Raw genomic sequence first — 115343 nt, 5'->3', positions numbered from 1 at the left:
GCGCGTTCGACGGCATTGAGAAGGCCGAGGCCATGTGCGCCTTGACCGCCGAGGCGCTGGGCATCGACGCGGCGGACGTGGTGGTCGCCTCCACCGGCGTCATCGGGCCGTCCATCGACATCGCGCCCATTGCCGCGGGACTGCCGAGGCTGGCCGCCGCGCTGTCCGCGCAGGGGAGCGCCGACGCGGCCGAGGCCATCATGACCACCGACACCCGCAAAAAGGAGTTTGCCGTGACCTTCCAGGCGGACGGGCGAACCTGCACCCTGGGCGGCATCGCCAAGGGGAGTGGGATGATCGCGCCCAACATGGCCACCATGCTCTGCTTCCTGACCACCGACGCCGCCATCGCCCCGCAGCTGCTGCACGAGGCCCTGCTGGCGGTGGTGGACGACACATTCAACATGCTGTCGGTGGACGGGGACACCTCCACCAACGACATGGTGGTGGTGCTGGCCAACGGCGCGGCGGGAAACACGCTTGTGACCGAGAAAAACGCCGACTATGACGCCTTCCTGGAGGCGCTGCATGCCTTATGCACCGCCATCTGCCGCCATCTGGCCGCCGACGGCGAGGGGGCCACCAAGCTGCTGGAATGCCGGGTGAGCGGCGCGGCCAGCGTGAAGGACGCCCGGCTGGCGGCCAAGGCGGTGGCGAATTCCGCTCTGCTTAAGGCGGCCATGTTCGGCGCGGACGCCAACTGGGGCCGGGTACTGTGCGCCATCGGATATTCCGGCGCGGCGGTGGACGTCCACGCCGTGGACGTAGCTTTCGCCTCGGCGGCTGGCTCCATCGACGTATGCCGGAACGGGGCGGGAATCCCGGTAGACGAGGACAAGGCCAAGGGCATCCTCAGCGAGAAGGAAATCGTCATCGATATCCGACTGCACGACGGGGACGCGGCGGCGGTGGCCTTCGGCTGCGATTTGACCTATGAGTATGTGAAGATCAACGGGGACTACCGGAGTTAAGATCGGCTACCGCCGACTTAACTCCTGGAAATACGGGCTTTTGCCCGTATTTCTCCGGGCAGATCGGCTGCCGCCGACTTAACTCTGTGGGGTGCTCGGCTATCGCCGGCTGAACCCCGGCGGGAAGAACGGCTGTTACCGGTGGGGAAAGGCGGGCTTCCTTAACTTTATCACCAGCTGAGAGAGGCGGACAAATATGGACATTTCCACCGCGCAGAGAGCCCGGGTGCTGACCCAGGCCCTGCCGTATATCAAGCAGTACGCGGGCAAGACCGTGGTCATCAAATACGGCGGCAACGCCATGATAAGCGACGAGCTGAAAGCCGCCGTGATGGAGGATATTGTGCTGCTGTCCACCGTGGGGGTGGATGTGGTGCTGGTTCACGGCGGCGGGCCGGAAATCAACGCCATGCTGAAAAAGATCGGTAAGGAGTCCAAATTTGTGGGCGGCCTGCGCTACACCGACCGGGAGACCATGGACGTGGTGGAAATGGTGCTGGCCGGCAAGGTCAACAAGGGGCTGGTGCAGCTGCTCGAGGAGCACGGTGGGCGGGCCATCGGCCTATGCGGGCTGGACGGCGGCATGATCAAGGCGCGCCGGCACCAGGGCGAGGCAGATCTCGGCCTGGTGGGGGACATCACCCACGTGAACGTCACCCTCATCCGCCACAGCCTGGAGAGCGACACCATCCCGGTGGTGGCCACCATCGCCGCCGGCGAGGACGACGGCGAAACCTACAACATCAACGCCGACATCGCCGCCTCCCGCATCGCCGCCGCCCTCTGCGCGGAAAAGCTGGTGCTGATGACCGACGTGCGCGGCCTGCTGCGGGACAAGGACGACGACGGCTCCCTCATCTCGGTGGTGCAGGTCAGCGAGGTGCCCCATTTGAAAAACCAGGGGATTATTTCCGGCGGGATGATTCCGAAAATCGACTGCTGCGTGGAGGCGGTGCGCCGGGGAGTCAAGCGCACCCACATCATCGACGGCCGGATCCCCCATTCCATTTTGATCGAAATGCTGACCGACGAAGGCATCGGCACCATGTTCCTGTAAGGGGAGGAGACGGATTATGACGCTCGACGAGATACAAAAACAGCACGACGCCGCGTTGATGCCCACCTACGGCCGGTTCCCCGTGGCGCTGGCCAGCGGACACGGGGCCACGGCCATCGACGTGGAGGGCCGCGCCTACATCGACTTCGGCAGCGGCATCGGGGTCAACGCCCTGGGCTACTGCGACGAGGGCTGGGTGCGGGCGGTGCAGGAGCAGGCCGCGGCTTTGCAGCATATTTCCAATCTCTATTACAGTCCGGTGCAGGTGCAGTTCGCCGCCGAGCTGTGCGCCGCGACGGGGATGGGCCGCGTTTTCCTCTGCAATTCGGGGGCGGAGGCCAACGAATGCGCCATCAAGCTGGCCCGCAAATACAGCTTTGACAAATACGGGAAGGGCCGTTCCACCATCGTGGGGCTGGAAAACAGCTTTCACGGCCGGACGTTGACCACCCTGTCCGCCACCGGGCAGGACGTGTTCCACCAATACTTTTTCCCCTTCACTGAGGGCTTTTCCTTCGCCAAGGCCGGCGATCTGGACAGCCTGAAGGATAAGCTGGACGGCAGCGTCTGCGCGGTGCTGCTGGAATGCGTGCAGGGAGAGGGGGGCGTCGTCGCCCTGGACAAGGCTTACGTCCAGGCGGTCCAGGCCCTTTGCCGGGAGCGGGACGTGCTGCTGCTGGTGGACGAGGTACAAACCGGCGCGGGGCGCACCGGCACCTTCTTGGCCTGCGAGCAGCTGGGACTGCAGCCGGACGTGGTCACCATGGCCAAGGGACTGGGCGGCGGCCTGCCCATCGGGGCGTGCTTGTGCACACAGGCGCTCGGCGGCGTAATGTCCGCCGGGATGCATGGCTCCACCTTTGGGGGCAACCCGGTGGCCTGCGCCGCCGGCCGGTACATGCTCTCCCGGCTGACCCAGCCGGCGTTCCTGGAGGAGGTCGCGCGCAAGGGCGCGGCCATCCGGCAGCGGCTGGCCGCCATGCCCCACGTCCGAGAGGTGCGGGGCATGGGCATGATGATCGGCGTGGTGCTGGATGCCGGCACCGCCCGCGCCGTGGCGGAGGACTGCCTGCAAAACGGTCTGCTGATCCTCACGGCCAAAACCCTGCTGCGTTTGCTGCCCCCGCTGAATATCACCCGGGAGGAACTGGACAAGGGGCTGTCCATCCTGGAGAGCGTACTGGAAAGGATTGAAGACCAATGAACCATCTGCTGAAAATGCTGGACCTCTCCAAGGAGGAGATCCTGCAGATCCTCAACCTGGCGGATCAGCTGAAATACGAGCTGAGTCACGGCATGGAACACAAATATCTGGCGGGCAAGACCCTCGGCATGATCTTCCAGAAATCCTCCACCCGCACCCGGGTTTCCTTTGAAACCGGCATCTACCAGCTGGGCGGCTACGGCTTGTTTTTGTCGGCCAACGATCTGCAGATCGGGCGGGGCGAACCGGTGGAGGACACCGCGCGGGTGCTCTCCCGGTATCTGGACGGTATCATGATCCGCACCTTCGAGCAGGATGAGGTGGAGAAGCTGGCCGCGTACGGCAGCATCCCGATTATAAACGGCCTGACGGATTTCTGCCACCCCTGCCAGGTGCTGGCCGATCTGATGACCGTGCGGGAGCACAAGGGCACCCTGGAGGGGCTGAACATGTGCTATATCGGGGATGGCAACAACATGGCCAATTCCCTCATCGTCGGCGGCCTGAAGGTGGGCATGCGGGTATCCATCGGCTGCCCCGACGCGTATCAGCCGGACAGCCGGGTGCTGGAGTTTGCCGCCGGATACGGCGACAAGTTCGCCATGACCAGCGACTGCCTGAAGGCCGCGGAGGGAGCGGACGTGATCTTCACCGACGTGTGGGCTTCCATGGGTCAGGAGGGCGAGGCGGAAAAACGGAAAATTGCGTTTGCCGGTTATCAGGTCAACGAACAGTTGCTGAAGAAAGCCCACGAGGGCTGCATGGTGCAGCACTGCCTGCCTGCCCATCGGGGGGAGGAAATCACGGCGGATGTGTTCGAGGCCCACGCCGCTGAGATATTCGATGAGGCAGAGAACCGGCTGCACGCACAGAAAGCGGTCATGGTTACGCTGATGCGGGATTGATAAACGAGAGGAAACATAGGCAGGGTGGCAGAGTTGAGGCCGCCCTGCCTTTTTCAGCATGCCAACAACAGATCAACTGTGAATATTATACACAATGCTATGAATTGGAAAAAATTTTACTGAATTGGGAAGAAGGACGGTTGACTTTCTTTAGACGACTTGGTAAAATATGGTTTGTAATGTAAAGAAACTATCAGGGATGTAAGAAAGGGCTGCCGAATTGAAAAAAATAAAAATGTTAATAGGGGGAGTGATTACCCTTTCGGTAGTCGTGTTCTTCGGCTTTTTCATATGGGGATGGAAACTTTTCGGATATCGGCTGTGCACCAATCCGGATGAGCTGTTGGTTTCACAGATAACGGTGGGCGATTCCTTTGTATCTCTCAAAGGAGAGGGGGAGGCGTCTTCGTTTTACCAGGGATATATCTATGAGATGGATGGAAACACGCTGTTGATTGGTGTGCGGACGCTGAAATTTCTACCGGTATCCCGGGATAATACATTCTTTATCCATTTGGACACGTCGGCTCCCGTGGAACGGATCTGTCTAGTCAACGAGAAAAAAGAACGGGTGGTGTATCCGCTGTAGGCGGATACACCCTATTTTTTATCCGATGGCTTGACAAATGCTGAAAATGCTGTTACACTTTAAAGCAACGAAGCGAAAGGGAGAGGCTGTATGGAAAACCGGCACAGGGTATATGAAGGGGTTTATCCGGGCTATATGCATAGCGCGGATCCTTTGTGCTGTTCCATTTGCCGTCCGTAGCGCTTACCTGACAACAGGGGAAGCCGGCCGCCTTGGGGATAGCCAAGGCGGCCGGTATTTTTTATGATGGAAAGGAAGGCATTTGTATGATTATCGTATTGAAGCCGGAGGCTGAACGGCAGAGGGTAGAGGAGCTGATTGGCGGCATCGAGTCCATGGGTTTGTCCTGCCATTGCAGCACCGGCACCCAGATGACCATTGTGGGCATCATCGGAGACACCTCTAAGGTGGACGTGGACGCCGTGCGGGCCAACGACATTGTGGAGGACGTCAAGCGGGTATCGGAGCCGTACAAGGCGGCCAACCGCAAGTTCCATCCCGAGGACACGGTGGTGGCGGCGGGGGAGGCCCGCATCGGCGGCGGATTCTTCAGCGTTATTGCCGGCCCCTGCTCGGTGGAGAGCGAGGAGCAGATGATTGCGGTGGCGCGGGATGTCAAGAAAAGCGGGGCTACCCTGCTGCGGGGCGGGGCGTTCAAGCCGCGCACGTCCCCGTACGCCTTCCAGGGGTTGCAGGGGCAGGGGCTGGAGCTGCTGCTGGAAGCGAAGAAAGCCACCGGCCTGCCGGTGGTTACCGAGCTGATGAGCCTGCACCATCTTGATTTGTTCGCGGAGGTGGACGTGATTCAGGTGGGGGCGCGCAACATGCAGAATTTCGAGATGCTCAAGGAGCTGGGGCATTGCGGCAAGCCAATTCTGCTCAAGCGGGGGCTGGCCAACACCCTGGAGGAGTTCCTCATGAGCGCCGAATACATTCTGGCCGGAGGAAACGCGCAGGTTGTTCTCTGCGAGCGGGGGATTCGCACGTTTGAGACCATGACCCGCAATACGCTGGACATTTCCGCCATACCGCTGCTGCATCACCAGTCCCATCTGCCCGTGGTGGTGGAGCCCAGCCACGCGGCGGGGATCCCCTGGCTGGTGGAGCCCTTGTCCAAGGCCGCTATCGCCGCCGGAGCGGACGGGCTGATGATCGAGGTGCACAACAACCCCAAGGCCGCGCTGTGCGACGGGGCGCAGTCCCTTACTCCCGCCCAGTTCGACGGGGTAATGGATAAGATCAAGCGGCAGCTGGCCTTCGAGGGAAAGACAATTCAGTAAGGGGTGAAAGTCTATGCGGATAGCCGAACGATGGGAAAACGGGGGCAAAATTGTTGTAATTGGGGCCGACGCAGGCGAAGTCGTCATAAAGGACGTCCAGTCGGCGCTCGATCTCCTGATAGCAGCGAAATATGAGCACCAAGCCGACCGGATTGCCATAGACAAAGGGGCGGTTGCAGATGCGTTTTTCATCCTCAGCACGGGGATGGCGGGCGAAATTCTGCAAAAGTTTATCAACTACGGGGCGAAGCTGGCCGTTTTTGGAGATTTTTCGCGGTATACGAGTCAGCCGCTCCGGGATTTCATGCGGGAAAGCAATCAGGGGAAAGATGTCTTTTTCACGGCCGACGAAGAGGAGGCGGTGCGAAGACTCCGCGCGGTATAAAAAGAGGGCATTGCAAAATTTTAATTTTGCAATGCCCTCTTTTCTTAGAAGTCCAGCTTGGAGGCAATGTAGGCGTTCAATTCGTCGATGGCAATGCGTTCCTGCTGCATGGTGTCCCGGTCGCGCACGGTGACGCAGCCGTCGTTTTCGCTCTCGAAATCGTAGGTGATGCAGAACGGCGTGCCGATTTCGTCCTCTCGGCGGTACCGTTTGCCGATGGAGCCCGCGTCGTCAAAGTCCACCATGAACTGGCGGGCAAGCGTATCGTGGACCTCCAGGGCCTTGCCGCTCAGCTTTTTGGACAGGGGCAGCACCGCCGCCTTGAAGGGGGCCAGAGCCGGGTGGAGACGCAGCACCACGCGGGTGTCGTTCTTTTCGGCGTCCACCACTTCCTCGTCATATGCGTCGCACAGGAAGGCCAGGACCACCCGGTCCGCGCCCAGGGACGGCTCGATGACATAGGGGATATAATGCTCGCCGGATTCCTGATCGAAGTATTCCAGCTTGACGCCGGAGTGCTCGCTGTGCTGACCGAGGTCGTAGTCGGTGCGATCCGCGATGCCCCACAGCTCGCCCCAGCCGAAGGGGAAGAGAAACTCGAAATCGGTGGTGGCTTTGGAGTAGTGGGAAAGCTCCTTCTGCTCGTGATCCCGCAGCTTCAGGTTTTCCTCCTTCATGCCCATGTGCAGCAGCCAGTCCCGGCAGTAGTTCTTCCAGAAGGCAAACCATTCCAGGTCGGTGCCGGGCTTGCAGAAGAATTCCAGTTCCATCTGCTCGAATTCCCGGGTGCGGAAGGTGAAGTTGCCGGGGGTGATTTCGTTGCGAAAGCTCTTGCCGATTTGGGCCACGCCGAAGGGGATTTTTTTGCGGGAGGCGCGCTGGATGTTGGCGAAGTTGACAAAGATGCCCTGAGCGGTCTCGGGCCGGAGATACAGCTCATTTTTCGCGTCCTCGGTGACGCCCTGGAAGGTTTTGAACATCAGGTTAAAGGTGCGGATGTCGGTGAAGTTGTGTTCGCCGCATTCCGGGCAGCGGATATCGTGCTCGTCGATATACGCCTTCATTTCCTCGAAGCTCCAGCCGGCGGGCAGAGCGCCCGCGTCCTCGATAAGCTTATCGGCACGGTGGCGGGTTTTGCAGCTTTTGCAGTCCATGAGGGGGTCGGAGAAGTTGCCTACGTGGCCGGAGGCGACCCACACCTGGGGATTCATCAGGATGGCGGAATCCAGGCCCACATTGTAGGGGCTTTCCTGGACGAACTTCTTCCACCAGGCGCGCTTGACGTTATTTTTTAGCTCCACGCCCAGGGGGCCGTAATCCCAGGTATTGGCCAGTCCGCCATATATGTCGGAGCCGGGGAAAACAAAGCCCCGTCCCTTGCACAGAGCTACGATTTTTTCCATGGTTTTTTCCGTGTTTTGCATGGTTGACCCTCCACTTGCCGGGCGGCCGGTCAGGCGGCGCCCTATATTCCGTACATCTTTTTAGGTAAGCGCTGAATACATCACGCCTGGCGGCTTGGCGGGGAAATTTCCTTCACCAATCCATCCACCGGATTTAATCATCACTTACCTAGTGTAATCAATTAGGGGGCGGTTGTCAACGCTTTCCAAGGGGAAATCCCGTTTACAGCCAGAAAAACACCAATCTTTCCAGCCCGGCGTAGACTTCCGGCTTTTCCGCCCAGACGCCGAAGGCGGCGGGAAAGGCGAGGGACAGACCGGCGAAAAATGTGGCGGCCAGCAGCGCCGCCCCGCCTGCGAAGGCCGGGCCCCGCAGGGAGAGGCTCCGGGAGGCCCGTCGGTGGACAAGCAGGAGGGCGGGAACGCACAGGGCCGCCAGCGGTGGCAGGATATCCGCCATGTAGCGGATGTTCACCCCGGCCATGGAAAAGTCGACAAAGGCCACCAACGCGGCCGTTGCCGCGAGGAGCCAGGCGGAGCCCCGGATGTACCGAGACGGCGGGCCGCCCGGCAGGGTGCGCCGGCTCAGCGCCATGGGAAGCAGCGTCAGGCCCGCGGCCACGGCGGGGAAGGACAGCGCCCCCACCGACGCGTCGAGGTACACATACCGGCCGTACAGATTCAGCGACCGAAAGGAGGGCAGGAGGAAGGGAAAATGGACGCTGAAATCAAAGGGCTGAAACCCATAATGATACAGCGAGGGAAAGAGGTTGGAAAGCCGCAGGGTGTTGGCGGAGGGATCGCTGACCGTCAGCTGATAGGCCACGCCGAAATCCAGGAAGGATCCGAAGCGCAGCCGGTTGTACCAGAGCAGCGCCGCCGCCCCGATGAGGGCGGGCAGGGCGAAGGCGGCCGCGCAGGCCGCTTTATGCCGGTGCGGCGTCTCTTTGTCCCGCAGGATCCGGAGGAAAAGGGGAAGAACCGCCGCGCCGAACAGCGCCATTGTCGGCCGGCAGCCCAGCGTCAGGGCGAAGGCGGCCCCAGCCCCCGCGAGCAGCGCCAGACGGGGCGCGCCGCGAGGGCACCGGCAGGCCCGCAGCGACAAAAACAGCGCCAGCATCAGGAAGCAGGTTCCCGCCGTCACAGGGATGAAATACATATCGGCATAGCCCTGCTGCCCATAAAGGGTGCTGGCAGCCACGGCGGCGGGCAGGCCGATGAGGAGCAGGAGCAGGTTCACCCGCCGCCCGAAAAGGCGCACCAGCTCGAGCGCCAAGCCGCAGAGAAACACCGCCGCCAGCAGGGCGAAGAAGCCGCAGATCATGCCGTTGGCGGGCAGGCTGCCGGTTATCCAATAGAAGGGATAATAGGCCAGCAGGACGGGAACCACCCCGAAGTAAGAATAGTACCGGCCGCCGAAGAAGGCCCGATCCCAGTGATACGATACGCCGAGGGCGTTCCGCGCGCTGGTGTCGTAGGGATTTTCCATGGTGGCGAGCCGCGGATCGACGGGCAAATCCAGACAGATCTGCCCTTTCTGGAACGCGTCGAACTGCTGGATGTGCGCGCTGTAGTCGCTCACGGGGCCTTCCAGGGGGTAGGGGATGGGATTGGTATCCTGCGCCGCCAGGATCATTCCGGGGACGAGAGCGGCGAGAATGGCCGCGGCCACCGCGGCCTGGTGTGCGGGCCGCCCGGGGCTGTATTGGACGGACCAGAGCCGCAGGCGGAGAATCAGCAGCACGGCGCAGGCGACACCGGCCAGAAGGGAAAAACGCCCTAGGGAAAACGCGAAGGGGTTCGCGATGTTAAGGGAAGCCGCCGTTAGGCTCAAGGGCGTCTCGCTTCCGGAAAAACGGAGCGAGAGGGCGCGCAGCCGCCCGTGGGGCGCGATGGAAAACGAGCGGGCGGCCTCACCCGAGACGAAGCGGACATCTCGGGAATAGCCGAAGCTTTCGGTTTCACCGTCGTCCTGTAGATAGACGTCTGCCGTCCGCAGGGCCGACAGGCCATCCGTTTGAAAAGCGACAAAGGCGGCCGGCGTGTCGAGCTCCGGCCAGGTGACTGTTCCCCCTCCGGAGCCGAAAAGGAGGACATCCTCCTGCAGGCGGACGTCCCCCTCCAGCTGCGCCTGGGCGAGGGGGAGGGCTTGCGGGGAGAGGCCGCGCAGCCGGGGCAGAAAGGCGTTCCCATTGAACAGACAGGTTTCCAGCGCAAAGACGACGAGCACAGCCGTCCCGCACAGCCGGGCGCAGGAGGCGGCTTGTCCCTTCCGCCCCCGCGCCAGGAGCACCGCCAGGATGCCGGCAGCCGCGAACAGGGCGGGGAAAAAGCCGAAGGGCTCCCGCCCGCCCGTGCCGGCCAGCCAGCGCACGATCAGGGATGCGCCGGTCAGCAGAAGCAGGGCCGCCCCCGCCGCGGCGGCCAGCCGCGGGAGCATCCGCCGCCGGCTCTCCCGTGCCAGCCCGCCGCCCAGGGACAGGATTCCGAGCGCTCCGCCGCCCGCCAAAAGGATTGCCGCCAGCCAAGACAGAATACCACCCATCCCGTTCCCTCCCGCCGAAATCCCGGACGCGCCAGCCGCGGCGCGGGGCCGGGAATACTTACCGCCATTATAGCATAGCCCCCGGGCGGATGCAATTCGACCTTCCGCCGGGGGCCGGACGACAAAAAAGCCTTTCGCGGGCGGGCCGCGAAAGGCTTGGGGATGGGCGGATTATTCGATGGAAATCTGATGAGAGGGCGGCGTGACATCGCCCTTCTTAGGCAGGGTCAGCTCCAGCACGCCGCTGTCGTATTTGGCCTTGATGGCGGCGGCGTCGACGCCGGAGATGTCAAAGCTGCGGCTGAGAGAGCCGTACCGGCGCTCCCGGCGGATGAAGTTGTCCTTTTCCTCCTTGGTTTCTTTCTTTTTCTCGGCGGAAATGGTCAGGCAGTCGCCGTCGACATCGATGCGGATGTCCTCTTTGGCAAAGCCGGGCAGATCGGCCTTGACCAGGTAATGATCGCCCTTGTCGAGAATATCGGTTTTGCAGGGGAAATCCTTTTCCAGGTCGCCGAAATCGCCGAAAAAGCTGCGTTCCAAGTCGGCGAAGGGGTTCATATAGCGGTGATTTCTGTGTTCAAAAGGAATAAGATCAAACATAAGGCGTACCTCCATACAAGTTATTGGACGGTTTCCGGGAGCTTATGGATGGCGGCCGGGCGATGGAAACCCTGTAAGATCGTCCGGGGCCGGATTGCTGTCTGCAACGCTCAACCACCTTCTTTTCTGTTGATGCTATCAGTATATCCCCCATTTTTTACGGAAAATCGGATAAGATATGAATAAATTGTTAACATTAGCACTCTAATATATAGAGTGCTAATTCCGGATAAAAAGAACCCGCCGCTTGCGGGCGGCGGGCTGTGCATAGGATTACCGATATTTCTCTACGATTTGCTTCATGGTGTCCATTTTGGCTTCCATATCGGCCACCAGCTTGAGCTGGGTACGGCAGCGATCCAGGTTATGGCCTTCCCGGTGGATTTTGAAATAGGTGTCCCCGGCGATGTGGTCGGCGAGGAAGCGCATGCCGCATTCCAGGGTCATCAGCTTGGCGGACAGGGGCAGGTTTTCGATCTCCTGAGGGGTGAGCATGGAGCCGCATTCCTCCAGAAAGCCCTTGGTATACTGTTCAAACAGATTCAGGTCGCAGGTTACCTTGGACAGATCCGTCTCGTCCTCCGCCGCGGGGTTGGTGCCGAAGCGCATGCTGTCACCGTAGTCGTACAGGGACAGGCCCGGCATGACGGTGTCCAGGTCGATGACGCAGACCGGCCGGCCGGTCACGTCGTCCAGCATGACGTTGTTCAGCTTGGTATCGTTATGCGTCACCCGCAGGGGCAGCTCCCCTTTGGCCAGCAGGTCGGTGAGAATGGAGCAATCGGCCGCCCGGGCGCGGATGAAAGCAATTTCCTCCCGCACCTCGTCCGCCCGGCCGGAGGCGTTTTCCTTGACCGCCTGTTCAAAATCCCGGTAGCGGGAGGCGGTATTGTGGAAGTTGGGGATGGTTTCCCCCAAGGTGGCCGAGGGGTAGTCGGCCAGCAGCCGCTGGAACTTCCCGAAGGCGCAGCCGGAATAGTAGAAATGCTCCGGCTTTTCCACCGTCTGATAGGTGATGGCGTTTTCAATGAAGATGAAGGCGCGCCAGTAGTTGCCGTCGGGATCGTGGTAGTACTTTTCCCCGTCCCGGGTGTCGATGAGGGTCAGGCATTCCCGATCGGGGTTGCCGCCTTCGGCGATAACAGCCTGTCGCAGGAACGCCGTGACGGCAATCATGTTGCGCATCAGACCGGGCACATCCTTGAAAACGTTATGGTTGATCCGCTGGAGGATATACCGCCGCTGCGGTTTTCCCTCGCGCTGGCAGCAGACGCAATAGGTGTCGTTGATATGGCCGCAGCCGTAGGGCTTGGCGTCGATGGGTTCACCCTCCAGGGCGAAAACGTGGGCGACTTCCATAGCGGTGCTCATGCTTTCCACAACCTTTCCGGATAAATCCCCTGTTTGATCATACCGGCGATGGCGTCGATGACCTTCTGCTTATCCTCGGCGTAGGTCATGCCGTACCATTTGTCGCTGGTGGGCAGGACCTTGACGTCAGCCTCGCCCGCCGCCACCATGGCGTTGACCACGAAGGGCAGGTAGAATTCCGCTTTCAGCTGGCCGCCCTTTTCCTTCAGGAAGCCCTGGAACTTGTCCTCGAAGCAGTCCAGGGATCCGGCCGGGAAGGCCCAGCAGTTCATAGAGACGTAACAGCCGGCGGGCAGGGTTTCCCAAGTGGCGCCGTCGTCCTCGGTGAACTGGGAGACGCCCTCCCGGATTTCGATATGGGTGCGCTCCACCAGGTCGGTGAGGGTGCCGTCGGGCTCCACCGTGCAGATGCCCCGGGAGACATAGCCGTTCTCCGTCAGGGTGTTTTCCAGGATATACCCCGCCATGGCGATGTGCTTTTTCGCATCCGCGCCGGGCTTGGACAGGAAATCGGCCAGCAGGCGGAAGCATTCCCGGCCATAATAATCGTCGGCGTTGATGACGGCGAAGGGCTCCTTCACCGTATCGCGGCAACAGAGGACCGCGTGGCCGGTGCCCCAGGGTTTGGCGCGCCCTTCGGGCACGGAGAAGCCCTCTGGCAGAGCGTCCAGCTCCTGATAGACATAAGACACCGGAATCTGCCGGGAAATGCGGTTGCCAATATGTTCCTTAAAGGTTTCCTCGATTTCCTTCTTGATGACGAACACCACCCGGCCAAACCCGGCGGCGATGGCGTCGTAAATGGAATAATCGATGATCAGCTCCCCGCAGGGACCGACGGGCGTAACCTGCTTGAGTCCACCGAACCGGCTGCCCATACCGGCGGCCATGATAATCAGCGCGGGTTTTTGCGTGGTATCCATAGAGTAAGTCCTTTCTCCGGCGGTGAAAATGGATGATCCCGGGCTCTCTCCGCGCCGGCTGGAGGAGCTGTTACAGCTTGTTTTGTTGCCTTAAGGTGAGGCGCTGCGGGCGCTCGCTCTCCTAAAAATTGGAGGTTGTTCGCTCCCCTTTGCCTTAAGCATACCGCAAACCCCGGCTGGCCGCCATGCAGAAACCGCCGAAACATTTGTCAAAACCGTCAGATGCAACCTGCGTCCATTGCAAAAGAAAATTTTCCCGGTATAATAGAAAGACAGAAGAGGGTATTCGCAATAAGAAGGCCACGTCTATTATAATAAGGAGGAACCCAAATGTCCATACTGATTACAGGCGGCTGCGGCTATATCGGCAGCCACACCTGCATTGAAATGCTGAAAGCCGGCTTCGACATCGTGGTGCTCGATAATTATTACAACGCCAAGCCCGAGGCCCTGCGGCGGGTTAAGGAGCTGGCGGGCCGGGATTTTCCGTTTTATGAGTGCGACATCCGGGACGCGGAGGGTCTGCGGAAAATTTTCAAGGCCCACGACATCGAGGCGGTCATCCATTTCGCCGGGCTGAAGGCGGTGGGTGAATCGGTGAGCAAGCCCTTGACCTATTACGACAACAACGTCAGCGGCACGGTGGTACTCTGTCAGGTGATGGCCGAGGCGGGCTGCAAGCGGATGGTGTTTTCCTCCTCCGCCACGGTGTACGGTATGAACAACCCCTCCCCCCTGAGAGAGGATATGCCCACCGGCGCAGTGACCAACCCCTATGGCCGCACCAAATACATCATCGAAGAAATCCTGCGGGACACCTGTGTGTCCGACCCGGCGTGGAGCGCCGTCCTTCTGCGGTATTTCAACCCCATCGGCGCCCATGAAAGCGGCCGCATCGGGGAGGATCCCTGCGGGATCCCCAACAACCTGATGCCCTACATCTCCCAGGTGGCCATCGGCAAGCTGCCCCACCTGTCCATCTTCGGCAATGACTACGATACCCACGACGGCACCGGCGTGCGGGATTACATCCACGTGGTGGATTTGGCCCGCGGCCATGTCAAGGCGGTGCAATACGCGCTGGATCACGCCGGCGCGGAGGTGTTCAATCTGGGCACCGGCATCGGCTACAGCGTGCTGGATTTGGTCAAGGCCTTTGAAGCGGCCAACAACGTGACCGTCCCCTATGTGATATCGCCCCGTCGGCCGGGAGACATCGCCACCTGCTACTCCGATCCGTCCAAGGCGGAGAAGGTGCTGGGCTGGAAGGCGCAGTTCGGCGTGGAGGACATGTGCCGGGATTCCTGGCGCTGGCAGTCGAAGAACCCCCAGGGCTACGAGGACTAAAGCCATTGAAAAAGGGCGCGAGGAGCTATCCTCGCGCCCTTTTTGTCCCTAATCTATGTCCGCAGGCGCAGGCCCTTGGGATAGCGGTTTTTCAGCCGGCCGCCCGTCCGCTTGCCGAAGCCCGTCACCACGCCGTCCGCCGCCACGGCCGTCCAGCCGGGTTCTCCCGGCGCTTCGATTTCCTCTCCCCGCAGGAAGGCCGTCAGCCGGGGATCCGCCGGTTCCAGACAGATGCAGCGGCGGCAGTCCGCCGGTTTCATCGCCATGAACAGCCCGTGACAAGGCTCCACCCGGTTCTTGCAGACGATCGCCGCCGCCGCGCCCGCCTGCAGGACGCCCAGGCCCTTCAGCTCCGGCAGTCCCTCCGGCAGCAGTCGCACCTGGTCGCCGAAGCAGACGAATGCGCCGGTTGGTGTCGAAAAAAAGCACTCTTTGTATAATTCTGCCGCTGCGATACTATTTGTATCAGGTTTTGCATACAGATAGGGCCGGGGAAGGCTGTAGGCGCCGGCTTCCATCCGACGGAATTTGGCGACAAAGTGGCCCTCTCCGCCGTGAGCGGGGAAAATCCGGCGGCAGCGTTCCAGAGGGACACCCGCGCCGTCCGTTTCCGGCGTGAAGGGGGCCACCCGTTCCCAGGGCAGGCCCGGCATGCCGAAGCCCGCGCCGGTTTCCTCCAGGCAAAAATCCGGATGCGTCCGCACAAACCAGGCGGCCATACACTCGTTTTCCTCCGGGGCAAAGGTACAGGTGGAATAGATAAGGCGGCCGCCGGGGCGCACCGTCTCCGCCGCCGCGTGGAGAATCTCCCGCTGCCGGGCGGCGCATAGGCGGATATTGTCCTCGCTCCACTGGGCGAGGGCCTCCGGCTCCTTGCGGAACATGCCTTCGCCCGAGCAGGGGGCGTCCACCAGCACCCCGTCGAAGAAGCGGGGCAGCCCGCCGCCGATCGTGCCGGCGTCCGCACTGGACACCACCGCGTTGGCCACCCCGCAGCGTTCCAGGTTCTGCAGCAGGATCTGGGCCCGGGAGCGCCCATACTCGTTGCTCCACAGCAGGCCCTGCCCCTGGAGGCAGGCGGCGATCTGGGTGGATTTTCCGCCGGGGGCAGCGCACAGGTCCAGGATCCGCTCTCCGGGCAGGGGGGACAGGACGGTCACCGCCGACATGGCCGACGCCTCCTGCATATAATAGGCGCCCGCGTGGTGGAGGGGATCGGCCCCCGCCCGGAAGGCTCCTTCGAAGGCGAAGCCATCCCGTGCGAAGGGCACGGGGGACAGGGGAAGGGGAAACCACGCGGCGAGATCCCGCGCCGTGTATTTCAGCGTATTGACCCGGATGCCCCGCCGCAGGGACCGGTCGTACCCCTCGAACAGGATGTCGAAATCGCCGCCCAGCAACGTATGCATGCGTCGGAGAAAACCGTCCGGCAGATTTTGGGTCATCGAGGAGGCTCCTTTCATGTTGACAAACCTTCGAATTGTTTCTACAATAGAGGACGTGTTGGAAGGAGGCTGGAACTTGGAAGATTTAAATACGGCGTGGAACGAATTTTTGAAGAGGCTGATTGGGTTTCTGCCGCAGCTGTTAGTCGCCGCGGTGATCCTGCTGGTGGGGCTCCTGGCCACAAAGGTCGTCCCCAAGCCGATCAAATCGGTGCTGAACCGGACCCGTCTGGACGCGGTGGCGGTGAAATACATTTTGCGGGTGGTCAAGATTTCCATCTGGGCGCTGGTGCTGATGATGGTGCTGGACACCGTCGGGGTGCCGGTGACCAGCCTGCTGACCCTGCTGGCCGCCATCGGCGCGGCGGTGGCCCTGGCCATCAAGGACAACCTAGCCAACCTGGCCTCCGGCGTGGTGCTGCTGTTCACCAAGCCCTTCAAGGCGGGGGATTTCATCGAGGTGGAGGGCGATTCCGGTGTCATCAGGGAAATCGAAATGATGCACACCTATCTGGACACGCCCGGCAACATGCGGGTGGCCATTCCCAACACCAAAATGATGACCGCCACCATCACCAACTATTCCACCTACGAGACCCGGCGGCAAGATTTGACCTTTACCATCAGCTATGAGGACAATCTTCTGGAGGCCATGGCGGCGCTGCAGCAGCTGCTGGACACGCATCCCCAGGTGCTGCGGGAGCCGGAGGAGCCGATAGTGCGGGTCAAGGAACAGGCGGATTCCGCCATTGTACTGCTGGCGCGGTTCTGGTGCGCCAACGCCGATTACTGGAACTTGCAGTACGATTTGCTGCAGCAGGTCAAGCTGACCTTCGACGACAAGGGGATCTCTATCCCGTTCCCGCAGATGGACGTTCATGTAAAATAATGGCGGAAAACCAAAATGCTGCACAACGCATAAATGAACGCCCGGTTTCGCGTCTACAGACGCGAAATGCGGGCCACGATTCATGCGCCCGCGTTTTTTAAAGGCGCGTTGCAAAATCTTCGATTTTGCAACGCGCCCTATTTTTCTTATACGCGTACAAACTCCAGCGTGTCCACGAAATTTCGCACCTGGCCGGAGAACCGACGGAACAACTCCTGCCCCATACGGGCGTAGGCGGGGTCATCCTTCTTGCCGCAGAGGGATGCGAAGGTTTCCCCCACCTTTTCCTCCACCTGCCTGCCGTCGCGCACGCACAGATAATAGAAGGAGAAGGCGCCGGAGGCCTGCAGGTCGTCGTAAAACCGGGGGGCCGTGACCCGCAGGGAATTGTAAAAGATATCCTGGGCGGTCTGCGCCGTCAGGCTGTTGGGAAGCAGGGCGTCCAGCCCCACCTCTACGGCAAAGGACAGCAGGATGCGCCGCTGGGTGAGCAGAGCGCTGTCGTCGGTACGGCTGTCCCCCTCCACGGCAGACACCTCGTCCGCCAGGATGGCGCCCAGCCGTCTGGCGCGGCTGAGATTGCCGTTTTCCTTTTCCTGCTCGAGCAGCTGCGCCTCATGGCCGACATCGGCGCCGGCCTCGTTCACCGGTTCAAAATCGTCCCCGGCTATTTTCATATCGCGATCGTCTTCCAAACCCATCGTGCAGTCACATCCTTCGGGCGCCCGCGTCGCGGCGGGCACGCTTGGGGTTTATTGTTGCTCTAAGGCCTCCTGGACGGCCCTGGCCAGCTGATCCGGGCAGGAGGTGGATTTGAGGCCGCAGCGGATGCCGGACAGGCGGCGGACCGCTTCCTCGGCGGGCATTCCCTCCGCCAGCGCCGCCACCCCCTGGCTGTTGCCGTGGCAGCCGCCCTGAAACCGGACGTTTTTCAGCAACCCGTCCTCGATATCAAAGGTAATTTTCCGGGAGCAGACGCCCCGGGGCGTATAGGTGAATGCCATATCGTGCCGCCCTTTCGCTCTATTATGCGTTGCGCCGCCGCCGCTTATCCTTATAAGTCAGCAGAGATTGGACGATTTCGTCGGAAACCGACGTGCTGCCCAGCGGACGGGCCGTGCGGGTGTACATGCCATGAAAATCGGATCCGCCGGTGGACAGCAGGCCGTGCAGGCGGGTGAAGGCCAGCAGCTCGGCGGTCTCGGTTTCGCTATGGCTGGGATGCCACACCTCCACGCCGTCCAGCCCGGATTCCACCAGCTCCTGCATCAGGTCGTAGCTGTCATACACGCCGGGATGGGCCAGCACCGCGATGCCGCCGGCACTATGGATGAGATCCATAATTTCCCGTGTGTCGGGATACTCCGCCTCCACCAGGGCGGAACCCTGACCGGGGGCGAACAGCTTATCGTACAGCTCCCCATAAATGGAGTCGGCATAGCCGGCGTCCATCAGGGCGTGCATGATGTGCTGCTTATAGATGTTGGTGCTGCCGGTGGCGCACTTGACGATGAGATCGGGGGTGATGGGATAATACCGCATGACCTTGCGCACCATGGCCATCGCCGCTTTCTTGCGGCTGTCGTTGGTGCGGCGGCACATGCCTTCCAGACGATCGGGCGTGTCACAAAGATAGCACAGGATATGGGCTTTCCGGCCCCGCTGCGTATCGAAGGTGGAGAACTCCACGCCGTGAATGACGGTCAGCTCCTGCCGGCGGCCGATGACGACCGCGCGGGTAGCTGCGGCGGTGGTATCGTGATCCGTGACGGAAATAGCCGACAGGCCTCTGCGTTTCGCGACGGCGATCAGCTCTTCTATCCCCATGGATCCGTCCGAAATTTTGGTATGACAATGTAGGTCGCTTGCCAAGGTTACACCCCCAAGTTATTCAGGCGGGTCTAAGCCGCAACCCGCCACCCATGAAAAGCGCCGCAAAAGGGCGTAAAACCCGAATATAAGCGTACTTTCATAATACTTCCAGTATACACCGGAAAGGGGGGAAAGACAAGCCCCGCCGCCTAAAACCGGATACAATGCCAAGTTCGGGCGGGGCCGGGCGGTTCGGTTTCGGTCAAAACGGCAAAAGCGGCTGTCGAAGTCGGGCGGATGATGGCGACAAAAAAGGACAGGCCATATGGCCTGTCCTTTTCCTTTGGAGCGGCTTACGAGGCTCGAACTCGCTACCTCCACCTTGGCAAGGTGGCGCTCTACCAGATGAGCTAAAGCCGCGCTTTTCCGAACGCGTGTTGTATTATAGCACAGCGTTCGGAGAACTGTCAAGATCTAAATGCGAAATTCCTCTTCCTCGTGCCGGGTCAGCGCCGGCTGCCGGAAGGGGACCCGTTTGAGCGGATCGTAGGCAAACCGACGGCAGTGATGATACAGGGGCATGACCCCCTTTTTGGTGCACAGCACCGCCTTGCCGTCCAGGGAACGGCGCCCGTTGGCGCACAGCTCGCAGGCGGGCTGGATATTGTTGCCGTAAAGCTTCTGTCGCATGAACTCCCTCCGTTCTCTTTCGCCAGTATAGCACACTTTACCCCTTCCTGCCAAGCCTGGCCGGCCCTTTTCCAGTCAGCAGCAGCATGGCGCACATCAGCAGCAGGGCCACCGACGCGGCCGCCGAGGTGGTGAAGGGGGTGATGCGCGCGTCCTGCATGGGGTTGAACACATCCAGCGGCAGGGGGACGAACCGGAACAGCAGCAGGGACAGCCCGCCTGCCAGCAGGCCGTGAAGCAGCCGGGAGATGAAGAAGTTCCGATCGAGCAGCTTGTGCTCGTGCAGGGTGGCGGCCAGCTGGCAATGAACGGACAGGCCGCCCCAACCCATAATAAAGCCCAGCAGAAAGGGCGCGGCCGCGCCGGATCCGGCGGCCTCCACGCAGCCGCAGCTCACCTCCAGAATGCCGGCCAGCAGATTGGGGATTTCCGCGGTGTCCGCCCCCGCCCATATCAGCGGTCGGGTGATCACATACTGAAAGAAGCCCGCCAGGCCGCTGGCGTCGGACAGGGAGAGCAGGGCGGCAAACAGCACCACGAAGCCGCACATGTACAGCAGCGAGCGGCAGGCGGCGTTGACCGATTCCACAAACGCTGCCGAAACCGGCAGACGGGGGGCCGGCCGCCGGGCCTCCATGGGTACCCGATCCACCACCGGATGCCGGCCCATCCACACCCGCTGCCCGATACCCATCAGCAGAGAAGCGGCGATGTGGGCGGCAAACAGCACCGCCCCGTACCGCACGCTGCCCAGCATGCCCGCCCCCACGGCGGAAATGACGAAGGCTGGCCCGGCATTGACGCAGAAGCGCAGCATCCGCCGCCCCTGCCGGGGGGTGATGTCCCCCTGGCTGACCAGCTGGCCCACTGCCACCCCGCCCGCTGGATATCCGCCGATAAAGCCCACCAGGATCCCCGCCGCGCAGCAGCCCGGCAGGCCGAACAGCTTGCGGGTGGGTTTTTCCAGCCGCCGCCCCAGGGATTGGCTGACACCCGAGCGGACCAGAAAGCCGGCCAGCACCAGAAAGGGGAACAGGGAGGGGATGATGACCGAGGAGCAGATGGACAGCCCGCGGCTGACGCCGGTGGCCACCGCCCCCGGCCAGGCCAGAAGGGCCGCCCCGGCCCCCGCGATGACCAGCAGCAGCCCGAAGGTCTGGATGCCTGATTTATGTATGGTTTTGATAAACATGCGTCTCACGTCCTTTGTCGTGATAGGTCCGCCGATGGACAGCCTGTATTCTATGCATATGTTTGTCCGGCCGCATTATTCCAATTTCGGCTGCATAAAATGCGGTAGGCGAAGCGCGGAGGCGGGGCTGCTGACAGCATCCGCGGGATAAGAAGGAATGGGTGGTAGCGTGGTCAAATCAAAAAAACGCAGGCGGCAGCCGCCGCTGGCCCACCGGGTGGAAACGGTGCTCGAGCTGCCCGGCGGCACCTTGTCGGGCGAGGCGCGCATCGAAATGACCGGCAACCGCCGGGCGGTGGTGGAGAGCTGCCGGGGGATTCTGGAGTATGAGGAAGGGGTTATCCGCCTGAACACCGGCAGCGGCATCGTGCGGTTTATGGGGCGGGATTTGGGCCTGTCCTGCCTGACGGAGGACAGCGCGGTGGTCACTGGCTTTATTCTGTCGGTGGAATTCGTTTCCTGAAAGCCGGCAGAAGCGAAAACGGCCGCGCCAGGCCGGCCTGGCGCGGCGGCGATTGGGGCGGGGTCATCCCCGCGCGGGAAAGGAATGGTTGTCCGATGTTTATCATCCGGTTCCTCCGCTGGCTGCTCGGCTGGGTGGAGTTCGAGGCGGAGGGCGGGTTCCCCGAACGGCTGCTGAACCTGGCGGCCCGGGGCGGCATCCCCTTATGGGATACCGGGAGGCGGGGCGTCGTGCTGACGGCCCGCTGTTTTGCCCGCAAATACAAAAAGCTGCGCCCCATCGCCCGGAAGGCGGGGGTGCGCCTGCATGTGGTCAGACGCCACGGCGTCCCCTTTTTCCTGCACCGCTACCGGGCCCGCGCCGGCCTGGTGGCAGGGCTGGCCACTTATGTGGTGCTGCTGCAAATCTTGTCCCAGCAGATTTGGGTGATGCAGGTCAGCGGCAACCGGAAGGTGTCGGAGGCCGACATTCTTTCCGTTATGGAGGAGCTGGGGGTGCATAAGGGCGGGCGGATGAAGGATCTGGACATCCAGGCCCTCCAGATTGAGGCCCTGCAGAAGCTGCCGGATCTCGTCTGGCTGACCGTCAACCCGGAGGGCGCCATCGCCCATATCGAGGTGGCCGAGCGACAGCCGCCGCCCGCCGTCATTGACAAAAGCGCCCCCTCCAACATCAAGGCATCGCGGGACGGCCGGATCGTGCGCATGGAGGTGTATGGCGGCCAGGCCGCGGTCAAGGAAGGGGATGCAGTGGTGCGGGGGATGCTGCTGGTCAGCGGCGTGGTGGATACCTCCGTCGGCCCGGTCATGCGGAAATCCAACGCCAAAATCTTTGCGGAAACCAGCCGGTCTCTGGAAGTCAGCGTTCCTTTGAAGGAGACCAAGCTACTGCCAGACGGCTATAGGATTCTGCGGCCCACCTTCCATCTGTTTCAATTCGGCATCCCCCTGTATACCGACGGCCCGCTGGAGGGGGAATTCCAGCTGGTGGAGAAACCGCATTTTTTGACGGCCAAGGGCCTGCAGCTTCCATTGGGCATTGTCAACCAATACTATCATCGTTTGGTCCCCACCGAAATCAACCGAACCGAGGAGGAGGCCGCCGCCCTGGCCCGGCAGCTGCTGGAGGAAAAGGAGCGCAGCGATCTGACCGGTGCGGATATCCGGGAAAGGCAGCTGCAGGGGACGGTGCGGGACGGACAATACGTGCTCACGGCCCGCTATGCCTGCGTGGAGGACATCGGCTTTGAGGAAGCCATCCTCACCGAAAGCAAATAATGGGAAAAGCCTCTCCGGATTTTCTGGAGAGGCTTTATTATGTCAGCATGGTAAAGAAATTGTGAAATGTTTATAAACAATAAATAGGTATATAGGGGATTTTCTTGATTATGAGAAATATACCGCCAAAATTTTGTAGATTATAGTAAATGACAAAGGAAAATATTATTGATATAATATATTTTGTTATGAGAACCGGGCGGAAGCCGGTCGGCAGCCTTACCGCCCGTTCATCAGGAAAGGAAACAACCCCCGCATGTTTGAACAAAGTATCAATGTGGACCGCATGGAACAGGCGGTTTCCCTTTTCGGCAGCTTCGATGAAAACATTCGGCTGATTGAGCGGCATTACGCCGTGGACATCCTCACCCGCGGCACCGACATCAAGGTCAGCGGGGAACCTGAGGCCGTCGCGAAAGCGGTGCGCGCCATCCAGGGCTTGCTGCAGCTTATCAACCGGGGCGAGCAGGTGGGGGAGCAGAACGTCCGGTATGTCCTCATGCTGGTGGACGAGGGCAGCGAGGAGGAGCTTCCCAAGCTGTCCTCCGACAGCATCTGCATCACCTCCAAGGGCCGTCCCGTCAAGCCCAAAACCATCGGGCAGAAGAAATATGTGGACGCCATCCGAAAGAACACCATCGTGCTGGGCGTCGGCCCGGCCGGCACCGGCAAGACCTATCTGGCGGTGGCCATGGCCGTCAGCGCCTTCCGCGCCAAGGAGGTCAACCGCATCATCCTGACCCGGCCCGCTGTGGAGGCGGGGGAAAAGCTGGGTTTCCTCCCCGGCGACCTGCAGTCCAAGGTGGATCCCTATCTCCGCCCGCTGTACGACGCTCTGTTCGACATGCTGGGCACCGAGACCTATCAAAAATACGTGGAGCGGGGCAATATCGAAATCGCGCCTTTGGCGTATATGCGCGGGCGCACCCTGGATGACTCCTTCGTTATTCTGGACGAGGCGCAGAACACCACGCCCGAGCAGATGAAAATGTTCCTCACCCGCCTGGGCTTCAACTCTAAGATGGTGGTCACCGGCGACGTGACCCAAATCGACCTGCCTGACGGCCGGAAAAGCGGCCTGCGGGAAGTGATAAAGGTGCTCAAAAACGTGGAGGACATCGCCATCTGCCAGTTCAGCGAAAAGGATGTAGTGCGGCATCAGCTGGTGCAGCGTATCATCCAGGCCTACGAGAAATACGAAAAATCCGCCCAGACGTACCGGGCGAAAGGAAACCTACCATTTAAGAAATAAAGGCCGGAAGGCCTGTAAATTTATCATAAAAGGACGGCATTGCGCTATGGAAAAAATCAAAGTGGTCATCGTCAATAAGCAGAAAACGGTCAAAATCCCCACCGGCGTGCGCCTGCTGATGCGCCGCTGCTGCCACGCGGTTCTGGAGCTGGAGAATTTCCAGGGCTCCGCCGAGGTGGACATTTCGCTGGTGGATAATCAGCAGATCCGGGAAATCAATAAGGAGCAGCGGAACATCGATATGGTGACTGACGTGCTGTCCTTCCCACTGGGGGAAAACGGCCAATACGACAAGAACCCCGAAACCGGCGCGAGCATGCTGGGCGACGTGGTGCTGTCGGTGGAACGCGCCATCGAGCAGGCGGAGCAGTACGGCCATTCCCTGCAGCGGGAAATCGGCTACCTGACCGTGCATTCGGTGCTGCATCTGCTGGGCTACGATCATGTGGACGGCGGCCTGGAGGCGGTGCGCATGCGGGAAAAGGAAGAGGCCGTGATGGCGTCCGTGGGGCTTCCCCGGGGCGAGAGCTATGTGATGTTCGGCGGCGGACGGTAGGCTTTCGCGCATGAGAGGGTTTTTGAGGGGCTTTATGTTCGCCGGCCGGGGCGTTTGGTTTTGTATCCGGCATGAACGGAATTTTCGCGTGCATATGGCGGTGGCCGCCTATGTGCTGCTTTTGGCGCCCTATTTTTCCCTGTCACGGGGAGAGTGGGCCGCGCTGCTGGCGGTCGTCGCGTTGGTTCTGGCCGCCGAAGCCGTCAATACCGCTGTGGAGCAGGTCGTCAACCTGGCCTCTCCCCGGCGGCGCACCCGGGCCCGCGTCGCCAAGGATGTGGCGGCGGGGGCCGTTTTGCTGTGCGCGGCCGGTGCCCTTGCCGCGGGGCTGTTCTTGTTCCTGAGGCCGGAGGCGTTCGCCGCCATGCAGGCCGATTTTCTGCGTTGTCCCTGGAAGCCCGCGTTGCTGGCTGCGTCCCTGCCGCTGGCCGTCTGGTTTGTCATCTGCGGCGGGCGCACCCGCCGTCGTCCAAAAAAATGAAAGAAGTTTCCGGCGCGGCGTCTGGCCGCGCCTGCTTGCGACCGCCGGGCTTGTCCGGCGAGAAATGGAGAAACGGTATGCCGGAACAAACAAAAAGCGCCTTTGTGGCCATCGTCGGCCGCCCCAATGTGGGGAAATCTTCCCTGCTCAACGCCATGGTGGGCCGGAAGGTGGCCATCGTGTCGGACAAGCCGCAGACCACCCGCACCCGCATCATGGGCGTGCTCACCCGGGAGGAAACCCAGCTGGTGTTTTTGGACACCCCCGGTAATCATCGGCCCCGTACCCGGCTGGGAGATTTCATGGTGAAATCCATCGGCGAGGCGGTTTCCGGTGTGGACGCCGGCATGCTGGTCGTGGAACCCAAGGGGGAAATCCGGGATGTGGAGCGGGAGCTGCTGGAGCAGTTCCGCCGTCAGAAGCTCCCGGCCGTGCTGGTGATCAACAAAATCGACACCCTGGCCGACAAGGCGATTCTGCTCAACTGCATCGAACGCTGGCGGGAGGCCTACGATTTCACCGCCGTCCTGCCCGTGTCCGCCCTGACAGGGGAGGGTGTGGACGAGGTGGTGGAGCAGCTGTCCGCCTTTGCCTTCGACAGCCCCCACTTCTTCCCCGACGACGCGGTGTCCGATCAGCCCGAACGGGTCATCGCCTCCGAGCTGGTGCGGGAAAAGATGCTGCTGCTCCTGCGGCAGGAAATCCCTCACGGTATCGCCGTGGTCATTGAGAACATGAACGAGCGGGAGACCGAAAATGGCTCTATCCTCGACGTGGACGCTTACATTTACTGCGAAAAAGACAGCCACAAGGGCATGGTTATCGGTAAAAAGGGCGCCATGCTCAAAGAAATCGCCACCCTGGCCCGCCAGGACATGGAGGCGCTGTTCGGCGTTAAGGTCAATCTTCAGTGCTGGGTCAAGGTCAAGGAGGACTGGCGCAACCGCCAGGGGCTTCTTAATAGCTTCGGCTATCGGCTGTAGCCCTGCCAGTTTATCCCGTAAGCGGTTTCCGGGGATGCGCCGTGTCCCCGCGCGTATCCTAATCCTATCGAACGATAGGAAGGGGCCATGGATGCTTATGCCGCACGGAGATTTATGGGATGCGTTTGTCAGAACCGGACGAATCGAGGATTATCTGCGCTATCGGGGCGTGGATATTTATCAGCATATGACCAGCCGCGCGCAGCCGCAGGGCTTGGCGTCGACGGCGGGAAAGGAGAACCGACCCCATGCGGCTGACCACCGACGCCCTGATCATCCGGGAAAACAACAATATCGGTGAAGCCGATCGGTTTGTGACCGCCCTGACCCGGGAGCTGGGCCTGGTGCGGGCCTCCGCCCGCGGCGCGCAGAACATGAAAAACCGGAACGCCTCCGCCACCCAGCTGCTGTCCTATTCCCGCCTGACCCTCTTCAAGGGGCGGGAAAAATACATAATCGACGAGGCGGAGCCGCTGCGCATTTTTTTCGATTTGCGGGCGGATATCGAGAAGCTGGCGCTGGCGCAGTATTTTTGCGAGCTGGCTGGCGTCCTGGCCCCGTCGGAGGAGCCGGCAGAGGAGTTCCTGCGTCTGCTGCTGACGGCCCTGCACCTGCTGGGTGCAGGCAAACGGGATCCCCGGCTGATCAAAGCGGTGACCGAGCTGCGTCTGCTGGCGCTGGCGGGGTATATGCCTGACCTGACGGCCTGCCGGGCCTGCGGCGGGACGGACAGCCCCGTCATGTGGCTGTCTCTGACGGCGGGAAGCCTCACCTGCGACGCCTGCCCCCGCCCCGGCGGCGCCGTAGCCCTGCCCCCCAATATCCTGGCCGCCATGCGGCACGGATTGTATCGGGAGCTTGAAAAGGCCTTCTCCTTTACCATGCAGGACGCCAGCCTGACCGAGCTGTCCCGCGCCGCCGAAGCGTTTTTGCTCGCCCAGCTGCAGCGGGGCTTTCGCACGCTGGATTTTTATCATTCCCTGTCGAATGGGGCATAATAAGGAGCTATATTGTATAATCGACTCATAAAAATACTTATTGTATAGAACTTTGCTGTAACGGCCGGATTTTTCGGCCTTCATGGAGGAACTTATGAATCGCAACCATCAATCCCTGGAGCTGGATAAGGTCCTGGAGCTGCTGGCGGCGGAGACCACCTGCGCGGACGCGGCGGTCCTGGCACGGGAGCTGACCCCTGTACCCTACCTGTCCCAGGTGCAGCGGCTGATGGAGGAAACCGACGCCGCCTATCGTCTGATGGCCCAGTTCGGTTCGCCGTCCTTCGGCCAGGTCAAAAACGTGACCAACGCTCTGCGCCGCGCCGAGGCGGGCGCCAGCCTGTCGCTGCGCGAATTTCTGGACATCGCGGAAACCCTGCGGGTCATCCGTTCCCTGGCGGAATGGAGAGCCCACTGCGCCGGGGTGGAAACCTGCCTAGACGATCGGTTTTCCGTCCTCGCGCCCAATAAATATCTGGAAGAAAAAATCAACACCACCGTGGTGTCGGAGGAAGAAATTGCCGACGCCGCTTCCCCTGCGTTACACGACATCCGTCGGAAAATGCGGGCGGCCTCCGCCCGGGTGCGGGATCAACTGGACAAGCTGGTGCGCTCCCCCGCCTATCAGAAGCTGCTGCAGGATCCCATCGTCACCATCCGGGGCGGCCGATTCGTGGTGCCGGTCAAGGCGGAGCACCGCGGCGAGGTTCCCGGCCTGGTGCACGACACCTCCGCCTCCGGCGCCACCGTGTTCGTGGAGCCTATGGGCGTGGTGGAGGCCAACAACGAGCTGAAGGTGCTGGCCTCCCGGGAGGAAGCCGAAATCGAGCGGATCCTGGCCGCCCTGTCCGCCGAGGTGGGGAGCTTTGCCTCCGCCATTGCCGCGGATTACCGCGTGCTGGTGGAGCTGAACCTGATTTTCGCCAAAGCCCGCCTGGGGTATAAAATGAAGGCCGTCATGCCCCGCATCACCGACGACGGCCATATCCTGCTGCGCAAAGCCCGCCATCCTCTCATCGCCGCCGACAAGGTGGTGCCCATCGACGTGGAGCTGGGGGGCGGCTTCGACACCCTGGTCATCACCGGCCCCAACACCGGCGGCAAGACCGTCACCCTGAAAACCCTGGGGTTGCTCACCCTCATGGCCATGTGCGGCCTGATGCCCCCCGTCTCCGACGGCAGCAGCCTGTCGGTTTTCTCCGAGGTGCTGGCTGATATCGGGGACGAGCAGTCCATCGAGCAGTCCCTGTCCACCTTTTCCGCCCACATGACCAACCTCATCCGCATCCTGGGAGAGGCGGGGCCCCGCAGCCTGGTGCTGATGGACGAGCTGGGCGCGGGCACCGACCCGGTGGAGGGCGCGGCCCTGGCTATCGCCATCCTCGAGCGGCTGCGGCAGCAGGGCGCCCGCATCGCCTCCACCACCCACTATGCCGAACTGAAGGCCTACGCCATCCACACCGACGGGGTGGAAAACGGCAGCTGCGAGTTCGATGTGGCCACCCTGCGGCCGACCTACCGCCTGCTGGTGGGGGTGCCGGGCCGCTCCAACGCGTTCGCCATTTCCGAGCGGCTGGGCATGGACAAGACCCTGGTTGACCGGGCGCGGGAGCTGGTGTCCAGCGACAACCGCCGTCTGGAGGACGTGGTGTCCAACCTGGAGGAGCGGCGGCAGGCGCTGGAAGGCGAGCTGCAGCAGGCCCGCGAACTGCGCGCCCGCGCCGAGCAGGACGCCCGGCAGGCGGAGCAGCGGCTGGCTGAGATGGATAAGCAGCGGGAGCGTGAGATGGACCGGGCCCGCTCCGACGCCCGCGGCATCGTGGATCGCGCCCGCAGCGAGGCGGAGCAGCTGATTGCCGAGCTGGACACCCTGCGCAAGCAGAAAAACGCCGCGGAATTCGCCCTGCAGGCCCAAAATGCCAAAAGCCAGCTGCGCGCCCGGCTCAACGCCGTGGAAAGCGCCGTCGACCCGGTGTTCAGAAAACGGGAGGATGGGTATACCCTGCCCCGAGCCCTGCGGGCTGGGGACGAAGTGCTGCTGGTGGATATTGACAAGCGAGCCACCGTCCTGGGCCCCGCCGACGCCGGCGGCAACGTGGAGGTGCAGGCCGGGATCATCCGCACCCGCGTTCCCCTGTCCAACCTTCGTCTTCTGGAAGCCAAAAAAGCGCCGTCCCCCACCAAGGGGCGCGCCGTGCCCGCCGCGTCCCGCGGCCATGGCGTGGCCTCCCGGGCGGAACGGACGGTGAGCACCGAATTGGATCTCCGCGGCCAGACCACGGAGGAGGCCCTGCTGGAGGTGGATCGCTTCATCGACAACGCCGTGCTGACCGGGGTGGAGCGGGTGACCATCATCCACGGCAAGGGCACGGGCGCCCTGCGCGCTGCCATTCAGCAGCATCTGCGCCGCCATCCGTCGGTGAAGGAGTTCCGCCTGGGCTCCTACGGCGAAGGCGAAACCGGCGTGACCATCGCCGAGCTGAAATAAAGCGAACCCCGCCTCGTGAGATCCACGCGGCGGGGTTTTGTGGTTAAAGCTGGGGAAGGCGGGAGGAGGCTTCGCACGACTGCGGCGGCGCTGCATGTATCCGGCGATCCACCCCGTCCGCCGGCTTGGCGGGCGGGGAAACAAAACGCCGGTCAGCCGTTCCGATAGCGGGTTTCCCGCCGCTGGATGACGGCGGCAATCAGCAGGAGAACCAGCCAGACGACGGCCAGAGCGACGGCAGCGGGGACGCTGTCCAGTATGGCGGCGGACAGCCGAACGCCCAGCAGCAGCCCGAGATTGAGGGCCAAAGCGACGCTCAGCAGGAAAATAACCGTCCTCAGCCAGCCCGTCCTGCACGCGCGGGAACCGAGCAGACAAGAGGGATACTTGCCGGCAGCCATGTGCGAAACCTCCTCTCACCATCGTAGAGGGGCCCCTTGCTATTCTATGCGCGCCGGCAGCGTCCCGTCCGCCTTTTCTGCGGCAAGCGCGCCCCGTTTTCCGGCAGCCGTTTCCTCCGTCGTCCCCATGGTCATCTCGGTGATGTTTTTCCAATACTTTTTCGGCATATGCTGCCGCCGGCAGCGGGGGTTGATGCGCTCCTGAATCGCCACCGTGTCGTAGAACGTCTTCCAAAGCCGCCGATAGTCGGCTTCTTTGTCCGTGATGGCCGGGATGTGCGCCTCGTCGGCATAGGTGATGTACCATTCCTTGGTGTCATACACCCCGTACAGATTCCGGTTTTTGTCGTGGATAATGAAGGGCTGCGTCCGCAGCCGGTCGGCGAAATGGGGCATCATCAGCGCCACCACGTCGTATTCCGGCTCGATGCCCGCGTAATACACGCCTCCCTCCCGCTGGGAAAAGCGGACGAACTGAACGAACCGGGCGCTTTCGAGGGAAACCAACCCGCTCCATTTGTGCAGGCGAATCACCCGGTCGTCGGTCAGCATCAAATCGATGCGGCGGCCCGCCTCCATGCCCAGCCGAACATAATCGTAAATCCACTGGCCCCGTTCCCGCTGCTCGGATCGGAAGGCCGTCCAAACCCGCTCGTAGGCGTCCGGCCCCATGACTTTTTGGATCCCCGCGATGACCCGATCGGCTTTGGCTTCGTCGACGGCGACGTCCATCGTCCGTTCCCCGAATTGGGGCTGGTAACCCGCCGCTTCCCGGATAGCGTCCGGCATGGGCCGGTGGGCGTAGGCCTCGAACACCGCGGTCATCAGCCCCTCGAAGGTGCCGTCGTACAAATATGCTACAGCTGACCGGTCAGACATGCCATCCTCTCCTCCCGTCCGGGCAGAAGCGCCGGGTTGTCAAACAGGGACAGCTGCTGCGGCGCGGGGCCGAGGGGCAGTTCCCCCGGTTTCAGGCGCACGTCGGCCGTCAGGTTCTGGTAGATGAAGGATTGGCTGAACTTGGCCCCCGGCATCATTTTTCCATTGCAGGTGATGAAATACACCGCCCGCTTGAGCACCACCCCCAGCTTCTTGAGCCCCTCGAAGGTGAGGGAGCCCGCCCGCCGGGCGGTAAGAATTTTCAAAGCGGATTTCACCCCGATACCCGGCACCCGCAGCAGCATTTCCTTATCCGCCCGGTTGACCTCCACCGGGAAATGCTCCAGATGGTTGACAGCCCAGTTGCACTTGGGATCAAGCAGCGGGTCGAGGGAGGGATGCTCTTCGTCGAGCAGCTCGCTGACCGTGAAGCCGTAGAAGCGCAGCAGCCAGTCGGTCTGGTACAGCCGGTGCTCCCGCAGCAGGGGCGGCGGCACGTTCTGGGGCAGCAGCGCATTGGTGCCCACCGGGATATAAGCGGAGTAAAACACCCGCTTGAGGGTGTACTTTTTGTATAGGCTCTCGCTCAGCCGCAGAATTTGATAATCCGTGTCCGGCGTGGCGCCGATGATCATCTGGGTGCTCTGCCCCGCCGGGGCAAAGGACGGCGCGTGGCGGTAGACGGCCAGTTCCCGCTTGTTCTGCGCCAGCCGGTCGCGGATGGAGGACATGGGCCCCAGGATCGCGTCCTTTTTCTTGTTGGGGGCCAGCTGCTTCAGGCTTCGCTCGCTGGGCAGCTCGATGTTGACGCTCATCCGGTCGCAGAGCAGCCCCAGCTTCTCCACCAGCTCGGGTGAACAGCCGGGGATGGCCTTGGCGTGAATATACCCATTGAAGCGGTAGGGCCCCCGCAGCAGCTCCAGTACCCGGCACATCTGCTCCATGGCGTAATCGGGGTTGCGCAGCACTCCGGAGCTGAGAAACAGCCCCTCGATGTAATTGCGCCGGTAAAACTCGATGGTCAGCCCCGCCAACTCCTCCGGGGTAAAGGCGGCGCGGGGCACGTCGTTGGAGCAGCGGTTGACGCAGTATTGGCAGTCGTACACACAGCTGTTGGTCATCAGCACCTTGAGCAGGGAGATGCACCGCCCGTCCGCCGCAAAGCTGTGACAAATGCCGAACCCCACCGCGCTGCCCAGCATCCCCGCCTGCCCGCCTCGGTCGGACCCGCTGGAGGTACAGGCCGCGTCGTATTTGGCGGAATCGGTGAGAATGCGCAGCTTATCCATCAGATCCATATGCCGGCCTCCTCTGATATGGTATTCTCAGTATAGAACATATTTTCGTTTTTGTCAAACATTTGTTCTGCATTTATTCTGCGCTGGTTTTCCCGGTTTATGATTCCGAAAATTACCAACCGTGGGGAGAAAAAGCCGGGCGTATTCGGGCGTTTCCCGTCTTTTATTTTGTCGAAGATTGTGGTATACTGAACTATACTTATATAGATATGGGGGATCCCCTGCATGGAACAAAGAAAAACCGGCCCCGCGCCGGCAGCGGACGAGGCCTTTTCCGATCGGCCGCAGGAAGATATTATCGCGGGGCGCAACGCCGTGGCCGAGGCCCTGCGCGCGGGGCGCGCTATCGACAGCGTGCTGCTGGCCAAGGGCGACCGGACGGGCAGTATCAGCGCCCTGGCGGCCCAGTGCCGCCGCAAGGGCTTGCTGGTCAAAGAGGTGGATTCCCGCAAGCTGGACGCCCTGTGCGGCCCCAATCATCAGGGCATTGCGGCCCTGGCGGCCTGCAAGGAGACGGTGACGCTCGACGAGCTGTTCGCCGCCGCCGAGGCCAAGGGGGAGCCGCCCTTTTTCGTGGTCTGCGACGAGCTGGAGGATCCCCACAATCTCGGGGCCATCCTCCGCACGGCGGAGACGGCGGGCGTCCACGGCGTGGTGATTCCCAAACGGCGGAGCGCCGGCCTGACCTCTGCGGTGTACAAGGCTTCCGCCGGTGCGGTGGAATATGTCCCGGTGGCCCGGGTGTCCAACATCACCGATGCCTTGCGGGAGATGAAAAAGCGGGGCGTCTGGGTGTACGGACTGGACATGGACGGCGAAACCTGGTGTTCCGTCGACATGAAGGGCGCAGCGGCGGTGGTGGTCGGCTCCGAGGGCCGGGGCATCAGCCGGCTGGTGAAGGAACAGTGTGACTTCATCGTATCCCTGCCCATGCGGGGACACATCACATCGCTCAACGCGTCGGTGGCCTGCGGCATCGTGCTGTATGAGGCGGCCAGGCAAAGGCAGGGGCTCGCGGCGAAATAGGCCGCTGCCGGACAGACAGTGGAGGTTGGCTATGGATCGCTATGACATTGACGATATTTTGGAGGAAGCCCGGCGGCTGAAGGAGCAGCGCCGGGACGTTCCCGCCCCATCCCGCCCGGCCGAACCCGCGCCCGCGGCGCCCGCCGCCCCGGCCGTCGTCGCTGAGCGGCCGGCCCCGGAGTCTCTTCCCCCCGTCGTGACGGGGCCGTGGGAAGAGCCGGAGGAGGAACCCCGAAAAAAACGGGTTCTCTCTTTCTTTTCCAGAAAAAAGGAGAAGGAGCAGGAGTGGGAGGACGAATGGGAGGCGCTGGCCGCCCCCGAACAGCCGGTGGAGAGGACGGAGGAACTGCCTCCCGTTCCGATCCCCCTGGTTCCCGCAGGGCGGGAGAAGCCGGCCCCCGTCCCGCCGGCCCCGGCCGAGCCGATCAAGCCGTCGCCCGCCGCGCCGTCCGCCCCCGAAAAGGCCGACAGCGCCACCCGGGTCATCGAGCTGCCGCAAAAGGAGCCGCCGGCCAAGACAAAAAAGCCCGCCAAAGACGCGGCCGCCCCGCCCATCGAGGATATGGAAGGGCAGATGAAGCTGGACGATTACGTGGAACCGGCCGTCTCCGCGCCGACGGAAGCGCCGGCTCCGCCGCCGGCGCCCGCCGCCGAATCTCCCGCCGAACCCGCCGCGGTTCTTCCCGAGGGGCCGGCGCCCGCCTCGGCTGCGGAAAGCGACGGCCCCACCCTGGAGGAGCAGCTGGAGCAGACCCGCCGGGAAAAAATCGAGGAATTTCAAAAGAAGCGGCAGACGCATGGCCTGGATTTCAAGCTGGCCGGAGACGAGGAAGAGGACAACGACCCCGCCGAGGAGCCGGTGACTTACGAGGAGGAGGAGCTGGAGGATTACGGCCGGTATGAGGAAACCCCTGCCGTGCAGAACGAGCTGAATTACCGCCGCCGCACCGGCTGGATCAGCGTGTTCCTCACCCTCTCCCTGGAGGCGGTGCTGGTCACCCTGTCCCTGCTGGTGCATATCACCGGCGCTCCGCCGCTGGATCCGTATCTCTATATCGGCCTGCATGGCTTTATGCTGCTGTTCATGATGCTGGTCAATCACCAGATGGTGGGGGGCGGTCTCGCCTCCCTGGCGCGTATGCAGGCAGACGGGGACAGCGCGGCCGCCGTGGCCGCCGTTGCGGCCCTTGTCCATACCCTGCTGCAGTTCATCCGTCCCGCCGCCGTGGCAGACGGAACGCTGGAGCTGCTGGCCCCCGTGGCGGGCCTCAGCCTCCTGCTGGCCGCCCTGGGCCGGCAGGCCCGTGTCTGCCGCATCTGTGCCAACTTCCGCTTCGTGTCCTATCCCGGCGAAAAATTCGCCGCCCACCGCATCGAGGACCGGCAGACCGCCGAGGAGGTGGGCCGGGCCGCCGTGGCCCTGGGGGAGCCCCAGGTGGCCTTTTTTAAAGGCGCCCCCTTTCTGACCCGTTTTCTGGAAAATTCCTATGCGGAGGACGGCGGCGACCGGGTGATGAAGCTATTTGTCCCCCTGCTGGCCGCCGCTTCGGCCCTGCTGGGCGTCGGGTACGGCTTGCTGCATCCCGACGGCTGGTGGATGGCCCTGACCGTGTTTGTCTCCGCCCTGTGCCTGGCCACCCCCGCCGCCATGACCGCCATGAACTTCCCCCTACTGCGGGCCGGAAAAAAGGCCCTGAGCCGGGGCGGCATGGTCAGCGGCTGGAACGCGGTCAAAGAGTTCGGCCACCTGCACGCCGTGGTGGTGGACGCGGCCGACCTGTTCCCGAGCGAGAGCGTGCTGCTCCACGGCATCAAGACCTTCTCCGGCACCCGCATTGACGAGGCGATTTTGGACGCGGCCGCCATTTCGATCCAGGCGGGCGGTCCTCTGGCCGCTGTTTTCCGCCGGGTCATCGAGGATAAGACCGATATTCTTCCCGCCGTGGACAGCCTGGTTTATGAGCAGGATATGGGCCTGGCCGGCTGGGTGGGCGGCCGGCGGGTGCTGGTGGGCAACCGCCGCCTGCTGGAAAATCACGGGGTGGACGTGCCCTCCCGGGACTACGAGATGCGCTATACGAAAAACAACCGGCAGCTGGTCTATCTCTCTGCCGCCGGTGAGCTGTCCGCCATGTTCGTGGTCAGCTACGTGGCCGACGAGGGGATCGCCGAGGCCCTGCATTCTTTGGAAAAGGCCGGTATCACTCTCCTGGTGCGCACCTGCGACCCCAATGTGACCGAAAGCCTCATCTGCGACGTGCTGGATATAGACGGCTATTACGTCGAGATGCTGGGCACCGTGGCCGGCCGGGCGTTCAGCCGGGTGGAAGCGGTTTCCTATGGGGAGGTTCCCGCGGTGCTGGCCTCCAACGGCCGGATCGAAGGGACGGCGGCGGCCCTCTCCGCCTGCCGCCGGCTGCGCATTGGGGCAGGCCTCGGCCTGGCGGCGCAGATCGTGGCCGCCGGTGTCGGCTTTGCCTTGAGCCTGATTCTCGCCTTCCGCAGCGGCATGGTCATGCCCCCCGCCTATGCCCTGGGCTATCTGTCCGGCGCGGCGATACTCTCGTGGATCTTACCCGGAGTTAAACGAATTTGAACGACTAATGAACAATAAATTGGGATAAATATACAAAATCACTCACCGCCTGTTGTGGCAGTGGGTGATTTTTTTGGTTTGATGAACTAGACCTTGAAATTTGATAGGGGATAGGCTATACTTATCAAAGAGGAAGAATTCTTGTGGGTATATTTTGTGCAACATAGCTCACATTCTGCCGAAGCGCTCCGAACGCGGTCGAACTTGTCCACGTCGCCGGGGCGGTCGGTTCCCTCCGTATAGAATTTGAAAGGGGAGTTCACACTTGAAACAGTACAACGCCAAAACCATCCGAAATGTTGCCCTGGTCGGCCATGCCGGTTCGGGAAAGACCTCGCTGGCCGAAGCGGCTTTTTATCTGACCGGCCAGTCGGAGCGTCTGGGGCGTGTCCCCGATGGGAATACCATTTGCGATTTTGATCCGGAGGAAATCAAGCGGAAGGCGTCGGTGTCCACCGCCCTGCTGCCGGTGGAATGGAAGGATACCAAGATAAACCTGCTGGACACCCCCGGTCTCTTCGACTTTGCGGGGGGCATGCGGGAAGGCATCCGCGCGGCGGGCAGCGCCGTGGTGGTGGTATCGGGCAAAAGCGGCGTGACTGTCGGCGCGGAGAAGGGATTCCGTGCGGCTCAGAAAAAGGGCATCGCCACCATGTTCTTCGTCAATAAGATGGACAATGAGAACGCCGACTTTTATAAGGTTTTTGAGGAGCTGAAAACCAAGTTCGGCCCTATGGTCTGCCCTCTGGTGGTGCCCTATGTGGAGGATCATCAGGTTAAGTGCTACATAAACCTGCTGGAATATAAGGCCTATACCTATCAGAACGGTAAAGCCGCGCCCGTGCCCCTGCCCGACATGGGCCACCGGCTGGACGGCCTGCGTACCGCCATCAACGAGGCGGTGGCCGAGACCAGCGAGGAGCTGATGGAAAAGTACTTCTCCGGCGAGGATTTTACCCCCGACGAGCGGATCATGGGCATTGCTTCCGGCGTGCGTAAGGGGGACATCGCTCCGGTCTTCTGTGGATCTGCCCAGGATCTCAGCGGCGTGGATCAGCTGCTCAACGGTCTGATATGGCTGGCCCCGTGGGCGGAGTCGGTGGCCGGGGAAACCGGCGTGGATCCCAACGGCAATGCGGTGGAACTGGCTGTCAATGACAACGCACAGACCGCCGCCATTGTGTTCAAGACCATCGTCGATCCCTTCGTGGGCAAGCTGCTGTACTTCAAGGTGGTCAGCGGCAAGATGACCCCGGATACCAGCCTGATGAATATGCGCACCGGTGCCATGGAGAAAATCGGCAAGCTGTTCGTGGTGCGGGGCAAGAAGCAGGAAGAAACCGCCTGCGTGCCGGCCGGCGACATCGGCGCGGTCTCCAAGCTGGCGGGCACCAACACCGGGGATACCCTGTGCGCCCCCGCCCGCCCCGTCATCCTGCCCGGCGTGCCCTTTGACGAGCCTTGCCTGTCCATGGCGGTGCATACCGTCAAGAAGGGGGACGAGGAGAAGATGGCCTACGGCCTCGGCCGTCTGATGGAGGAGGATCCCACCATCGTCTTCACCACCAACCAGGAGACCAAGGAATCCATCCTCTCGGGTCTGGGCGAGCAGCACTTGGACGTGGTGGTGTCCAAGCTGAAGAGCAAGTTCGGCGTGGAGGTCACGCTGGAAACGCCCCGCGTCCCTTACCGGGAAACCATTCGCAAGAAGGTCAAGGTGCAGGGGCGGCATAAGAAGCAGTCGGGCGGCCATGGCCAGTTCGGCGACGTCTGGGTGGAGTTCGAGCCCTGGGACTGCGAGGAGCTGGAGTTTGCCGAGAAGGTGTTCGGCGGCTCGGTGCCCAAGAACTACTTCCCGGCCGTGGAAAAGGGCCTGCGGGACAGCGCGAAAAAGGGCGTGCTGGCCGGCTTCCCCATGGTAGGGCTGAAGGCCACCCTGGTGGACGGATCCTACCACCCGGTGGACTCCTCCGAAATGGCCTTTAAAACGGCCGCTAACCTGGCCTATAAGGCCGGCATCCCTCAGGCATCTCCCGTGCTGCTCGAGCCCATCGCCAGCCTGAAGGCCTATGTGCCCAACGACAACACCGGTGACATCATGGGCGATATCAACAAGCGACGGGGCCGGGTGCTGGGCATGAATCCCGCGGAGGACGAGGATTTGACCTGCGTGGAGGCCGAGGTGCCCATGGCGGAGGCCGGGGACTACGCCACCTTCCTGCGCTCCCTGACCCAGGGCCGCGGCTATTTCCGCATCGCCTTCGAGCGGTACGAGGAAGCCCCGGCCAACGTGGCCCAAAAGGTGATCGAGCAATACAAGGTGGCCGACGAAGACTGAACCGCGAACCGGAGGGGAGCCGCCCCTCCGGTTTTTCTTGTCGGAGAACTATTTAGATTTTGTAAAGATCGGGCCGGTTTTCTTGCGTAAAGGCGGGAACTATGGTACTGTAGTCTCACTACCCGCCTCGATTGACCGGGGCGGGCCAAGAAAGGACAGAACGTACCCGATGAGAAAAGGTTTAAAATCCCGCGTGATTTGCGGCGTGCTGGCTGCTATCGTGATCTTTTTGCTGTATTGGTTCATGCTGCCCCCTCTCCATCCCGCCAGCCCCCTGTTCTGGACGTTCATCGTCCTGACCCTGGCGGTGGTGCTGGCTGCCGTTTCCCTCCCCCGGCTGCTGACGGCCCTGGCCGGCCTGCCCGACTTCACCGTCCGCGGCAAGGCGGGCAAGCCGGTGGCGGAACGCCGCCCCATGACCCGGTTTACAAAAGTGATGCTTCTGATCCTCGGCGGAATTCTTGTCCTGGCGCTGGTGCTGATGCTGACCGGCGTCCCCCTATTCCATTCCGCCCGGTATCGGGATCTGCTCAAGACCGAAACCGGCGATTTCACCGCCGACGTGGCCGAGTTGTCCATGAATCAAATCCCCGTCGTCGACAGGGACACCGCCAAGCAGCTGGGCAAGCGCAAGCTGGGCGAGATGGCCGACCTGGTTTCCCAGTTCGAGATTGCGGAGAATTACACCCAAATCAACCTGAACAACCGTCCCGTGCGGGTCACCCCCCTGGTTTACGGCGACGTCATCAAATGGTTTAACAATCACAAGCAGGGCCTGCCCGCCTACATTCAGGTGGATATGGTCACCCAGGACACCAAGCTGGTGCGTCTGGAGCAGGGGATGAAATATTCCCCCTCCGAGCTGTTCCTGCGCAATATTGGCCGCTACGCCCGGTTTCAGTATCCCACCAAAATGTTCGATGAGAACTTTTCCTTCGAGGTGGACGACAGCGGCACTCCCTACTGGATTGTCTCCACTGTCACCTACCGCATCGGCATGTGGGGCGGCCGGGACGTGGAGGGCGCTATTCTCATCAACGCTGTCACCGGCGGCCATCAGTATTATCCGGTGGATAAAATCCCCACCTGGGTGGATCAGGTGTACCACGCCGATATGCTGCTGGAGCAGATGACCTATAACGGCCAGTTTCAGTCCGGCTTTTGGAACGCCTATATCGGTCAGCGGGGCGTGCTGCGGCCCACTGAAGGATACAACTACATCGCTGTCAACGACGACGTGTATCTGTATACCGGCATGACCTCCGTCACCGGGGATCAGTCCAACGTGGGCTTCGTGCTCATCAACATGCGCACCAAGGACACGAAATTTTATGAAATTCCCGGCGCCGAAGAATTCTCCGCCATGAGCTCCGCCGAGGGTAAGGTGCAGAATCTGCGGTATACCGCCACCTTCCCGCTGCTGCTCAACGTGGCGGATCGCCCCACCTACTTCATGTCGCTTAAGGACAACGCGGGCCTGGTGAAGATGTACGCCTTTGTGGATGTGGAACAATACCAGCTTGTGGGCACCGGCGGCACTGTGGCCGAGGCCCGCGCCAGCTACGTCAAGGCCCTGAGCGACGACGGCGCCGTCTCGGCGGGGGGCGAACCGGTGACCGGCGTTATTCAGGAGATTCACAGCGCCGTCTCCGAGGGCTTCACCCGCTATTACTTCAAGCTCGACGGCGCCGATACCATCTACGTGGCGGGGATTCAGACCTCCAGCAAGCTCCCCTTCTACAAGGCGGGGGACACCGTGACCGTCACCTGCTCGGGCGAAGGAGCTGTGCGGGATGTCCTGACCATCGAATAATCCCTCAGGGCGCGGAAAGAGACGCTTTCCGCGCCCCTTTTTCTTTATCTAAAGAAAATACAGGAAAATGCAAAAAAAGGGTTGCAATTTCCGAACAGGTACTATATAATAGTAAAGCGCTCTGAGAGAGGCATACATCGCGGGGTGGAGCAGTCCGGTAGCTCGTCGGGCTCATAACCCGAAGGTCGTCAGTTCAAATCTGGCCCCCGCAACCAACGAAAAGCCATGGAAGCTTATGCTTCCATGGCTTTTTTCTATATGTCAGAGCTTGTTCCGTACTTTTTATAGCTGCGGTGGAACGCGGAAAGGCTGCCGAAGCCGCAGGCAAAGGCCGCCTCGGAAAGCGTCCGCCCGGTGTCCAGCATCTGGCGGGCCTGCACGATGCGGTAATGGTTCAAATACCGGTGAAACGTCATACCAGTCGCCTGCTTGAACAGCCGACAGAAGTGCGACACGCTCAGATGGACGGCCCCGGCCGCCTGAGCCAAGGTCAGCCCCTCGCGATCGTATTGCTCGTTGATCAGCTCGAATGCCTTGGCCAGCATATCCCGCTGCCGATCGGAGGGATTGGCCAGGGAAACCGTGGACAGCCGGCCCCGATCGGTGCGGTACAGATCGACCAGCAGCCGCAGCACGTCGGCGGTCACGGCGGTTTGATAGCCGTCGGGGCGCCCCTTCAGCTCCGCGTGAATCCTCTCCAAAAGGCGGCCCATTTCCGGCCCCGCCGGGACGGGCGCATCGAAAAACAGCCGCCCCGCCAGCCACGCCTCGCCCATGCGGCCGCCCGCCTGGCTGCCGTTCAGAAAGGCAGCGGCGTCGAACTGCAGAACCAGCAGGTCCGCCTCGGTGTCACAGGGGGTATAGGCATGCAGCTGGTTCTGGCCGATGACCGCCAGCGCGCCGGGAGCCAGGACGTAGGAGGTCTCGTGAACCTGCTGGATACCGCTTCCCGTCCGGCTGTATACGATTTCCACCTCGTTGTGCCAATGGCAGTAGGAGGGGACGCCCAGCCGCCCCCGCAGCGTGAAGCAGCGGATTTTGAGGGCGGCGTCCTCCCAGGGCAGGGTTTCCTGAATGCTTCTCATCAAACCGCCGTCCTTTCCGGCAAGATGGTAGGAATTGCGCCGTTTGCGCGCTTTCTGGTAAGAATCGCTTCGCGCCGGTGCGCAAGGTGCGCTATATTGAGTATAGCAGATGCGAAACCAAAGGAAAAGAGTGTGTTGACAATGGCTCAGCTGACCACCAGAGAACGGTTTGTCAGAACCCTGACCGGGCAGGATACCGACCGGGTGCCGTTCATGAAGATTTTCGGCGGAACCAACGACGTGCTGCCGGCCTGGGAGCGGGACTACCCCGGCCTGCACACGTATATCGACGAGCTGCTGGGGTTTGAAGGCGGCTATCGCGGCTGGCGGATTACACCGGTGAATTTCGACCTCTGCGGGGAGATCGAAACCGAAGTCCTCAGCGAGGACGCCCAGTCGGCGGTGATCCGTTACAGCTATGGCAAGGTGGTGCGGCAGAACAAGGGGACGGACTACCACCAGCACACGCTGGAATACCCTGTGAAAAGCCGGGAGGACTGGGATCGCATCAAAAGCCGGTATCTGGATCCGGCGGATCCCCGCCGCCTTCCGCCCCACTGGGAGCACTATGTCGAGATGTACCGGCAGCGGGACTACCCGCTGCAATTGACCGGCGGAGGCGTCTACGGCTTTGCCCGGAACATGATGGGGGACGAAGCCCTCTGCTACGCGTTCTACGACGATCCGGAGCTGGTGCACGATATTATGGACAGCTACATGGACTTTTGCTGCCGTCTCTGGGAGCGTCTGTGCGACGGCGTGGCGTTCGATTTGATCGAAAGCTGGGAGGATATGGCCAGCAAGAACGGCTCTATCATCTCGCCGGCCATCTTCGAGGAATTTCTCGCCCCGAATTTCCAAAAGATGCGCCGCTTTGCCGACGCCCACCGGATTCCCCTGGTGCTGGTGGACAGCGACGGCAACATCAACGCGCTGGCCCGGCAGATGCACGCGAACGGCGTCAACGCCATGTACCCCTTCGAGGTGGGGGCCGGGTGCGACCCCTTCCGCGTCCTGCGGGAGCTCCCCGGCATGGCGGCCCTGGGCTGCCTGGAGAAAAACGCCTGCGCCTTGGGGGAGGAGGCCATTGAGGAGCAGATGGAGCGGGCACGCCGGCTGATCCGGCAGGGCCGCTGCATCCCCGGCCCAGATCATTTTGTGCTGGAAAACGTGTCCTTCCCGCAGTACAAGCGGTTTATGAACAGGCTGCGCGAGGTGGTGCTCACCACCTCGCCCGGCAGCGATCGATAACGGAAAAGGCCGCCGGAACAACCGGCGGCCTTACTTTTATATCAGATGCAGCTCCCGCTGATCCGCCAGACACAGCTGGCTGAAAATCCACTCGAGCCATCCCCGCACCGTGGAGGAGCGGCGCATGATGGTGGTGCCGTTGATGGGCAAATCCGCCTCCTCCATGATTTTGCAGATAGCGGCTTTCTCCGGCACGCCGGAGGAGCGCAGCGCCACGCCGAACGCCTTGTGGAACACCGGCCGCTCGAGCATCTTGCGGATGAGAGCCAGATATTTCTGCTTGTACCGCAGCTCCATGATGCTTTTGGCCTCCCGGCTGAGGGTGTACTGCCGCTCTCCATACTCGTTGGTGTCCCGGTAAAGCAGCCCCAGATACTCGCACGCCGATATGTAGTAGCTGGTCTGCCGGGCGTCGAAATCGTACTTGAGCGTGACCTCCTCGGGCGTCATGGTCTTTTCGTACAGCACCGAGAGAATATCCACAATCCGGGAGAAAGTGTCGGCCTGGGGGAAGGTGATGGGCGGCTCCTCGGTGCACTGGATGCTGTTCCAGATGTCGACGACATCCTTGAGATGGATGTCCTCGTCCGCAAAGGTGTAGGCCTTGTGCTCCACCAGCTCCAGGGAATTGTAGAATTCGCGATCGAAAAAGCGGTAAATGAAGGCGTGGAACACGTCGTTGGAATACACCAAAAACACCGGCAGAATCGGCTTGGAAATCTTCGAGCTCCACAGGCGGTAGGGATAATACAGCTGCCGGATGAGCAGCTCGTCCACCGCCACGTTTTTCGCCTCGCAGAGCATCAGCGCGTCCCGGCTTTCATATCCGGCGTCGATCTCCACCTGGGCGTTGACCACGTCCAGGTGCTGCTCTCCCGCCGGCAGGCGGTTATTGCGCACCCAATAGGAAAATGACCCCGACGACATCCGGCCGTTGACGGTGAAAACCGCCTCGCCCCCCAGAATGTCCGCAATAATCCCGCTGTTGTAAGCAAACAGCAGGGCGGAGGATTCGCTGTATAGGTTGGTATAATCGATGGTCTGCAGGTTCGGCACCGGCACCGGTGTGGGCCGGACCGAGTCGTACTTGATCTTGGCATGGGTTTCGAAGCCGCCAATGATATACTCGCCCCGGGATATCGGCAGGATGGACAGCTTGTTTTCCTTGAAGATGGCGGGAAGCTGCGTCGACTGGTCGAACTTGGCCATCAGCCGGGCTTCCTTCACCGTATTGATATCGGCGGAGGAAATACGGAACGATCCCCTGGTCGCCACTTGTTTGGCAATATCATGCCGATCAAACAGGATTTCCCAAGCCTTGTCTATGCTGATACTCTTTTCCGCCATAGGTGACTTCCTCTCTCCGGCGAAGGATACATACAGCCCATCCCCGCCGGTGGTACGGGCCGCATCAGGCGGGCCGCCGCCCGCCTGCCAGCTACCAGTTTTTAATCAGAACCTCGCTGACCGGCCCCCGCCCGTTGGCGTTGGCGTTGATTGCCCGGCTGGCCATGACCGTTTTGATCGTAAAGCCTCGGTACAGCTCCCGGATGAAAGGCGTATCCGCGTTGCTGAGCAGGCACTTGGCGCCCCGTCCGCTCAGCTCGGCGTAGACGTCGCGCAGCCGGATCTGCTCGCTTTCCCCGAAGCCTCCGGCCTGATATCCCGTAAAATTCGTGTTGTCCTTGCTGTGATAGGGCGGATCGAAATAGACGAAGGATTCCCCGTCCGCGCCTTCTACCGCCGCGGCAAAATCCCCGGTGAGGATGTCGACGTCGTTGCCGTTCAGATACCGGCTGACAGCCCGCAGACTCTCCTCGTCGAAAATGGCGGGGTTTTTGTACCGGCCGTAGGGGACGTTGAACAGCCCCTGCAGATTCACCCGATACAGCCCGTTGAAGCAGGTTTTGTTCAGGTAAATCAATCGCGCCGCCTTTTCCACGGGGGAGAGGGCGGCAAACGCCTCCGCGTCCCGATCCAGGGAGCGGATTTCATAAAAATATTCCTGGCTGGTGTTCTCCTTATGGGTTTTCAGCAGGGCGATCAGCGCCTCCACGTCATCTCGGATGGCCATATAGGTGACAATCAGCTGTTCGTTGTGATCGTTGATGACGGCCCGGCGGGGCTGAATGGCAAACAGCAGCGCCCCGGCGCCGACAAACGGTTCATAATAGGTGGTATATCTTCGGGGAATGGTCCGCTGAATTTCCGGCATCAGCTGCCGCTTGCCGCCCGCCCATTTCAGGTAGGGCCGCACCAAAGGATCGATGGGGGCTTTTTTTGCCATGGGAAATTACCGCCTTTTAACCTACTCGCATACCCTTTCGATATACCTATTTAGTTTACCATGTTTCCCGCCTTTCTGCAAGCCGCTGCTTCGATGGATTTTTGATAAAAAACCAATTTTGCGGAAGACATGGGGATCCTGTCGAAAAACGCCGGAACCGCCCCGGAAAAACTCGAAAGAATCGCGGCATCCCCTTCTTTCATGCGGCTATTCGACAGAATCTTACAGATAAAGATGGTATAGTATAGAAACGCCGAAAAAACAAACCACATCAATGTCAAAGGGAGTCGGATGATCATGAATTCGTATACAATTTTGAGGAAGCTGGACGCCGTGGGCCGTCTGGTCCTGCCCCTGGATATGCGCCGGGATCTGTGCCTGGAACCGGGCGGCTGCGTGCGCGTCACGCTGGACAAGCAGGGGGCCGGCCTCCTGCTGGAAAAAGCGTCCTGCGCCGGGTCGGAAAAATTCCTGATGGAATTGGACGGCCTGGGCCGGATCGTCATCCCCCAGGCGCTGCGGGCGGCGCTGGAAGCCAAAGCCAATACCACCATGGAGCTGACCTGTGACCCGGCGAGCGTGTCGGTCGTTCTGCGCCCGGTGAAGCCCGCCTGCTGCGCCTGCGGTGGCGGCGACGATCTCAAGCCCGTAGGCTCGGCCCATCTCTGCCGTTCCTGCCGGTGTGAAGTGCTGGCGTTGGGCGAATGATAAGCCATGCGTCGGGAAAAGCGCGGTTTCGCGCTTATAAACGCGAAATGCGGGCCACATTTCATGGCCCGCAAGATTTTATCTAGGCTTCTTTTTTGTCCGCGAACAGACGGATGAGATCCACGGTGCCGTCAATACCGATGGCCCCGCTGTCCACGCTCAGATGATAGCTGTCCGCATTGCCCCATTTCTTGGTGGAATAGAAGTTGTGATAGGACGCCCGCTTTTTGTCCACCTTGATGATCCGCTCCGCGGCCTCCTTGTCGCTGAGATTGTACAGCCGGCAGACACGCTCCACCCGCTTTTTCATCTCCGCGTGGACGAACACGCTCACCAGATGGGGGTATTTGCTCAGCGCGTAGTCCGCGCAGCGCCCCACGATGACGCAGGCCCCATCGGCCGACAGCTTCTGGATGGCGTCGAACTGGGCCAGGAAAATCTGGTGGTTGATGGGCATGGTGAACGGCCCGCCCCCGCCCATGCCGTAATTGCCCATGGAAAGGGAATACAGCAGGCTGTTGGTCGGCATCTCGTCATAATTTTCAATCACGTCCCGGGAAATGCCGCTTTGCTCCGCCGCCAGCTCCAGCAGCTCCTTGTCGTAGAAGGGGACGCCCAGCTGATCCGCCAGCTTTTTGCCGATTTCGCGGCCGCCGCTGCCGAATTGCCGCCCGATGGTGATAATGGTGCGATCATGCATAAAAAACCAGTCCTTTCCCCGGGATCTCTCCCGTTCCTTGCTTCTAGTATACTGCGTTTCAGCCGCTTTGTATACCGTTTTATTAAAAAATTTACAAAGAAATCAATAAAACAGGCGCCGCTGTTATGCAAAGATAACAGCGGCGCCTGACTTTCATTCCTTTACGTATTGTCCGCGGTTTCCATCGGCGGCTCCTCCCGCCGTTCGCGCAGCCGGCGATAGAGATGATAGCCGAAATCCAGCGGGAAATAAATAAGCGCGGCCACGCACACGAACTTGCCCAGCGCCACGGGAATGGCACCTATGTATCCGGAAACCAGTCCTTCCAGCACCCGGAAGTAGAGCACAGCCAGCACGCCCCAGCCCACCGAGCTTTCCAGGCACAGGATGCCTTTGTAGTTGAAGGGCTTGTGGCTGTAATCCCACCACAGGCTGCCGAACAGCCGCATCATGGCGATGCCGGTCAGGTATTCCAGAACCGTGGCCAGCAGCATCCCCGCCGCAAACAGCAGAAACAGGTTGTGGGAGAAGGGCCGCAGCAGCGCCGGGATGATGAGGGCGCCGAATCCGTAGATGATGCAGAAGGGCCCCTTCATGAATCCCCGATCCAGTACCAGCCGTTTTTTCTCGATGGAAAGCACCACGCATTCCATCAGGTAGCCGAGAAAGCTGAAGAGCACAAAGGTATGCAGGATACGGTACATATCCATTCCCAGAATCTGAACGTCAAACATCGAAAGCCTCATCCTTCCCGGCCGGTTCCGGCCTGTACTTTGTGACGAAATCGTGAACGATTGGCTAACTTTAGTATATCGTACGGTCCGGCGGGCGGCAAGTATAAAATCGATTAAGTTCGCCCCTGTTTTCTTAAAACTCTATTAAATCGCCTTCATTTTCTTTTCTCTTTAGGGGATAAAGCAAGCAGGACGGGAACACCTTGTGTCCCCGTCCTGCTGCATTTTTTATGGCTCTTACCGGCCGTTGTATATCCGCTTAAGCAGCTCCACCATCCGCTTCTTGCTCACCGAGCGGGGATTGGTGGCCGTGCATTTGTCCTGGATGGCGATTTCCGCCAGTTCCTCCACGCTGGACATGAAGGCCTGCTGATCCACCCCCGCTTTTTTCAGGGAGGAGGGAATGTCGAACTCCGCCTGCATCTTCTCGATGGTGATGATGAGGTTGCGGATGGCCTGCGGCCCCGCGTAAGAGCCACCGCCAATGAGCACCCCTAGCTGGCTGTACTTCATGGCCGCCATGCTGTCGGCCGCGTGGGTGCGGTCACCCAGGCGGGAATTGAACTCGATGACATAGGGCAGCACGATGGCGTTGGCCCGCCCGTGGGGAATCCGGAACCGCCCGCCCACAATGTGGGCGATGGAGTGGTTGATGCCCAGGGACGCGTGGTTGAAGGCGATGCCCGCCATGTTGGAGGCGTTGTGCATGTGCTCGCGCGCGGCCATGTCGTCCCCGTGCTTGTAGACCCACGGCAGGTATTCCACCACCAGGCGCACCGCCTTTTCGGCCAGCGCGTCGGAGAAATCGTTGGCGCCGGTGGACACATAGGCCTCGATGGCATGGGTCAGCACGTCCATGCCGGTGTCCGCCGTCACCGCCGGCGGCACGCTGCGCACCAGCGTGGGGTCGAGAATCGCAATGTTGGGCAGCAGCTTGTCGTCGGTGATGGGGTACTTAATGTGAGTCTCCGCGTCGGTGATGACCGCGAAGCTGGTGGCCTCGCTGCCCGTCCCGCTGGTGGTGGGCACCGCAATGCACAGCGGCTTTTCCGCCCCCGTGGTCTTCTGATACATGTAGCTGATGGCCTTGGCCGCGTCGATGGCCGAGCCGCCGCCCATGGCCAGCACCGCGTCTGGCTTGTGCGCCACGATCCGGGACAGTCCCTGCACCACCAGCTCGGTGTTGGGGTCGGGGGTGATGTCCGAAAAAATCCGATACTGGGCGCCCATCTCGTCCAGCACCCGCAGCAGCTTGTTCACCATCCCCGACTTTTCCACAAAGGGATCGCAGATGATGCACAGGTTATGGATGGGATATTGCTTCAGGTTTTCAAAGGCGGCCTCGCCCGTGTAGATTTTGGTCGGTACATAAAAGGCGTTCATCGATAGGATCCTTTCTATTTCGCAGAAACCGGAAGTCCCGCCGCTTTCGGCCTATAGCACTAAGCCCCTAGGCCGAAACAGGCGGTTGTCAGTCTTCCCGCGGCCCGGCGCCCACACCACCGGCCGCTGTCAAAGGTTTGTCAATACGCGTCCCAGTATACCATATTTCGCGGCAAATGTCAGCCTCTCCGGGGGAAAAGTTGGAAGGCCGCCGCCGTCGATTTTCGTCGACCATGACAAACCGCGGCGGCTGTGATATACTGAACACAAAGAAAGGATGAGTGTCATGGGAGCAAAAGCAGAGCGGGCCAAGGCCCTATTCCAGCAGGGGTATAACTGTGCCCAGTCGGTGGCGGTGGCCTTCGCCCCGGAGATGGGACTGAGCGAGGAAACAGCCGCCCGGCTGGCCTCCGCCTTCGGCGGGGGCATGGGGCGGATGCGGGAGGTGTGCGGGGCGGTGTCCGGCATGCTGCTGGTGGCTGGGATGCTGTACGGGTACAGCGACCCGACGTCCAGGGAGGAGAAGCGGGAGACCTATGCGCTGGTGCAGCGTCTGGCCGCCCGGTTCCGCCAGGAAAACGGCAGCATCGTCTGCCGGGAGCTGCTGGGCCTGACCAGTAAAGAACTGTCGCCCGAGCCGACGCCCCGCACGGCGGAGTTCTACCGCAAGCGCCCCTGCGGGGATTTGGTTTATCAAGCCGCCAGCCTGCTGGAGGAACTGGGTGAGAAACCAGAGTGAAGATACAAACGGTGAAATAATTCTGAAAAATACAAATAGTAAAATATTTTCGTTCGTCAAAAGGGATATGTGCTCTAAGTAACTTGTTAATCAACCGATTTTTCGGTGATTGGCGAGGACACTTAGAGCATATTTCCTATAAGGAGGGCTATGCCAGGACGAAAATTAAGATGGCGCTTACTATACAAGAGGTTGAGCCGGGGCGATGAATTGCAAGACGAAAGTTTTTCCATTCAGAACCAAAAAGCTCATGCTGGGGGACTATTTCTACGCCCGCGAGCCGCAATTGTGTTCTCTATCCATCAGGCATTTTTCGCTTTATATTCTTCGCCCCAATTCCACATAGCATCTAAAACCGGCTTCAAGCTATGTCCCAACTCTGTCAACGTGTATTCTACCCGCGGCGGAACCTCTGGAAAAACCGTCCGGATAAGCAAACCGCTTTCCTCCATCTGTCGAAGCTGGGAGGTCAGTACCTTTTGGCTCACACTGCCAATGGATTTCTTTAATTCTCCAAACCGCTTTGTCCCCGACAGCAAATCTCGAATAATGAGCACCTTCCACTTGTCACTGATGAGCGTCAGCGTTGTTTCCACCGGGCAGGCGGGCAAAGCTTTTGCCTCCATTATAGTATCCTCCTGTCTGTTAGTTTCTAAAATGCTGTACAGCATTATTCTACTGTATCTCCCATGTTGGGGTCAAGGCGCAAGAAAAATTTTTTCTTCTGTCCTAAAGCCAGAACCCTTGAAACCACACAATCGTTTCCTCTCGGTAACTGTCTAATCGTTACTTTCAGGTGCCTATACCACAATATTGTGCGTACTTCACAGCGTCCCAAAGGTCTGCTATGATACAGACAACGAAGGGAACCCCCCGGCGTTCAAAACAAAATTGAAAATCTATGGAGGTACGCAACATGAAAATCGCTGTTATCTGCGCCAATGGAAAGGCGGGTCTTCTGATTGTCAAGGAGGCCGTGGAGCGTGGTCTGGATGTTACCGCCGTGGTTCGCGGGGCGAACCGATCCGCCGCCAGCAAGGTGATCACGAAAGACCTGTTTGACCTGACTGCCGCCGATTTGAAGGGCTTCGACGCAGTGGTGGACGCGTTCGGCGCCTGGACACCGGATACGCTGAGCCAGCACAGCACGACACTGAAGCACCTGTGTGATATTCTCAGCGGCACGGATACCCGCCTGCTGGTGGTAGGCGGAGCTGGGAGCCTGTACGTCAACCAGGAGCACACCGCCGTTGTATCTGACGGCCCGGACTTTCCCGAGATGTTCAAGCCGCTGGCCGCTGCCATGGCCAAGGCCCTGGGCGAACTGCGCCAGCGCAAGGATGTCAAGTGGACCTACCTCAGTCCTGCTGGGGATTTCCAGGCAGAGGGAGAGCGAACCGGGGAATATATTCTGGGCGGCGAGGAGCTAACCTTGAACAGCAAAGGGGAAAGCGTCATTAGCTACGCCGACTACGCTATCGCCATGGTGGATGAAATCACCGGTGAAAGCCATATCCAGGAGCGGATTTCCGTGGTGAGCAAGTAAATCCGAAAGGCGTAAGGGGCTGTTGCAAAATGTAAAATTTTGCAACAGCCCCTTAGACCTGAAATCAGGAGCCGGGGAAAGTGATTATGGAATATCTGAAACAAATACAGCGGCTCAACACCATGCTGCTGGCGGAAATGCCCGAATACCAGCCGCAGGCGCAGGATTTTCCGCAGGACACGGCCAGTCAGCGGCGGCTGCTCCGCAGTCTGATGAATGTCCGCCCTCCCATGCCGCTGAAACGGGAGTTTCTCGCTATACAGGACAATCTTCTGTCTGCCGAGCGGGAGGCTAAAGGTGTGGTGGAGGGGGCGGCGCTGCCCCCCGTCAACGGCTGCCCGCAGATAGCCGTCTGGAAAGGGGATATTACCCGGCTGAGGGTGGACGCGATCGTAGACGCAGACAATGCTGCTCTTTTGGGCTGTTTCTGCCCCTGCCACGGCTGCATTGACAACGCTATTCACTCGGCGGCTGGCCTCCAGCTTCGGGACGAGTGCCATCAAATCATGCAAGCCCAGGGGCACCCGGAGCCCACAGGACGGGCCAAGCTGACAAAAGGGTATAATCTTCCCGCCCGGTATATCCTGCACACCGTCGGCCCCATCGTCCAAAGTCATGTTACCCGCCAGGCTCGGGAGGACCTGGCGTCCTGCTACCGCTCCTGCCTGGAATTGGCGGCGGCTCATGGCTTGGAAAGCGTGGCATTCTGTTGTATCTCTACCGGAGAATTTCACTTTCCTAACCAGGAGGCCGCTGAAATCGCCGTGAAAGCCGTCAAGGACTTTCTCTGGTGGGAAACGTCCATCAAGAAGGTAATTTTCAATGTTTTCAAGGATATTGACGAAACGATTTACCACCGCATACTCCGTGCAGATTCAATCGCTGAAACAGGCCCTTAACAGCGCTGACGCAGTGGTGGTCGGTGCGGGGGCTGGTCTTTCTGCTTCGGCAGGATTGACCTATTCCGGCCAGCGGTTTGAAGCACACTTCAAGGATTTTGCCGACAAGTATGGCATCCGGGATATGTACTCCGGGGGCTTCTATCCGTTTGCATCGCTGGAGGAGTATTGGGCGTGGTGGAGTCGCCACATCATGGTAAACCGCTACCAACGCGCTCCAAAGCCGGTCTATGATGCCCTGCTGGAATTCGTGGAGGATAAAGACTACTTTGTTCTGACCACAAATGTGGATCATCAATTCCAAATGGCGGGCTTTGATAAGAAACGGCTGTTCTATACCCAGGGAGATTATGGTCTGTGGCAATGCTCGGAGCCTTGCCATCAAAACACCTATGACAACGAAGAGGCTGTGCGCCGAATGCTTGCAGAGCAGCGAGACATGAAGGTGCCGTCAGAGCTTGTTCCCCGCTGCCCTGTATGCGGCAAGCCTATGAGCATGAACCTGCGGGCGGACAATACCTTTGTGCAGGATGAGGGTTGGTACACTGCCGCTGCCAGATATTCCGATTTCCTGCATCAGCATGGCCATGAAGCTGTATTGTTCCTGGAGCTGGGCGTAGGCTACAACACTCCGGGAATTATAAAGTACCCCTTCTGGCAGATGACCGCCCAAAATTCAAAAGCAGCGTATGCTTGTATTAACTATGGCGAGGCAGCTTGCCCGGAAGAAATTGAAAGCAAATCCATCTGTATCAACTACAATATAGAACAGGTGTTAAAAGACCTTCTGGGATAGCGGATACTCTATCTGCCGTACGATGGCAAAAGAGAGCAGCCCCCTGAAGAACCGTTTGCGGTCCATGAAGCGCGGCCCTCACCTTATGCCGAATAACCTTCGGGCGTTCTCCGCCGTCGCGCGCAGCACCTCTTCCGCGTCGATCCCCCGCGCCTGCGCGATCGTCTGCGCCGTATAGGCGATGAGGGAGGAGTCGCACCGCTTGCCCCGATGGGGCACCGGCGCCATATAGGGCGCGTCGGTCTCCACCAGCAGCCGGTCCAGCGGTACCGCCGCCGCCACCTCCACCGGCCGGCGGGCGTTCTTGAAGGTCACCGCGCCACCCAGCCCGATGTACAGCCCCAGCTTCACCGCCTCCCGCATGGTCTCCACGCTGCCGGAAAAGCAGTGGATCACCCCCGCGGGCCGGTATTCCCGGAGTATCTCCAGGACATCCTCATGCGCCTCCCGGTCGTGCACGATGACCGGCGCGCCCAGCTGAGCCGCCAGCGCCGTCTGCCGCCGGAAGCGATCCTGCTGGACGGCCCGGGGACAGGCGTCCTCGTAATGGTAGTCCAGCCCGATTTCCCCGATGGCCACCACCTTGGGGTGGGCGTACAGCCGCCGCAGCTCGCGGAGATCCTCATCGGTCAGCGCCCCCGCCTCCTCGGGGTGGATCCCCACCGCCGCGTAGACATAGGGGTACCGCTCGGCCAGCGCGATGGAGGTGCGGGAGTAGGCGAGGTTGCTCGCCGCGTTGACCACCCCCACCACGCCCAGGGAGGGGAGCCGGCCGAGCAGCACGTCCCGATCCTCGTCGAACTGCTCCGCGTCGTAATGGGCGTGGGAATCGAAAATTCCTTCCATATTCTATCCTCCATGAATAAAGGGCGGCCCGCTGGGCCGCCCTTTTGCGCTTATCGTATCTTGCTGCCCGGGGCGACCCCGTCCACAAACAGCACCTTGACGTTCTCGCCGTCGTCGGCGGCCAGGATCATCCCCTGGCTCTCCACCCCGCAGAGCACCGCGGGCTTGAGGTTGGCCACCAGGATTACCGAGCGGCCCTTCAAATCCTCCGGCGCGTACCACTTGGCGATGCCGGAGCAAACCGTCCGGGGCGTGTCCGTGCCGTCGTTCAGGGTGAGCTTCAGCAGCTTCTTGGCTTTTTTCACCGGCTCGCAGTCGACGATTTTCGCCGCCCGCAGATCCACCTGGGCGAAGGTCTCGATCCCAATTTGTTCGAGGAAGGCCAGCCCCTGCGCCGGCTCCTCCGCCTTGGCCGGTGCGGCCGCGGCCGCCGCCTCCCGGATGGCGGCCAGCTCCTTTTCCATGTCGATGCGGGCGAACAGCGGGGCGGGCGTCCCCACCCGGAACCCTTCCGCTTTGCCGAATACCGCCGTCTCCATGCCGGTCAATTCCGCCGGCGCCTGAATCTGCCGGAGAACTTCCTCCGCCGTCCCCGGGATGAAGGGGGTCAGCAGGATCCCCAGCAGCCGGATGCACTCGATAAGATTGTACAGCACCGCCTCCAGCCGGGGCTTATCCGCCTCGTCCTTGGCCAGCACCCAGGGCGCGGTCTCGTCGATGTATTTGTTGCACCGCTTGGCCAGACCCATCACCGCGTCCAGCGCCTCCGCGTTGTGGTAAACGTCCATCAGCCGGACATAGCTGTCCGCCGTTTCCCCGGCCAAACGCCGCAGATCCGCGTCGGGCTCCTCGTCCCAGCCGGCCGGCCGGCGCACCTCACCGCCGAAATACTTGTTCGCCATGGCGATGCTGCGGTTGACCAGGTTGCCCAGCGTGTTGGCCAAATCCGCGTTGTACTTGGTAATAAAACTCTCGTGGGTGATGGTGCCGTCCTGGGCGAAGGGGATTTCGCTGAGCAGGTAATACCGCACCGCGTCCACTCCGAACCGGGCCGCCAAATCGTCGGCGTACAGCACGTTGCCCCTCGACTTGCTCATCTTATCCTCGCCGGACAGCAGCCACGGATGCCCCAGCACCTGCTTGGGAAGCGGCTCGCCCAGGGCCATCAGGATGATGGGCCAGTAGATGGTGTGAAACCGCACGATATCCTTGCCGATGACATGCAAGTCCGCCGGCCAGTACTTCTGATAGTGCTCATCGCTCCCGTCCGGGTCGTACCCGCACCCGGTGATGTAGTTGGTCAGCGCGTCCAGCCACACGTACACCACGTGCTTCGGATCGAACTCCACCGGAATGCCCCAGGTAAACGAGGTGCGGGACACGCACAAATCCGACAGCCCGGGCTTCAGGAAATTGTTGATCATCTCGTTGCGGCGGGAATCCGGCTTGATGAAATCCGGGTTCTCTTCATAATACTGCAGCAGCCGGTCCTGGTACTTGCTCAGCCGCAGGAAATACGCTTCCTCCTTGGCGTCGGTCACGTCCCGCCCGCAGTCGGGGCACTTGCCGTCCTTCAGCTGGCTGGCCGTGAAGAAGGATTCGCAGGGCACGCAGTATTTCCCCTCGTATTCGCCCTTGTAAATATCCCCCTGGTCGTACAGCTTTTTGAAAATCTTCTGCACCGCCTTCTCATGATACCCGTCGGTGGTGCGGATGAATTTGTCGTAGGTGGTGTTCAGGCAGTCCCAAACGGCGCGGATTTGCTCGGAAACGCCGTCAACGTAGGCTTTCGGAGAAATCCCCTGTTCCCGTGCGCAGTCCTCGATTTTCTGCCCGTGCTCGTCGGAACCGGTCAGGAAAAACACATCGAACCCCATCATGCGCTTATACCGGGCGATCATGTCGGCGAGAACCACATCATAGGTGTTGCCGATATGCGGTTTGCGCGAGGTGTAGGCGATGGCGGTGGTCAGATAGAACTTCTTCTTTTCCATGGGAACTCCTCCTTCTTGTAAAATATTGCAGCGCGATGTTTCTATATTGTACCATACTGTGGAAAAAATTCAAGAAGCCCCGTACCGGAAAATGCGGAATCGAAATGTTCCACAATTCCGCACCGCGCGAAAGGGCCGTACCGTAGAAAATTGCTGAAATTTCTCGCCCGTCGAACAAACTTTCCGCATCTCGCTTGACAAAGACCCGCCGCTCTTTTATCCTATATTTTATATGTAAAATGAGGAAGTGCAAGCATTGAGCCAGTTTCAAACCGACCTGACGCAGGGAAGCGTGTTCGGACAGCTGCTGAAGTTTTCCGTTCCCTTTCTGCTGTCCAACTTGCTGCAGGCCCTGTACAATATGGCCGATATGGTCATCGTGGGGCAGTTCGGCGGCGCGGTGGGCGCTTCGGCCGTGGGCATCGGCGGCCAGGTGACCATTCTCATCATCAACCTTATCAGCGGCCTGGCCGTGGGCGGCACCATCATGATCGCCCAGTTCATCGGCGCCAGACGGCAGAAGGAGGTGGAACGCACCGTCGGCACCATGTTCACCCTGTACGCCATCGCGGGCGCGGCCATCACCGTTATTATGCTGCTGATTAACCCCTGGGTGCTCCGCCTGATGCAGACCCCGGCCGACTGCTACGGCGAGGCCCTGGCCTATCTGAACATCTGCATGGGCGGCACCCTGTTCATCGTGGGCTATAACGCCGTCAGCGCCGTGCTGCGCGGCATGGGCGACTCCCGCCATCCCCTCATCTTCGTCGGCGTGGCCGCCGTGGTCAACATCGTGCTGGATCTGGTGTTTGTCGGCGTGTTCCACATGGGCGCGGCCGGCGCCGCCTGGGCCACCATCGCCGCCCAGGCCCTGAGTCTGGTGATGTCCATCGTCTTTCTGCGCCGCCGGGACTTTGTGTTCGATTTTCATCCCCGCAGCTTCAAGATGGATAAGGCCCTGGCCGTCCAGCTGGTCAAGCTGGGGATTCCCGCCTCTCTCCAGGGCACCCTGGTCAGCCTGTCCTTCATGGTGCTGATGACGGTTGCCAACGGGGTGGCCGGCCTGACCGGATCCGCCGCCCTGAGCATCGCCGGCAAGGTCAACAGCGTGGCTATCCTGCCCTCCCTGGCTATGCAGGCCTCGGTTTCCTCCATGGCCGGCCAGAACATCGGCGCCGGCAAGCCCGAACGGGCCAAGAAAACCATGTTCGTGGCCATGGGCATGTCCTTCGTCTTCTCGGCCCTGATGTTCGCCGTGGTCAATCTGTTCCCGGCGGGCATCGCCAGCCTGTTCATGAGCGGGGACACCGATCCCGCCATCGTCTCCGCCAGCGCCGAATACCTGCGGGTCATCAGCTGGGACTATCTCATCACCAGCATCCTGTTCTGCATCAACGGCCTGGCCATGGGCGCGGGGCAGACCCTGTTTTCCCTGCTCAACGGCTGTGTCAGCTCCCTGCTGGTGCGCATCCCCGCCGCCGTCCTGTTCGGCCAGGTGCTGCACTTCGGCCTAAACGGCGTCGGCCTCGCGGCCCCCTCCGCCTCTCTGGTGGGCCTGGTCGTGGGCGTCGTCTACCTGTGCACCGGCTCCTGGCGCCGCGCCCATATTAAGGGTGTCCCCGAGACCGTATCTTGATCTTGCAATTTGCGCGGGCGGGTACTATAATAAAGCAAGACCCTATCTTAAAGGAATACTGGTAGGAAGTGTATGTGTTATGCAGGAAATCACGATAGAACGCGCCGCAACGCTTAAGGCGAAGCCGGCCGACTCCTCCAAGCTGGGCTTCGGCAACATTTTCACCGATCACATGTTTCTGATGAATTACGACGAGGGCGAGGGCTGGCATAACCCGCGCATCGTCCCCTATGGCCCCCTGTCCCTGGATCCGGCCGCCATGTGCCTGCATTACGGCCAGGAGGTTTTCGAGGGCATGAAGGCCTACCGCACCCCCGACGGCCAGGTGGTCCTGTTCCGCCCCGATAAGAACATGGCCCGGCTGAACCTGTCCAACGACCGGCTGTGCATCCCGCCCATCGACGAGCCTTTCGCCGTGGAAGCGGTAAAAAAGCTGGTGGAAATCGACCAGGATTGGATCCCCTCCGGCGAGGGCACCGCCCTGTACATCCGCCCCTTCATCATCGCGGTGGATCCCCACGTGGGCGTGCACCCGGCCCATCATCTGCTGTTTATCATCATCCTCTCTCCCGTGGGCGCCTACTATCCCGAAGGGATCAACCCTGTGAAAATTTATGTGGAGCGCCAGTATGTCCGCGCCGTCAAGGGCGGCATGGGCTTTACCAAAACCGCCGGCAACTACGCCGCCTCCCTCAAGGCCCAGGCCGTGGCCGAGGAACAGGGCTATACCCAGGTTCTCTGGCTGGACGGCGTGGAGCGGAAATACATCGAAGAAGTCGGCACCATGAACGTCTTCTTCAAAATAAACGGCGAAATTATCACCCCGGCCCTTGAGGGCAGCATCCTGGGCGGCATCACCCGGATGTCCTGCATCGAGCTGCTGCGTTCCTGGGGCTATACCGTCACCGAACGGCGCCTCGCCCTCGCCGAGGTCTGTGAAGCCGCCGCTACCGGCGCGCTGGAGGAGGCCTTTGGCACCGGCACCGCGGCGGTCATTTCGCCCATCGGCGAACTGAAGGTGGACGACGAAAAGATCCATATCAACCACGGCCAGATCGGCGCGGTGGCGCAGAGGCTCTACGATACCCTCACCGGTATTCAGAACGGCCGCGTCCCGGATCCCTTCGGCTGGGTCGTCCCGATTGCATAAACGCCATGCCGATGGGGCTGCTGCATGAGGAGGATACGCTCCTTTTGCAGCAGCCCCCCGTCGATCCCGCCCGATCGGACGCGCCCCGCCTGTATCGCCCCATCGGGCGGAGGTTGTAGGGGCGAGCACTGCTCGCCCGCGAAACGGGCCTGCCGCCAAGGGAACGGGGTTGTTGCGAAAGGAGAAAGAACTCCCAACGCAACAGCCCCCTTTTCCATTCATAAGCCACCCCATGTGAGCCGGCGCCCGCCGGCCGCCGCTTTCCCTCAGAAAGGAACCGAATCGTTATGGCAAGCTGCTTGATAGAATGCACCTTCGACGGCAAATGGGTCTTGCAGGAAAGCAAGAAGAACGTTCTGCCCGTGGAGGTGCTGGTGAGCGACCTGCTCACCGGCTTCGGTGACGAAAAGTCCGTCACCGTGCTTAAAAAGAATTATACCGGCTGCCGCCTGGTGGTTTCCCTGCCGGGGGACGATCCCCATAATCTGGAGCAGGAGATTCACCGCATCCTGCGGCAGCACTGGGCCGATGACGAGGCCGAAAAGGCCTGCACCTGCTCGCTGCAGCCCCTCTCGCCCGAGGAGGCCGACCGCCTGCTCGGCGCCGAAAAGCAGGAGGCTGCCCGGAAAACGGAGAAAAAGGGCAAACGCGCCGCGGCCAGCGATATCCCCGTGGAAAAGGAGGAACGCGCCGAAAAGGCCATGGACGGGGAAAACCTCCCCGCCCGCCGGTCGAAAAAGGCCGCCCCCGCCGCTTCCTCCGCCCTGGATGCCATCCAGGGCCTGGTGGGTGCCGCCGCCTTGAAGGAGCTGGCGGCCGAGCTGCACGCCATCGCGCCGCAGATCCAGCGCACCGGCGCCCGCCGCGCCTTCCAGTTCCAGCATTATCTCTTCGCCGTCAACGACGGCTGCGGCCTGACCACCGCGCTCGAGCGGCTGGCCGACCTGACCGCCGAGCTGGGCCTCTTCGCCTTCCCCGCCAAAAAACGGGTGATGGAATGGTCGCTCGAGCCTCCTGCCGGCGACGAGGCGGAGCCCCTGCAGAAGCTGGCCGATTTCCTGCGCAGCCGCAACCACTTCAAGGGCGTTCTGTGCGTGGATATCAGCCACTGGATCCCCAAGGTGCGGGATCCCAAATTTCAGCGGATGCTCCGCGTGATGGCCGACGCCCGGGAGGACAACGTGTTCGTCTTCCGGGTGCCCTACATCCAGCCCGACGTGCTGGAGACGGTGCGCGTCGGCCTGTCCGACGTGGTGTTCACCCGTTCGGTGCCCTTCATCCCCTTCTCGAATGAGGAATACGGGGAGTGCCTGCGCCGCCTGCTGGCCGACTGCCATTTCACCCTGGCCGACGACGCGTGGCCCCTGTTTGAGCAGCGCCTGGCCGAGGAAAAAAGCGGCACCCGCTTCTATGGCCTGGATTCCATCGATAAGCTGGCCAACGAGATGATTTACCGCAAGCTTCTGGCCAACGCCGCCGCCCAGTCGGACGATACCCGCATCGCTGCCGCCGATCTCGACGGCTTCACCCGGGAGCCGGCCGCGGAATCGGGTGTCGCCCAGCTCGACGAAATGGTGGGCATGGAGCATATCCGGGATCGCATTCTCGAAATGGTGGCCCAGGTGCAGACCCAGAAGGAGTTGGCCGAAAGCGGCCGCTTCCCGGAACGGCCCTGCCTGCACATGCGCTTCGTGGGCAGCCCTGGCACCGGCAAAACCACCGTTGCCCGGATCGTCGGTCGGATCCTCAAGGAGAAGGGGATCCTCGAAATTGGCAACTTCTATGAGGTCTCCGGCCGCAGCCTCTGCGGCCGCTACGTGGGCGAAACCGCCCCCAAAACCAGCGAAATCTGCCGCAGCGCCTACGGATCCGTCCTTTTCATCGACGAATCCTATTCCCTCTACGCCGGCGACGACAACAGCCGGGACTACGGCAAGGAGGCCATCGATACCCTCATCGCTGAAATGGAGAATAACCGGGACAAAATGGTGGTCATCATGTCCGGCTATCCGGACGAGATGGAGGTTCTCATGAAGGCAAACCCCGGCCTGGCCGGCCGGATGCCCTACGAAATCCATTTCCCCAACTATTCGAGGGAGCAGCTTACCCGCATTTTCTTAAATATGGCGGGCAAGGCCTTTGATTTCGATGAGCCCTTCCGCGAGGCCGCCGCGAGCTTCTTCGGCTCGGTCAGCGACGCTCAGTATAAGGCGAAAAACTTCAGCAACGCCCGCCTGGCACGCAACCTGTACGAGCGGGTGTGGGCCAAGGCCTCCGTCCGGCATCAACTCAATCGTGGCGAACCCATCCGCCTGCTGCCCGAGGATCTGCGCAGTGCCGTGGCGGATAAGGAATTCCAGCAGCTGCTCCACGCCAAAGGCACGTCCATCGGCTTCACCGCCGTCCTGGACGCCCCCAAATAATATTGTCTATAAGGAGGAATCCCCATGGATGAAAAAGACCTGCAAAACGCCCGCCAAGCCTACAGCATGCTGTGCGCATCTCTCGACGATATCGGCTACCACTATCAGCAGAACGATGAGGATCTCGACGTACACTTCGAGGTGCACGGCGACGGCCTGCCGATGGAGCTGACCATTTCCATCGACGGTGAACGGGATCTCATTCGCCTGCTCTCCTTCCTGCCCTTCAAGGTCAAGCCGGAACGCATCCAGGAGATCGCCCTGGGCGTCTGCAAAATCAACGACATTCTCATCAACGGCAACTTCGATCTGGGGATTGAAAAGGGCCGCCTGACTTTCCGGATGGTGCAGAGCTACCGGGACAGCCTCATCGACATGGAAGTGTTCAAATACATGATTTATGTCTCTCTGAACACCATCGATGAGTACAGCGAAAAGCTGTATCTCCTCAGCCGGGGCAAGATCACCCTGGATGAGCTGGAGGACGACGACGAGGAAGCCCCCTCTGCGGAGGAGGCCGCCGCCGAAGATGGCGGCGAGGACGACGGCGACGAATAAACCGCGGGGGATCGGCGGCGCACGCCGATCCCCCGCCTTTCACGTCCAGGCCCATTGTTCGAAAGGAGGCCGCCTCATGCAGTGCCTGACCTATACCGTGCCCCCGGCCTTTGACGGGGATACTCTGCAGAATTTTCTCCGCCGGGACTGCGGCCTGTCCTGGCGGATGGTGGTGCGCCTCAAGCAGGTGGAGGGCGGCATGGCGGTGGACGGCGTTCCCCGCCGCACCATCGACCGGGTCCGCGCCGGCCAGACCGTGACCCTCCGCCTGCCGGAGGATACCGTGCGCATCGAGGGGGCGGATATTCCCCTGTCTGTGGTGTTTGAGGACGACGCCCTCCTGGTGGTGGATAAACCGCCCTATCTCGCCGTCCATCCCTCCGCCGGCAAGCCGGAGCCCACCCTGGCCAACGCCGTGGTGGCCCACTACGCCCGGCAGGGCACCCCCTTGTCCTTCCGCCCGACCAACCGCCTGGATCGCAATACCAGCGGCCTGCTTCTGGCCGCCAAGAATCCCCATGTGGCCTATGCCCTGACCGGCAAGGCCTACAAGGAATACCTGGCCGTTGTCCTGGGAGAGCTGCACGGCTCCGGCACTGTCGACGCCCCCATCCGGGTGCGGGAGGGCAGCTGCATCACCCGGGAGGTGGGGGAGGGGGGCAAGGCCAGCGTCACCCACTGGCAGGCCCTGGATACCGATGGGGCCGTCACCCTGGTGCGCCTCTGGCTGGAGACCGGTCGCACCCATCAGATCCGGGTGCATATGGCCCATATCGGCCACCCCTTGGCCGGCGATACCGTCTACGGAACGGATGAGACCCTGCTGCCCCGCCACGGCCTGCACTGCGCCCTGCTGCGGGTGGAGCATCCCCTCACCGGGGAACCCCTCTGCTTCGAAAGCCCCCTGCCGGAGGACATGGCGTCTCTGCTGCGCGCCCGCGGGCTGTCTCTTTAGGAATCCTGCGTATTTGCCCCCTGTAATACGTCGATGGCAGAGTTGAAAAATTCCATAGAGTTCCTCGATTTTGGTAAAAAAGAGCAGGAAACCTATGTTTTTAGATTTCCTGCTCAATGTATATGTGAATAAATGATAGTATTCTGGTATTCCTAATATCTTTGAACCAATATTTTTTAGTGAGCTAAAGAGTTTGATTCATCTATTGTTTTGATAATATAAGTTACATCATCATATCGTGATGAATTTGATTGAGAACCCAAACTACATATTAAAAATTCTTTCCCGTGTTGTTGATAAAGCACTACTAAATTATAATCGTCAGATAGAGAACCTGTCTTTACTCCTATGACGTTCTTATTATAGTAATCGGATTCGGGGTCAAGAAAAGTATTTGTATTTTTCCATGTCTGCGTGCTTGTATCCGGTAGTGTTGCCGTATAAGAATGTTGTGAAATAATATCTCTAAACCAGTCTTTTTCTAATAATCTATCAACGACTGCTTTAATGTCTAAAACAGTTGTGAGCGCACTCATATCAAATCCACTTGGGTCATAAAGGACTGTATTTTTGTACCCATTTTCTTGTAAATATCCGTTAAGTTTTTCCATAAATATTCTCACACGCTCTTCACTACTGTTTGCCTGTGACGATAAAATTCCTCCACAATAATCGGCAACTACATAAGCAGCGTCGTTCCCAGATGGAACTAACATAGCAGCAAACAAGTTATGAAGAAAGTAATCTTTTTCTTGTATATTCGCAACGGAAGAACCAGCTTTCGTCATAGCAAGTGCCTCTGTGCTTACTGAAACTATATCGTCTAAGTTTGCTATTGTTGACGCATATTCAATAACAAATAATTTTGCTAAACTGGCAGGGAGCCGCTGTTCGTTAGCTTTTTTAGAAATGAATATATCACCATCTGAAAGATTTACAACTGCCAATGATTTCGCATTATAGGATCTATCTCCAAATTCTAAGTTATATAAAATGGAATTTATTTTGTTTTTAGTTTCCCGAAGATTTTCGGGCTTCAAAGCCCATGGTATAAAGAATACTCCCCCGATAATCATAAGCAGGAGACATGTTGTTAATATGTATCTTGCTTTTTTCTTCATGCTACTTTATCCCTTCCGGTGTTCAACCTTATCCAAAAATAAGAGGTGCAATATTCCATTCAAACCAAAATGGGTAATATAACAAATCACATATAAAACAATGCATTTCCGTTACTTTATCAATCTCATTATACCACACGAACCTACCTTTTTCTACTTTTTAAGCAGTGTACGGAATAGTAAAGGACTGCTGTCTATCAAATTCTTGTGTGTTACTTTACCGCACATGAGCATTCCTTCCAGAAATCCCGCGCATTCCTTTCAGAAATCCCGCGCATTCCTTTCAGGAATCCTGCGTATTCCTTTCAGGAATCCGCTGGAAATTCACGTTTGTTGCTCCCTTTTGCCGGAAAGTGTGCTATACTGGGTTCAGCGCCGCAACGGATGGCGCCGACCCGGAAACTCCCTTGCGGGCCATGGACGTGGCCCGCATTTTGCGGCCTTGTATGCCGCAAAACCCGGCTTTTTCAAGGTTTCCGGCCGTATTTTGTCACCACGAAGGAGGGCTGGTCGTGCCGGCTCTGATTACCCATTATCAATTCGCGCAGCGGGTCTTTTCCCGCCTGCGCCAGGCAGGGGCCCCGGTTGCCGACCGGGACGCGGGCCTCATCGGCGCCCAGGGCCCCGATTTGTTTTTCTTCCACCGCATCCTGCCGTGGGAGCCGGGGAAGAGCTACGTGCGCGAGGGCGTGCGGATGCATAAGCTGAGCCCCGCCCGCATTTTCGAAGGTTTCCGTGCCGTCCTCAACCGGACGGAGGAACCGGAGCGCTCTTTGATGCAAAGCTATGTGGAGGGCTTTTTCTGCCATTATGCCCTGGACAGGACGGCCCACCCCTATGTCCGCTGCTGGCAGGAGGTGCTCGCTGAGGAACAGCCGGCCTACGCCAAGAGCGCCCATACGTATCATTTCCGGATCGAAAGCGCCCTGGACACCATTATCCTGCGGCGGGAAACCGGCCGCCTGGTGCAGGATTTCAAGCTGACCGCCGTGCTGCCCCCGGAGCGGGAGGCGGTCAACCTGGCCATTGGCCGGCTGTACGCCCCGCTGTTCGCCGCCTGGTTCGGCACGGCGGACGCGGACCCCGCCCATATCGGCCAGGCGCCGGCGGATATGCGCCGGGTGCTGCGCCTGATGACCGACCGTTCGGGCCTGCGGCGCCGGTGGATCCTGCGCCCGGTCGAGGCGGTGAGCGGCCGGGCCCATTTCGCCTCCGCCCTGCTGCGCCCGGCGGATACCTCCGACTGGGACTATGCCAACGAGGCCCATCGCCCGTGGCACAATCCGGACGATCCCGCGCTGGCCAGTACGGACAGCTTCTTCGATTTGTACGAGCTGGCCGCGGCGGAGGCGGAGGATATGATCACCGCCTTCCGCGCCGCTCTGCCCACCGGACAGCCGATGATCGAAATCACCCAGGATCGGGGCTTTTCCAGCGATCTACCCGGTCGGTACGATGGCTGACAAAACGAGCACAGGCGAAAAGCCTGTGCTCGTTCAGCGTGTCGACAAAGTCGACACGCTGCTGGACGGGGATGCCGGATCGCGGCGGCTCGTTATACTCGCCTAGCTCCCTCTATCCCCGCCAGTGCCACCCCTGCTCTTGAAAAATAACGGAAACACACGTGTTTCCGTTATTTTTCGCCTATAAGGTGTGTTTGCGAGGCACATGTCCTCGCAAACACCAATCGGTAACCCGCCTCCGCTTTTTTCGTTTCACGAATGGCGGATTCCCTTTTTCGACAGCCTAAACGAGCACAGGCGAAAAGCCTGTGCTCGTTTTCGGATGTCGCCGGCCTGCTTGAAAGAACCGACGGCGTATGGTATAGTAGTCACGCCGCCTCCCTCAAGGACTTTTCAGCCTGTCGTATAAGTCGCGAACGCCTTTCCTCAAAACGGCGGAACGGGTTATGTCCAGCCTGTCCATGCAGAATTGAAGCTGTTCCATCGTTTCCCGATCGATTCTGAGGTTAATGGCCGTGTCCAATGGCTTCTCCGGATGAGGCCCCGGTTTTCTGCGTTCGATAAGTCATCCCCCCTTTGCGTACAACAGTATAGGGCCCGTATATAGGAACGTCAAGCTCCACCATGGAAAAGTGGGAAAGTCTCACGCCGTAAGAGCCTCGATCGAGCGACGCGCCGGTACGTCCCGCCGAAGCCAGCGGCTTCCCTGCAGGGGCGAGCATCGCCCGCCGGCGGGGCGGCGCTCAACCACCCCTATCCCCGAACCCTACGGGGGGACAAGTTTCCCCTTTTGTCGGATGAGGAAGAAAAAAACCATTTCTATAAGGAATCGCTCTATATATACATATTAAAGGAAAGAGGTCGTCCCCATGGAGAAAATCGCCAGCTTTCAAGTGGATCACACCCGCCTGACGCCGGGTATGTATACCTCCCGCACCGACGGCGACGTCGTCACCTACGACGTCCGCTTCATCAAACCCAATACCCCACCGTATCTGGATCCTCCCGTCCTCCATACCATCGAACACCTGGTTGCCACCTATGTGCGCAACAGTTCTCATAAGGACGGGGTGATTTATTTCGGTCCCATGGGCTGCCGCACCGGCTTCTATTTTCTCACCCGCGGCATTGGCGAGGCCGACGCCATCGCCCTTATGCGGGACGCGCTGGCCTTCACCGCCGCCTTTGAAGAGGAGATTCCCGGCGCTTCCGCCGTGGAGTGCGGCAATTACCTAGAGCACGATCTCCCGGGTGCCCGCCGCGCCGCCGCCGCCATGGTCGCCGTCCTGCAATCTTGGACGCCCGCCCGTCTAGCTTATGAAAACAACCGGTAAATCGTTGGCATTCTGCACGAAACAGCGTGCGATATTCGTTTATATCTAATGAAGTTTGCATCCAGGCATTGCCTTCCGGAAAAAAATGAGTATAATAAGACAAAGAAGTTACAAACCTGTAACTTCTGTCTTGCTTATAGGCCGGATAGGGCAGCCCCCGTCCGGCAGGCAGTGAAAGGATGTGAGTCGTTTGTCAAGCAACGGGAACGAAGAGGATCAAAAGCCCATCGCCCGCCAATTGGTCAAAGTCTCGAAACTGTGTCTTTCCGGAATTTTCACGGCGCTTCATGCCGTATATACTGTCAGCTATTTCACGGGCGTCCGCACGGCGCGGCTGGCCCGCCGGGCCGGTAAACGCCTGGCCCGTCTCCTCGCTCCGGTCGGGCGGTTTTTCTATCGGGTGGCGGACAGACTGCTCCTCCGCCATCTGCGCGCTCTGGCCGGCGAGTGCAAGCGCATCGCCCAGGGCTTCCCGGAGGCCGGCCGCCGGGTGCGCGCCGCTTACCGGCGCCACCCTCTGCTGTCCATTCCCCAGGCCCTGCTCCTGCCTGTTCTGGCGGTTAAGCGGCACCGCAAGGCGGCCGTCAGCCTGGTCAACTTGGCCCTGCCCGTGGCGGCGGCGTTCGTGCTGCTGTTCACCGTCCGGTATTGGAGCGGCTTGACTTTCGGCCTGGTTCTCGAATACGACGGCCAGCAGCTGGGGTATATTACCGATGAATCGGTGTACGACAAGGCGGCCACCATGGCGGTGGAGCGCGTCAACAATACGGATAACTCCTTTAAGGTGGAGCGGACGCCCAAGCTGACCATCGCGGTGGTCAACCAGAAGGATAAGCTGGACGAAACCTCCCTGTGTGACGAGATCCTCCGCTCCTCGAGCGATTCCATCGCCCAGGTCAGCGGCCTGTATATCGATGATAAATTTGAAGGTTCTGTCGAATCCCGGGCCGAACTGGACGCCGTGCTGAACGACATCCTCAGCTCCTACCGCAACGGCAGCGCCGACGAGCGGGCCGAATTTATCCAGAAGGTGCAGGTGGTGGACGGGCTGTATCCCATCTCCTCCATCGTCTCTGCCGCCGATATGAAAGCTTATCTGACCCGGGAAACCGTGGTGGCCAAGCACTACACCGTCCAGGCCGGCGAAACCCTGGGCGCGGTGGCCCGGAAAAACGATATGACCCTTTCCGAGCTGCGCGCCATGAACGCGGCTTATCAGAACACCGATATGGTGCATATCGGGGACGAGGTTCTGGTGCAGCGGCCGCAGCCCTACCTGCGGGTGCAGGTTGTCCGCACCCTGAAGTACAGCGAGGACATTGCCTTCGATGTGCAGAAGGAGCAGGACAGCAAGCAGTACACCACCTATGAAAAGGTGAAAACCAAGGGCGTCAACGGCAGCAAAGACGTGGTGGCCGAGATCGTCCTGGTGGACGGCGTGGAGCAGTCCCGCCGCGTGATTTCCGAAACCGTCACCAAGGAGCCGGTCACCCAGGTCGTGGTGGTGGGCACCAAGAAGAAGGTCGCCAGCGCCGGCAATACCGTGGTGGTGGGCGACGGCGTCGCTACTGGCCGCTTTGTCTGGCCCGTCCCGGTTTGCCGCAACACCTCCCGCGGTTTCCGCGGCGGCCACGGTGCGCTGGATATCTGCAACGGCCCTGTCAGCGTGCGCAATAAGCCCTTCATCGCGGCGGACGGCGGCGTGGTCGTGGAAGCGGCCAAGGGCTGGAACGGCGGCTACGGCAACATGATCCGCATCCGTCACAGCAACGGCTACGAGACCATTTACGCCCATTGCAGTTCTCTGTACGTTGTCACCGGGCAGAAGGTCACCAAGGGCCAGCAGCTTGGTCTCATCGGCAGTACGGGCCGCACAAGCGGTCCCCACCTCCACTTCGAGGTGCGGCTGAACGGCCGCAAGGTCGATCCCATGCAATTCTTCCGCTGATTCTTTCAGACGGCGGGCCATTGGCCCGCCGTCTTTTTGCGTCTGGAAGACGGCGGTGTCCACTCCTAGTGAAAAAGGGGGAAATATTGGTGCATTTTCGTTCGTTTCCGGCGCTTTCTTTTCGCTTTTGGAAGGGAAAAACCGGAATTGTTTGAAAAAAACCACAGCCGAAAATCCCCTAAAATTTCCCGGGCTTTGCGGCAGGTTTAGCGGATGTTTATATAATAATTACATATAAGAGGACAAAGGTGAATAGATTTATAACAGAATGGTACGAAGTTCTTCAAAAAGGTTGCAATCTTGTAACTTTTGAGCTATACTAAGACCTAGAAGTTACAACTTTGTAATCATTTGATAAGCACCACCGTTAGAGGAAAACCATCGGCAAAAAGGAAGTGAACGACTTGCTGGAAACCGAAAAACCGCAGGATAACGCGGCGCTCCTGCGCCGCTGCAAGGCGTCCGCCGCCTTGGTATATGAGAGGGTATACCGGCTTTGCTACCGGACAGGCCTGCAGACGGCCCGCCTGGCCCGGGCCTGCAAGAAGCGCACGCTCCGCCCCCTTTCCCGCCGCCTGCGCGCCCTCTTTTACAAGCGCGTCGCCCCGCATATCACTACCATAAAAACCGACTCCGCCCGCTTTTTGTCTGGGTTTTCGCTGGCTGGGGAGAGACTGGTGGCGGCCTGGCGGCGGCATCCCCTGCTGGTGGTGCCGCAGGCGCTTCTCCTCCCGTTCCTGGCGATCCGGCGGCACCGGAAGGCGCTGGTGTCCCTGGCCAATCTGGCCGCGCCGGTGGCGGCGGCGTTCGTGCTGCTGCTTACCGTGCAGTATTGGACCAGCCGGACGTTCGGGCTGGTGCTGGAGGTTGACGGGCGGACCCTCGGGTATATCTCCAACGAAACGGTCTATGAGAACGCGGCCAATTTGGCCGTGGAGCGAGTCATCAACACGGACAGCTCCTTCCGCCTGGAGCAAAGCCCGAAGCTGACGCTGGCGGTGGTGCCTAAGGACGGCATGCTGGACGAAACCGCTTTGTGTGATGAAATCCTCCGCACTTCCGGCGATTCCATCGCCCAGGCCAGCGGCTTGTACATCAACGGCAAGTTCGAGGGCTCGGTAGATTCCCGCAGCGAACTGGACGGCATGCTCAATGGGATTCTCCAGTCCTATATCACCGCCGACGGTCAGCGTGCCTCCTTTGTGCAGAGCGCCGAGGTGGTGGACGGGCTGTATCCCATTTCTTCCCTGGTGACCACGGAGGATTTAAAAGCCCGCCTAACCAGTCCGGCCGTGGTGGAAAAGGCGGTGGAGGTGCAGGCCGGGGACACCCTGGGCGGCATCGCCCGCGCCAACCACATGACCCTGGACGAGCTGCGGGAACTCAATCCCGCAGTGAGGAACACCGACATGGTGACCATCGGCCAGAGCCTGGTGGTGCAGCGGGAGCAGCCCTATCTGCAGGTACAGATCGCCCAGACCCTCACGTATACCGAGACCGTTGCCTTCACCACCGAGAAGGTGCAGGACAAGACCAAGTACCTGGGGTATGAGAAGGTCAAGACGGCGGGAAAAAACGGCGTGCGGCAGGTGACCGCCGAGGTGGTCACCGTGGACGGGGTGGAGCAATCCCGCACGGTGCTGTCCGCCAAGGTGACCCAGGAGCCGGTGACCCAGGTGGTGGTGGTTGGGGCCAAGACCTACAGCGCCGGCACCACCGCGGGGGACGGCAAGGCCACCGGCCGCTTCATTTGGCCGGTGCCGGGGTACACCAACATCTATTCCCCTTACGGCTACCGCTGGGGCAAGCTGCACGCCGGCATAGACATCTCCCAGAACGGCATCAAGGGCGCTGCCATTGTGGCAGCCGACGGCGGCAGGGTGGTGGAGGCCAATTCCACCAGCTCCTGGGGACAGGGGTATGGGTATTACGTGGTCATCGACCACGGCGGCGGATACCGCACCCGGTACGCGCACTGCGGGAAAATCACCGTCAAGGTGGGACAGAAGGTGGCCCAGGGGCAGCTTATCGGCTATGTGGGCAACACCGGCAACAGCCAGGGGTATCACCTGCATTTCGAAGTGCTGGTCAACGGCTCGTCCACCAACCCGGTGCCCTATCTGAAGAAAAAATAAGAAAACGGAAGGCCCGTGTCTTTGACGCAGGCCTTCCGTTTTCTTTTGTGCGGATTTATTCGAAATCCGGCGGGCTTAGAGGGGCAGATGCCGCTCGAATACCTTCAAAGGCGTTTTTTTGGGGTATAGGACGGCCAGGCGTCAAACCAGCCAATGTGGCGGTGTGGACACCGTACCAGGCGGTCATCCGGCAGCGAATCTCGACCCGGCTGCCTTTTACGCGCAAAAGCGTTGCGCTACGGCCGGATTTGGGCTATAATACAAATATCTATGTCTGCCGGGGAGTGGAACAACGAGAGGAAACGGGTGAGAATATGCCGAGTTTGAAAAGCAAGCTGCTGATTGGCACCATGAAAAGCGTCAAGCCCATTCTGACCGGGTTTGCCGTGGCCAGCCAGCGCAAGGGGCTGGAAATGATGCGGTATATTCACCCGAAGAATAAGACGGTGGAGCTGCGGCGTACCGGGGAGGAATGCCCGCTGCCGGGGGTGTGGGCCATACCGGCGGAGGAAACCGCCCACAAGGCGATCCTGTACACCCATGGCGGGGCGTATGTGTCCGGCTCCCCCTCCACCCATGAGCCGCTGATTTGCCGGCTGGCGGAGCAATGCCGTCTGCCGGTGTTCGCCTACGACTACCGGCTGGCGCCGGAAAACCTGTTTCCAGCGGCGCTGGAGGACGCGGTGACGGCCTTTGACTTTCTGCTTGACCAAGGATATAACCCGGGAGACATCGTGCTCTGCGGAGATTCGGCGGGCGGGGGGCTGACCCTGTCTCTGACCATGGCGCTGCGGGACCGGGGGCGGGCGCTGCCCGCCGCGCTGGTGGTGATCTCCCCCTGGACAGATTTGACCGAAAGCCTGGACACCCATTACAGCAACACGGGAAGCGATCCGCTGATTTCCAGCGAGGAGCTGCGGGAAATGGCCCTGCTGTACGCGGGGGGACAGGATTTGAAAACCCCGTATATATCGCCGTTGTACGGCGATTTCACCGACTTTCCGCCGGTGCTCATCCACGTGGGGAGCGACGAGGTGCTGCTGGACGATTCCCGGGAGCTGGCCATCCGGATGGAGGCCCAGGGGGTAACGGTGGACATCGACATTTACGACGGCATGTGGCATGTTTGGCACATGTTCGACGTGGAGGAAGCCCGGGCGGCGATCCGGAAAATCCAATGGTTCGTCCACGCCCAGCTGGAGGTGGGCGGGCTGAAAAAGCGCGTCATCCGCCCGGGAGCCAAGTACCGTCACTTTAAAGGCAAGGAATACCGGGTGCTGTACGTCGCCCGGCACAGCGAGACCCTGGAGGAAATGGTCGTCTATCAGCAGCTGTACGGCGAAATGGGCGTATGGGTGCGGCCGCTGGAGATGTTTTTAGGCACGGTGGATCGGGACGGGACCACCCGTTACCGGTTCGAGGAGATCGAGGACTAGGGGGCAGTTCTGGTTCCCGGCAGGAAAGGTGCGCGGTAGATTGGGTTGGAACAAGGAAGCCGCCGGGCGGCGGTTATCCTCCCGCTGGGAGGATTCGCTCCTCATACAAACGCTGCAGCAGGGGTTTGTCCTGGTGATCCCGCTGCTGATGGCCGGCTCGATGGCCTTAGTCCTGAGTTCCTTCCCGGTGCAGGCTTATCAGGACTGGCTGGCCGGGTTCCTGGGAGGCGGTGTGTCCCGGCTGCTGCATTTGGTATCGGGGGGCACCATGGACATTCTGTCCCTGGCGTTCATCCTGTCCATCAGTTATTGCTACGGCAAGAACGCGGACGCGGAAAACGCGCTGTTTTATCCGGCGGTGGCGCTCAGCTCCTTTGTGGCGTTCAGCTTCGGCGACTACGAGAATCCGCTGGAGATTTTCCAGGCGCAGTGGATGTTCACGGCCTTGGCGGTGACGCTGCTGTCCTGCGCGCTGTTCCACCGGCTGCTTGGCTGGCGGATGAAGCGGACGAAAATGTATACCCCGGGTGCCGATTACACCTTCAACCTGGTGCTGCGGGCCATTCTGCCGGCGGCAGCGGTCGTGTTCCTGGCGGCCGGGCTGAACGTGGGCGTGACCGCCCTGCTGGGTAACGTCCATGTGCAGAACTGGGGCGCCCAGCTGTTCATGAAGCTGTTCGAGGCGGTGGGGCAGGGTTTCTTCGGGACCCTGCTGTTGGTGCTGAGCATCCATGTGCTTTGGTTTTTCGGCATTCACGGCAGCAACATGCTGGAGGCCGTGACCCAGCGGATATTTGAAAACGGCCTGGCGGTCAACCAGGCCTTGGAGGCCGCGGGGCAGACCCCTACCGAGATATACACCAAATCCTTTCTGGACACCTTTGTGATGATGGGCGGCTGCGGCACCTGCCTGTGCCTGGTCATCGCCGTCCTGGTGGCCGGACGGCAACCCAGCAACCGGCGTCTGGCCAAGCTGGCGGCCGCGCCGGTGCTGTTCAATATCAATGAACTGATGGTGTTCGGGCTGCCGCTGGTGCTCAACCCCACCCTGCTCATTCCCTTCCTGCTGGTGCCGTTGATGGCGACCTGCACCAGCAGCCTGGCGGTGGTGCTGGGACTGGTGCCGGTGACCACCCACGCGGTACAGTGGACGGTACCGGCCATCCTCAGCGGCTACGCGGCCACCGGTTCGGTGGCGGGCAGCGTCCTGCAGGCGGTGAACATCGTGCTGGGAGTGCTTATTTATCTGCCCTTTGTGCGGCGGCTGGAGACCAGGCGGCAGGAGGACTTGCGGGAAAGCGTTGATCGCCTGACCGACCTGGTGCGGCAGGCGGAGAAAACGGGGGAGGCCCCCCGTCTGCTGGAAGCGCCGCCGCGGCTGGCGGCGGTAGCCAAGATGCTGCTGGCCGACCTGCGCCACGATGTGAAGGCCGGCGAGGTGGAGCTGTACTACCAGCCGCAGATGCGGCTGGACGGCACCATTTACGGCGGGGAGGCACTGCTGCGCTGGCACCATGCGGAGCTGGGCTATCTGTACCCGCCGCTGGTCATCGCCCTGGCGCGGGAGGATGGCTGCCTGGACGACTTGGAGCTGCTGGTGGCGCGGAAAACCTGCGCCGATCTCTGCCGGCTGGGCAAGGAAATCGCGGCGCCGCTGGAGATTTCGTTCAACATCACGCCGGATCGGCTGAGTGACGACCGGTTCGTCGACCAGCTGCGGGAGCAGCAGGCCCAGCTGGATTTTGGGCCGCATCATCTGGGGGTGGAAATCACCGAGCAGGTGGCCCTGTCCTCCACGGACGAGATGGATAAACGGCTGCAGGTCCTGCGGGACTGCGGGCTGGCCCTCATTATGGACGATTTCGGCATGGGGCACAGCTCCATGTTGTATTTGCAGAACCAGCCGTTCCAGATGGTCAAGCTGGACGGCAAGCTGGTGCGCTCCCTGATGGAAAACGACCGCTCGTCGTCCATCATCGCCTCCATTGCCGAGCTGTCGGCAACCCTGGATTTCGAGCTGCTGGCGGAGTTTGTGGAAACAGCCGAGCAGCGGGAGCGGCTGGCCGCCCTGGGGTGCCGGCTGTACCAGGGATATTTGTACAGTCCGGCGTTGCCGCTGGACGAGTTCATGGCGTTCGCCGCCAAATATACCGCTGTGCAGCCGGCCGCCGGCCGGGAAAAACAGCCTGCAGGAATGGAGTGACCCGATGGAAGCCCCGAAAACCGTAAAAAAGAACTGGTACCGGCTGGACAATTCCGCCAAGATTTATCCGGCGGTGATGTCCCGTAACTGGGCCTCTATGTTCCGGGTGAGCCTGACGCTTAAGGAGCCGGTGGATCCCGCCGTGCTGCAGGCGGCCCTGGAGGACACGGTGAGGCGGATCCCCACCTTCTGCCTGTCCCTGCACCGGGGATTGTTCTGGTATTACCTGAATGCAAGCCGGCAGCGGCCGCTGGTGGAGCCGGACGTGGCCAACCCCTGCAAGAAGATGGAGAAGGGGGAAAACGGCGGCTATTGTTTCCGGGTGCGGTATTACCGCTGCCGGATTGCCGTGGAGCTGTTTCATTCCATCGCGGACGGGACGGGCGCCATGATTTTCCTCAAGACCCTGGCGGGGCGGTATCTGCAGCTTCGGGGATACGACGTTGTCCCCGACGGAGAGATGCTGGATTGCTCGCAGGAGCCCACCGAGGACGAGATGGAGGACAGCCACAGCAAGTACGCCCAGTTCCGCCACATTGAGAGCCGCCGGGAGGAAAAGGCCTATCATCCCCGGATGACGCGGGAGCCGGCTCCCACCCTGCATGTGATTACCGGGCTCCTGCCGGTGGCGCAGGTTCACGAAAGGGCAAAGGCGCTGGGAGCGACCATCAACGAGTATCTGGCGGGGGCGCTGTGTTATGCCTTCTACATCCGGCAGAAGCAGGAGCGTAACCGCCGGGAATACCCGGTGAAAATCAGCGTGCCCATCAACATGCGGGCGTTTTATCCCTCCAAAACGGTGCGGAATTTCGCCCTGTTTGTCAATCCTGGGGTGGATCCCGCCTATGGGGAGTACAGCTTCGAGGAAATCGTGCAGCATATTCACCACTTCATGCGGCTGCGGCTCAACGAGAAGTATCTCAACGCCGTGCTGTCCGCCAACGTGGGCAGCGAGAAAAACGCCGTCAGCCGGGCGGTGCCGCTGTTCATCAAGAATTTCGTGATGAGCATGGCGTACCGGCTGTATGGGGAAAGCCGGTATTCCATCAGCTTTTCCAATCTGGGCCTGACCCGGGTGCCGCCGTCCATGGAGCCGTATGTGGAACGATTCGATTTTATGATGGGAGCCCAGCGCTTCAACAGCCACGGGGCCTGCGCCGTCAGCTACGGCGATACACTGGCCATCAATATCACCAGCACGGTGGAGGAAACCGACATCGAGCGGCTGTTCTTTACCGAGCTGGTGAAACGGGGGATTCATGTCCGCATAGAAAGCAACCGGGATTAAGGCCGGAGTGGAGAATCCTAGAGAGAAAGGGGAAAACGTTCGTGTCCTACTGTGTAAACTGCGGGGTGGAGCTGGCCGAATCGGAGCACGCCTGCCCTTTATGCCATACGGAGGTGCTCAACCCCGCGCAGCCCTTCGATCGGAAGGCGCCGCGGCCCTTCCCGAGCCGGTTGGATTTGTTCACCCCCAGCAACAATCGGGGATTTATCGCCGCCATCGTCACCCTGGTGCTGGCCCTGCCGGCGGCCATCTGCCTGGCCTGCGACATCGCCTACACCGAGGGGGCGGGCTGGTCCATGCTGGTGGTGGGCGCCATGGCGATGCTGTGGGTGTTCATTGTGCCGACGCTGTATATCCGCCGCCACCGTGTGCTGTTCGGGGTGGTGCTGGACACCGGCGCGGTGCTGGGGTATCTGTTTCTGGTGGAGCGGTTCGCCGCTCATGGCGACTGGTTCGTGCGGCTGGCGGTGCCGGTGGTGCTGCTGATTCTCCTGCTGTTTGTGGCCGATTACCTGCTGAGTACCAAGGTGGTGCGCGGGCGGTTCCGCCAGGTGGCGCTGGCACTGGCCTTGTCCCCGCTGCTGTTGGTGGGCATCGAGCTGGCGGTCAACCAGTTCTTAAAAGGCGCGTGGCAGCTGACCTGGTCGCTTATCGTGTCCGTCCCCTGCCTGATTCTGGCGCTGCTGGTGCTGGTGCTGGACAGGCGGCAGCGCTTTAAAGAGGAGATGCGCAAGCGGCTGCATATGTGAGGAGGAGCGGGATGCGGAGAAAAAACTGGGCGTGTGCCGCTGCCGCTGGTAGAGGATTTGTAGATGTTGCACCGCGCTTTTTGATGAGGCCGTCCGCATTTTGTCGGGGACGATAACCGGCGAACCTTGTAGAAACCAGCAAAATGTGGTATACTAAATCAGTTAGGGTAAAAAAGTGCGGACTGCACATTGATTGAGGATTGGAAGTTTCAAGCATGGGAAAAAGAGAAAACCTGCGCAATATCGCCATCATCGCCCACGTGGATCACGGCAAGACCACCTTGGTTGACCAGATGCTCCGCCAGAGCGGGGTATTCCGCGCCAACGAGCAGGTGGCGGAGCGGGTCATGGATTCGGGCGATCTGGAACGGGAGCGGGGCATCACCATTCTGGCCAAAAACACGGCGGTGATGTTCGGCGACACCAAGATCAACATCGTGGACACCCCCGGCCACGCTGATTTCGGCGGCGAGGTAGAACGGATTCTGCTGATGGTGGACGGCGTGCTGCTGCTCGTGGACGCGTTCGAAGGCTGCATGCCCCAGACCCGGTTCGTGCTTAAGAAAGCGCTGGGGCTGGGCAAAAGGCCGGTGGTGGTCATCAATAAAATTGACCGGGACGGCGCGCGGCCAGCGGAGGTCATCGACGAGCTGCTCGACCTGTTTATTGAGCTGGGTGCCGACGAGGATCAGCTGGAATTCCCGGTGGTGTACGCCTCAGGGCGGGACGGGTACGCCTCTCTGGATCCGAACGTGCGGGAAGGGAACATGACCCCCCTGTTCGAGGCGATTCTCGAGCATGTGCCCGCGCCGGAGGGAGACCTGGAGGGGCCGCTGCAAATCCTGTTCTCCAATATCGATTACGACGATTACACCGGCCGGATCGGCATCGGCCGGGTGGAGCGGGGCCGGGTTAAAAACGGCCAGTTCGTGACCCTGTGTAAAACCGACGGCACCACCCAGAACGCCCGCATCGGCAAGCTGTACCAGTTCGAGGGGCTGGCACGGGTAGAGCATGAGACCGCGGCGCTGGGGGATATTGTGGCGGTGACGGGGATCACCGATTTGAACATCGGGGAGACGGCCTGCGATCCCGAATGCGTGGAGGCGCTGCCCTTCGTGCGCATCGACGAGCCCACCATTTCCATGATTTTCATGGTCAACAACAGCCCTTTTGCCGGGCAGGAGGGCAAATTCGTCACCAGCCGGAATCTCCGCGACCGTCTGTTCAAGGAAGTGGAGACCAACGTCAGCATGCGGGTCAAGGAGACGGACACCACCGACGCCTTCGAGGTGTCGGGGCGGGGCGAGCTACACCTGTCCATCCTCATCGAAACCATGCGGAGGCAGGGATTTGAGTTCGCGGTCAGCCGTCCGCAGGTGATTTATAAAAAGGACGAGAACGGCAAGCTGCTCGAGCCCATGGAGCTGCTGATGATCGAGGTGCCCGAGCAGTATGTGGGCGCGGTGATGGAGAAGCTGGGGGCCCGCAAGGCGGAAATCGTCAACATGGGTACCCGGGACACGGGGGTCAGCCATCTGGAATTCCGGATTCCGGCCCGGGGGCTGATGGGCTATCGCCAGCAGTTCCTCACCGACACCAACGGCAACGGGATCATGAACAGCGTGTTCGACGGGTATGAGCCCTATAAAGGGGACATTGCTCAGCGGGTGCAGGGCTCCTTAGTGGCCTTTGAAACGGGGGAGACCAGCGGGTACGGACTGTTCAACGCCCAGGATCGGGGTATCATGTTCGTGGGGCCGGGGCTGCCGGTATACGAGGGAATGATCGTGGGGCAGTCGCCCAAGAACGAGGACGTGGCGGTAAACGTCTGCAAGAAGAAGCATGTGACCAACATGCGGGCGGCGGGCTCCGACGAGGCGCTGCGCCTGACGCCGCCCACGGTATTATCCCTCGAGCAGTCGCTGGAGTTCATCAACGACGACGAGCTCGTGGAGGTGACGCCGAAGTCCATCCGGCTGCGCAAGCGGATTCTGTCCAAGGAGCAGCGGATGAAGGAAGGCGCCAAGAAAAAAGCGTAATACACGGACAGCGCGGCTGTCCGCTAAAAGGGGTTGCGTCGGGCGGTTGTCGCCGCCGCGCCCCTTTTTGTACATAGAGCGATACGGGCCGCGGGGGATGCCTTCCCCGCGGGAAGGAGGAAGAACGATGGGAAAATCCTACACCATGACCATCGCGGGGCTGACGCGGGAACTGCCGCTTTGCCCCATCAGCGACAAGCTGGACATCGCGGCATTTGTGATTTTCGGGGATGTGCCGCTGACCGTGGCGGCGGCGGAGGCACTGCTGAAAAAGGCGCCGGCGTTCGACGTTCTGCTGACTGCCGAGGCCAAGGGGATCCCGCTGGTGTATGAAATGGCGCGGCAAAGCGGCAAGCCGTACCAGATTGCGCGGAAGTATCCCAAGCTGTATATGACGGATCCGGTGAGCGTGCAGCTGCGTTCGATCACCACCGACAAGGAGCAGACCCTATATCTGGACGGGCCGGAAATGGCGGCCATGCGGGGACGGCGGGTCTTGATTGTGGACGATGTGATTTCCACGGGCGAGTCCCTGCGGGCGCTGGCGCTGCTGGTGGAGCGGGCCGGCGGCGTGCTGGCCGGGCAGTGCGCCATCCTGGCGGAAGGGGATGCCATCGGGCGCGAGGACATCGTGTATCTCGAGCCGCTGCCCCTGTTCCCGCGGGAGTGACGGGGCGGGCATGAAGCGGCCGTTATGGGTCATCGGGCTGGCCTATGCCGCGGGGCTGCTGGTAGCGGCGCTGGCGGGGCTGAATACCTCCCTTTGGCTGGGCGTGGTCTGTCTGCTGCTGCTGGCGGGGGCACTGCTGTTCCCCACTCTGCGCCGGCGGGCTGCCGTGACGGCGGTGCTGCTGACCGGGGCGGCGGCCTTTTTTGTCTTTGCCGGGATGGAGGCGCTGACGGTTCGCCCGCTGGCGACGCTGTCCGGCACGGTGCAGACCGTGACGGGGCAGGTGGTCAAAATCAGCGATCGCGTTTGCTCTGTCAAGGCGGAAGCGGGCGGCGTTCCCAAAGGCACGGTGATCGCGCTGTCGGTGGGCAGGGACAAGGCCATGCCCGCGCTGTACGACCGGATTTCGGGGGAGATGCTGCTGCAGGCTCTGCCGGCGCGCAGCGGGCTGAAAGCGGATGGGGCGCAGCTCAAAGGCTCTTTGACGGGGTATGGCCCGGAGGGGCTGACGATGGAGACGCCGGCGAAAAAGCCGTTGCTGGCCGGGATCGCGGAGACGCGCGACCGGTTTAGCGGCTCCATCCGGCGGCGGCTCCCGGGCGACGAGGGAGCGCTGGTGACCGCCATGTGCACCGGGGACAAGACGGCGCTGTCGCCGGACGTGACATTTGGGTTCCGACAGGCGGGGCTGTCCCATCTGCTGGCCGTTTCGGGGCTCCACATGGCGATTCTTGCCCAGGCGGTGCTGGGGCTGCTGCGTTTTCTGCGGGTGCCCCGCCGGTGGGCGGCGCTGGGCGCGGCGGGGGTGGTGGTTCCCTTTATGCTGCTGACCGGCATGACGCCGTCGGTGGTGCGCTCCGGGGTGATGTGCCTGGTGCTGCTGGCCGGGCAGCTGCTGCGGCGAAGGGCGGACAGCCGCAATTCCCTGGGGTTTGCGCTGTTGCTGCTGGTGCTGCCCAATCCGTATGTGGTGCTGGATGTGGGGTTGCAGCTGTCCTTTGCCGCCACCGTGGGGCTGGTGGCACTCGGCCCCTGGATGCAGGACAAGGCGTTCGCCTGGCTGCGCAGAGGGCGGCCGGAGGAATGGAAGATCCCGGGATGGGCGCGGCGGCCCACCGCCGCTTTGTGCGTAAGCCTGGCGGCCATGCTGCCCACTTTGCCGATTGTGGCGGTTACTTTCGGCGAGCTGTCTCTCATAGCGCCCCTGAGCAATTTGGCGGCGGTGTTTCCCTCCACGCTGCTGGTCGTGTCCGGCTGCCTGGCCATGGTGCTGGACGCGGTGCCCTTTTTGGGCTGGATGGCGAGGGGGCTGCTGTTGGCGGCGGGACTGGTGGCCAAATATCTGCTGGGACTGACTGGCGGGGTGGCCAGCTGGCGGTTCGCCACGGTGTCCATGACCCAGCCGTACCTGCTGGTGTGGCTGATCGGCGCGCTGCTGCTGATGCTGCTGGGGTACCGGCTGCTGGGGAGCCGGGGGCTGCGGCGGAGCGCGGCGCTGTCGGTAATCGTGCTGGCCTGCGGGATAGGGGCGCACACGGTGCTGATGCGGGGCGTGACCACGGTGACGACGGTGCCTGTCGGCGATTCCCTGGCGCTGATACTCGAAAGGGACGGGCATGCCGGGTTGGTGGCGGCGGGGCCGGACGCGTATACGCTGACGCAAGCGGCCTATGCGCTGCGGGCCAGGGGGATCCGGCGGCTGGATTTTCTGCTGCTGCCTCAGCCGGAGGGGGATTTCGCCCAAGGGCTGGACGCGTTTGCGCGGGATATAGCGGTGGACTGCCTGCTGCTTCCCGAGACGGGGGAGGCGGCCATCCCGGCTGGGCGCCGGCTGACCTATGGAGAGCGGGATGCGGTGCGCTGCTGGAACGACGGGATGGTGGAGTTTGAAAAAGGCGGCTGGGTTCGGCTGTGTTTCGGGGACACCCGGGTGCTACTGTGCCCGCCGGGTGGGAGCGCGGCGGCACTGCCAGCCGATTGGAGGCGGACCCATCTGGCGGTTTTCACCGAGCTGCCGCCCCGGCAGGCGACGGCGCTGACCGCTCAGGGCGGCGTTATGAGCTGCTCCGACGGGATGGTTCCGTATGTGACCAAGGCGCTGCCGTGGGGCGCGTATCCCCTCCGCCTGCTGGTGGGACAGGAACCGGTTTCGGTGACTACCCGGGGGCTGGGGGACTTGCATCTGCCGAGGGACGGCGGCTTTATCAGCTGACGAAAGGAGAGGCGGCCATGCCGATAACGGAAGCCGAATTGAAAAAACGACTGAAGGAGGGGCTGGCCCCTTTATATTTCCTATATGGGGAGGAGAGCTATCTGACCGCCCATTATGCGGCCCAAATTGCGGAGAAGGCGGTGGGTAAGGACGATATGGGCGGCTTCAACCTCCAGAAGCTGGATGGGCAGAGCGTCTCCTTCGATCAAATCGAAGAGGCCGTGGAAGCGCTGCCGCTTATGGCGGAGCGGAAATGCGTGGTGATTCGGGATTTTGACGTGGCCGCGGCCGGAGCGGCGCAGGAGCGGCTGCTGAACTTGGCGGGCGATCCGCCGGAAAGCTGTGTGACAGTGTTCTGGCAGGATGCAGTCCAGCCGGATCTCAAGAAGAACGCCAAGTGGAAGGCCTTCGCGGCGGCGGTGGAAAAGACGGGGCTTTGCGTGCAGTTTCCCCGCAAGACCACGGGGGATATTGTCAAGCTCCTGGTCAGCGGCGCCGCCCGGCGGGGCAGCGCCCTTACCCCGGACAATGCAAAGCTCCTGGTTGAGCGGTGCGGGGACGATTTGAACCTGCTGCTCAACGAGATAGACAAGCTGTCCGCCCTGGCTGGCGGGGGAGAAATCACCCGGGAGCATATCGAGACCGCCGCCACTAAAAACCTGGAGGCCTCGGTATTCGACCTGTCCAAGGCGCTGCTGCAGAACAATTACGAGCGCTCCTACACTATTCTAAACACGCTGTTTTATCAGAAGGAAGAGCCGGTCGCCATTCTGGCGGTTCTGTCGGGCGCTTACGCGGATTTGTACCGGGCCAAGGCAGCGGCGCAGGCGGGGGTGCCGGCCGAGTCGCTGGCAGCGGATTTTGGGTATCGCGGCCGGGAATGGCGGCTGCGCAACGCAGCCCGGGACAGTGCCCGGCTATCGCTGTCCATGCTGCGGCAGAGCCTGGAGATACTGGCGCAGGCGGACGGACAGCTGAAATCCGCCCGCACTGACAAGCGAGTGGTGCTTGAACAGACGGCCGCGCGGCTGATTGTGCTGGCGCGCAGCCGCTGAAAAAGGAGGAAACAGGGTGCCGCGGATACGGGAAGCCATTGTGGTGGAGGGAAAATACGACGCGATCCGCGTGAAATCGGCGGTGGATGCCCTGGTGGTGGAAACCGGCGGTTTCGGCGTGTTTCATGATAAGGAACGGCTAGCGTTTCTGCGTCGGCTGGCGGCGCAGCGGGGGCTGCTGATTCTCACCGACAGCGACGGGGCCGGTTTTGTCATTCGGAACTATCTGGCTGCCGCCATTCCGGCGGATCAGCTCAAACATGCGTACATTCCCGAGGTGCCGGGCAAGGAACGGCGAAAGGCTGCGGCGTCCAAAGAGGGGCTGCTCGGGGTGGAAGGGATCGACAACGCCCGCATCCTGGAGACCCTGCGCCGGGCGGGGGCAACCTTTGAGGAAGAGGAGACACCGATTGGCCGGCCGTTTCTCACAAAGGCGGCCATGATGGAGGATGGCCTGTCCGGCGGCCCGGACAGCGCGGCGCGGCGGGAAAGGCTGCTGGTTTCGCTGGGGCTGCCCCGGAAACTGTCGGCCAACCGGCTGCTGGAAATCATCAACGCCACTATGACGCAGGAGGCTTACCGGCAGGCACTGGACGGCTTGACAGAGACATAAAGGCGCGGTATAATCTAAAGAGTTTATAAACGGCGAGGCGTGGCGCAGTTTGGTAGCGCGGGTGGTTTGGGACCATCAGGCCGCAGGTTCGAGCCCTGTCGCCTCGACCAAATCGACAAGTTTCTTTTGAACCTTGTCGATTTTTCTTTTTACTTAATAAAAACTTTGTACGTACAGTTTTTGCCTTTCAAAAAGGCATCTAAAAAGGAGGGGCGTCATGCAACATAGAGACCTGTTGACAGAAAATGAAGTGATTCAAGGGGTGGAAAATTTTCTAAGGCAAAAAGGGCGTACTTCTCATAAACGAATTATCCATAAAGCGGATGCAGAAAAAAAGGAACGCGGTGTTGACCTAGTACTTAAATTGGAAAACCAGAAGAAGAATGGCAATTGGTATTTCATTGAAGCGAAGGGAAATTTAAAGGCCGATGGGAGCAAAATGCGTTCTTCCTGTAATACAAATTTTCGCTGGGCGTTATCTCAAATTATTTTACGCATAGAAGTTGATTCTAGAAAGAACAACCATATTTATGGTATCGCTCTGCCAAGGTCAGAGGCAGAAAGATGTATAAGACGGATCAACAAAAATTGGGCTCTGAAACATCTTAAAATTCGGTTATATGGTGCTTTTTATAAAGATGGCCAACTCACAGCCATAGAATATTTACCACGGGAAATTTACGATTAAGCATCTCGTCCCAAAAATGAAACACCTATTGAAATTTGAACCATTGTGGTTTGGATATCAATAGGTGTTTTTGCTAAATCCGAATCCCTTTGTACCGTTTGAAAATGAGCAGAAACCGAATACCAATAAGATGAAGGATAAGGTAGAATAAGTTGCGCAAATTGAAAAAGGGATAAAAAAAGAGACATAGTTTGCAGTCTTTGGTAGAATGAAGTCACGACACACCATTCTGAAAGGAGACAATAAACTATGTCCGAGAAAATTGTACAACTAAATGAGGAAGTAATCAAGGGTGAAATCAGGGAACTGGTGCGTGGGAGCGTGGAGGAGACCCTCAACGGCCTGTTGGAGGCGGAGGCGCAGAAACTGACCCAGGCGGCGCGCTACGAGCGCAGCGAGGAGCGGCAGGCCTACCGCAGCGGTCACTACCAGCGTAACTTGACCACCAGCTCCGGCGACGTGACCTTGAACGTCCCTCGTTTAAAGGGAGCAACCTTTGAAACCGCCATCATCGAGCGGTATCGCCGCCGGGAGAGCAGCGTGGAGGAAGCGCTGATTGAAATGTATCTGGCTGGAGTATCTATGCGCCGCGTGGAGGACATCACCGAGGCACTGTGGGGCAGCAAGGTGTCCCCCTCTACCATCAGCGAACTGAACAAGAAAGCCTATGTCCACATTGAAGACTGGCGCAACCGCCCCTTACAGGGCGGTAAGTACCCGTATGTGTATGTAGACGGCATCTACCTGCGCCGCAACTGGGGCGGAGAGTATGAGAATGTGGCCGTACTGGTTGCCATTGCGGTTAACGAAGACGGCTACCGCGAGGTGCTGGGCGCTGCCGAGGGTATGAAAGAGGACAAGGCTAGCTGGGTCAGCTTCTTTCAGTGGCTCAAAGGGCGGGGTCTGGAGGGCGTCCAGCTCATCGTGGGAGACAAATGCCTCGGTATGCTGGAAGCTGTGGGAGAGGTGTACCCGGACGCGAAATACCAGCGGTGTGTGGTACACTTCTACCGCAACGTGTTTTCCTGCGTCCCACGCACCAAGGGGAAGCTGGTGGCCAAGATGCTCAAAGCAATCCATGCCCAAGAGAGCAGAGCCGCCGCCCAGGCGAAGGCGCGGGACGTAGTGACCGCTCTGCGTGAAATGAAACTGCCCGAGGCGGCGAAAAAGGTAGAGGATGGGCTGGAGGAAACACTTGCTTACACTGCTTTCCCCTATGAGCACTGGACGCGCATCCGCACCAACAATGTGATTGAACGTCTTAACCGGGAGATCCGCCGTCGCACTCGCGTGGTGGGGGCTTTCCCAGACGGTAATTCTGCCCTCATGCTTGTCTGTGCCCGGCTGCGTCATGTGGCCGGCACTCAGTGGGGCAGCAAGAAGTATATGAACATGAAGCATTTAGACGGGGCGTGTGACGATGCCTCTTTTGCCGGTTGACTTCTTTCTGTTTTTGACTGCAAACTAATTTGCGCATAACTCTTGACACTACCAGATGAAGCAGAAACACATTGACATTTATCTATGTATAGCATATAATGATTACATAGATGATAATCAATGCGAGGTGCTTGAGATGAAAGAAATGGATATTGCCTTGATCTGTAAGGCGCTTGGAGATTCTAACAGATTGAAAATTGTAAAAATGTTGTCAGATGGTGAAAAATGCGGTTGCAAGCTGCTGGAAGCCTTTGAGATTACCCAGCCGACATTATCTCACCACATGAAAATCCTTTGCGAGTGCGGCTTAGTAGAAACCCGCAAGGAGGGGAAATGGTCGCACTATTCTCTAAATTGCGAAACGCTGTCGGCATTCAAGGCGTTCATAGGGACGCTGAACTGCTGCGAGGGTGGTGACTGCGCATGTCGATAGTTTGGGACTTTATTCAAAATCAGCTTCTCGGTATGAAATGGCTGAATAAGCTGATTGGTATGGGACTGTCCGCTTTAGGACTGGATATTACCGGACGAATCGGAGGCAGCATTCAATTTTTTCTCTATGATGTAATCAAAATCACGGTGCTGCTCTGCTTCCTGATTCTCTTCATCAGCTATATCCAGAGCTATTTTCCGCCGGAGCGCAGCAAGAAGATTTTAGGACGGTTTCATGGGATATGGGCGAATATCATCGCTGCATTGCTAGGAACGGTCACGCCCTTTTGCTCTTGTTCTTCTATTCCATTATTTATCGGCTTTACCAGCGCAGGACTTCCTCTCGGTGTGACCTTTTCCTTCTTGATCTCCTCCCCGATGGTTGACCTGGGAAGCCTGCTTCTGCTTTCCAGCATTTTCGGATGGAAAATCGCCGTCGCCTATGTGGTGGTCGGTTTAATGATTGCCGTCGCGGGCGGTACACTGATTGAGAAGCTGCACATGGAAAAGTATGTGGAATCCTTTATCAAAAGTGCAAGTGCGGTCGATGTCGAATCTCCGACGCTGTCGCAAAAAGAGCGACTGGTTTACGCAAAGGATCAAATGCTGTCCACTTTTAAAAAGGTATTTCCGTATATCCTTGTGGGCGTGGGAATCGGCGCGGTCATTCATAACTGGATTCCCGAACACTGGATTGAAGCGGTACTCGGCAGCGACAACCCGTTCGGCGTGATTTTGGCAACGGTTATCGGTGTTCCCATGTATGCGGACATTTTTGGGACGATCCCCGTGGCTGAGGCTCTGCTTTCGAAAGGTGCGCAGCTTGGCACAATTCTTAGCTTTATGATGGCTGTCACAACGCTGTCGCTGCCATCCCTTATCATGCTGCGAAAAGCTGTGAAACCAAAACTGCTCGCTCTGTTTATTGGTATCTGTACAGTCGGCATTATCGTTGTAGGCTATCTGTTTAACGCATTCCATTATGTATTTATTTAGGAGGAAAACACAATGGGTTTATTCAGTAAAAAGAAAGAAGAAAAGAAATGCTGCTGTGGAGGGAGCTGCAATGCGGAGTCTATGAAAGCAGCGGAGGTATGCAAGGCGGGAGGCGCAAGCGTGAAAATTCTCGGCTCCGGCTGTGCCAAGTGCAATCAGTTGGAAGCAAACACACTGAAGGCGCTCAAGCAGCTCGGCCTAGACACGACAATCGATCATATCACCGACTTTACGCAAATTGCGGCATACGGCGTGATGACAACTCCAGCCCTTGTGGTGGACGGTAAAGTGGTTTCTTTTGGCAAGGTACTGAAGCCGGATGAGGTGATTGCCATTCTGAAAAAAGCGAGGTAACCCAATGCCTTGTAAAAATGTGAAAGAGTGTAGCTGTCCAAAGCAGACTTGCCCCAATCACGGGAAATGCTGTGCGTGTGTAATTAAGCACCGCACGACCGATAGCCTGCCGTTTTGCCTATTTCCTGACAATGGTGGAGACAAGTCAAATCGGAACCATTATGTAGTTTTGAAAAAACGGTTTTCAAAAGTGTGATAGTTCGAGTCGCTTCTCAAAATTACCAAGGCTATTTTTATGCTTGACGAGTCCGAGACTCGAACCTGCGAGGTTCAGAGCCCTGGGCGACGGCTAGAAAAATGCCCGGAAGCCGTATAGGCATACGGTTCCCGGGCGCTTTCTTTATCTGTGGAGTTGGTCAGCTTTCGGCGATGCTGTTTGAGCAGTCGTCAACCAAAAGACTCAAAAGTCGTTTCCGTAGTTAATGAGTCTATTTGCAAAATCCATCAACATGGCTTTCCGTTTCAGTATAAATTCTCCGTAATCCAGTTCAAAAGTGTCCGAGGGACAAATTGCAGATTTAAGAACATCCGGTATAGAATCGGGATTGAGAAACTGTTTATACTCTGATGGAGAACGGTCTTTTATTTTCTGGTTATCTGCATTATTTAAAAAACAAAAATTTGCCAGCTGATAAATATCCTTACGTTCCAGTGAAAGTTTCTGCAGGTATTTATCCGGAAAAATATGATGAAATTCTTTTGAACTAGCAATTTTCAACGTTTGCGATAAGTCGACACTGGCTCCTGAAATAAAGGATTTGGGGTTGTTATTGGCCAACATTGCAATAAAAGTCCGTGAGTTGACGGAATTGATATTAAAAACGTTATCGGTAAAAAATCCGGTCGGAATATCGCATTTAAAACTGCTTATATCAAAGTTTTCGTTATCTCTAAGTCGTTCCATGGAATTAAGGTCTGTTTCATGAGCGCTGTTTACGCCACTAGAATAACGTCTTGCAAAGCAGCTTCTCCAAAACCAGCGTACTAATTGTCTTCTCTGTTTATCTGTATATGAGCATCCGTTTGTCTTTTCTGAGCCAAAGAAACGAACTAAAGATACCAGCATGGCCGGATATGGCAAACAATTTAAAGAATATAAATGCAACTCTTTTCTTAAAAAATCCACTGCTGATTTTAAGCCATTCTTTATACTCTCGAAATTATCGCGGATCATCTTGCCGTCTAAATCCATTATCGCTCCAGGCGATGTATTCCCTAAGATATATCCAGTAAAACATTTCATTAAAAGGTCTTGATTTTCAGCCAACCCCTCAAAACCATATTCAGATAATTCCGCCGATAATTCATCTAATTTGTCTTGTAGATCGAATTCAGTACTCCAACTCCAAGCCGTTAGCAATTGAAATGAATCTAAGGGGACACCGGCGCGATTGATACGTTCAAACACGATTGCTACATGAGCTTTATCATCGGTTTCCATAAGTTGAACTGGTATAGCAATTTCCTGAAAACAAGCCTGCAACCTATCAAGTTCAATTATTACATCATCATCCAGGTCTTTTGTGGATCGGCGATATTGGACGGGATCAAAAAGAGAACATAGAGGGAAATGTTTTCTAGGATCAACATCTTCTATCTCCAGCGGAACAAAACAGCTTTGTTGTGGCGATTCATTTGTCCCTATTATGTAATAGATGTCCATCCAACTAGAGTCGGATTGGGGTAATAACCCCGACTGAAATACCGAAAATACAGAGGTCAATCTTTGCTGTCCATCCAAAACATAATCGATTGGATAATCCTTTACTGGCTCCGGTAAAATAAATCTACCAAGTTGTCTCTCACTATGAAGCCTCTCTTTTGTCCGCCAAAGCAATACCGCACCGAGCGGATATTTTTTATATAAGCTGTCCATAAAAAAGCGACAGCTTCTGGTTCCCAAACAAACCCTCTTTGAAAAGAAGGTATTCTGATTGCGCCTGTATTTACTTTATCAATTATATTTCGAATGGACAAACTTGTTAAACTTTCCATACTCATTAGCAAATCCCCCTTGATTATTTTACACAATTATATCATACTTTGTAGAAAATGGAAGCATTGATTCCGTGCAATAAATTTTGTAACTCGTATACAGAACATGACACCAGGCCAACTATAAAAATATTCCTTGACAAGGCGGCGGAAAAACGGTATCATTTGAATAGATTTCGTTCTTACCAATCAAATATAGGCAAATCTAGCGAAAGCTGGAGACGCAAAGCTTAAGAATCTAAAGCGGGAAACCCTGCCATGATCGTCTGGCTGCATTATTTGAAAAATAATGCAGCCATTTTTTTGACCCTTGATAGATTCCGACAGGAGGTTTGGCTCTATGAAAAAAACGTTTTGGGGTTACGATGTGCGGGAGGCTGACGAGGTTATCGACTCGCTGCGCAGTCAAAACAGCATTCTCAGTTCCAAGCTAACCAAGCTGAATATGGAACTGGCGGCAAAATCCGAGATGGAGACGCCGGCCCCGGCGGCGGCCGTTCCCGAGGACATGCGCCGAGAGCTGGAGGAGCTGCGGGCGGCCAACGCGGAGCTGACCGCGCGGGCGGCCAGACTGCAGGAAGAAGCGCAGAAGCTGCACGGCAAAATCGGCGCATTGGAGCGGGAAAAGGAATCCGCGCCTTACGGCATCAACGTGGGGCCGATTTACGCCCGGGCCTATGAAAACGTGGAGAAAATCCGCGCGGAGCTCATTGAGGAGATGCAGGAGCGGATTCAGGAATACGCCGCGGTTCTTACCGAGGCGGACGGGCATCTGCGCGCCTCTTTAGAGCAGATGGCGGTCGTTAAAGAGGAAACGACCCGCCAACTGGTGGAATCCTATGAGGCGATGCTGGAGAATCTGGAGGACTTTGCCGGACAGGGGCAGCAGATGGCCGGCGCGCTCCCGGAGGTGTCCGCTATCTGCGAGGATCTGACCGAGAAAATGAACGCGCTTTTCACGGCTACATTGCAGGAAGAACGGGAGCAAATCCCGGAGGAATTCCGCCCGGCGGAAGAGCCGGAGGAGGAGCCGGAAGAGAACGCGGCGCTGCCGCCGCTTCTCCTAAATGCGCTGCGCTCTTTCAGGGAGGAGCGGCGTGAAAAGGAGCCGGCCGCGCCGGAGGAGCGCGCGGACACGCCGGTGGTTCCGGCGTCAACGGCTGTTAAAAAGCCTACCGCGCCGCTCATCGCCCCTCTCGTGGTGGATACCCGCGTAAAAGCGCGGGATGTGTTTGGCAAAGCCGATTGATGAAGAGGCGGACAGGTAGGAAAAGACAGCTCGGCAGGGGGGGAACGGAGGATGGACAGCCGCTCAAAATCCGTGAACATATGGACGCGCGGCGTCCGCTGGCTGGTTCTGGCGTCCGCCGCCGCGCTGGGGGCTCTGCTTCTCTGGAGCGGTCTGAGCCGGCCGGTTGCCGATCTGTCCAGCGGTGGTCACATGCTGGCCGACTGGGACTATACATGGGCGGAGCAGGCGGATTCCGCGACGAGCGGCAGGGAGACCCTCTCGGCGGGAAAGGACAGCCCGATTCGCCGGTTCGGCCAGGGAGACTATCTGTTTCTGAGCCGGGAAATTCCCGCGGCGGATGCGGGGCGGCGCCTGATGATCACCACGGGAAACGCCCCGCTGCGGGTTGCGGTGGATGGGCAGACCGTTCTGGACACGCTAGGTTCATCCGGCAGCTTTGTGGGTAACCGTGTCAGCGCGGTGACCCTGCCGGCCTCCTCGTCGAAAAGTCGGCTGACGGCGACCGTGTTCTGCCCCTACCGCCTGGAGTTTTCCGCCTGTCTGATTCCTATGGATCAGCTGTCCAATATCGACGGCGTCAGCATCTATACCAGCACCTCGTTTGTCATCGCGTTCGCGGTTATGGGCGTGGTGCTGTTGATTATGGGGGGGTTGAATGCCCGGAGGCCGTGGCGGCGGCAGCTGCTGGCCGCCGGCGCGCTGGCGCTTTTCAGCGCCGCCGCCTGCTTTTTCAATCAGTCGGTACCGACCCTGCCGGCTTTCCATGCTCCCCTGTTCTACCGGATCCATATGCTGAGCCTGGTGCTGCTGTCGGCGGCGACCGTTTTTCTCTTATCCAGCCGGCAGACCTGGAACCGCGCCCAGGAGGTCATGCTGGGCGGCAGCCTGCTGCTAGGGCTGCTGCTTGCTCTTTCGCCCTATGAGCCGCTGACCCTTTTGGTAGCGAAATACTACGGCTTCTGGCATCTGGCGGCGGGTGCTGTGGCGCTTCTGAGCTTTTTGAGAATCGGCCGGAAGCCCGATTCCTCCGTGGGATTCGTCCTGACGGCGGCCCTGTTTTTTGTCGAAACCGCTTTCTGGATGGACAGCCTGATAGGAATCGCCGTCAATCTGCGCGCGCCGGTATTTTTCGGCGTCGTGTTGGTTTCCGCTGCGGGCATCATCGAGGGGCTCCGGCTGATGAAGGCCGGCGCCGCCGCTTCTCTGCCGCCGGAGGCAACCCATTCGGCGCCGGTGGATTTCGCGTTCGGGTATCAGGAGGGGCATACGGTTGTTCTGGAATCGCTGAAAAAGCTGATGAGCATCAAATGTGATACGGAAAACCACCATACGGTTCACGTGGCGGAATATGTCCGGGTAATGTGCCGCACCGCCGGCATGTCTGCGGAGGAAGCCGACTATGTGGCGAACGCCGCCCTGCTGCACGACATTGGCAAAATCGTCATCCCCCCCGACGTGCTTTTCAAAGAAGAAAAGCTGACGGCGGTGGAATTCGAGCAAATCCAGTGCCATGTGCTGTATGGCTATCATATATTATGCGGCAGCCAGGAGCCATTTTTCCGGCTGGCGGCCAATATCGCCAGAGAGCATCACGAACGCTTCGACGGCTCCGGCTACCTCGGTTTACACGGGCGGGAAATCGATCGCTATGCGCGGATGACGGCCGTGGCCGACGTGTTCGACGCTCTGACCACGGAACGGACCTACAAAAAAGCCTGGAGCTTTGAAGATGGCTTTTTGTATATTCTCGATCATGCCGGGGATTTTTTCGATCCGGAAATCGTCCAGCTTTTCGAGGGCAGCCGGGAGGAGATCGAAGCGATTTATCGGGCGGAGAACGTCCGGAAGCCCGCCGTGGCGGCGGAAGCGACCTGAGTAGTACTGCCAAAGAGGGGGCGTTCATATGGAGTTATTGCTGACCGGATGGGTGGCGGCCTTGTCGGCTCCCTTTTGCCGGCGGCTGACGGAGGAGCACAAGCTGGTGGTGGCGGCCAAACAGATTCCATCCGTCGATCTGGGGCGAGGGGTGGATCCCTTTTCCTATGGGCTGCATGAAGATCGGTTCGAAAAGCTCTTTCATTCCTACAGCTTTGATACGGTGATGTATTTCGCACGCCGTCCGGAGGAGGATGGGTCGTGCGCCGACGATCTGCGGGAGCTCGAGCAGGTGCTGCGCCTGTGCGCGGCCCACGACGTGAGGCGGGTCGTGTTTTTTTCTTCCACCTCGGTGTTCGCGGGGCTCGACGGCGTGAACGAGGAAACCCGCCCGGCGCCCATTACAAGCGCGGGGGTGGCGCTGACATCCTGCGAGGAGCTGTGCGCGTTTTATCGGATGCGGCACGCCATCGAGATTCTTATCCTCCGCACTCCTGTGACGTTCGGCTACGGGGAAAGCGCGTCCATGGTGGGCGGACTCATCGCCCAGGCGGTGCGGCACGCAGCCGTGCGTTTCAAAGGCGGGGCCAACCAGCTGTGCGATTTCCTTTCGCAGGAGGATTTGGCCGAATTGCTGATGCGTATGCTGGACAGCTGGCCGGAAGAGCATCCGGTGATCCATGTTCCCGGCGCGAAAGCGGTCACGTTTGGAGAGTTGGGCGCAGCGTTTATCGAACGCTTCCCGACCCTGCGCGTTTCTTACGCCGAGCATCTGGCGCCGATCGCGGAGCCGGTGGCTTCGGATATTCCTCGGCGGGATTACGACTGGATTCCGACACGGGCGGTAACGGATGAACTGGAACGGCTGATTGCCGCCTTTCAGGCCGCCACTCAGCTCCCGAAGCGATCGGCGGGGGAGAGGATAAAAGGCTATTTGTCCGCGCACCCTATCATTATCCGGACGGTGGAGCTGCTGCTGGGATATGGGCTTATGGAGCTGCTGCTGGCCGTTACGAAAACCTCCGTTCAGTTCCAGTACGTGGATTTTCGGCTGCTGTTTGTCATGCTGCTGGCCACCCTTCACGGCCTGCGCACGGGGCTGGCCGCTTCCGCGCTGGCGTGTCTGTCCTGTTTCTTAAGCTATATGGCCAACGGCATGGACTGGCGGATCATCGCCTACAACGTGGACAACTGGATCCCCTTTGCCTGCTTCGTCATCATGGGCGCGGTCGCTGGGTATACCCGGGATCGTATGCGCAACGATCTGCGTTTTGTCCGGGAGGAGAAAGCGGATCTGGAGCAGCGGTATGTTTTCCTTAACGAGCTGTATATCCGCACGCTGGAGAACAAGAGCCAGTACAAGAACCAGATTATGAGTTACCGCGACAGCTTTGGCCGGATTTTTGAGGTGACACGCCGCCTGAACACCGTTATGCCCGACGAGGTGTTCAAGGAGGCGCTGATCGCCATGGAGGATATTCTGGATAACCAGAGCATTTGCCTGTATACCTTTGATCAGAACGCGCGGTTCGGCCGGCTGATGGTTTGCTCGAAGGCCATTGCGGATACCACCGGAAAATCCGTGGATCTGGAGAAATATGGGCTGATGGTCCCGTCCTTTGAGGAAGGCGAAGTGTGGTGCAACAACGAGAGGCTGCTCGGCTATCCCGAGTATGCCGCGCCCATTTTCCAGAATGGCCGCCTGGTGGCGCTTATCACCATTCAGAAGACCCGCTTCGACCAGATGGCCATGTATTACCAGAACCTGATCAAAGTGCTCTGCGGCCTCATCCAGGCAGCACTGCTGCGGGCCATCGAATTCATGGCTTACACGGAGACAGAGCAGTTCATCGAAGGGACCCGCATCATGAAGAAGGAAGCGTTCCGCAAGGTGCTGGCCGTCCGGGAGGAGATGGAGGAAAAGGCGGTGGCGGAGTATTCGCTGCTGCATATTGCCGTCACACCCGAGCAGCTGGATGAGGTGGGGGCACGGATCAGCAAGGCCCTGCGCAGCATCGACGTCGTCGGGCAGGGCGCGGACGGGGACCTGTATGTCATTCTTACCCAGACGGGCCAGGAGAACATCGGCGTGGTGCTGGAGCGGCTGAAGCGCTGCGGTATCGGCTACCAGGCGCTGGACGGTTCCGAAAGGGGTGGCGCGACGGTATGACTTGGGGAATTCTCTTGGTCTGCCTGCTCATTCACGCGCTGGTTTGCCTGGGGGTATACCTGTGCCGGCGGGCGGAAATTCTGAAATTTTCCTCCCAGGCGTTTCCCTTGGTGGCGCTGGTGCCGGTATGGGGACTGCTGGCCGCGGCAACAGCCGAATGGAACACGCGCCGGCATAAATCTGGTGCAAAATTAATAGATCTAGAAGATTTACATATCAACGATTATCGCTTGCTGGGCATCGAGGAAGAAAGCACTCAGATGCCGGTGGTCCCGCTGGAGGAAGCGTTTTTGATAAACGACGCCGCCACCCGCCGCCGGCTGATGGTGGAGATTCTGCGACAGGATCCCAACCAGTATATCCAGCTCCTCCAGCAGGCCCGTCTGAACGACGATATCGAGGTGACGCACTATGCGTCCACCGCCATGATGGAGGTACAGCGGGAATACGAGATCGATTTGCAGCGCTGCGAACGCCGGCTGGCAGAGGGACCGGACAGCGCTCGGGCGCTGGACAATTGTCTCCTGGCGCTGCGGCGGTATATTGACAGCGGCTTGCTGGAGGACAGCGTGTTGGGCGTTCAGCGGACACGCTATGGCGAGCTGCTGGACAAAAAGCGGGCCGGCGGCGGGGAACCGGATCGCCGCGTATGGTTTGCGGCGGCGGAGAACCGACTGGCGCTGCGGCAGTTCGGGCTGGCCGCGGAGCTTATCGACGACTGCCTGAGGCAGTGGCCGCAGGATGAAAATTCCTGGCTGCTGAAGTTGCAATACGGCTTTTTAACCGGCGACGGGGCGCTGATTCGTCGGACGACCGAGGAGATACAGCGCCGGGAAATCTACCTGTCCGCCGTGGGGCGGGAGGCGCTGCGCTTCTGGGGCGCGCCGGGGAAGCGGGAGGTGCATGAAACATGAAAAGCAAGGACCGGCTGTGGATCCTCATCTGGCCCATCCTGGCGCTGACCGTCATCGGTCTGCTGCTGCTGTTCGAGCGCTCCGGCATCAGCTATCGGGTGTCCCATGTGGAAACGGAATTTTTATCCATGGACTTTGTCAAACAGAGCAAGGCGGCCAAGCATAAGACCATCGATTGCCTGCTTATCGTGGACAGCCGCCAGGAGACTCATGCCGAATTTTACGATCACATGACCGTTGTTCTCGACAACATGAGCGTGGGATATGACGTGGTGGATCTGGCGAAGGGCGGCTTTCCGAAGCTGCAGGGCTATGCCACGGCGGTGGTGCTCTGTCCAGACTTATCTCCGTTTCAGGACAATATTTTCACGCTGTGCGACTGGGTGGAGGCCGGCGGGCGCTGCATGTTTTTTGCCACCCTCGATCCGACGGTGGTGTTCCGTTCCATCGCCTCAAAACTGGGGATTGTGGACGGCGGCGTGGGGTATACCAGCGTCGTCGGTCTGAAGATTCAGGACAACTTCATGGTGGGGGCGGCCGGCTTCGAGTACGCCTGGGAGGAGCCCTCCGCGAGCGTTCTGGATGTGCGGCTGGACGCCGCCTGCACCGTACATGTCGCGTCCAACGGCGCCAATGCCGTGCCGATGCTCTGGGAGCGGAACTATGGCAAGGGGCGGTTTGTGGTCAATAACCATGGCATGTGCGAAAAGGTAACGCGGGGCCTGACAGCGGCGGCCTACAGCCTGCTCCAGGACGTGTTTGCCTATCCGGTTATCAATTCCTCCGTGTTTTTCCTCGACGATTTTCCCTCTCCGGTGCCTATGGGCAACGGGGAATACATCCGCAAGTATTTCGGCCGGGACATTTCCAGCTTTTATTCCAACATCTGGTGGCCGGATATGCTGAAAATCGCGGAGAAGCACGGCGTGCGCTATACCGGTGTGGTTATCGAGGATTACTCGGAGCGGACCTCCGGGAATTTTCCGCGCACGACGGATACCGAGCGGTTCCGCTATTTCGGCGGACTGCTGCTGGAGAAGGGCGGAGAAATCGGCATCCACGGGTATAACCACATGCCCCTGTGCCCCGACGGCTTCGATTTTCTGGGCAAGGTGGACTATGAGACCTGGCCGACGGCGAACGACATGCGCAGCGCCATCGCGGAACTGATGGATTTTACCAAAACCCTGTTCCCGAAAAACACCATCTCCACGTATGTGCCGCCGTCCAATATCCTGTCGGCCGAAGGGCGGGCGATGCTCGCGGAGAGCTTTCCGGAGATCCGGACCCTGTCCGGGGTGTTCCTCAAGGAGGACTATGAATACGAGCAGGAATTCTGTGTCAGCGACGACGGTATTGTGGAACTGCCCCGCATCATATCGGGTGCCATTCTCGACCCGTATATGCGTTGGGCGGCCTTCAACGAGCTGAACTTTCAGTACGTCAATTCCCACTTTATCCATCCTGACGACGTTCTGGACGAGGATCGAGGGGCGGCCCTGGGCTGGAACACCCTGCGCGACAACCTGGACGGCTATATGGACTGGCTGTACGGCGCGGCCCCCGGCTTGCGTAACCAAACGGCCGCCGAGGCCTCCCGCGCGGTGCAGCGCTACGACTGCCTGACGGTGGATCGCACGCTTGAAAACGGGGTGTACCGCCTGAACCTGCAGGGCTTTGCCGACGAGGCCTATCTGCTTCTGCGGCTGGACGGCCGCTGCCAGAAAATCACCGGCGGCAGCCTGGAGCAGGTGAACGGCAGCTTATATGTGCTGCGGGCCACGGCCCCGGAGGTTACGGTGGTGCTGGCATCCTGAAAACGGAGTGGTCGAATTGCGGATTTGTATGATACTGGAAGGCTGTTACCCTTATGTCCGCGGCGGGGTGTCCAGCTGGATGCATGAATATATCCAGGGAATGCCGGAGCACGAGTTCGTGCTCTGGGTTATCGGCGCCAAGGCGGAGGACAAGGGAAAATTCAAATATGAGCTGCCGCGCAATGTGGCGGAAATCCACGAGGTGTTCCTGGACGACGCCCTGCGCCTGCGCCCGACGGGGAAGGAAAAGCTGCGCTTCACGCCCGAGCAGGTGACGGCCCTCCGCCGGCTGCTGGCCTGCGAGGATCCGGACTGGGAAGTGCTGTTTGACACCTACAATGTCAAGAAGACCGGCGTGCTGTCCTTCCTGATGAGCGAGGAATTTCTGAACATCCTGTTGGAAATGTGCCGGGAGAAGTACCCGTATATCGCATTCTCCGAGCTGTTCCACACGGTGCGCTCCATGCTGCTGCCCCTGTTGTATCTGATCCAGCAGGAGGTGCCGCGGGCGGACGTGTATCACGCGACGTCCACCGGCTACGGCGGCCTGCTGGGGGCGCTGGCGGGCTGGCGGTATCATCGGCCGTTCATTCTGACCGAGCACGGCATTTACACGCGGGAGCGGGAGGAGGAAATCCTCCGGGCCCAGTGGGTCGCCTCCTACTTCAAGCAGCACTGGATCAATCTGTTTTATATGCTGGCCCGCTGCTCCTATGACGCGGCGGTGCGGGTGACGGCGCTGTTCTCCCGCTATTCAGAGATTCAGGGAGAGCTGGGGTGCGAGGCGTACAAGCGGCGGGTCATCGCCAACGGCATCCACTGCGAGAAGTTTATCCATATCCCCCTCAAGCCGGAGGATGATTTTGTGGATATCGGCGCCGTGGTGCGCATCGCCCCCATCAAGGACATCAAGACGCTGATTTACGCCTTCCTGGAGCTGAAAACCCGGGTGCCGCAGGCGCGGCTGCACGTGCTGGGGGACACGGATGATGAGGAATACCGCCAGGAATGCGTCGACCTTATCGCGCAGCTGGAGGTGAGGGATCTCTATCTGGTGGGCAACACCAATGTCTCGGAATATCTCAAAAAGCTGGATTTCACCGTCCTGTCCAGTATTTCCGAGGGGCAGCCGCTGGCCGTGCTGGAATCCCTGGCGGCCCGCCGGCCCTGCGTCACCACCGACGTGGGCTGCTGCCGGGACTTGCTGGAGGGGACGAGCTACGATGCCTTTGGCCGGGCGGGGCTGTGCGAGCCGCCCATGCACCCGCAGGCGCTGGCCGACGCTATGGAGTTGCTGTGCATCCGCCGGGATCTGCGCCTGGAAATGGGCGAGGTGGGGCAGAAGCGGATCCTAACCCAATTTGTCCATGAGGACATGATCCGTCGTTATTTGGAAAATTACCGGGAGGTGATGGACGCGTGGCAGGCATTGGATTCGAACTGAAAAAACTGTTTTCCCGCCGGGGCCTCCTGGCCACGCTGCGCGCCTATGGATATGCCGGCATCGTCTGCACCGGCCCCATGATTCTAGGGGTGGTTCTGCTGCTGGGCGTCACTTTCATCGCGGAGAAGGCAGGCCTCGACCGCGGCGACCGGGAGCTGCTGGTGTCCATGATCACCTACGCGCTTCTGGCCTCTCTGACCCTGACGAGCCTGTTTTCCATGCTCACCACCCGCTGCACGGCCGACATGCTCTATATGGAGCGGGCCGAGGCGGTCATGCCCTCCTTTTACGGGAGCCTGACGGTGATGCTGGTCATCGGCGTCGTCGGGTACGGCGTGTTCCTGCATGTCTCCGGTATCCCGTTGCTGTATCAGGTTTTGAGCCTGCTGCTGTTTGCCTCGCTGGTGGTTGTGTGGACGGAAATCAATTACCTGACGGCTATCAAGGATTACCGAAACATATTGCTGGCTTTTTTCGTCTCGCTGCTCATGGCGTTTTTGATTGGGATTCTGCTGATTTTCGTGCTGCACTGGGACATCACCGTGGCCCTGCTGACCGGGGTGTGCTGCGGGTACGGCATTTTAATGGTGTGGTATTTCGCGCTGCTGTACCGGTACTTTCCCGAGGGGACCGGGTCGACGTTCAGCTTTCTGCGCTGGTTCGATCGGTTCCCCCAGCTGGCGCTGGTGGGCTTTTTCGTCACCACCGGCCTGTTTGGCCATCTGGTCATCATGTGGGCAAGCCCCTTGGGCGTGCAGGTGCGGGGTCTGTATTACGGCGCGCCGGCCCATGATATTCCCGCGCTGGTGGCGTTTTTCTCCATATTGATCACCACCATCAATTTCACCACCTCGGTGGAAACCCGCTTTTATCCGCAGTATAAGACGTATTTCAGCCTGTTCAACGACGGGGGCGCGCTCGAGGATATCGAATCCGCTGAGAGCAATATGATCCGGGTGCTCCGGGAGGAGCTGAGCTATCTAGCGCAGAAGCAGCTGTTTTCCACCCTGCTGTTTATTGTGGCGGGAACTCTGCTGCTGCCGAAGACCGCCCTGGGGTTCACCGCCGAAATGCTGGGAATCTATCGGGTGCTTTGCGTGGGATACGCCCTGTATGCCATCGGCAACAGCATCATGCTCATTCAGCTGTATTTCGCGGACAACAAGGGCGCTCTGTTTTCGGCCGCCTGCTTTACGGTTTTTGCCAATGCGTTTACGCTTTTGTTTATGCGCGGGCCGAGCATGCTGTTCGGCTTCGGTTTTGTGCTGGGCGGGCTGGTCTTCTGCGCGGTCGCTTGGCTGCGGCTGATGCAGTATCTGGGCAAGCTGAAATATCATGTGCTCAGCCGGCAGCCCATGTTCGTGCGGGAGGAAACCGGCCTGTTCACCCGCCTATGCGTCCGCCTGGAAGCTCGGGCCGCCAGAAAGCAGCGGGCCGCCGAAGAAAAGGCGGAGGAACACCCGTCACACAGCTGATGCCGCTCTCCATTGTGAAAGGATTGGTAGTACATGAAGAATCAACAGACATGCCGCCGGCGGAAGGGGACCGGTCTGCTGGCTGCCGCCGTGTTTTGCCTGCTTTTGTCTTCCTGCAATTTCGGGACGGGGGACGACACGTCGACGGTGCAGCAGCGCCCGGATATCGAGCCCTCCGGCAGCATCAACGACGTACAGGTGAAGGATAAGGCGTCGGTGTATGCCGACGACGACGACGATTCTATCGTCACCATGTATCTGACGGTGCGCCGGGGCAATGCCGCTGACAATACCGATCATTCCTGGAGCGAGGTCAACGGCAATTCCACCTACTATTATGATGAAAAGGGGATCCCCCGCTATGGCGTGGAGGGCATCCTGCAGGTAGGGGACGAGTCCGGCCCCTCTCCGGATCAAATCGGCTACGGGCTGAACGTGCCCAACGCCACCGTGCAGGTGCGGGGCAAAACCAGCTCCCGCGCGGAGCAGAAATCCTTTAAGATTAAGATAAAGAGCGGGGCCGGCTCCTGGCGCAACCAGAAGACCATCGCCCTCAACAAGCACCCTTACGACAGCACCCGCATCCGCAACAAGCTCAGCTACGACCTCATCAAAACCGTGCCGGGCATGATCGGCCTGCGCACCCAGTTTGTTCACCTGTACGTCAAGGACCAGACCGGAAACGACGCCACAGGGGCCAAATTTGTGGATTACGGCCTGTATACCCAGGTGGAGCAGCCCAACAAGCGCTTCCTGCGCAATCATGGGCTGGACGAATACGGCCAGCTGTATAAAGCGAGCATGTTCGAGTTTTTCCGGTACCCCGACGCGTTGAAGCTCGCGGACGATCCGAAGTACGATTTGTCCGCCTTCGAGGAGGTGCTGGAGGTCAAGGGGAACGACGACCACCAGAAGCTGCTGACCATGCTGGACGACCTCAACAATTACTCCCTGCCCACGGAAGAGGTGTTCGCCAAATATTTCGACGAGGAGAACTATTTTACCTGGCTGGCCTTCCAGATGCTGACCGGGAACACCGACACCACCAGCCAGAACTTCCTCCTGTACAGCCCGCAGAACTCCCAGAAGTGGTATTTCATCTCCTGGGACAACGACGGCGCCTGGGGCAGCGGGGAGGACCGGCTGTTCAAGGGCCTGAGCGGCTACAATTATGAGAAGGGCATCAGCAACTACTGGGGTTCGGTGCTGCACAAGCGGGTGCTCAAATCGCCGGAGCTGCGCAAGAAGCTGGACAATAAGATACAGGAAATCCGGAAGCTTGTATCGGAAAGCGTGGTCGCCGCCAAGGTCAAGGAATACCAGAAGGTCACCCAGCCGTATCTGTACGCCATGCCCGACGTCATGTACGACGTGTACGATGTCAAGGGATATGAGCAGGTGCTGAACACCCTGGGCCAGGAGGTGGAGATCAATTATCAGATGTATCTGACCAGCCTCGAGCGCCCGCTCCCCTTCTTCCTGGACACCATTACAGTGGAGAAGGATGCGGTCAGGTTCCAGTGGGACGTTTCCTTTGACTTTGATAACGAGGCGCTGACCTATACCTTCGAATTGGCCAGGGATTACACCTTTAAGACGACGCTGAACAAGCAGGAAAACCTGAAGCTGCCCCAGGCGCAGACCGGCAAGCTGGCTCCCGGCCAGTATTTCATGCGGGTGTCCGTCAAGAACGCATCCGGCCAAACCCAGACCGCCCAGGAATATTACGAGGATCAGAACGGCGTGAGGCATTATGGCGTCCGGTGCTTCTATATCCTCCCCGATGGCACGCTGGGGGAGGGATAGCCCATGGCCGAAAACAGGCCGCATTACCGGCATGAGCTGAAATTCCTCATCAACGCCGGCGATCGGGAGCTGCTTGCCCGGCGCCTGGACGTCCTGATGCGGCGGGATCCCCACGCGCCGGAGGGCGGCTACAAAATCCGCAGTCTTTATTTTGACGACTACTGGCACACTGCCTATGGGGAGAAGCTCATGGGCGTGACCGGGCGGAAAAAGTACCGGATCCGTTTTTATGACGACAATGACGCCGTTATCAAGCTGGAATGCAAGAGCAAGCAGGACAGCTACATTTATAAGCGCGCCGTCCCCTTGTCTCGGGAGGAAGTCGATCGGATCCTGCGGGGAGACTACGCGTTTCTTCTGGGGCGGAAAGAGCCGCTGTGCGGCGAGTTCTATGTCCAGTTGACCGCCCGGATGCTGCGGCCGCGGGTGATTATCGACTATGAACGCACCCCCTTTGTGATGGAGGCCGGAGACGTGCGCGTCACGTTTGACGAGAACGTCCGCGCCTGTTCGGGCGGGGAAAAGCTGTTCGATCCCCGGCTGCCCATGCTCTATCTGCTGGAGCCTGGCAAGCTGGTGCTGGAGGTCAAATTCACGGAATTCCTGCCCGATCTCGTCCGCCGGGCGCTGCCGCCCCGCTCCTCGGAGCTGACCGCGGTCTCGAAGTTCGTGCTGGGCTGCGAAAAAACGGGATACCTATATGCGGAATCCATCCACTATTGATTTGAGGAGGAAGTCCCCATGAGTGTGAAAGATTTGATAAAAAAATCGGTGCTGGAGCTGGATATGTTTAAGAACTCCTTCACACCGGAGAAAATACTGCAGATGGTGATCGCCCTGGGGGTGGCCCTGCTGATGGGCCTGGTGATCTGCTTTATCTACAACCGCTTTTTCCGCGGCGTGGTGTACAACCGCTCCTTCGCCGTCACCCTGGTGGGCATGACGGTGCTGACCTGCATGGTCACCCTGGCCATCAGCACCAATGTGGTGTTGTCCCTGGGCATGGTGGGGGCGCTGTCCATTGTCCGGTACCGTACCGCCGTCAAGGATCCGATGGATCTGCTGTACATGTTCTGGGCGATTACCACTGGCATCGCCGTGGGGGCCAACATGTTTGCCCTGGTACTTATCGCGGCCATCGTGATGATACTCGTTCTCCTGATTTTCAGCCGCCGTTCCTCCAAGGGGCAGGTGTATATCGTCGTCCTGCATTATGCCGGCGACCTGGTGGGAGACAATATCGTGCGCGCCATGGGGAACACGCGCTTCCGCGTCAAGTCTAAGACGCTGCGAGGGGAAAGCGCGGAGATGGCCATGGAGGTCTTCTGCAAAACCCAGAGCATGGTGTTTCTGGAGAAGCTGCGGGCGGTGGAGGGTGTCGAGGACGTGACGCTCATTCAATATGACGGTGAATACCATGACTAGCCGTGCCAAAGGGATGCTGATGGCGCTGGTGCTGCTGCTCGTGCTGGCCGGGGGGATAGGGCTGAGCCTATGGCTGTCCGGCGGGGAGCCGGCCTCTCTCCTGGCCTCCAAGGCGTTTGCCAAAAGCGGCGAAATTCTGAAAAACCCGGTCATGGGCTTCGCACCGGAGGCCGATTATCTGGAGGCCGCTGCCGACAACACACTGGTTTATGTGGATGTGTCCTGGCGGGAGCTGGAGCCGTCGGAGGGCGTTTTTGCCTTCGAGGCCATCGAAAAGGCCAACCACCTGGACGAGTGGCGCGCCGCCGGCAAGCATGTGGTGTTCCGCTTCGTCTGCGATCTGCCCGGCGATGAGCCGCACCGGGATATCCCCGACTGGCTGTATGAGAAAACCAAGGACGGCAAGGATTACGATATCTCCTATGGCAAAGGCTACAGCCCCAACTACGCCAATCGGGTATTTATCGAAGCCCATGCGAAGGCCGTCGCCGCCCTGGGGAAGCGGTTTGGCCAGGATACCTTTTTCAGCTATGTGGAGCTGGGGAGCCTGGGACATTGGGGTGAGTGGCATGTCAAATATGAGGACGGCCTTCCCCGCATGCCGGGGGAGGCGGTGCGGCGGCAGTATATCGCCCCCTATCTGACGGCCTTCCCTCATGCCAAAATCCTCATGCGCCGGCCTTTCGTGGATGCGAAAAAGGAGAATTTCGGCTTGTTTAACGACATGGCTGGCGACCGGGAAAGCACGGAGGAATGGCTGGACTGGATTGCCAATGGCGGCGATTACGCCCAGGCCGGGGAAACCGACGCCCTGGTGGCCATGCCGTCGGTGTGGGAGACCGCCCCGGTGGGCGGGGAATTCACCAGCCGGTATTCCTTCGCGGAGCTTCTGGGGCCCCGGCTGCAGGAAACCGCCGCCCTCGTCCGGCGGAGCCACACCACCTTTCTCGGCCCGAAATGCCCGCATGGCTTCAGCGAAAGCGGCGGCGCGGGGCTGCAGGACGGGGCCGGAGAGATCTTGAAAAACCTGGGCTACCGCCTGCGCGTCCGGGAGGCCGCCATTGTCGACAGCGCCTCGGAAGCAGAGCTGGCGGTAGAGCTCCAGTGGGTGAACGACGGGGCGGCGCCCCTATACTGGGATTGGCCCGCCTGCCTGTATATCCTGAGCGACAGCGGCAAGGTGCTCTCGAGAACACCGGTGGATATCCGGCTGTCCGCGCTGACGGAAAACAAGGAAATCCGCACCCGCACGACGGTGGAAGCAGCGCTGCTGTCCAGGCCGGGCGTGAAGCTGTGCGTCGGGGTGGAGGATCCGTTCACCGGCGGCCCGGCGGTCTATCTCGCCATGGACGCGCCGCGGCTGGATACCCTGTCCGTCCTGTTTGACGGAGCGGCGGAGGTGATCGGCCGCCCGTCTCCCTCCCGCTGAAGCGGGGAAAGAAAAGAGCGGTGGTCCGCCCGGAGCTTGTCTCTTGACTTCACGGGAGGAGGGCTGTATACTGACCCTAGATGATACTGGCAAAGGGCGGAAAAGCCCTGCACGGAAAGGATGGGGTCGATGAAATTTCAGTATTTCGGCACGGCGGCCGCCGAGGGGTGGCCGGCGCTGTTCTGTACCTGCGACAATTGCCGGCGGGCCGCCAAGGCGGGGGGCCGGAACCTGCGCACCCGTTCCCAGGCGGCGGTGGACGACAAGCTGCTGATCGATTTTCCGGCGGACACCCTGGCGCACATGTATTACAGCGGACTGGATCTGCCCCGTATACGGGACTGCATTATAACCCACAGCCACAGCGATCATCTGTATCCGGCGGATTTGGAAATGCGGCTGGATGGGTTTGCGTATCCCGGCGACGATCGCCCCCTGGTTTTTTATGCCACCAAAGAGGCGGCTCCGGGGATTTTGGAAATGCTGGAGAAATGCGGCCTGATAAAACAGAACCGGGTGCTGTTCCAGGAAATCCGGCCCTTTGAACCCTTTGAGGCCGCCGGCTATACGGTCATCCCTCTGCCGGCCAATCACGATCCGGCCTCCGGCCCGGTGTTCTTCCTGATTGAGGATGGAGAAAAATCTCTCCTGTACGCCAACGATACCGGCTGGTTCCCGGAGGAGACCTGGGAGTGGCTGGAGAAGCATGGCCCGCATCTGGATTTCGTGTCGCTGGACTGCACCGGCGGCCTGCGGACCGGCTGGCGCAACGGCCATATGGGGCTGGATACGGCGATGGAGGCTCTGACCCGGCTGCGCCATATGGGGCTGGCGGACGACGCCACCGCCGCCTGCCTGCACCACTTTTCACACAACGGAGGCGCCACCTATGACGAGCTGGTGCCGATCGCTGCCGAGCAGGGCCTGCTGGTGGCCTACGACGGCATGACCGTCGCCATATAACGAGCGCCGTCCCCTATAGCGGGGGACGGCGTTTTTTGTGGCAGGATTTCCCGGAAATGCAAGGAACGGCAAAGAAAGTGTTACAAAATTGTAAACTTTACAAAGTTTCGGTCAGATTACATGAATAATCTTTCCGGCAGCCCTTGCAATATTTTTCGGTATTGTGTACAATAAATACGATACCCGGGAATGGGGCCAAGCCGCCGCCTAAGGAAGGACAAGCAAGATCCGAGTGATTTGCCGGTCCGGAACTCCGCGGAAGCCGCCGCAGACCCGCACAGAGATCCCATATAGGGACTCTCGGGATCGTTTTGAGACATGTCCGCCGCTTTATGCGGAGAGTGTATAAGGTGTTTCCGGCTGGCCGGCGGACTGGATTCGGAAGGATTCTATTATTTATTTTTATGTAAAGGGGAAGAATTCTATGTCCAATCGGCTTTTCCAGGGAGTTGTCCACCAGATGCGGGAAGCGATTGACCGCACCATCGGCGTCATCGACGAAACCATGTCGGTCATCGCGTGCAGCGATCTCGGTCGTATCGGCGAGGTATCCGACGCGGTGAACGCGGAATCGTTTTCCGCCCAGGAAGCGTTCATGCGGGACGGGTACACCTATAAGCCCTTCGGCTCCCGGCCGCGCAGCGAGTACATCCTGTTCGTGGAGGGAACGGACGATCAGGCGGCTAAGTTCGCTTCTCTGCTTGCCGTATCCCTGTCCAGCATCAAGCAGTATTACGATGAAAAATACGACCGGGGCAATTTTGTCAAGAACGTGATTCTCGATAACATTCTGCCCGGCGATATTTACCTCAAGGCCAGAGAGCTGCGGTTCAATAACGATGTCAACCGCGTGGTGGTGCTGATTCGGATTGCCGCCCGCTCGGATATTTCCGCCTATGACATCGTGCAGAACCTGTTCCCCGACAAGAACAAGGATTTTGTCATCAATATCAACGAGACCGATATCGCGCTGATTAAGGAAATCCGCTCGGGCATCGAATCCAAGGATTTGGAGAAGCTGGCCCGTTCCATTGTGGATACGCTGAGCAGCGAGTTCTATACCCAGGCCACCGTCGGCATCGGCACCGTGGTCGAGGGCATCAAGGATTTGGCCCGCTCCTTCAAGGAAGCCCAGGTGGCCCTCGAGGTCGGCAAGGTGTTCGACACCGAGAAGACCATCGTTAGCTATGACAATCTGGGTATCGCCCGCCTGATTTATCAGCTGCCCACCACGCTGTGCGAGATGTTCCTCAAGGAAGTGTTCAAGAAGGGCTCTATCGATTCCCTCGATCAGGAAACCCTGTTCACCATCCAGCGGTTCTTTGAGAACAACCTGAACGTTTCCGAGACGTCCCGCAAGCTGTTCGTACATCGGAACACGCTGGTGTACCGGCTGGAGAAGATCAAGAGACTGACGGGTCTCGATCTCCGGGAATTCGACGACGCCATCGTCTTCAAGGTGGCGCTGATGGTCAAGAAATACCTCATTGCCAATCCCATCAAATACTAATCCGCTCAGGATACAAAGGCTGCCGCCGACAGTTTTCTGTCGGCGGCTCCCTTAACGGGAGACGCCCGGCTCCCTTAACGGGAGACGCCCGGCTCGCTTAACGGGAGACGCCCGGCTCGCTTAACGGGAGACGCGGGTTCCCATTTATATGGAAGTTTGTTCCCATAATGGAAGATGTTGAGGCTTGCGCCTTTTTCTCGTTCACGGTATAGTGACAATAGAGCAATTGGCGAATAAAATGACACAAGTTCGGCGGTAAAAATGGCGTGTGGACATCGTTGTCGTCCTTGGTGGGCGCAAGCCCGCCGGCGTCCTCCGCCTTGCCCCACGTCATTTTTCCTCGCCTCCTTTCATGCCATTTTACCCGCCAACTGCTCTAGGCTCGTGCTTTCAGGCGGAAGGATATGGCCGCCCACCGAATACGAATACTCCGGCGCCCGCAAAGGGCGTTTTTTATAGCCCGGCCAATCGACGGCTTTTGCGGTTTCCGCCGGGATTTCGACGGCGAACGTCGGCACAGGGAGGTGTTTCTTTGATCGAGTTTAAAGGCGTACATAAGGTGTATGACAATGGTACAAAGGCTTTGAAGGATGTCAATTTACGCATTGATAAGGGCGAATTTGTCTTCATTGTGGGCGCGTCGGGCGCGGGCAAATCGACCTTTTTAAAACTCATCATGAGGGAAGAAGTGGCGAACGCCGGAGAGGTTATCGTCAACGATTTTAAATTGTCTAAGCTCAAACGCCGGGAAATTCCGTATCTGCGCCGCACCATGGGCATCGTGTTCCAGGATTTCCGGCTGATCAACAATATGAATGTGTTCGACAATGTGGCGTTTGCCATGCGGGTCATCGGCGCTTCCCAGCGGGAGGTGCGCAAGCGGGTGCCGTACATTCTGGGGCTGGTGGGGCTGCAGAATAAGGCGAGGAACTATCCCATGGAGCTGTCGGGCGGCGAGCAGCAGCGGGTGGGTCTGGCCCGGGCGCTGGTGAACAATCCGGCGCTGATTATCGCGGACGAGCCCACCGGCAATATCGATCCCGAGCTGTCCTATGAAATCGTGGAGCTGCTCAATGAAATCAACCGCCGCGGCACCACGGTGCTGATGGTGACCCATGAGCGGGATCTGGTGCGGATGTTCAACCGCCGCGTGATTGAAATCCGGGAAGGGTGCGTGGTCTCCGACAGCACGCAGGGAGGTGACGCGCAATGAAGCTCAGCAGTCTGCGGTATCTGCTGCGGGAAGGCTTCCGCAATCTCTGGCAGAACCGGTTTATGTCCATTGCCTCCATAGGCGTGCTGGTGTCCTGCCTGCTGCTCACTGGGTTTGCCTATCTGGTGTTCGCCAATGTGGATCACGCCTTCGATTGGGTTTACGGCCAGAACGTGGTGGCGGTGTTCGTCGACCTGGAAAGCACACCGGAGGAAACGGCTGAGGTGGGCGAAAAGCTGAAGGCCATCACCAACGTGGCGTCGGTGGAATTCGTCTCCAAGGATAAAACCCTGGAGGATATGCGGGACGAGCTGCCCGCCGAAACCTTTGAAAGCATGCAGGGGGAGAACAATCCCCTACAGGACACCTACATCGTCACCCTCAAGGACTTGGATCAGTTTGAAGGGACAGTGTCCCAACTGAAGGGCGTCAGCGGGGTGGACGACGTCCGTTACGACGGGGGAATCGCCAGCATGCTGACCAAAATCCGCCAGGTGGTGCTGGCGGTGGGCGGCTGGGTCATTCTCATGCTGCTGCTGGTTTCCCTGTTTATCATCGCCAACACCATCAAGCTGACGGTGTACAACCGCCGCCTGGAGATTTATATTATGAAATCGGTGGGGGCCACCAACGGGTTTATCCGGTTCCCCTTCGCCATCGAGGGCGTTGTGCTGGGCCTGCTGGCCGCGCTGCTCTCCTACGGCATCATTGCCTGGGTGTACAGCAAGCTGGCCTCCCTGTTCAGCTTCGGCATTTCGTTTAGTCCGCTGACCTTCTCCGATGTCTGGGCCGTGCTGCTGGTAGGCTTCCTGGTCATCGGCATGCTCACCGGCATCGCGGGCAGCGCTATATCCATGACCAAGTATTTGAAGGACGAAGGAGGAAGCCAATCATGACGACCGCATCCACTGCAAGCCGGGCCGGGTTCCGGAGGCTTCTCGCCATCGTGTCGGCGGTTCTGCTGGCTCTGGCGTTTTCGCTGCAGACGATTCCCGCCTCGGCGGCCATGACCGAGGAACAGCTGAACGCCCAGCAGAAGGAGCTGGAGAAAAAGGCTGATGAGCTGAAGAAACAGTCTGATGAGCTGAAAAAGCAGCTGGCCAATACCAATGACAATTTGGAGGACAGCCAGGCCCGCTTGAAAAACATGAAAAGCCAGGTGGACAACGCCCGGCAGCAGCTGGAGAACATCAACCAGCGGCTGAGCAGCCTGAACTCCCAGATTTCCGGCAAGAACAGTGAAATCGCCGCCAAGGAGTCGGCTATTTCTCAAAAGGAAGCGAACATTCAGGACGCGTCGGATAAGCTGAACGAGCGCCTGCGGGCCCTGTCCAAGCGGGGCAACCTGTCCAGCGTGCAGATGATGCTCAGCACCGAGGAATACGCCGAATATCTCATCAAATCGAAGATGCTCGAACGCATTGCAGAGAACGATCAGAAGGCCCTGAACGACATGGAGGCCGAGCTGACCAAGATCAAGGCCGACAAGTCCGCGCTGGAAACGGACAAGCAGGCCCTGGCCGACCGCAAGAAGCAGGAGCAGACGCTTCAAAATGAGGCCAGCGCCAAGAAAAAAGAAATGGAGAAACTCTATAAGGCGATCCAGGCCGAGGAGAAGAAAATCCTGGCCCAGGCCAACAACTATAAAGCGCAGATCGAAAAGAATAAGAAGCTGCTGGACGATATCGATAAAGAGATCCAGAAAATCATCGCGTCCAAGAGCAATAACAACAGCCAATACAGCGGCACCATGTTCTGGCCGGTGCCCACCGTGCGGAACATTTCCTCCGGCTTCGGCTCCCGCTGGGGTACGGTTCACCGCGGCATCGATATTGCCAACGGGTCTGTCCCGATTTATGGCGAGAAGATCTACGCGGCGGAAAGCGGCACTGTTATCTATTCGAATTATACCAGCACCTGGGGCGGCGGCTACGGCTATTACTGCATTGTGGATCACGGCTTGGATTCCAAGGGCCGGCGGATTTCCACCCTGTATGCTCACACCTCCAAGATGTACGCCCGGGTGGGCGATAAGGTCACACGCGGCAAGACCGTTCTGGCCCTGGCGGGGGATACCGGCAATGTGACCGGGCCGCATCTGCACTTTGAGGTACGCGTCAACGGCGTGGCGGTGGATCCCATCAAGAACGGCTACGTTTCGCTGAATAAGTAAGCCGGGTTGCCCGGATCTTGCCCCAAGCGTTCAGGCTCATGAAGACGCCGGTATAGCCGGAGTTTTCATGAGCTTGTTGCGGCAATAAGGTCTGCCGCGCCGTCTCCTCGCCGGCGCGGGCAGGAACCGCAGGAAAGGAATTCCCCTATGAATAAAAAAATTCCGTTGGGAGCCACTCTGGCGCTGATCATCATCACCATGGCGCTGACCATTTCGGTCACCATGGTGGTGGCCATGCGGTATTTCAACTCCAACGTCACGGCCCTGGCCCAGAAACAGAGCATGTTTGACAACATTGCGGATGTGGACACAGCCGTGCGCCAGCAGTACGCGAACATTGACGAGGCCAAGCTGCGCGCGGCTCTGGCCCAGGCGTATATCTCCAGCATTGACGACCCGTACGCCGCCTATCTCAGTCATGACGCCTATACCAAGGCGCAGGCGGAGGCGGAAGGCAAGATGACCGGCGTCGGCATCGACGTCACCCTGTCCACGGAAGGGAAAATCATTGCCACGCTGATTCATAAGGATTCGGCCGCCGAGAAGGCCGGCATGCGCAAGGGGGACGTCATCACGGCCGTGGACGGCACGGAGGTAAAGAAGGAAGATTTCGCCGCCGTCAAGTCCAAGCTGGAGAACGCCGCTAAGGTGCTGGTCACCGTGTCCCGCGACGGCCAGCCCTCCTCCTTCGAGCTGACGGCCAGCCCCTATGTGCTGGTCAGCGTGGAGGAACGGGTTATCGGCGACAGCGTGGGCTATATCCGCATCCGCGGCTTCCATAATAACACCACGGAGCAGTTCAAAGCGGCCTATTCCGCCTTGGAAGAGGCGGGCGTCGGCAGCATCATTTTCGACCTGCGCGGCAACACGGGCGGCACGATTCAGTCCGCCAAGGATATGCTGTCCTATCTGCTGCCCCGGGGTAAGTATGCGTCCGTAACGGATAATGAGGGCAAAACCACCGAACTAATCGCAGAGGATCTCCATCAGATGAGCGTCCCCAGCGTGACCCTGGTCAACGGGAAAACCGCCGGAGAGGCTGAACTGTTTGCCGGCGTGCTTCAGGAGTTCCAATTGACCACGGTGGTGGGGGAGAATACCGCCGGTAAAGGCCGTATACAGGAATTCTTCCCCTTGAAGGTGGACAGCTCCGCCGTCAAGCTGACCGTGGCGCAGCTGTCCCTGATCCAAAGTGGCGGGCTGGAAGGGAAAGGCATCGCCCCCACCAAGCTGATTTCCCTGACCGAAAGCCAGACGACAGACTTCGAGCTCTTAACGGAAACGACGGATCCCCAGCTGAAGGCGGCGCTATCCATCCTCACGGGCGGAGCCGCCACCACGCCGACGGAACCCACCGGCGGCGCCGACAGTACCGCGACACAGGCGACCACCACAACGGCCGCCGCGCAGTAAGCGGTTATATAGCGTATAACCCCCGCTATTTTAGATAGCGGGGGTTTTGAGGCTATCGAAAAAGGGAATCCGCCATTCGTGAAACGAAAAAAGCGGAGGCGGGTTACCGATCGGTGTTTGCGAGGACATGTGCCTCGCAAACACACCTTATAGGCGAAAAATAACGGAAACACGTGTGTTTTCGTTATTTTTCAAGAGCAGGGGTGGCACTGGCGGGGATAGAGGGAGCAAGGCGAGTATAGCGAGCCGCCGCGATCCGGCATCCCCGTCCAGCAGCGTGTCGACTTTGTCGACACGCTGCCCCCCGCTATCTAGATAGCGGGGGTTTTGGCCTCTGCGCCGAGATAAGGAGACGGGTATGATTACGCTCGAACATATCTGCAAAACCTTCCGGGTCGCCAAGAGGAACGCCGGCATGAAAGCGGCGACCCGGGCTTTGTTTCATAAGGAATACGAACGGGTGGAGGCGCTCCGGGATGTGTCTTTTACCATCGAGGACGGCGAGATGGTGGGGTATATCGGCCCGAATGGCGCCGGTAAAAGCAGCACCATCAAGGTGATGAGCGGCATTCTCACGCCCGACAGCGGCACCTGCGTCATCAACGGCCGTGTTCCCTGGAAGGAGAGAACCGCCCATGTGGCCGACATCGGCGTGGTGTTCGGCCAGCGTTCCCAGCTGTGGTGGGATGTGCCGGTGATCGATTCCTTTGAACTGCTGCGGGATATTTACAAAATCGAAACCAGTGCCTACCGCTGCAATCTGGAGGAGCTGACAGCCCTGCTGAACCTGTCGGACATTCTCCGCACACCGGCGCGGCAGCTGTCGTTGGGCCAGCGGATGCGCTGCGAAATCGCCGCCTCTCTCCTGCACGATCCGCGCATTCTTTTCCTGGACGAGCCGACCATCGGCCTGGACGCGGTGTCCAAAATCGCCGTGCGGGATTTCATCAAACGGCGCAACCAGGAGCGGGGAACCACTGTCATTCTCACCACCCACGATATGCAGGATATCGAAGCGCTGACCAAACGGATTCTCCTTATCGGCAAGGGGCAGATTTTGCTCAACGGGCAGCTGGACGAGCTGAAAAAGCGCTACGCGGCCGCCCAGACCCTGACGGTGGAATACGCGGGGGAACTCCCCGCTCTTCCGGACGGCGTGACGCTTCTCGAAAGCCAGCCGGGCCGGGCGGTGCTGCGGGCGGACGGACGGCGGATAACCGCCTCCGCTCTTATCGGCCGGTTGTCGGACGCCGTGAATATCCTAGATTTGTCGGTGACAGGCGCGACGGCGGAGGAACTGGTGGTCGGCCTGTACCGGGAGTTTGACATATGAACAAGTACCTGTCCTTCTTCCGGCTGCGGTTTGTCAACAGCCTGCAATACCGCTCCGCCGCCTTTGCCGGCATCGCCACCCAGTTCTTCTGGGGGCTGATGGAGCTTTTGCTCTTTTCCGCGTTTTATCGGGCGGGGGACACGGCCGCCCTGCCCATGCGCTTTGATCAGCTGGCCTCCTATATCTGGCTGCAGCAGGCCTTTCTGGCCTTGTTCATGAATTGGTATTGGGATGAGGATATCTTGTCCGCCATTACCGAGGGCTCGATCGCCTATGAGCTGTGCCGCCCGCTCGATCTCTATACCATGTGGTTTGCGCGCAGCGCGGCCAGCCGGCTGGCGAAGGCCGTGCTGCGCTGTATGCCCATCCTGGTCATCGCCGCTTTGCTGCCGCCGCCGTTTCGTCTCGGCCTGCCCGCCAGCCTGCCGGACTTTCTGTTGTTTCTTCTGTCCATGCTGCTCGGGTTCTCGGTGGTGGTGGCCTTCGCCATGCTGATATACGCCCTCTGCTTTTTTACCATCTCCCCCATGGGCGTCCGGATCGTGGCCATGTCGCTGATGGAACTGCTGTCCGGCTCGGTGCTTCCCCTGCCGTTCCTGCCGGATAAGCTGCGCGCCGTGCTGGAACTGCTCCCCTTCGCGTCCATGCAGAATGTACCCCTGCGGATTTACGCCGGCCAGATCGCCGGCGGGGAGCGGGCGTTTACCATGGCGCTGCAGGCGGTATGGCTGGTTCTGCTGGCGGCGGCGGGCAAGGCGCTGATGAATCGGGCCCTGCGCCGCGTCGTGGTGCAGGGCGGTTGAACACAGAGAAAGGAGGGTTCGGCCATGCGGCTGTATCTAAAATATTTTTCCATCCATCTGCGATCGGCGATGCAGTATAAGACCTCATTCTTTCTGACCGTTCTCGGGCAGTTCCTGGTTTCCTTCTCCATGTTTCTCGGAATTTATTTTATGTTCTCCCGCTTTCACACGGTGGAGGGCTTCTCCTATCAGGAGGTGCTGCTCTGCTTCGCCATCGTCTTGATGGCCTTTTCCCTGGCCGAATGCTTTGCGCGGGGCTTTGACGCCTTTCCCTCCATGCTCGGCAACGGCCAGTTCGACCGTATTCTGGTACGGCCCCGGGGCGCGGTGTTTCAGGTGCTGGCCTCCAAGATGGAACTGACCCGTCTGGGCCGCCTTCTCCAGGCGGTGCTGGTGTTCGCCTATGTCATCCCCGCCAGCGGTATCGTGTGGCGGTGGGATCGCATCCTGACCCTGGTGCTGATGGTTGCCGGGGGCGTGGCGGTCTTTTCCGGGCTGTTCATGATTTACGCCTCCCTCTGTTTTTACACCACCGAGGGCCTGGAATTCATGAACATCTTTACCGACGGAGGACGGGAATTCGGCCGGTATCCCTTCCGCATCTACGGCGAAGGCGTGCTGAAATTTTTCACGTATATCATTCCCCTGGCACTGTTTCAGTATTATCCGCTGCTCTTTCTCCTTGGCCGGTCGAGCAACCGGCTGTTGATGCTTGCCCCGTTCGCCGCTCTGCCGTTTCTGGCCCTGTGCCTGCTGTTCTGGAAAATCGGGGTGCGGCATTATAAATCCACCGGTTCATGACGAGGGAGGCTGTTCTATGATACTCAGCGCCAGTCGCCGGACGGATATCCCGGCGTTTTATGGGAATTGGCTGATGAACCGGCTGCGGGCCGGGTTCCTGCTGGTGCGCAACCCCCGCAATCCCCGGCAGGTCAGCCGGATTGACTTGTCGCCGGAGAACGTGGACTGCATCGTCTTCTGGACCAAGAATCCGGCCCCCTTCCTGTCCCGCTTGTCGGAATTGGATGCCAGGGGGATCCCCTACTATTTTCAGTTTACTCTGACCCCCTATGGCCCGGAGCTGGAGCCCGGCCTGCCGGATAAATCGGCTGTCGCGGACATCTTTCGCCGTCTGGCGGATCGGCTGGGGACTCACCGGGTGCTGTGGCGGTTCGATCCCATCCTGCTGAACGCGGATTGGGATGTACCGCGTATTCTGGACGCGTTCGCCCGCCTTTGCCGGCGCCTGGCGGGGTATACGGAGCAATGCACCATCAGCTTTCTGGACGTTTACGCCAAGGTGCGCCCGGCGGTACGCAGCGGCCGCATCCGCCCGCCCCAGCCGGACGACATGGCGGCGCTGGCGAATACGATCGGCGCCATCGGCGGGGAGGCGGGCTTGGACGTGCGGGCCTGCTGTGAAGAAATGGACTGGCGCCCCTTCGGCATCCGCCCCGCTAGCTGCATCAGCCGGGAGCGGGTGGAACGGGTCTGCGGCTGTCCCATTCAGGCGAAGCTACACAACGGCCAGCGGCCGCACTGCGGCTGTGTGGACAGCGTGGACATCGGTGCCTACGACACCTGCCGCAACGGCTGCGTCTATTGCTATGCCAACGCGGGCGGCGGGGCGGTGGCCGCCGCCTGCGCGCGGCATGATCCCCTATCCCCCCTGCTTACCGGCCGCCTTCTGCCGGATGATGTCGTCCGTTCCCGTCCGGGCGCATCCCTGCGGCAGAATCAAACCACCCTGTATTAAAAGAAAGCCCCCGGCACGCGTTCACGTGCCGGGGGCTCTTTTGTATCATACATTGAAGCGGAACAGCACGACGTCGCCGTCCTGCATCACATACTCCTTGCCCTCGCTGCGCACCAGGCCTTTCTCCTTGGCGGCGGTCATGGAACCGCAGGCCATCAAATCCTCATACGAAATAATCTCCGCCCGGATGAATCCGCGCTCGAAATCGGTATGGATTTTCCCGGCCGCCTGGGGGGCCTTGGTCCCCCGGGTGATGGTCCAGGCCCGCACCTCCTGGGGCCCGGCCGTCAGATAGGAGATGAGCCCCAGCAGGTGGTAGCTCTTTTGAATCAGCCGATCCAGGCCGGAATGCTCGAGACCCAGTTCGGAGAGGAACAGAGTCTTTTCCTCCCCCTCCATGTCCGCGATATCGGCTTCCAGCTGGGCGCAGATGGGAAGCACTTCGGCGTTTTCCCCGGCGGCCAGCTGTTCCACCTTCGCAAAATGCGGGTTACGCTCCGGGCTGCCACCGGTGAAATCTGCCTCGCTGAGGTTGGCGGCGTAAATCACCGGTTTGGCAGTCAACAGGGAGACGGTGGAGAGCATGGCGGCCTCCTCCGGGGTGCATTCGACGGAGCGGGCGGGCTTGCCCTCCTCCAAAACGGCATAAACCCGCTTGAAGAAATCCAGCTCGGTTTGCAGCCCCTTATCCCCCTTGAGGGCTTTGGCCGTCCGATCGATCCGCCTCTCCAGCATCTCCATGTCGGAGAAGATGAGCTCCAGGTTGATGGTCTCGATATCCCGCAGGGGGTCGATGCTGCCCTCCACGTGCACAATGTCGTCGTTTTCGAAGCAGCGCACCACGTGGACGATGGCGTCCACCTCACGGATGTTGGCAAGGAATTTGTTGCCCAGGCCCTCGCCTTTGCTGGCCCCCTTGACCAGGCCGGCAATGTCCACGAATTCGATGACCGCCGGCGTGGTTTTGGCGGGGTTGTACATCCGCGTCAGCTCGTCCAGCCGTACGTCCGGCACCGAAACCACGCCGACATTGGGGTCGATGGTGCAGAAGGGATAGTTGGCGCTCTGGGCGCCCGCGTTGGTGATGGCGTTAAACAAAGTGGATTTGCCCACGTTGGGCAATCCGACAATACCGAGTTTCAAGAAGGATGACGTCCTTTCCCCGTGGTATCTCCGGGCCAAAGCCCTGAATGGTCTTGCGTTTCGCTCTTAATCGGCGCTCTGTTCGCCCGCGTCGCCGCGGCCGCAGCA

General features: G+C 59.7%; 99 protein-coding genes, 3 tRNA genes, 1 pseudogene and 1 riboswitch (2 of these 104 running past the window's edge). Of the genes and pseudogenes, 74 read left to right on the top strand and 29 right to left on the bottom strand.

The features are described 5' to 3' along the window. The 7 genes from argJ to ACSAMM_RS10555 all read left to right on the top strand — a co-directional run. A protein-coding gene (gene argJ, locus ACSAMM_RS10585) for a bifunctional glutamate N-acetyltransferase/amino-acid acetyltransferase ArgJ (RefSeq protein WP_457791310.1) crosses the window boundary here: on the top strand, positions 1-971 show its 3' portion. The gene continues 247 nt to the left of window position 1, outside the view; 971 of the gene's 1218 nt are visible here — the last part of the coding sequence; its start codon lies off the left edge, out of view; it ends in the stop codon at positions 969-971. A 196-nt stretch (positions 972-1167) separates the two neighbouring features. After that, a complete protein-coding gene (gene argB / locus ACSAMM_RS10580) occupies positions 1168-2028 on the top strand; it encodes an acetylglutamate kinase (RefSeq protein WP_178726143.1) in 861 nt (286 codons plus the stop codon). 16 nt (positions 2029-2044) lie between these two features. Beyond that, positions 2045-3232 carry an acetylornithine/succinylornithine family transaminase gene (locus ACSAMM_RS10575; RefSeq protein WP_457791307.1) on the top strand — a complete coding sequence of 396 codons (1188 nt, stop codon included), beginning with the start codon at positions 2045-2047 and terminating at the stop codon, positions 3230-3232. Then, positions 3229-4137: an ornithine carbamoyltransferase gene (argF, locus tag ACSAMM_RS10570; RefSeq protein ID WP_178726148.1), complete on the top strand. Its 909-nt coding sequence runs from the start codon at positions 3229-3231 to the stop codon at positions 4135-4137. Before ACSAMM_RS10575 ends, argF begins: the two co-directional genes overlap by 4 nt. Positions 4138-4357: 220 nt before the next feature. Then, on the top strand, positions 4358-4726 hold the full coding sequence (locus tag ACSAMM_RS10565) for a hypothetical protein (protein ID WP_178726150.1): 369 nt from the start codon (positions 4358-4360) through the stop codon (positions 4724-4726). Positions 4727-4992: 266 nt separating this feature from the next. After that, entirely contained in the window at positions 4993-6006 is a 1014-nt protein-coding gene (gene aroF / locus ACSAMM_RS10560; protein WP_457791305.1) for a 3-deoxy-7-phosphoheptulonate synthase, read from the top strand. Positions 6007-6019: 13 nt separating this feature from the next. Further along, positions 6020-6391, top strand: coding sequence for a DUF4180 domain-containing protein (locus ACSAMM_RS10555; RefSeq protein ID WP_457791303.1), 372 nt, complete (start codon positions 6020-6022; stop codon positions 6389-6391). A 44-nt stretch (positions 6392-6435) separates the two neighbouring features. On the opposite strand, the gene ACSAMM_RS10550 is transcribed toward ACSAMM_RS10555, so the two are convergent. From ACSAMM_RS10550 to ACSAMM_RS10530, 5 genes are all read right to left on the bottom strand, one after another. Then, positions 6436-7815, bottom strand: a complete 1380-nt coding sequence (locus tag ACSAMM_RS10550; RefSeq protein ID WP_178726154.1) for a glycine--tRNA ligase — start codon at positions 7813-7815, stop codon at positions 6436-6438. A gap of 202 nt (positions 7816-8017) precedes the next feature. After that, positions 8018-10339 carry a hypothetical protein gene (locus ACSAMM_RS10545; protein ID WP_457791302.1) on the bottom strand — a complete coding sequence of 774 codons (2322 nt, stop codon included), beginning with the start codon at positions 10337-10339 and terminating at the stop codon, positions 8018-8020. 171 nt (positions 10340-10510) lie between these two features. Further along, a complete protein-coding gene (locus tag ACSAMM_RS10540) occupies positions 10511-10939 on the bottom strand; it encodes an Hsp20 family protein (protein ID WP_178726158.1) in 429 nt (142 codons plus the stop codon). A gap of 273 nt (positions 10940-11212) precedes the next feature. After that, positions 11213-12310, bottom strand: coding sequence for a phosphotransferase enzyme family protein (locus ACSAMM_RS10535; protein ID WP_457791300.1), 1098 nt, complete (start codon positions 12308-12310; stop codon positions 11213-11215). Then, positions 12307-13233: a nucleotidyltransferase family protein gene (locus ACSAMM_RS10530; protein WP_457791298.1), complete on the bottom strand. Its 927-nt coding sequence runs from the start codon at positions 13231-13233 to the stop codon at positions 12307-12309. Before ACSAMM_RS10530 ends, ACSAMM_RS10535 begins: the two co-directional genes overlap by 4 nt. Before the next feature lie 330 nt (positions 13234-13563). Here ACSAMM_RS10530 and galE point away from each other — a divergent pair, with 330 nt between their 5' ends. Beyond that, complete coding sequence (gene galE / locus ACSAMM_RS10525) at positions 13564-14580, top strand: UDP-glucose 4-epimerase GalE (protein WP_457791297.1); 1017 nt, start codon at positions 13564-13566, stop codon at positions 14578-14580. A 53-nt stretch (positions 14581-14633) separates the two neighbouring features. Here galE and ACSAMM_RS10520 read toward each other — a convergent pair whose 3' ends face one another. After that, a complete protein-coding gene (locus ACSAMM_RS10520; protein ID WP_457791296.1) occupies positions 14634-16025 on the bottom strand; it encodes an RsmB/NOP family class I SAM-dependent RNA methyltransferase in 1392 nt (463 codons plus the stop codon). A gap of 76 nt (positions 16026-16101) precedes the next feature. Here ACSAMM_RS10520 and ACSAMM_RS10515 point away from each other — a divergent pair, with 76 nt between their 5' ends. Further along, positions 16102-16914 (top strand): mechanosensitive ion channel domain-containing protein, encoded by an 813-nt coding sequence (locus ACSAMM_RS10515; RefSeq protein ID WP_178723911.1) that lies wholly within the window; start codon positions 16102-16104, stop codon positions 16912-16914. 146 nt (positions 16915-17060) lie between these two features. Here ACSAMM_RS10515 and ACSAMM_RS10510 read toward each other — a convergent pair whose 3' ends face one another. From ACSAMM_RS10510 to ACSAMM_RS10485, 6 genes are all read right to left on the bottom strand, one after another. Then, positions 17061-17615: a hypothetical protein gene (locus ACSAMM_RS10510; RefSeq protein ID WP_178723894.1), complete on the bottom strand. Its 555-nt coding sequence runs from the start codon at positions 17613-17615 to the stop codon at positions 17061-17063. Between the two features lie 51 nt (positions 17616-17666). Then, positions 17667-17918 carry a TIGR03905 family TSCPD domain-containing protein gene (locus ACSAMM_RS10505; protein WP_178723892.1) on the bottom strand — a complete coding sequence of 84 codons (252 nt, stop codon included), beginning with the start codon at positions 17916-17918 and terminating at the stop codon, positions 17667-17669. Between the two features lie 22 nt (positions 17919-17940). Further along, positions 17941-18786 carry a PHP domain-containing protein gene (locus ACSAMM_RS10500; protein ID WP_178723889.1) on the bottom strand — a complete coding sequence of 282 codons (846 nt, stop codon included), beginning with the start codon at positions 18784-18786 and terminating at the stop codon, positions 17941-17943. 284 nt (positions 18787-19070) lie between these two features. Continuing rightward, positions 19071-19146: transfer RNA gene (locus tag ACSAMM_RS10495), tRNA-Gly, on the bottom strand. 54 nt (positions 19147-19200) lie between these two features. Then, positions 19201-19416, bottom strand: coding sequence for a hypothetical protein (locus tag ACSAMM_RS10490; RefSeq protein ID WP_178723887.1), 216 nt, complete (start codon positions 19414-19416; stop codon positions 19201-19203). Positions 19417-19453: 37 nt separating this feature from the next. Then, entirely contained in the window at positions 19454-20608 is a 1155-nt protein-coding gene (locus ACSAMM_RS10485) for a hypothetical protein (RefSeq protein ID WP_178723885.1), read from the bottom strand. Positions 20609-20777: 169 nt separating this feature from the next. Here ACSAMM_RS10485 and ACSAMM_RS10480 point away from each other — a divergent pair, with 169 nt between their 5' ends. The 8 genes from ACSAMM_RS10480 (at position 20778) to ACSAMM_RS10445 (ending at position 29106) form a co-directional block, all read left to right on the top strand. Further along, the gene (locus ACSAMM_RS10480; RefSeq protein WP_457791295.1) at positions 20778-21071 is read left to right on the top strand and encodes a YabP/YqfC family sporulation protein; all 294 of its coding nucleotides are present in this window, start codon (positions 20778-20780) and stop codon (positions 21069-21071) included. Positions 21072-21166: 95 nt separating this feature from the next. Continuing rightward, positions 21167-22348: a sporulation protein YqfD gene (locus tag ACSAMM_RS10475; RefSeq protein WP_178722483.1), complete on the top strand. Its 1182-nt coding sequence runs from the start codon at positions 21167-21169 to the stop codon at positions 22346-22348. A 256-nt stretch (positions 22349-22604) separates the two neighbouring features. Next, positions 22605-23600, top strand: coding sequence for a PhoH family protein (locus ACSAMM_RS10470; protein ID WP_178722481.1), 996 nt, complete (start codon positions 22605-22607; stop codon positions 23598-23600). A 46-nt stretch (positions 23601-23646) separates the two neighbouring features. Continuing rightward, complete coding sequence (gene ybeY / locus ACSAMM_RS10465) at positions 23647-24156, top strand: rRNA maturation RNase YbeY (protein WP_178722480.1); 510 nt, start codon at positions 23647-23649, stop codon at positions 24154-24156. A 10-nt stretch (positions 24157-24166) separates the two neighbouring features. Further along, positions 24167-24637 carry a diacylglycerol kinase family protein gene (locus ACSAMM_RS10460; protein WP_457791294.1) on the top strand — a complete coding sequence of 157 codons (471 nt, stop codon included), beginning with the start codon at positions 24167-24169 and terminating at the stop codon, positions 24635-24637. 77 nt (positions 24638-24714) lie between these two features. Next, on the top strand, positions 24715-25620 hold the full coding sequence (era, locus tag ACSAMM_RS10455; RefSeq protein WP_178722476.1) for a GTPase Era: 906 nt from the start codon (positions 24715-24717) through the stop codon (positions 25618-25620). A gap of 248 nt (positions 25621-25868) precedes the next feature. Next, positions 25869-26618 carry a DNA repair protein RecO gene (gene recO / locus ACSAMM_RS10450; RefSeq protein ID WP_457791293.1) on the top strand — a complete coding sequence of 250 codons (750 nt, stop codon included), beginning with the start codon at positions 25869-25871 and terminating at the stop codon, positions 26616-26618. A gap of 94 nt (positions 26619-26712) precedes the next feature. After that, positions 26713-29106, top strand: a complete 2394-nt coding sequence (locus tag ACSAMM_RS10445; RefSeq protein ID WP_457791292.1) for an endonuclease MutS2 — start codon at positions 26713-26715, stop codon at positions 29104-29106. Positions 29107-29258: 152 nt separating this feature from the next. Here the strand turns inward: ACSAMM_RS10445 and ACSAMM_RS10440 are convergent, their stop codons facing one another. The 3 genes from ACSAMM_RS10440 to ACSAMM_RS10430 are packed head-to-tail and all read right to left on the bottom strand — an operon-like array spanning position 29259 to position 31684. Continuing rightward, positions 29259-29507, bottom strand: coding sequence for a hypothetical protein (locus tag ACSAMM_RS10440; RefSeq protein WP_178722471.1), 249 nt, complete (start codon positions 29505-29507; stop codon positions 29259-29261). Positions 29508-29546: 39 nt separating this feature from the next. Continuing rightward, complete coding sequence (locus ACSAMM_RS10435; RefSeq protein WP_457791291.1) at positions 29547-30386, bottom strand: TIGR03915 family putative DNA repair protein; 840 nt, start codon at positions 30384-30386, stop codon at positions 29547-29549. Continuing rightward, entirely contained in the window at positions 30365-31684 is a 1320-nt protein-coding gene (locus ACSAMM_RS10430) for a putative DNA modification/repair radical SAM protein (protein WP_178722467.1), read from the bottom strand. Before ACSAMM_RS10430 ends, ACSAMM_RS10435 begins: the two co-directional genes overlap by 22 nt. A gap of 225 nt (positions 31685-31909) precedes the next feature. Between ACSAMM_RS10430 and rlmB the strand changes: the two genes are divergently transcribed. From rlmB to ACSAMM_RS10405, 5 genes are all read left to right on the top strand, one after another. Further along, positions 31910-32710: a 23S rRNA (guanosine(2251)-2'-O)-methyltransferase RlmB gene (rlmB, locus tag ACSAMM_RS10425; RefSeq protein ID WP_457791290.1), complete on the top strand. Its 801-nt coding sequence runs from the start codon at positions 31910-31912 to the stop codon at positions 32708-32710. Between the two features lie 31 nt (positions 32711-32741). After that, entirely contained in the window at positions 32742-35306 is a 2565-nt protein-coding gene (locus ACSAMM_RS10420) for a hypothetical protein (protein ID WP_457791289.1), read from the top strand. A 265-nt stretch (positions 35307-35571) separates the two neighbouring features. Continuing rightward, positions 35572-37644: an elongation factor G gene (locus ACSAMM_RS10415; protein WP_178722460.1), complete on the top strand. Its 2073-nt coding sequence runs from the start codon at positions 35572-35574 to the stop codon at positions 37642-37644. A 169-nt stretch (positions 37645-37813) separates the two neighbouring features. After that, on the top strand, positions 37814-39457 hold the full coding sequence (locus ACSAMM_RS10410; RefSeq protein ID WP_457791288.1) for a CvpA family protein: 1644 nt from the start codon (positions 37814-37816) through the stop codon (positions 39455-39457). Positions 39458-39595: 138 nt separating this feature from the next. Beyond that, positions 39596-39672 (top strand) — tRNA-Met (locus tag ACSAMM_RS10405). Positions 39673-39711: 39 nt separating this feature from the next. Here the strand turns inward: ACSAMM_RS10405 and ACSAMM_RS10400 are convergent. Beyond that, positions 39712-40542: a helix-turn-helix domain-containing protein gene (locus tag ACSAMM_RS10400; RefSeq protein ID WP_178723022.1), complete on the bottom strand. Its 831-nt coding sequence runs from the start codon at positions 40540-40542 to the stop codon at positions 39712-39714. 141 nt (positions 40543-40683) lie between these two features. Here ACSAMM_RS10400 and ACSAMM_RS10395 point away from each other — a divergent pair, with 141 nt between their 5' ends. Next, positions 40684-41793 carry a uroporphyrinogen decarboxylase family protein gene (locus tag ACSAMM_RS10395; RefSeq protein ID WP_457792178.1) on the top strand — a complete coding sequence of 370 codons (1110 nt, stop codon included), beginning with the start codon at positions 40684-40686 and terminating at the stop codon, positions 41791-41793. A 36-nt stretch (positions 41794-41829) separates the two neighbouring features. Here ACSAMM_RS10395 and ACSAMM_RS10390 read toward each other — a convergent pair whose 3' ends face one another. Together ACSAMM_RS10390 and ACSAMM_RS10385 are read right to left on the bottom strand one after the other, a co-directional pair. Beyond that, on the bottom strand, positions 41830-43140 hold the full coding sequence (locus ACSAMM_RS10390) for a type II restriction enzyme (protein ID WP_457791287.1): 1311 nt from the start codon (positions 43138-43140) through the stop codon (positions 41830-41832). 91 nt (positions 43141-43231) lie between these two features. Further along, positions 43232-44080 carry a Dam family site-specific DNA-(adenine-N6)-methyltransferase gene (locus ACSAMM_RS10385; RefSeq protein WP_178723016.1) on the bottom strand — a complete coding sequence of 283 codons (849 nt, stop codon included), beginning with the start codon at positions 44078-44080 and terminating at the stop codon, positions 43232-43234. Positions 44081-44377: 297 nt separating this feature from the next. Here ACSAMM_RS10385 and ACSAMM_RS10380 point away from each other — a divergent pair, with 297 nt between their 5' ends. Beyond that, entirely contained in the window at positions 44378-44788 is a 411-nt protein-coding gene (locus tag ACSAMM_RS10380) for a hypothetical protein (protein ID WP_457791286.1), read from the top strand. Positions 44789-44870: 82 nt separating this feature from the next. On the opposite strand, the gene ACSAMM_RS10375 is transcribed toward ACSAMM_RS10380, so the two are convergent. The 3 genes from ACSAMM_RS10375 to ACSAMM_RS10365 all read right to left on the bottom strand — a co-directional run bounded on the left by ACSAMM_RS10375 (position 44871) and on the right by ACSAMM_RS10365 (position 47605). Continuing rightward, positions 44871-45488 (bottom strand): cytidylate kinase family protein, encoded by a 618-nt coding sequence (locus ACSAMM_RS10375; protein ID WP_178723013.1) that lies wholly within the window; start codon positions 45486-45488, stop codon positions 44871-44873. A gap of 161 nt (positions 45489-45649) precedes the next feature. Beyond that, positions 45650-46222: a putative ABC transporter permease gene (locus tag ACSAMM_RS10370; protein WP_457791285.1), complete on the bottom strand. Its 573-nt coding sequence runs from the start codon at positions 46220-46222 to the stop codon at positions 45650-45652. A gap of 237 nt (positions 46223-46459) precedes the next feature. Then, positions 46460-47605 (bottom strand): iron-containing alcohol dehydrogenase, encoded by a 1146-nt coding sequence (locus ACSAMM_RS10365; RefSeq protein ID WP_178723011.1) that lies wholly within the window; start codon positions 47603-47605, stop codon positions 46460-46462. Positions 47606-47891: 286 nt separating this feature from the next. Between ACSAMM_RS10365 and ACSAMM_RS10360 the strand changes: the two genes are divergently transcribed. After that, positions 47892-48344: a C-GCAxxG-C-C family protein gene (locus ACSAMM_RS10360; RefSeq protein WP_457791284.1), complete on the top strand. Its 453-nt coding sequence runs from the start codon at positions 47892-47894 to the stop codon at positions 48342-48344. A gap of 302 nt (positions 48345-48646) precedes the next feature. On the opposite strand, the gene ACSAMM_RS10355 is transcribed toward ACSAMM_RS10360, so the two are convergent. Next, positions 48647-48970: a winged helix-turn-helix transcriptional regulator gene (locus ACSAMM_RS10355; RefSeq protein ID WP_178723007.1), complete on the bottom strand. Its 324-nt coding sequence runs from the start codon at positions 48968-48970 to the stop codon at positions 48647-48649. Positions 48971-49260: 290 nt separating this feature from the next. Here ACSAMM_RS10355 and ACSAMM_RS10350 point away from each other — a divergent pair, with 290 nt between their 5' ends. From ACSAMM_RS10350 to ACSAMM_RS10340, 3 genes are all read left to right on the top strand, one after another. Continuing rightward, positions 49261-49890, top strand: coding sequence for an NAD(P)-dependent oxidoreductase (locus tag ACSAMM_RS10350; protein ID WP_457791283.1), 630 nt, complete (start codon positions 49261-49263; stop codon positions 49888-49890). An 86-nt stretch (positions 49891-49976) separates the two neighbouring features. Further along, complete coding sequence (locus tag ACSAMM_RS10345; RefSeq protein ID WP_457791282.1) at positions 49977-50789, top strand: protein-ADP-ribose hydrolase; 813 nt, start codon at positions 49977-49979, stop codon at positions 50787-50789. Next, positions 50713-51585, top strand: coding sequence for an SIR2 family NAD-dependent protein deacylase (locus ACSAMM_RS10340; protein WP_457791281.1), 873 nt, complete (start codon positions 50713-50715; stop codon positions 51583-51585). The genes ACSAMM_RS10345 and ACSAMM_RS10340 overlap by 77 nt, the downstream gene beginning before the upstream one ends. A gap of 78 nt (positions 51586-51663) precedes the next feature. Here the strand turns inward: ACSAMM_RS10340 and ACSAMM_RS10335 are convergent, their stop codons facing one another. Next, entirely contained in the window at positions 51664-52431 is a 768-nt protein-coding gene (locus ACSAMM_RS10335; protein ID WP_178723000.1) for a TatD family hydrolase, read from the bottom strand. A 50-nt stretch (positions 52432-52481) separates the two neighbouring features. Continuing rightward, the gene (gene metG / locus ACSAMM_RS10330) at positions 52482-54425 is read right to left on the bottom strand and encodes a methionine--tRNA ligase (protein ID WP_457791280.1); all 1944 of its coding nucleotides are present in this window, start codon (positions 54423-54425) and stop codon (positions 52482-52484) included. Between the two features lie 256 nt (positions 54426-54681). Here metG and ACSAMM_RS10325 point away from each other — a divergent pair, with 256 nt between their 5' ends. From ACSAMM_RS10325 to ACSAMM_RS10305, 5 genes are all read left to right on the top strand, one after another. Continuing rightward, positions 54682-56061, top strand: coding sequence for an MATE family efflux transporter (locus ACSAMM_RS10325; RefSeq protein WP_457791279.1), 1380 nt, complete (start codon positions 54682-54684; stop codon positions 56059-56061). Positions 56062-56140: 79 nt separating this feature from the next. Further along, positions 56141-57211 carry a branched-chain amino acid aminotransferase gene (locus ACSAMM_RS10320; RefSeq protein ID WP_178722994.1) on the top strand — a complete coding sequence of 357 codons (1071 nt, stop codon included), beginning with the start codon at positions 56141-56143 and terminating at the stop codon, positions 57209-57211. Positions 57212-57498: 287 nt separating this feature from the next. Beyond that, the gene (locus ACSAMM_RS10315) at positions 57499-59634 is read left to right on the top strand and encodes an AAA family ATPase (RefSeq protein ID WP_457791278.1); all 2136 of its coding nucleotides are present in this window, start codon (positions 57499-57501) and stop codon (positions 59632-59634) included. Between the two features lie 24 nt (positions 59635-59658). Further along, positions 59659-60192: a YbjN domain-containing protein gene (locus ACSAMM_RS10310; RefSeq protein ID WP_178722990.1), complete on the top strand. Its 534-nt coding sequence runs from the start codon at positions 59659-59661 to the stop codon at positions 60190-60192. Positions 60193-60268: 76 nt separating this feature from the next. Further along, positions 60269-61147: an RluA family pseudouridine synthase gene (locus tag ACSAMM_RS10305; RefSeq protein ID WP_457791277.1), complete on the top strand. Its 879-nt coding sequence runs from the start codon at positions 60269-60271 to the stop codon at positions 61145-61147. A gap of 176 nt (positions 61148-61323) precedes the next feature. On the opposite strand, the gene ACSAMM_RS10300 is transcribed toward ACSAMM_RS10305, so the two are convergent. Continuing rightward, positions 61324-62268, bottom strand: a complete 945-nt coding sequence (locus ACSAMM_RS10300) for a D-alanyl-D-alanine carboxypeptidase family protein (protein WP_457791276.1) — start codon at positions 62266-62268, stop codon at positions 61324-61326. Between the two features lie 512 nt (positions 62269-62780). On the opposite strand from ACSAMM_RS10300, the gene ACSAMM_RS10295 reads away from it, so the two are divergent. From ACSAMM_RS10295 to ACSAMM_RS10200, 20 genes and pseudogenes are all read left to right on the top strand, one after another. Next, a complete protein-coding gene (locus tag ACSAMM_RS10295) occupies positions 62781-63731 on the top strand; it encodes a zinc dependent phospholipase C family protein (RefSeq protein WP_178722985.1) in 951 nt (316 codons plus the stop codon). Between the two features lie 869 nt (positions 63732-64600). Beyond that, positions 64601-65065 carry an S-ribosylhomocysteine lyase gene (locus ACSAMM_RS10290; protein ID WP_457791275.1) on the top strand — a complete coding sequence of 155 codons (465 nt, stop codon included), beginning with the start codon at positions 64601-64603 and terminating at the stop codon, positions 65063-65065. 190 nt (positions 65066-65255) lie between these two features. Continuing rightward, positions 65256-67013: a peptidoglycan DD-metalloendopeptidase family protein gene (locus ACSAMM_RS10285; RefSeq protein WP_178722980.1), complete on the top strand. Its 1758-nt coding sequence runs from the start codon at positions 65256-65258 to the stop codon at positions 67011-67013. Positions 67014-67417: 404 nt separating this feature from the next. Continuing rightward, positions 67418-69148, top strand: a complete 1731-nt coding sequence (locus ACSAMM_RS10280; RefSeq protein WP_457791274.1) for a LysM peptidoglycan-binding domain-containing M23 family metallopeptidase — start codon at positions 67418-67420, stop codon at positions 69146-69148. 314 nt (positions 69149-69462) lie between these two features. Then, positions 69463-70272 (top strand): annotated as a pseudogene (locus ACSAMM_RS10275) (alpha/beta hydrolase); the annotation flags it as partial. 87 nt (positions 70273-70359) lie between these two features. Then, positions 70360-70584, top strand: coding sequence for a DUF1653 domain-containing protein (locus tag ACSAMM_RS10270; protein WP_457792176.1), 225 nt, complete (start codon positions 70360-70362; stop codon positions 70582-70584). A 40-nt stretch (positions 70585-70624) separates the two neighbouring features. Then, entirely contained in the window at positions 70625-72787 is a 2163-nt protein-coding gene (locus ACSAMM_RS10265; RefSeq protein ID WP_457791273.1) for a PTS sugar transporter subunit IIC/EAL domain-containing protein, read from the top strand. 4 nt (positions 72788-72791) lie between these two features. Then, positions 72792-74075 (top strand): hypothetical protein, encoded by a 1284-nt coding sequence (locus ACSAMM_RS10260; protein ID WP_457791272.1) that lies wholly within the window; start codon positions 72792-72794, stop codon positions 74073-74075. Positions 74076-74116: 41 nt separating this feature from the next. After that, positions 74117-74824 carry a DUF6320 domain-containing protein gene (locus ACSAMM_RS10255; RefSeq protein WP_178722970.1) on the top strand — a complete coding sequence of 236 codons (708 nt, stop codon included), beginning with the start codon at positions 74117-74119 and terminating at the stop codon, positions 74822-74824. Positions 74825-75039: 215 nt separating this feature from the next. Beyond that, positions 75040-76866, top strand: coding sequence for a translational GTPase TypA (gene typA, locus ACSAMM_RS10250; RefSeq protein ID WP_457791271.1), 1827 nt, complete (start codon positions 75040-75042; stop codon positions 76864-76866). A 127-nt stretch (positions 76867-76993) separates the two neighbouring features. After that, positions 76994-77536: a phosphoribosyltransferase family protein gene (locus ACSAMM_RS10245; protein ID WP_457791270.1), complete on the top strand. Its 543-nt coding sequence runs from the start codon at positions 76994-76996 to the stop codon at positions 77534-77536. 10 nt (positions 77537-77546) lie between these two features. Further along, positions 77547-79748, top strand: coding sequence for a ComEC/Rec2 family competence protein (locus tag ACSAMM_RS10240; protein ID WP_457791269.1), 2202 nt, complete (start codon positions 77547-77549; stop codon positions 79746-79748). 17 nt (positions 79749-79765) lie between these two features. Next, positions 79766-80803 carry a DNA polymerase III subunit delta gene (gene holA, locus ACSAMM_RS10235; protein WP_457791268.1) on the top strand — a complete coding sequence of 346 codons (1038 nt, stop codon included), beginning with the start codon at positions 79766-79768 and terminating at the stop codon, positions 80801-80803. A 16-nt stretch (positions 80804-80819) separates the two neighbouring features. After that, positions 80820-81416, top strand: coding sequence for a DUF4093 domain-containing protein (locus ACSAMM_RS10230; RefSeq protein ID WP_178722960.1), 597 nt, complete (start codon positions 80820-80822; stop codon positions 81414-81416). 33 nt (positions 81417-81449) lie between these two features. Next, positions 81450-81526: transfer RNA gene (locus tag ACSAMM_RS10225), tRNA-Pro, on the top strand. Between the two features lie 107 nt (positions 81527-81633). Continuing rightward, on the top strand, positions 81634-82104 hold the full coding sequence (locus ACSAMM_RS10220; protein ID WP_178722958.1) for a hypothetical protein: 471 nt from the start codon (positions 81634-81636) through the stop codon (positions 82102-82104). Positions 82105-82353: 249 nt separating this feature from the next. Continuing rightward, a complete protein-coding gene (locus ACSAMM_RS10215; protein ID WP_457791267.1) occupies positions 82354-83544 on the top strand; it encodes an IS256 family transposase in 1191 nt (396 codons plus the stop codon). 136 nt (positions 83545-83680) lie between these two features. After that, a complete protein-coding gene (locus ACSAMM_RS10210) occupies positions 83681-83977 on the top strand; it encodes a metalloregulator ArsR/SmtB family transcription factor (RefSeq protein ID WP_178723025.1) in 297 nt (98 codons plus the stop codon). Then, positions 83968-84972, top strand: a complete 1005-nt coding sequence (locus ACSAMM_RS10205; RefSeq protein ID WP_178722956.1) for a permease — start codon at positions 83968-83970, stop codon at positions 84970-84972. The genes ACSAMM_RS10210 and ACSAMM_RS10205 overlap by 10 nt, the downstream gene beginning before the upstream one ends. Before the next feature lie 12 nt (positions 84973-84984). After that, the gene (locus ACSAMM_RS10200) at positions 84985-85326 is read left to right on the top strand and encodes a thioredoxin family protein (protein WP_457791266.1); all 342 of its coding nucleotides are present in this window, start codon (positions 84985-84987) and stop codon (positions 85324-85326) included. Between the two features lie 400 nt (positions 85327-85726). On the opposite strand, the gene ACSAMM_RS10195 is transcribed toward ACSAMM_RS10200, so the two are convergent. After that, positions 85727-87229: a GmrSD restriction endonuclease domain-containing protein gene (locus tag ACSAMM_RS10195; RefSeq protein ID WP_457791265.1), complete on the bottom strand. Its 1503-nt coding sequence runs from the start codon at positions 87227-87229 to the stop codon at positions 85727-85729. Between the two features lie 280 nt (positions 87230-87509). Then, positions 87510-87599: riboswitch (cyclic di-GMP riboswitch) on the top strand. Between the two features lie 62 nt (positions 87600-87661). Here ACSAMM_RS10195 and ACSAMM_RS10190 point away from each other — a divergent pair. From ACSAMM_RS10190 to ACSAMM_RS10130, 13 genes are all read left to right on the top strand, one after another. After that, complete coding sequence (locus ACSAMM_RS10190) at positions 87662-88570, top strand: hypothetical protein (RefSeq protein WP_457791264.1); 909 nt, start codon at positions 87662-87664, stop codon at positions 88568-88570. Positions 88571-88621: 51 nt separating this feature from the next. Next, on the top strand, positions 88622-90448 hold the full coding sequence (locus ACSAMM_RS10185) for an HD-GYP domain-containing protein (protein WP_457791263.1): 1827 nt from the start codon (positions 88622-88624) through the stop codon (positions 90446-90448). Between the two features lie 28 nt (positions 90449-90476). Continuing rightward, positions 90477-92618, top strand: coding sequence for an NAD-dependent epimerase/dehydratase family protein (locus tag ACSAMM_RS10180; protein ID WP_457791262.1), 2142 nt, complete (start codon positions 90477-90479; stop codon positions 92616-92618). After that, on the top strand, positions 92615-93532 hold the full coding sequence (locus ACSAMM_RS10175) for a hypothetical protein (protein WP_457791261.1): 918 nt from the start codon (positions 92615-92617) through the stop codon (positions 93530-93532). Before ACSAMM_RS10180 ends, ACSAMM_RS10175 begins: the two co-directional genes overlap by 4 nt. Continuing rightward, entirely contained in the window at positions 93529-95349 is a 1821-nt protein-coding gene (locus ACSAMM_RS10170; RefSeq protein WP_457791260.1) for a DUF2194 domain-containing protein, read from the top strand. The genes ACSAMM_RS10175 and ACSAMM_RS10170 overlap by 4 nt, the downstream gene beginning before the upstream one ends. Positions 95350-95377: 28 nt before the next feature. Then, positions 95378-96793, top strand: a complete 1416-nt coding sequence (gene pelF / locus ACSAMM_RS10165) for a GT4 family glycosyltransferase PelF (protein WP_457791259.1) — start codon at positions 95378-95380, stop codon at positions 96791-96793. Further along, positions 96769-98268: an exopolysaccharide Pel transporter PelG gene (gene pelG, locus ACSAMM_RS10160; RefSeq protein WP_178724910.1), complete on the top strand. Its 1500-nt coding sequence runs from the start codon at positions 96769-96771 to the stop codon at positions 98266-98268. Before pelF ends, pelG begins: the two co-directional genes overlap by 25 nt. Before the next feature lie 33 nt (positions 98269-98301). Then, a complete protein-coding gene (locus ACSAMM_RS10155; RefSeq protein ID WP_457791258.1) occupies positions 98302-100074 on the top strand; it encodes a CotH kinase family protein in 1773 nt (590 codons plus the stop codon). Between the two features lie 3 nt (positions 100075-100077). Further along, positions 100078-100797, top strand: coding sequence for a VTC domain-containing protein (locus ACSAMM_RS10150; RefSeq protein ID WP_178724906.1), 720 nt, complete (start codon positions 100078-100080; stop codon positions 100795-100797). Between the two features lie 18 nt (positions 100798-100815). Continuing rightward, entirely contained in the window at positions 100816-101499 is a 684-nt protein-coding gene (locus tag ACSAMM_RS10145) for a DUF4956 domain-containing protein (RefSeq protein ID WP_457791257.1), read from the top strand. Beyond that, positions 101492-102928: a DUF4832 domain-containing protein gene (locus ACSAMM_RS10140; protein ID WP_457791256.1), complete on the top strand. Its 1437-nt coding sequence runs from the start codon at positions 101492-101494 to the stop codon at positions 102926-102928. The genes ACSAMM_RS10145 and ACSAMM_RS10140 overlap by 8 nt, the downstream gene beginning before the upstream one ends. Before the next feature lie 129 nt (positions 102929-103057). After that, positions 103058-103891 (top strand): MBL fold metallo-hydrolase, encoded by an 834-nt coding sequence (locus ACSAMM_RS10135; protein ID WP_457791255.1) that lies wholly within the window; start codon positions 103058-103060, stop codon positions 103889-103891. A 424-nt stretch (positions 103892-104315) separates the two neighbouring features. After that, on the top strand, positions 104316-105401 hold the full coding sequence (locus ACSAMM_RS10130) for a helix-turn-helix domain-containing protein (protein WP_178724898.1): 1086 nt from the start codon (positions 104316-104318) through the stop codon (positions 105399-105401). Between the two features lie 97 nt (positions 105402-105498). On the opposite strand, the gene ACSAMM_RS10125 is transcribed toward ACSAMM_RS10130, so the two are convergent. After that, positions 105499-105735, bottom strand: coding sequence for a hypothetical protein (locus tag ACSAMM_RS10125; RefSeq protein WP_457791254.1), 237 nt, complete (start codon positions 105733-105735; stop codon positions 105499-105501). A 198-nt stretch (positions 105736-105933) separates the two neighbouring features. On the opposite strand from ACSAMM_RS10125, the gene ftsE reads away from it, so the two are divergent. The 8 genes from ftsE to ACSAMM_RS10085 all read left to right on the top strand — a co-directional run bounded on the left by ftsE (position 105934) and on the right by ACSAMM_RS10085 (position 114092). Further along, positions 105934-106614 (top strand): cell division ATP-binding protein FtsE, encoded by a 681-nt coding sequence (gene ftsE / locus ACSAMM_RS10120; RefSeq protein WP_178724895.1) that lies wholly within the window; start codon positions 105934-105936, stop codon positions 106612-106614. Continuing rightward, on the top strand, positions 106611-107510 hold the full coding sequence (gene ftsX, locus ACSAMM_RS10115) for a permease-like cell division protein FtsX (RefSeq protein WP_178724893.1): 900 nt from the start codon (positions 106611-106613) through the stop codon (positions 107508-107510). Before ftsE ends, ftsX begins: the two co-directional genes overlap by 4 nt. Further along, a complete protein-coding gene (locus ACSAMM_RS10110) occupies positions 107507-108787 on the top strand; it encodes a murein hydrolase activator EnvC family protein (protein WP_457791253.1) in 1281 nt (426 codons plus the stop codon). Before ftsX ends, ACSAMM_RS10110 begins: the two co-directional genes overlap by 4 nt. Before the next feature lie 147 nt (positions 108788-108934). Then, positions 108935-110200 carry a S41 family peptidase gene (locus ACSAMM_RS10105; protein ID WP_457791252.1) on the top strand — a complete coding sequence of 422 codons (1266 nt, stop codon included), beginning with the start codon at positions 108935-108937 and terminating at the stop codon, positions 110198-110200. 358 nt (positions 110201-110558) lie between these two features. After that, the gene (locus ACSAMM_RS10100) at positions 110559-111533 is read left to right on the top strand and encodes an ABC transporter ATP-binding protein (protein ID WP_457791251.1); all 975 of its coding nucleotides are present in this window, start codon (positions 110559-110561) and stop codon (positions 111531-111533) included. Beyond that, positions 111530-112336, top strand: a complete 807-nt coding sequence (locus tag ACSAMM_RS10095; protein ID WP_457791250.1) for an ABC transporter permease — start codon at positions 111530-111532, stop codon at positions 112334-112336. Before ACSAMM_RS10100 ends, ACSAMM_RS10095 begins: the two co-directional genes overlap by 4 nt. A 24-nt stretch (positions 112337-112360) precedes the next feature. Continuing rightward, entirely contained in the window at positions 112361-113137 is a 777-nt protein-coding gene (locus ACSAMM_RS10090; protein WP_457791249.1) for an ABC transporter permease, read from the top strand. A gap of 16 nt (positions 113138-113153) precedes the next feature. After that, positions 113154-114092, top strand: coding sequence for a DUF1848 domain-containing protein (locus ACSAMM_RS10085; RefSeq protein WP_457791248.1), 939 nt, complete (start codon positions 113154-113156; stop codon positions 114090-114092). A 45-nt stretch (positions 114093-114137) separates the two neighbouring features. Here ACSAMM_RS10085 and ychF read toward each other — a convergent pair whose 3' ends face one another. Next, positions 114138-115235, bottom strand: a complete 1098-nt coding sequence (ychF, locus tag ACSAMM_RS10080) for a redox-regulated ATPase YchF (protein ID WP_178724878.1) — start codon at positions 115233-115235, stop codon at positions 114138-114140. 66 nt (positions 115236-115301) lie between these two features. Beyond that, a protein-coding gene (gene secA / locus ACSAMM_RS10075; RefSeq protein ID WP_457791247.1) for a preprotein translocase subunit SecA crosses the window boundary here: on the bottom strand, positions 115302-115343 show its 3' portion. It continues 2718 nt past the right edge of the window; 42 of the gene's 2760 nt are visible here — the last part of the coding sequence; the start codon falls outside the window, past its right edge; it ends in the stop codon at positions 115302-115304.

The organism is Anaeromassilibacillus sp. SJQ-5 (assembly GCF_054108045.1).
This window is presented reverse-complemented; position numbering and strand designations above follow the sequence as displayed.

Coding starts and splice junctions, on each gene's coding strand:
- ACSAMM_RS10100 (WP_457791251.1), top strand. CDS start 110,559: ATGATTACGCTCGAACATATCTGCAAAACCTTCCGGGTCGCCAAGAGG.
- recO (WP_457791293.1), top strand. CDS start 25,869: ATGCGGCTGACCACCGACGCCCTGATCATCCGGGAAAACAACAATATC.
- ACSAMM_RS10310 (WP_178722990.1), top strand. CDS start 59,659: ATGGATGAAAAAGACCTGCAAAACGCCCGCCAAGCCTACAGCATGCTG.
- ACSAMM_RS10155 (WP_457791258.1), top strand. CDS start 98,302: ATGAAGAATCAACAGACATGCCGCCGGCGGAAGGGGACCGGTCTGCTG.
- ACSAMM_RS10095 (WP_457791250.1), top strand. CDS start 111,530: ATGAACAAGTACCTGTCCTTCTTCCGGCTGCGGTTTGTCAACAGCCTG.
- ACSAMM_RS10260 (WP_457791272.1), top strand. CDS start 72,792: ATGGAAGCCCCGAAAACCGTAAAAAAGAACTGGTACCGGCTGGACAAT.
- ACSAMM_RS10135 (WP_457791255.1), top strand. CDS start 103,058: ATGAAATTTCAGTATTTCGGCACGGCGGCCGCCGAGGGGTGGCCGGCG.
- ACSAMM_RS10420 (WP_457791289.1), top strand. CDS start 32,742: ATGGATCGCTATGACATTGACGATATTTTGGAGGAAGCCCGGCGGCTG.
- argB (WP_178726143.1), top strand. CDS start 1,168: ATGGACATTTCCACCGCGCAGAGAGCCCGGGTGCTGACCCAGGCCCTG.
- ACSAMM_RS10490 (WP_178723887.1), bottom strand. CDS start 19,416: ATGCGACAGAAGCTTTACGGCAACAATATCCAGCCCGCCTGCGAGCTG.
- ACSAMM_RS10385 (WP_178723016.1), bottom strand. CDS start 44,080: ATGGCAAAAAAAGCCCCCATCGATCCTTTGGTGCGGCCCTACCTGAAA.
- ACSAMM_RS10365 (WP_178723011.1), bottom strand. CDS start 47,605: ATGAACGCCTTTTATGTACCGACCAAAATCTACACGGGCGAGGCCGCC.
- ACSAMM_RS10410 (WP_457791288.1), top strand. CDS start 37,814: ATGAGAAAAGGTTTAAAATCCCGCGTGATTTGCGGCGTGCTGGCTGCT.
- ACSAMM_RS10210 (WP_178723025.1), top strand. CDS start 83,681: ATGAAAGAAATGGATATTGCCTTGATCTGTAAGGCGCTTGGAGATTCT.
- ACSAMM_RS10240 (WP_457791269.1), top strand. CDS start 77,547: ATGAAGCGGCCGTTATGGGTCATCGGGCTGGCCTATGCCGCGGGGCTG.
- ACSAMM_RS10170 (WP_457791260.1), top strand. CDS start 93,529: ATGAAAAGCAAGGACCGGCTGTGGATCCTCATCTGGCCCATCCTGGCG.
- ACSAMM_RS10460 (WP_457791294.1), top strand. CDS start 24,167: ATGAGAGGGTTTTTGAGGGGCTTTATGTTCGCCGGCCGGGGCGTTTGG.
- ACSAMM_RS10505 (WP_178723892.1), bottom strand. CDS start 17,918: ATGGCATTCACCTATACGCCCCGGGGCGTCTGCTCCCGGAAAATTACC.
- ACSAMM_RS10535 (WP_457791300.1), bottom strand. CDS start 12,310: ATGAGCACCGCTATGGAAGTCGCCCACGTTTTCGCCCTGGAGGGTGAA.
- ACSAMM_RS10485 (WP_178723885.1), bottom strand. CDS start 20,608: ATGTTTATCAAAACCATACATAAATCAGGCATCCAGACCTTCGGGCTG.
- ACSAMM_RS10400 (WP_178723022.1), bottom strand. CDS start 40,542: ATGAGAAGCATTCAGGAAACCCTGCCCTGGGAGGACGCCGCCCTCAAA.
- ACSAMM_RS10200 (WP_457791266.1), top strand. CDS start 84,985: ATGGGTTTATTCAGTAAAAAGAAAGAAGAAAAGAAATGCTGCTGTGGA.
- ACSAMM_RS10085 (WP_457791248.1), top strand. CDS start 113,154: ATGATACTCAGCGCCAGTCGCCGGACGGATATCCCGGCGTTTTATGGG.
- typA (WP_457791271.1), top strand. CDS start 75,040: ATGGGAAAAAGAGAAAACCTGCGCAATATCGCCATCATCGCCCACGTG.
- ybeY (WP_178722480.1), top strand. CDS start 23,647: ATGGAAAAAATCAAAGTGGTCATCGTCAATAAGCAGAAAACGGTCAAA.
- ACSAMM_RS10140 (WP_457791256.1), top strand. CDS start 101,492: ATGACTAGCCGTGCCAAAGGGATGCTGATGGCGCTGGTGCTGCTGCTC.
- ACSAMM_RS10105 (WP_457791252.1), top strand. CDS start 108,935: ATGAATAAAAAAATTCCGTTGGGAGCCACTCTGGCGCTGATCATCATC.
- ACSAMM_RS10125 (WP_457791254.1), bottom strand. CDS start 105,735: ATGACGTGGGGCAAGGCGGAGGACGCCGGCGGGCTTGCGCCCACCAAG.
- ACSAMM_RS10355 (WP_178723007.1), bottom strand. CDS start 48,970: ATGGAGGCAAAAGCTTTGCCCGCCTGCCCGGTGGAAACAACGCTGACG.
- ACSAMM_RS10300 (WP_457791276.1), bottom strand. CDS start 62,268: ATGAAGAAAAAAGCAAGATACATATTAACAACATGTCTCCTGCTTATG.
- ACSAMM_RS10440 (WP_178722471.1), bottom strand. CDS start 29,507: ATGGCTGCCGGCAAGTATCCCTCTTGTCTGCTCGGTTCCCGCGCGTGC.
- ACSAMM_RS10445 (WP_457791292.1), top strand. CDS start 26,713: ATGAATCGCAACCATCAATCCCTGGAGCTGGATAAGGTCCTGGAGCTG.
- ACSAMM_RS10205 (WP_178722956.1), top strand. CDS start 83,968: ATGTCGATAGTTTGGGACTTTATTCAAAATCAGCTTCTCGGTATGAAA.
- ACSAMM_RS10550 (WP_178726154.1), bottom strand. CDS start 7,815: ATGCAAAACACGGAAAAAACCATGGAAAAAATCGTAGCTCTGTGCAAG.
- ACSAMM_RS10215 (WP_457791267.1), top strand. CDS start 82,354: ATGTCCGAGAAAATTGTACAACTAAATGAGGAAGTAATCAAGGGTGAA.
- ACSAMM_RS10175 (WP_457791261.1), top strand. CDS start 92,615: ATGACTTGGGGAATTCTCTTGGTCTGCCTGCTCATTCACGCGCTGGTT.
- ACSAMM_RS10520 (WP_457791296.1), bottom strand. CDS start 16,025: ATGACCCAAAATCTGCCGGACGGTTTTCTCCGACGCATGCATACGTTG.
- ACSAMM_RS10360 (WP_457791284.1), top strand. CDS start 47,892: ATGGGAGCAAAAGCAGAGCGGGCCAAGGCCCTATTCCAGCAGGGGTAT.
- ACSAMM_RS10340 (WP_457791281.1), top strand. CDS start 50,713: ATGTTTTCAAGGATATTGACGAAACGATTTACCACCGCATACTCCGTG.
- ACSAMM_RS10150 (WP_178724906.1), top strand. CDS start 100,078: ATGGCCGAAAACAGGCCGCATTACCGGCATGAGCTGAAATTCCTCATC.
- ACSAMM_RS10430 (WP_178722467.1), bottom strand. CDS start 31,684: ATGGATCTGATGGATAAGCTGCGCATTCTCACCGATTCCGCCAAATAC.
- argF (WP_178726148.1), top strand. CDS start 3,229: ATGAACCATCTGCTGAAAATGCTGGACCTCTCCAAGGAGGAGATCCTG.
- ACSAMM_RS10575 (WP_457791307.1), top strand. CDS start 2,045: ATGACGCTCGACGAGATACAAAAACAGCACGACGCCGCGTTGATGCCC.
- ACSAMM_RS10475 (WP_178722483.1), top strand. CDS start 21,167: ATGTTTATCATCCGGTTCCTCCGCTGGCTGCTCGGCTGGGTGGAGTTC.
- ACSAMM_RS10540 (WP_178726158.1), bottom strand. CDS start 10,939: ATGTTTGATCTTATTCCTTTTGAACACAGAAATCACCGCTATATGAAC.
- ACSAMM_RS10510 (WP_178723894.1), bottom strand. CDS start 17,615: ATGGGTTTGGAAGACGATCGCGATATGAAAATAGCCGGGGACGATTTT.
- metG (WP_457791280.1), bottom strand. CDS start 54,425: ATGGAAAAGAAGAAGTTCTATCTGACCACCGCCATCGCCTACACCTCG.
- rlmB (WP_457791290.1), top strand. CDS start 31,910: ATGGAACAAAGAAAAACCGGCCCCGCGCCGGCAGCGGACGAGGCCTTT.
- ACSAMM_RS10530 (WP_457791298.1), bottom strand. CDS start 13,233: ATGGATACCACGCAAAAACCCGCGCTGATTATCATGGCCGCCGGTATG.
- ACSAMM_RS10305 (WP_457791277.1), top strand. CDS start 60,269: ATGCAGTGCCTGACCTATACCGTGCCCCCGGCCTTTGACGGGGATACT.
- ACSAMM_RS10290 (WP_457791275.1), top strand. CDS start 64,601: ATGGAGAAAATCGCCAGCTTTCAAGTGGATCACACCCGCCTGACGCCG.
- ACSAMM_RS10555 (WP_457791303.1), top strand. CDS start 6,020: ATGCGGATAGCCGAACGATGGGAAAACGGGGGCAAAATTGTTGTAATT.
- holA (WP_457791268.1), top strand. CDS start 79,766: ATGCCGATAACGGAAGCCGAATTGAAAAAACGACTGAAGGAGGGGCTG.
- ACSAMM_RS10370 (WP_457791285.1), bottom strand. CDS start 46,222: ATGTTTGACGTTCAGATTCTGGGAATGGATATGTACCGTATCCTGCAT.
- ACSAMM_RS10180 (WP_457791262.1), top strand. CDS start 90,477: ATGGAGTTATTGCTGACCGGATGGGTGGCGGCCTTGTCGGCTCCCTTT.
- ACSAMM_RS10375 (WP_178723013.1), bottom strand. CDS start 45,488: ATGCATGATCGCACCATTATCACCATCGGGCGGCAATTCGGCAGCGGC.
- ACSAMM_RS10315 (WP_457791278.1), top strand. CDS start 57,499: ATGGCAAGCTGCTTGATAGAATGCACCTTCGACGGCAAATGGGTCTTG.
- ACSAMM_RS10130 (WP_178724898.1), top strand. CDS start 104,316: ATGTCCAATCGGCTTTTCCAGGGAGTTGTCCACCAGATGCGGGAAGCG.
- ACSAMM_RS10110 (WP_457791253.1), top strand. CDS start 107,507: ATGACGACCGCATCCACTGCAAGCCGGGCCGGGTTCCGGAGGCTTCTC.
- ACSAMM_RS10185 (WP_457791263.1), top strand. CDS start 88,622: ATGGACAGCCGCTCAAAATCCGTGAACATATGGACGCGCGGCGTCCGC.
- ACSAMM_RS10350 (WP_457791283.1), top strand. CDS start 49,261: ATGAAAATCGCTGTTATCTGCGCCAATGGAAAGGCGGGTCTTCTGATT.
- ACSAMM_RS10090 (WP_457791249.1), top strand. CDS start 112,361: ATGCGGCTGTATCTAAAATATTTTTCCATCCATCTGCGATCGGCGATG.
- ACSAMM_RS10345 (WP_457791282.1), top strand. CDS start 49,977: ATGGAATATCTGAAACAAATACAGCGGCTCAACACCATGCTGCTGGCG.
- ftsX (WP_178724893.1), top strand. CDS start 106,611: ATGAAGCTCAGCAGTCTGCGGTATCTGCTGCGGGAAGGCTTCCGCAAT.
- ACSAMM_RS10545 (WP_457791302.1), bottom strand. CDS start 10,339: ATGGGTGGTATTCTGTCTTGGCTGGCGGCAATCCTTTTGGCGGGCGGC.
- ACSAMM_RS10395 (WP_457792178.1), top strand. CDS start 40,684: ATGGCTCAGCTGACCACCAGAGAACGGTTTGTCAGAACCCTGACCGGG.
- ACSAMM_RS10435 (WP_457791291.1), bottom strand. CDS start 30,386: ATGTCTGACCGGTCAGCTGTAGCATATTTGTACGACGGCACCTTCGAG.
- ACSAMM_RS10320 (WP_178722994.1), top strand. CDS start 56,141: ATGCAGGAAATCACGATAGAACGCGCCGCAACGCTTAAGGCGAAGCCG.
- ACSAMM_RS10220 (WP_178722958.1), top strand. CDS start 81,634: ATGCAACATAGAGACCTGTTGACAGAAAATGAAGTGATTCAAGGGGTG.
- ACSAMM_RS10380 (WP_457791286.1), top strand. CDS start 44,378: ATGAATTCGTATACAATTTTGAGGAAGCTGGACGCCGTGGGCCGTCTG.
- aroF (WP_457791305.1), top strand. CDS start 4,993: ATGATTATCGTATTGAAGCCGGAGGCTGAACGGCAGAGGGTAGAGGAG.
- ACSAMM_RS10335 (WP_178723000.1), bottom strand. CDS start 52,431: ATGGAAGGAATTTTCGATTCCCACGCCCATTACGACGCGGAGCAGTTC.
- ACSAMM_RS10470 (WP_178722481.1), top strand. CDS start 22,605: ATGTTTGAACAAAGTATCAATGTGGACCGCATGGAACAGGCGGTTTCC.
- ACSAMM_RS10145 (WP_457791257.1), top strand. CDS start 100,816: ATGAGTGTGAAAGATTTGATAAAAAAATCGGTGCTGGAGCTGGATATG.
- galE (WP_457791297.1), top strand. CDS start 13,564: ATGTCCATACTGATTACAGGCGGCTGCGGCTATATCGGCAGCCACACC.
- ACSAMM_RS10390 (WP_457791287.1), bottom strand. CDS start 43,140: ATGGCGGAAAAGAGTATCAGCATAGACAAGGCTTGGGAAATCCTGTTT.
- era (WP_178722476.1), top strand. CDS start 24,715: ATGCCGGAACAAACAAAAAGCGCCTTTGTGGCCATCGTCGGCCGCCCC.
- pelF (WP_457791259.1), top strand. CDS start 95,378: ATGATACTGGAAGGCTGTTACCCTTATGTCCGCGGCGGGGTGTCCAGC.
- ACSAMM_RS10245 (WP_457791270.1), top strand. CDS start 76,994: ATGGGAAAATCCTACACCATGACCATCGCGGGGCTGACGCGGGAACTG.
- ACSAMM_RS10190 (WP_457791264.1), top strand. CDS start 87,662: ATGAAAAAAACGTTTTGGGGTTACGATGTGCGGGAGGCTGACGAGGTT.